The organism is Lachnoclostridium sp. An169 (assembly GCF_002160525.1).
Taxonomy (GTDB): Bacteria; Bacillota; Clostridia; order Lachnospirales; family Lachnospiraceae; genus Mediterraneibacter; species Mediterraneibacter cottocaccae.
In genome coordinates this window covers 172,523-280,829 of record NZ_NFKT01000003.1, presented here as the reverse complement: position 1 = coordinate 280,829, position 108,307 = coordinate 172,523, and the positions used below count along the sequence as shown (strand labels likewise).

The window sequence follows — 108,307 nt, the reverse complement described above, 5'->3', positions numbered from 1 at the left end:
GCGGTGCTGTGGCCTTATGCGGTATTAGCAGTCATTTCTAACTGTTATCCCCCTGTGTGAGGCAGGTTACCCACGCGTTACTCACCCGTCCGCCGCTCAGTCAAATCACTCTTCAATCCGAAGAAATCTGAGTAAAGTGCTTCGCTCGACTTGCATGTGTTAGGCACGCCGCCAGCGTTCATCCTGAGCCAGGATCAAACTCTCGTTAAAAATGTTTGTTCCGGGTTCAGATCAACTACTAGCTAATCCTTTTCCCTTTACTGTTGTTGGTTGGCATTGAACACTTTGTTCAATGACGTTCTTAGAAATTTTCTCTTCAAAGAAATTTTCAAGGGTTGTTGTCTATTGTTCAGTTATCAAGGTTCCTGTCGTTCTTTCTCAGCGACAGCTTTGCTATTCTATCACAGACCTTTTCGCTTGTCAAGAACTTTTTTATTTTTCTTTTCTGTCTCATCTCCGGCTTTTCGACCGCTCTTTTCGACAGCTTTTATACTTTATCACATCGGCTCCGCTTTGTCAACAACTTTTTTCCTGTTGTTTTCAGCTCCTTCCGCCGGGCGATTCGCCTCCGCGTCCCCGTTCCGGATCTCTGCTGTTTTAAGCGCTGTCCTCAGCGACAGGTGCTATCTTATCATGGCTGGAAGGAATTGTCAATGTTTTTTCTATTTTTTATTTATTTCAGACAATTCATGCAATTCCGATTATTCTGACAATACTGCCGTATCACATCCGAACGTCTGCAACAGCTTTCTTTATTCCGTCCACAAACATCATCCAACATCGACCGGACGTCTGTTTTCTATGCTCTTCTATCCGATAACAGCCTGTCCGGCAAAAACTGCCGCTACGCCCAGTGCCATACTGGCGGCAGCATACAGCACTGCCATTCCAGCATTTCCGGAATTGATCAGGTCACCGGTCTCCAGGGCAAACGAGGAAAATGTGGTAAATCCTCCGCAAAGCCCGACCTTCAGGAACAGGATAACTCTCGGATTCAGCGTCTGATCTTTCGCTGCTGCAGCTGCGATCAATCCGATAATGAAGGATCCCGCCAGATTGATCGCAAATGTTTTAATCGGGAAATCCCAGGTCTCTTTCACCGGGATCAGTCCGATAAGATACCGGCATACCGAACCGATGAATCCGCCGATCCCTACGATGATACATTCAAGCATTTTCCCGCTCCTCCTTCTTTTTCTGTCCTGCTATTATACCGCGCTTTTTTCCTGCTGTGAATTCTTTTTTCTCAACCGTATCCCATCTCTCCGCTCTTTTCTCTTATTCCTGTACAACAGCTTCTCAGTTCGTACCATTCGGAACAGTCTGCTGCTGTCCGGCCGGTTATCAGGACAAAATATCTTTCCCACGGGAACACAAAAAAAGAACGGGAATCCACAAGGAACTCCATCGTCCTTTTTTTGTATTCGTGAAATGCTGTATCAGCTCACGCTGTATGCAAATTTACCAGCCGCAGACTATGCCCGTATTTTTCGGACATCAAATATGGTTTGCCACCTCAAAGGCATCCCAGATCGCATACATGATATTAGACACTTTCTTTGCGTCTCCCAGCAGATAGATCTCCGGCACTTCAAACTCCAGTTCATGATACAGGGTATTTTCCTCCCGGTATCCTACGGCAAGGATCACACTGTCTGTGAGCAGTTTCTGCTCTCCGTCTGCAGTCTGCACATCCAGAAGTCCGTCTCTGAAACCGGTCACTTTTGCACCGGTCAATACGTTGATCCCATTATACGGCACCAGACGCTCCAGCATATCCTTGTTTGCGTGACAGAGCGGGCCGTTGACCGCCATCAGTTTGTCCAGAGCTTCCACAATAGTCACATTCTTTCCCTGCTGTGCCAGCCAGAGTGCTGTCTCGCATCCGACCAGACCGCCGCCGATAACAACTGTTGTGCTGCCGCAGTCTTTCTCTCCATTGAGCACATCCGCCGCCGTATATACGTGCGCATCGTCTCCAAGCGAAAATACTTTCGGCCGGGATCCTGTAGCCACGATCACTGCATCGTAGTCCGCTCCCAGGACATCCTCTTTCTTTACTTCCGTGTTCATATGTACAGGAACACCCAGTTTTTCAAGCTGGACTTCATACCATTTTGCCAGAGCATGGTCATCCTCCTTGAAATCCGGTGTGCCGCCCGGAATCAGATTTCCTCCCAGAACAGCACCTTTCTCAAAAACTTCCGGCTTATGTCCGCGGATCGCCAGTACCCTGGCCGCCTCGCAGCCCGCAACACCACCGCCGATGACCATAACTTTTTTACTCTTAACGACAGGTTCGTATGCCGTCACACGTTCTCTCGCCGCCTGTGGATTTACCGCACAGTTGATCATGGAATACTCCTGGATCCTTCCCATACATCCTTCCTGACATGAGATACAGGGGCGGATCTCATCGGCGCGGCTTCCGCGCAGTTTATTCACGTAATCCGGGTCAGCCAGAAGTGGACGTCCGAGGCTTACGATATCGCACTCACCGTCTTCCACAGATTTGGACGCCATATCCGGGTTGTCCATACGTCCGGCACAGAGAACCGGCACGTCCACCACTTCTTTTACCATCTTACAGTACGGACGGAACAGTCCCTTTTCCTGATACATCGGGGGATGGTTCCACCACCATGCATCATAGGTTCCCACATCGGTGTCCAGTGCATCATAACCATAGGAGACAAGTAGTTTCGCCGCCTCAAGACCTTCCTCGATATCACGGCCTTTTTCCTCGAACTCTTCTCCCGGAAGAGCGCCTTCTCTCCAGTCCTTGATCATACTCTTCACACTGAAGCGCAGGGCAACCGGAAAATCATCGCCGCAGCGGGATTTGATCTCTTCAACTACTTCCTTTGCGAAACGCAGACGGTTTTCCAGAGATCCGCCGTACTCATCTGTTCTCTGGTTGAACATGGAGATAGCGAACTGATCCATCAGGTATCCTTCATGTACCGCATGGATCTCCACGCCGTCAAATCCGGCACGCTTTGCATTGTACGCTCCATCGCCGAATGATTTGATAATACTTTTGATCTCGTCGATCTCCAGCGGACGGCAGATCTTATCCAGCCATCTGTGGGGGATCGCAGACGGTGCCACCGGCGGAAACTCTCCTAAATTGGTAGGGATCGTAACCCTCCCGAAGCCTGCGGACATCATAAGGAAGATTTTGCTTCCATATGCATGAACTCTCTCCGTCATCTCTCTGCTGGTACGGATGAAATGAACCGGATTGTAAGTAGAGTTGGGGCAGTTCGGCATACTCTGCGTCTCAACCTTGCAGTCCGAGAAGGTAACGCCGGTAATGATCAGACCGGTTCCTCCTTTCGCGCGCTCCACATAATAATCGATTCCGCGCTGGTTGAACCCGCCCTCTGCGTCTGCCAGCCCGAGAGGACCCATAGGAGCCATGGCAAAACGGTTCTTGATCTCAACGGAACCGATTTTCACCGGGGTAAAAAGATTTTTGTACTTCATCGGTCAGCCTCCTTCTTTGTATATTGATAATTTTTTCACATTTATTATACAAAAAGAAAGAGTCTGCCGTGTATAAACAAACTCTTTCCAGATGAAAACTTTCTATTTCTCCGGAGGAATCCGTATCCCCCGCCTCATAGCCAGAAACTCCCGCATCTTCCGGACCGCCTCATAATCCGCTGTCCCGGTCCGGCACGTCCCGTATATTTCCCAGTTCATACCGCCTGTAAGCGGAATGGCTCTCAGCCCCGACATATTCATCTCCCCTGTCACAATCTCCGGAATAATGGCAATGCCGATTTTCTGGGAGCAGAGCTTCTGGAGCATGATGCCGTCCACGCTTTTTGCCACAATCTCCGGCTCGAATCCCTCCTCCCGACATCTGCGCACCGTCTCGGAACAGATCCAGAAATCTTCGTTCATGGACAGCAGTTTTTGATCTTTCAGCATTCCAAACGAAATCTGTTCTTTTTCATAGAAGGGATGCCCCTCATAGACGAGCACTGCTACCGGGCAGACGGCGAGCAGCTCCTGCGAAAAGGCTTCCGCTCCGCTGCCGGCGTTTTCTTTCCCCACGATAATGCCATAATCCAGTTCCGCAGCAAGCAGCTTTTCCCTGATCTGGGCATTGGAATATTCATAATACTCCACCGCAATTTCCGGATACCGGGCAATGAAATCAAAAATGTCCTGTATGGGCATCATATTAAACACCCCGTAAGCGCATCCGATGCGCAGCCGCTTCCCCCGGTTCTCAAGCTGGCGAATCTCACTGTCGATCAGGCTCAACTGGCGGATAATCTCGCCGCAGCGCCGGTAGAGCAGCACGGCGCTCTCCGTGGGAACCATTCCCTGTTTGCTCCTCTCGAAGAGCACCGTCTGCAGTTCGTCCTCCAGCTGACGGATATTTTTCCCTAGTCCCTGAGGCGTGATGAACAGCTTTTTTGCTGCCCGGTGTATGCTTCTCGTCTCGTAGACGGTCTGAAATTCGGTCAGTATCTTGGTATTCATGCGTCATTGCTCCCTTCCTTCCCAGTATAACACAGGAAGAAGAGGCTGGCATGCCAAATATTGCGGAACTTATGGCAGGTCTCTGTAAAAATCTGTTGCCTGACTATTCTCCGGCCTGTACTCCGGCAGCATCATCCAGAAGCCCGAAAAGCTTCATTACCCGAAGGGCGCAGTTCTGCAGATCCGCCCTTGTCAGGCAGTATGGGTGGTTCTTATTATTCAGTGCATCCAGGATGTCTTCCTTATCCGAGGGCAGGCCCGGCATGGTAAGGTCATTTCCCGCCTTTATATCTCCTGCCGCCGATGCGCACGGATAGACATTTCCCTTTTTGCCCATACCACCGGTCACAAGCCAGTCAGTCATCACAACGCCTTCATATCCCCACTCGTCACGCAGCACACAGGTCAGCAGATCCCGGCTATTGCATGCATGCTCTCCGTTTATCAGATTATAGGATGTCATGATGCATCCCGGCATGGCGTTCTTCACGCAGATTTCAAAACCTTTCAGGTAGATTTCCCGAAGCGCCCGCTCACTGACGTGGCTGTTGGAAAAGTAGCGGTTTGTCTCCTGATTGTTGCACGCAAAATGCTTGATCGTTGTCACACAGCCCGGATGCTTCTGCACGCCTCTTGTAACTGCAGCCGCAGCAACTCCGGAAACCAGCGGATCCTCCGAATAATACTCAAAATTTCTTCCGCACAGAGGAGATCGCTGAATATTAAGCGCCGGCGCCAGCCAGATCTGGATTCCGAAAAGCTCCATCTCCTCCCCGACAACATCCCCGCAGGTTTCCATGACTTCTTCGCTCCATGACTGGGCCAGTGCCGTACCGGTCGGAATTGCCGTACAGTACTGGTAATATATCGTTTCATCTTCCGGGGCACTTTCTGCCGCCGCGGACATGGCTTCGATTTCTTCCGGTGTAAGCGCGTAGACAATATCGCTCTGCTCCAGGGAGGTCTTTCCTTTTGCAGCCTCTCCATCCCAGGTATATTGCCTGCTGAGCCGGATTCCTGCCGGCCCGTCTGCCATAACTACAGGCGGCACGCCAAGATCCTTAAGATATGCCGTAGTCTCGCCGGCAGCGCCCGCCACCAGACTCGCCGCATTTCCGATGACCTCCACCATGGTATCCGCCTCTTTATAATTGCCGATGCACAGCCATGCAAGCTCTTCGTCTGTCAGCCCGGCAGCGAACTGTTCCGGGGTACATTTTCCGGAGATCACATCCTCATAACGGAACCTGCCACAGGAGACAGATTCTTCCGGTTCCGGACGGTATACATATGTCTTTGCCGGGATATCGGCACCTTTGAGCGGAATCACAGGGATTCCTTCCGGAATCTTGTCAGCAGAGTCCGCATTCTTATTTCTGATATCCGGTTTCCAGTCCTCAAAACCTGCTTTCCCGCAGATGTGTTTTACCTTTTCTGTCACCGCATCCGCATCGAGACTTAAGACCGCCGCCACAGAAGTCTCCGCTGCACTGGTTCCCACGCGGATCATATACTCACCCGCTTCCAGGATCCACGCTTCTGTTTCTTCATCGAAAGAAGCCATATCCGCCGTGTCAAAGCACAGTTCCAGAATCTCTTCCTCTCCGGGCAGAAGTTCACCTGTCTTGCCAAATGCAGCCAGTTCCTGAGCGGGTTTGTCCAGCTTTCCCCAGGGAGCCGAGTAATAGACCTGCACAACTTCTTTTCCCTTATATGCACCGGTATTTTTTACAGATACTTTTACCGTTACCTTGCGGCTGTCAGCCGAGACGTCCCGTACATTGACGGAAAAATCCGTATAGCCAAGCCCGTATCCGAATCCGAAATCCGCCGGTATTCCTGCTGTGCTGAAATACCGGTATCCCACATATACCCCTTCTCTGTAGAACGTATCGTCGGGATCTCCGAACCCTTCCGTCCCCGGATATTTTTCGATGGGGCACCACGACATTGTCAGTTTACCGGAGGGATATGCCTTTCCGAAAAGCACATCCGCAAGGGCGTCCCCGCTGCATGTGCCAAGCTGTCCCATCAGAAGGATGCATCCCACCTCACTTACCGGGGAAAGATCCACCATTCCGCCTGTGTTGAGCACAAGGACAAATTTCCTGTACTTCCTGCTGCAGGCGAGGATGTCCCGGATCTCAGTCTCTGTCAGCCGGATATCTCCCTTTTCGATTCTGCGGTCCGCTCCTTCCCCGGAGTCTCTCGCCAGAACATATACCGCCGTATCCGTCTCCTCTTCCGGGTCAGTGGACAGTTCATATTCCGGTTCCGGGCATGCCTTTCCCATAAGCATGAACAACAGCTCCACACCGGCTTCATCTGCGGCTTTCCGAAGTCCTCCGTAGAATGCTTTCTTTTCCCTGGCCAGGATCTCATCATATGCGTCCAGCCATCCTCCGGTAACGATTTCCACTCCGGCATTTTTCATGCCTTCTTCTACTGTTACAAAATGCCGCACATTCACATCGCCGGAGCCTGTGCCGCCTTTGACCGTATGTCTGGCGCCGCTGCCAAAGAGGGCGATTTTACTGCTTGTATCCAGCGGCAGAGTCCCGTCATTTTTCAGAAGCACCATACACTCCGGAGCCAGACGGCGCATCTTTTCCACATGCTCCTTTTCAAACGGCTGTATCTGATCAGTCTGAATTCTTCTCATTGTTTTCTCCTTTATGAATTCCCAAACTCTTGATTTTTCTGATTATTTTTTCTTGTCATTTCTGTCTTTCTGTCCTGGCACTTCCGTCCTTCTGTTCCATCGGCAACGTATACTGCAGATCCAGGCTGCCGTCCTCCTTTTTCTTCCAGGACACAGATACCATCCCTCGGGGCGTTATCACTTTTCCTTTCGCCCAGGTCAGATATCCGGGCACAGGAGACACCTGGATCTCCCGGTATCCGGGAGCTTTTGGTCCTACTCCGAGGACCGCTGCCGGAAGTTCATACAGGGCAAGCGCTCCCCAGGCATGACAGTCGCTCCTGGCTTTCACATCATCCTCCACACAGGTGCTGCAGTGGTTTTTCACCATTTCCCGCCATACATCCCACTGGCGTTCTGTCCTGTCATAGATACCTGCCAGCTCCATGGCCCGGAACAGATAGAACGCCATGGCGACAGAACAGGGGGCATACTCTTCCCGGTCTGCAAGGGTGATCTCGAGCAGGCGTCTTCCCTCTTCCCTGTCTACTGTTTCTGTCAGGAGAGCGAACACCTGACAGTGCTGGCTGTAGGCTTCCACGCCGGGACCGTCCTGATACAGCCCGTCTCTCCCCCGGCAGTATGTATTGACGGCCGCTTTAACGGACGCCGCCCTTCTGCGGTACTCTTCTGCCATACCGCAGCGTCCGATATGATCAGACAGTTCAGCCGCATACATGAGCCCCAGCACATAGAGCAGGCTTTCCATGGTAAGAGGTCCCGCCTCATGCGCTTTTCCCGGCACACCTGTGGTCGCGTCCCACTGGGGCGTCCAGTCGATAAAGGACCAGTATTTTCCCACCACATTGAGCCCGCCGATGGGGCCTACCAGTCCCCTGTCATCCAGATTGCGTTCAAAGAAACGCAGAATTCCGTCGATCACCGGAAGATGGTCACGGATCAGATCCGGATCATCAAAATACATCATATGGTCGTAGACCATTCCGATATAATAGATGGAAAATCCGGGAATAACGTTCGGACCGGTCTGCGGATAACAGCAGTTGATCATCCCGTCATGCCGCACGGAATTCTTCATATCATTCATGCAGTTCCGGGCAAGCCGGTCATCTGCAGCCACCTGATACGTGTAGAGGATCTGGCTTCTGGAATCCATGGCATACTGAAGCTGCTCATAGTACGGGCAGTCCTCATATGTCTCATGCATACAGCGTTTCAGCGTCCTCTCGCTGATCTCCCAGACCGCAGCCAGAGACGGATCGCTTGTCTCCACATGGGTCTTTACTTCCAGTGGGTATCCGGTTTCCTGATAATCCAGTTTTTCCAGGACAAGCGGTTCTTCCCCCACGATAATGTCCAGCCGTATAAAACGGAATGTGCGAAACCAGAAGGGTTCATAGCGTTCCGGCCTGTCGCTTTTCCCGTACCCGGAGACGGTATAGACGTCCTCCTGACCGATCAGGACTCCGTTTTCGGCGTCTGTCCGGTCGCCTTTCTTCCCGCCCGGGAACATTCTGTCTTTTCCATCATCTCTGCAGTAATAACACTCGGAATAGAGCAGTCTGCACACGCTCCCTCTTCCCCCGGAAACTGCAAGCGAAAGATATGCGGTCATCTCTTCCCCGGACGTGATCTCAACAATCTCATGCGCCCCTGCAGGCAGGCAGATCGTGCTCTCCCCCTGCAGAAACTTCTCCCATTCTTCTTTTGTGCAGGCAGATTCGCGCAGGGCGCTGACCCCGGAAAATCTTCCCGGCACCCGCTTCATCGGCGGGATTGTCCGGGCATAGAGGTTGCCCGGGCTGACTGCCCTCTTTACGGCAAGGAAGGGGTAAGGCACGGCATTCTTCCAACCGCTGTCGTCAAACTCCGGTTCCTTCCAGTAGTCGCTCTCCTCGTCTCCCTGTGCCCTCTCATAGATCCAGAGCGGGGCGAAGAAGGGATGTTCCCCTGTGATCTCACAGTTTTTCCTTTTCCTTACCTTCCAGGTTCCGTCCGCCGAGAACTGCCCGTTCTCCTCCTCCAGATAAAAGCCGGGCATATTTGTCCGGAACATACTGAAATTTCCCTTTTCCGGCTCCTTCGGGTAGCGCAGCACACAGGCTGCCAGAACATTTTTCCCTTTTTTCAGCCAGGGGGCAAGATCCACCGTATCGTAATACCAGTTCTCGTGATCCCCTTTCTGGGGACCATCTTCCACAAAACTTCCGTTTACATAAAGCCTGTATCTTGTATCCGCAGATACACGGACCCGCAGCACCTCCGGCTGCGGGTCGAGATCCATGACTTTTCGGAAATGAACCAGTTGCGGAACCGATGCGTCTGACGCATCACATTCATCTGTCCATATCCATCCTGATGCCTTTGACATCAGAGCCATGATATCGCCCATAATCGGAATCCTCCTTTTATTCCCATTTCTGTTACTTTTAAGCCGGAAGCCGCGGGCATCAGCCCTTAACGGCTCCGATGGCAATTCCTTTGACAAAATACTTCTGGAAGAACGGGTACAGCACCATGATCGGCAGGATACCCACTACGGAAATCGCCATACGGATACCAACCGACGGCATCTCCATGCTTCCGCCTGCTGCCGAGATCTCCGAGCTTGACGACAGGAACTGTACGTCCTGGAGAATACGGTTCAGCAGGTTCTGCAGGCTGAACAGCTCCGTATCTGTCACGTAATACAGACCGTTTGTCCAGTCGTTCCAGTAAGCGATTCCCACAAAAAGTCCGACAGTCGCCATAATCGGAAGGGACAGGGGCAGGATCATCTTGAAGAAGATGCGGAACTCTCCCGCTCCATCGATCTTGCACGCCTCGATGATCTCCACCGGAATATTCTGCGCAAAATAGTTCTTCATCAGAATCACGTTGAATCCGTTCATCAGCAGCGACGGCAGGATCAGGGACCAGATCGTATTTTTCAAGTGGAAGATCTGGGTCCACATGATATAGGATGGTACGATACCGCCGTTAAAAAGCATGGTAAAGAACACAAGGAATGCAATCACTGTTTTTCCGGAAAAATCCTTCCTCGAAAGCGGGTACGCAAGCATCGGCGTAATAATCAGGCTTCCTGCCGTCCCGACGATCGTAATAAACAGGGTAATTCCATACGCCCGCAGAATATCGGAAGCTTTCCGGAACAGGTAAATATAAGCATCCAGGCTTAACGATTTCGGGAAGAAGGAGTACCCGTCCAGAATCAGTTCCTGCTCCGACGTGATCGAGCCGGTCACAAGAATCCAGATCGGCGCGATCGCACATACAGCGAGAAGGAGCAGAATAATATGGATAATAACCTGAAAGATTTTTTCTCCCCGTCCTAATACATTTGACATCTTGGCACCTCCTAAAACATTGCATTTTCCGGGCTGAGCTTACGCACAACCGCATTTGCGGTCAGCACCAGAATGAAACCGACAATCGACTGGTAGAAGCCCGCTGCAGATGACATCGCGATATCGCTCTGCTGCATCAGCGCCCGGTATACATAGGTGTCGATCGTCTGCGTTGTAGAGAATACCGCGCCGGAATTCATCGGCATCTGGTAGAACAGACCGAAATCCGAGTAGAACATACGGCCGATGCTCATAATCGTCAGCATGATTACCGTAGGCTTCAGAAGCGGCAGGGTAATATAACGGATCTGCTGCCACTTTCTGGCGCCGTCAACCATGGCGGATTCATATAACGATGTGTCAATTCCGATAATCGAAGCCATGTAGATGATCGAGGAATAACCGATCCCTTTCCACAGATGGACGAAAGTCAGGATAAACGGCCATTTTCCCGGATCGTTGTACCAGTCTACCGCGCTCATGCCAAGCATCTCCAGGAAATTGTTGATCAGACCTGTCTCCTTGCTCAAAAATGCATATCCGATATATGCGCAGATTACCCAGGAAAGCAGGTACGGCAGGAGAATAACCGTCTGGAAAAACTTTACTTCAATCTTCTTGCGCAGCTCGCTCAGCATGATTCCCACAGCTACGCCAAGTATCGTTCCGAGTACGATAAATACCAGGTTATAGAGAATCGTGTTTCTGGTCATCGTAAAGGCAGCGTCTGTCTTAAACAGATATTCAAAATTGTCAAGCCCTACCCAGTCGCTTCCCCAGATTCCCTTTGAGTAGTCAATTTTCTTAAAAGCGATGAACAGACCTATCATAGGACCATAATTATTGATAAGCAGATAGAGCATTCCCGGTATGATCATCACCCAGAGGGGCCACTGCCTTCTGAATTTGCCGGCTTTCCGGGGAGCCGCTGTTTTCACTTTACTCATGGGATGCCACACTTCCTTTCCCCTGTCACTGCTCTGCACGCCATTCGTCGTACTGGCTCTGTTTCTCGTCTATAATGTTCTGAAGACCTGCGCTGTAGAGCGCTTCGTTGAATTTGTCGATCTCTGTGTCCGGATTCAGTGTGCCGCACCGCAGCCCCGGAAGATACTCCGCACCTACATTGCTGACAGCCGCGATCTCATTTGAGACAGATGAGTTGTCATACGAAAATCCCATGGCAGGTGAGAACTGCGCTGTCTTATTGTTCTCTTCCAGTCTCTGCATCAGCGTCGTGTCACGGCCTTCGCCCCAGATATATGCAATGAACTGATTCCCAAAGAAATAATCCATATTCAGTCCGTATTGTGTCGTCTGCGCGTCAACCCCCTCCGGGAAATCAACGGTTCCGTCCCCCATTACCTGATAGTCTTCTCCTTCGATTCCCCAGTCAAGGAGATTGACAACATCCGGATTCGTATACATTTCATTTAAAAATTTCATGGCTGCCTCCGGGTGCTCCGATGTTGCGGAAATGGCAAATCCCATACTGTTTACGTCTGTTGTGGTGATAAACGGATCAAGGATTTTTATCGCACTTACGTCCACACCGGTAGCTGTCTCGATCTGCTCCTCCTGTCCTTCTTCTCCTTTGATGAAGAAACTTGCCGCCCGTCCGTTCATCAGATATGTATTTCCTGTCTCCTGGGTCGTTGTAGCATCTTCCAGAACATACCCGTTCTGGTTCCAGTCATAGGCATAGCCGACCAGTGTCTCGAACTCTTCTGTCTCATAGACATTTGCGACCGTTTCGTAATCATCCGGCATCAGCACACCATAGTCGTCATTCATTCTGTCGGCAAAAGGCATGGTATCTGTAAACATCAGCGTATTGCTGGAGTAAGGCACGATACATGCCAGCTCCGGATGCGCCTCATGAATCTGGGCATACATTTCTGTGATGAGATCAAGATTTTCACAGTACTCTTCAAAACTTGATGCCTGTTTCAACTGATCCACCGGAAGGGAAAGCTCGTCGATCAGATCCTGACGGATGACGATCGTCATGGATGCCGCTTTTCCGTTCAGAGAGGGAAGCGCATAGACAGAGCCGTCTTTTGTCGTCGATTTCAGAAACTCTTCCCCGATCACCTCTTTTGCATCTGCCCCGTATTCATCAAGATATTCATTCATGGCCAGCATCTGGTTTTTGGACAGCCATGAACTGTATGTACCGATATAGCCCATTACATCCAACTGCTCCCCGCCCGACTGCATCAGACCGATCTGGTTGTTATAGTTCGCCATGGAAATCCCTTCGATATCCACATGTACATTAATCTTTGGCTCAAGTATCTCGTTGAGAGCCTTCTCGATCCGTTCCATATCCACCGTCTTTACAAGTGGTGTGGCAAATACAATGGATTCCACTCCGTCAGAACTTTCTCCGCTCTCCCCGCTGTTTCCTCCACAGCCCGCCAACAGGGTTACAGACATTGATGCGGTCAGAAGCGCCGCCAGTACTCTACTCTTCTTCATGTTTCATTTCCTCCTTATTCATTTACTGGTATTATTATAGTGAATTTCCGGCGTCTTTTCTCCCGCTGTACCGTTCAGAATTAACGCCCCGGCGGACAGTTTTTTTCTGTCTTATACAAAAAAATGGCTGACCTGCAGCCATTTTTTCTCTGAAAATATCATTTTTCTGTTATTTTACCGCTATTCCGTCCTGTGGCGGTAACTGCTCGGCAGATATCCGGTCTGTCTCTTAAACATCTCTGAGAAATAGGAAAAACTGCTGTACCCGAGCCTTTCGGCGATCATGCCAATGCTTTCCCGGCCCTCATCAATCAGCTCCTTTGCCCTCTCGATCCTGCATCTGCTGATATATTCCGTCAAAGTAATGCCCGTCTCTTTCTTAAATATCTTTGACACATAATCCGGGGAGAAATTCATCGCCTCCGCGATCTCATTCCTGCCGATCTTTTCTTCGATATGTTCCCTCACAAATCTCTTCATATCTGTAATCATCGGACTCTCTTCCTGGTCTTCGGAGCGCACCTGATCCAACTGCTCATAAAGCCCTGTCAGAAGATCCGCAAAGGCGTCCACAGAAGTATAGGCTTCCAGAAGCTGGTTCTGTAACTTTTCTGTCCAGATTTCGCTGTCTGAATAATTTTTCTTCTGCTGATAAGCGGACAGTGCCTTGTTGACCAGAGAAATTCCGTAAAAGAGCTGCTGTCTGGACAGTTTTACGCTTTTTACCGTGTGAAGCGTCATATCCAGTTCCGTCTTTTTCTGTTCTGTAAGACATCCGGCAGCCTTCTCAAAAAGCTGGCGCACATCCTGTGCGGACGGTTCCTGCTCTCCCTCAAAGATCACCCCGCATGTCACAGAGACATTTTCCCTGTCCAGCTGCTGCAGGCGCTTTCTCGCCCCGTAGAGCTCGTCGCCGTAGCAGGGCATGCCCGCATAGATTACCAGGCGGACGCCTGCCACATTCCGCAGCACATCGATATATTCAAAAAGACGTTCTCTCAGTTCTTCCCCGTCGTCTGCAACGATCATCCAGAGATACTCCTGTGAGTTGACAATACGGTTCTGGTCTTCCTCTTTTAGGAAAATATCCCCCGCAATGTTGCAGAGAATATATTGGAAGAGCGTACTGTCCTCAATCTGCTTCTCCGCCTTCTGGGAGATCCTGCCGACAGGAATTCCAAGCAGCCGGTAGGTCTGGTCGATGGGAAAGGCGATTCTTTTCTGCTCCGCCAGTTCCATGATTCCGTCAATCTGCGTCAGGTTTTCATCTTCCAGAAGCCTCTTCCAGAAATCGCTGACGATCAGCCCGCGGTCCCGGAACCACAGTTTCCCCAGGGAGGCTTCCTCTTTCTGGTGCCTCTCCTCCCGGATACCAAGCACCACCCGCTCAAGAAGCTGCTCCAGAGCTTCAAAATCAACCGGCTTTACAATATACTCTACAAACCCCAGACGGACAGCTTCCCGGGCATAATCAAACTCCATATGGCACGTCAGGCAGATACTCTTGCAGTCAAATCCCTGCTCCCGCACCCACTTCATCAGCTCCAGACCGGATTCCCCCGGCATCTCCACATCGGTCAGAATGATATCCACCGGGTTCTCTTTCAGTATCTCTTTTGCCTTCTGCGCATTGAAGGCAATAAACACTTCGTCCACACCGATCTTTTCCCAGTTGAGCCTCTTCTTTATTGTGCGCACAACATATACTTCGTCATCAACAATCAGTACATTCAACTCTGTTCCCTCTCTTCCGTTGATATCGTAATGCGGATCTCTGTTTTTGCTCCGTGTGGTTCCAGGTTGGACAGCTCAAAGGAGCTGCGCCCGGGATACATATATGCAAGCCGGGTCTTGCAGTTCCACAGCCCTATATGGCCTTCCGGCGCCGCCGTCTCCTCTCTGAAATGCCGCAGAATCTCTTCCGGATATCCTTTCCCGTTGTCTGTCACAGTGCAGATCATCTCTCCCTCTTCCACAGATACACAGACAGACAGGTGGACTTCTTCATAGAAGTTAAATGCATACTTCATGGAATTCTCCACAAGAAGCTGGATCATCAGCGGCGGAATCTGTATCTCCTCTGCCCTTTCATCCACGGACTGCTCATAATGGAACATATCCCCGTACCGCATTTCCATAATCTTAAGATAATTGCCGATATGTTCGACCTCCTCACGGACTGTGGTCACACCGTCCTTTGTATTCGTCAGGTAGCGGAGATAGGCGGACATGTTTTCCGTCATCTTTTTTATCATCGGCACGTCGTCATTCTGCGCCATGGCGTTAATCAGGTTCAGAGCGTTCAGGTAAAAATGAGGCTTGATCTGAAGCTGCATGAAATTCATCTGCATCTGCTGGCGCCGGATCTCATCCTCATATGCCTGGATTTTCAGTTCCCGGATCTGACCGGTCATATTATTGAAAGAACGGATCAGATGCTCCATCTCCCTGCTGGAGTGACCGCCTGCAATCACAGTGTCAAGGTTCCCTTTTTCCACCTGCTCGATCCCTGCTTCCAGACGCCGGACAGGGACAAACACTCCGTCCGACAGATTTTTAAGCATCCAGGGCAGGAGCACTGCCGCGAACAGAAGCAAAATCAGAATACAGAGCCACCGGATCTGATAGAATACCGACAGCAGCGCCTCCCGCTCCACCACGTCGATGAGCCGGAAATTCCCCGCATCGGAGTGTACGCCGAACATCAGATACTGATTATTCTCACCCGCGTAATAATACTGAGATATGTCCCCCGCATAATTCAGATTTTCCAGTTCCGGCGCAACTTCTGTATAACGCTCTCCCTCCTCGGACACAAAGCAGAGCGTACTGTTTTCCGCCATCTTCCAGTTCTGTACCGGAGTCATAAGCGTATCAAAACTGGTCCATGCCGCAATAATGATCTCGTCATTCCCCGCGGCGCACACAAGGAATTTCTTTTCTCCCGGACTGCATACGTTCCATATGCCGCTTTTTAAGAGCAATTCTTCTCTGTTGCGTACAATATACTCCAACATCTGTTCACGCTCGGAAAAATCAGAACTATGGCTGTTAAATGTATAGATTTTTCTCCCGTTCACCGGAGAATATACCAGGATTCCTTCTACCATATCATACAGGAGAACTCTCTCCCGGATTTCTTCCATATAATGAATTGCGCCCAGATAGGAAGTCCGGCTGTCCTCCGAAGAGAAATCTGCCGCATATCTTCCTTCCTGTCCTTCTGAGACAATGTATTCTGAGGCACGGGACAGGTCATTATCCAACTGCGCCATATTCAAAGACATGGCGTCATATGTATTCTCGTATATTCTCTGCTGTATCAGCTCAATCGAATACGCATTAATCACAAACAGAAGCACAAAAACCGGGATGCATGCTATAAGCACAGCTCCCGTCACACGTTTTCTCAGAGAAATCGGTTTCTTTCCCGCCATCCTTTCCTCACCTCTCTGGTTACAATATTACCACATGTATTTTATTTATGAAATCACTAATTTTGGTGAGGGGATCTTGATCGAGTTTATTACCGGTAGTTTGGATGATGTTGTAAGAATTGTATATTATTCAGATGAAAGTCTGGTCAATATGCTGAAGAATGAGTATAACATAGAATTTTTGCTGCTTTTCATACGTTTGTCAGATTCCAGGCCGTACTGCCCCATGTTGGCACGAAGACCCGTAGTGGAGCGCCGGTCCTTGGGCTGCGTTCTTTGCAGCCTTGTACCGCTGCGCTCCACTCCCGAGTGAAAGCGTGGCCGCCGGGGCAATATAGAACAGTACAGCCGGATGACTGACAGACATGTGAAAAGCAGCGAATTTTTATTTATTTTTCCTTCTTTGCCTCTCCCTCCGGGAAGATGATCTTAAATACAAAGAAGAAGATGATCATGGACACACCGCCTGTGATAAATGTTACAAGGATGTTGTAGATCGCCGGCGCCACATATGCTGCTGCGATCGGCATCCACAGGTTGTTGAAGCCGTTACAGATCAGAGAGATCAGCACCCATGCGATAAAGTACCACATTGCCTGATAGACCGGGTTGCCATGGCTCTTGAAGGTGATATTCCTCTGCAGCGGGAAGTTGATGCACTGCGCCACGAAAGATCCCACCTCATAGCTGATGAAGTATCCGAGACCGCCGCCGATCATCACCTCGCCTGCTGCGTCATAGAGCACATTATATCCCAGAAGGCTCCAGGTGAAAGGCACGCCAAGAATATTCATTTCTACCTGAGGCCACATGAACTCCGTCCCTGCCAGTTCTTTTCCGAGGATCCCCGGCATAAAGGTGAAGAAGAGATACTGAATGATCGTCACACCCATGCTGAATACGAAAAAGTAGAAGATCTGATACACCCATTTTGCAAGCTTCGGATGCTTTTCTTCAAAATTCCCCCAGATCTTTAACCAACGGTCTTTTATTCCTGTTCCTGCACTACTGTTACTCATCACTTTCCCTCCATTCTTGAGAGAGATAATTGGTTTCCTGATATATATATAACGCCGGTTCCTATTTCCCGGAAATCTTCTTCACATACTTCTGGTTCTGCCTCTGGTTGCGGAAGAATCCTGCGATCGTGTGCCCCAGTCCCCGGAAGAGATGCCCGTTGACCATGGTCACGATGCCTTCCACCATCTCCATGCTCACCATTCCGCCGGTCATCTTGGCGATCGCGCGGAAAGGCATGTTATAGATAAAGAGGATGTTCAGATCCGGCTTGCCTGCATCCTCGCTCTTCTTCTTCATCTGGGTCAGCTTCTTATATGCGAACCTTGCGATCGGACTCTTTGCATAGTACATCTGGCAGATCGCGTCGTTGACGGTCAGGTCGCCGCTCCATTTTCCGCTGGGGATCGGCATGCCTAAGAGTTCCTGGAACTCCTTGTCCTCCACCTGGCTGATCAGTCCGGAATAGTAGGACGGCATCCGGTTCGTATAGTATGGATAGGTCTCTGTCGTTCCCTCCACGTCAGCCTCCGCGGTCAGCCGGATATCCGCGCAGCTTGCGCCGATCATGATCGTGTATGTACCGCCTTCTACTTCCCATTTGTTCGTGCGCACGTTCCAGTAGCGGAAAGTCTTGTCATCAAAGGGGATCGTTACCTTCCGGCTCTCTCCTGTCTTTAAGAACACTTTCTGAAAGCCTTTGAGTTCCTTCTCCGGACGGAATACTTTTGCATCTTTCAGGCCCACATAGAGCTGCGCCACTTCCGCGCCGTCCACCCTGCCGGTATTGGTAAGGGTAAATTCCACACCATCCTGGCTGACAGTCAGATCGCTGTACCGGAACTCTGTGTAAGACAGTCCGAACCCGAACGGGAACTGGACTCTCACTTTTGCGGTGTCATAATAACGGTACCCCACATACAGAGCCTCTCTGTATTCGGAATTCTTCTGTTCGCTCGGGAAGTACCGGAACGCCGGAGTATCCTCGTAGCGAATCGGATAGGTCTCGTTCAGTCTTCCGGAAGGATTGGTCTTTCCGGTCACGATGTCAAGCATGGCGCCTGCGCCCGCCTGCCCGTAGAGATATCCGTGAAGCAGCGCTTTCAGGCTGCCAATCCAGGGCATCTCCACTGCTGCGCCGGCGCTTAAGATACCGACCACATTCTCGTTGACCCTTGCGATGGACTCAAGAAGGGTGATCTGATTCTGAGGTATCCTCATATGGGTGCGGTCGATCCCCTCGGACTCGCTCAGCTCATCCAGGCCGAAGCAGTAGATCACCACGTCCACCGACCGGGCCAGATCCACTGCTTCTTTCTCAAGCACAGAGTCTGCCTCTCCGGTGCGGACATATCCCTTCACTGCTCCGTCAAGGATAAGATCATATTCTTTGATCAGATCCGCCATCTTATCCAGGGCGGTTACATTTACCATGGAGGAGCCGGCGCCCTGGTATCTCGGTTCAAAGGCAAAATCACCGATCAGGGCCACATGCGTACCCGGTTTGAGGGGGAGGATATTTTCTCTGTTCTTTAAGAGGACTGCACTCTGGGAAGCTGCCTTCTTCGCCAGTGCGTGATGCGCGTCCTTATCAAAATCCGCCGGTTTTTCCCTTTCTTTTGTCAGTGTCATCACCGCGGTGAGCATCCGGTCCACGCAGGCGTCCACAGCCTCCTCGGAAAGCTTTCCTTCCTGCACAGCCTTCACGATCTGCCGTGCGGAATCCATTCCCGGTGTAGGCATCTCCAGATCCGACCCTGCCGCCACACCTTTGATGTGGTCGTTGGAGCCGCCCCAGTCCGTGATCACAATGCCGTCATATCCCCACTCATCGCGGAGAATATCCTTGAGCAGGTGCATATTCTCATTCGAGTAGGTTCCGTTCACCTGATTGTAGCTGGTCATAAGGGCATGTGCATCCCCCTCTTTGATGGCGATCTCAAATCCGGTCAGGTAAATCTCTCTCAAGGTACGCTCATCCAGTACTGCGTTCATTGCCATTCTCCGCAGCTCCTGGCTGTTTACCGCAAAATGCTTCGGGCACGCATATACGCCCTGGCTCTGGATTCCCCGCACGTATCCTGCCGCCATCTTTCCTGCCAGATAGGGATCCTCGGAGAAATACTCGAAGTTTCTTCCGCATAACGGACTTCTCTTGATGTTGAGTCCCGGTCCCAGCACGACATGGACGCCCTGTACGGCAGCTTCCTCGCCGAGCGCTTTTCCGATCTCTTCGCCCAGGGACGGATCCCAGCTGTTCGCCATGGTTGCAGCCGTCGGGAAACAGGTCGCCGGAAGGGACGGGTTGAGTCCTAAGTGGTCGCCTGCCCCGGCCTGCTTGCGGATGCCGTGAGGGCCGTCGGAACAGTACATGGACGGAATACCCAGACGGTCAAAATTCCAGGTCTGCCACTCCCCCTTTCCACTAAGAAGCGCAGCTTTTTCTTCCAAAGTCATCTTCTGAATGATCTCACTGTTTTTCAAAAATCTCTCCTCCTTTTTCGTTCCGCAGGTTCTTGCCTGCCTGTCTGCTCTGTCAGATAACTTAACACATTTTTTATGTTTTTTTCCCATTTCTGCATAACTTGCCTGTTTTGGAGCACAACTGGCATTTTCGCCGCAGAAATCATTCTTTTCCCGGGGATCTTACAGATGCCATCCTGTCATAAAAATGCAGGGATACCAAAAATCTGGTATTTTTGGTATCCCGCAAAGTAAAACTGGTATTGATTATTCAGCTCCAGATTCCTGATCTGTTTTTTCTGCCTGATGTATCTGATTCACTTGAACTGCTGCTTTCCGCTTCTTGTATACTTTGCGGACTCTCACTGCCTCGTAGAGAATGATCAGCACTGCAAGCACAACGTCCACAATGATCAGCACGATCTGCCACAGGAGCAGGCCGGTGTCGATATTTTCCGGCTCATATGCACGGCTGTTCACTACCGTGTAGAAGATCCGGTGGACCGCTTCTCTCATGTTCCGGACTGTCGCGGCAGAATCTGTGCCTGTCACGTAGTTGGAACCTGTGTCATAGCTTGCCAGACAGGAGCTTCCTCCGTTGTAGATGGATCTCGTCGCATCCATGTAACCGAAGTTTGCAAAATAGTCTGTCAGGACAAATCCTTCAAATCCCCACTCGTCACGGAGTACGGTCTCAAGGAGCGGCGCGCATGCCCCTGCCCACTGGGATCCGATGTAGTTGTAGGAGGACATCACAGCCTGTGCGTTTCCCTCTTTTACACAGATTTCAAAAGGTTTCAGATAGATCTCACGGATCGCCTGTTCGTTTGACCATGTGGTAAGCATCTCCCAACGGTTCGTCTCCTGATCGTTCAGTGCAAAATGCTTGATGTAGGCGTACACACCGTGCTCTGCAGCGCCCTGAACTGCCTGGGATGCGATCTTGCCGGAGAGAAGTCCGTCTTCCGAATAATACTCAAAGTTACGTCCTGCAAATGCGCTTCTGTGGATATTCATAGCCGGAGCATACCATCCGGATACATTCATCTCATCTGCCATCTCTCCGATGCTCTGTCCGAAAGCGCGGGCGATATCTTCGTTAAATGTATTGGCGATCATAACGCCGCAGGGGAATCCGATAGAACCTACACCTGTAAAGTTGTTGTTGATGGAAGCCGGGCCGTCGCAGTCTGTCGTCTGGACCTTGCCCACACTGTCAGCCGGCGCGGTCTGATAGCCTCCCAGGGCGATCAGCTCGTTCATCTCGTCCACGGTCATCTGATCCAGGAGCAGGTCCCACTGCTCATCATCATATTCCAGACCTCTTAAGTCAGCCAGCTCCAGACCGTTGTCCGCGCCTGTCGTCGGCATCTGGGCATCCGGATCCTCCTCCGGCACCCAGTTGGAATTGTTCGTAAACTGTGCCTTATCCTCCTCCGGCATGCTGAAGTTCGTCGGAGCCGCCGTGGCTGTCTCATAATTTGCAAATCCGTCTGCCCGGGACAGATACTCGATCTCACCTTCTGCAAAATCAAACTGGTTTGTCGCAGTTGTCAGGTCAGTAGACCGGCTGTTGTCCCCCGAGTATGTAACCGTCTCCGGAATATTATATGTCCTGGAATCGATCACGTTGTGGGAACCGCTTCTTAAACTGATCACATAGTCTCCTGCCTCAAGAACGTATGCCTGTGCATTTTCGTAATCATAGGAAGCCATGTCCTCGATACTGAATGTAAGAGTCAGTGTCTGGGAAGCTCCCGGTTCGAGCAGATCCGTCTTGTCGAATGCTGCCAGGTTCACACTGGCTTTCTCAATCCCGCCATTCGTATACGGCGGTGTATAGTAGATCTCCACCACGTCTTTGCCTGCGGTATCTCCGGTATTCGTCACTGTCACATCCACGGAAATGGAGTCGTCCGTCACTGTCAGATCGCTCATCTCCTGAGTAAATGTAGTGTAGGAAAGTCCGTAACCGAAGGGGTATACCACCGCTTCATCGTAGTTGATCAGTCCTTCCTCTGCCGCCGTCTCATAGAAGCGGTACCCTACATAGATGCCTTCCACATAATTTACGAAGTGTGGAAGCGCTCCCGGTACGAACTGGTCATCCTCTGAGATCTGGAACTCTTCCATGTTGTCGTATGTAAAGTCTCCGAAATTATTAAATGTGGGGGAGGCCGTCAGGTCTGCCACAAATGTATCCGCTGTCTTTCCGGACGGGTTCACGTCTCCTGCAAGGATGCTTCCCAGAGAATTGAATCCGTTCTGTCCTGTACCCGGACACCAGATGGCACTCTTGATCTGGGGATACTCGTTGACAAATCCAAGCTCCATTGTATTTGCCCCGTTGTAGACGACGATGACGTTTTCAAAGTTCTCGCACACCATCTCCAGCATATTGCGCTCACTCTGGCTCATCTCCAGATAATGGCTTCCTTCCGGGAAATCCACATAATCTTCCGAATTGTTCGTATAGTTCACACCTGTCATGTTCTGCGGAAGATCAATATGCTCGCCGCCCGGACGGGAGAATACGACCATGGCCGTATCGGAAAACTCTCTTGCGTTTGCAAGCATGTCTTCGGAATAATTTTCAACCGGCGGTTCCGGAAGTGTCCAGTCCTGCGCCCACATGCCCACTTCCGGGCGGTCTGCGCGGTACTCGGTGTAGAAATCCGAAAGTTCCGTGTTCAGGTTGAATCCTGCATTCTCAAGTCCTGTCGTCAGGTTCACAATCTCATAAGAATCCGAGAGCGCCCCTGATCCGGTTCCTCCATAGACCGGGTTGGTGGAAGCCCAACCGAATACATTGAGATTCCTGTTGTCCGTCAGCGGCAGAAGATTATCCTCATTTTTCAGCAGCACGATTCCTTCATCCGCGATATCCATGCCGAGTTCCTCCGCCGAGGCCTGCGTCTCCTCTGTGATCGACCCCGACCCGCTCACCAGGGAGAGCAGGGTTGACATTGGTCCCGTACAGATCAGGTTCGCAGTGATCACGACTGCCAGAAGCACCGCAACTCTCGCCTGAGAGAGGATCAGGTACTTCTTCGGCTCCTTCACCTTCATGACTGCGATCGTGATAATGATCCCCAGCACGACCGCAACGCCGATCGCGATCAGATACGGGCGGATCAGCTCCAGGATGCTCATCACATCGCTCCAGTTAATATCCAACATCCTCTTTCATCCTCCTTTTTCTTTACACTGCTTTCACAGAAGAATTCCTCCCTGCTGTCCGTTTTGTACTTTATTCTGTGTAAAGCTTATGTAAATTTTCTCTTTTCTTTATCTGAATTATAGAGATAATTCAAAAAAATGTACAATGCCAAAAGGGAAATGTGGTATAATCAAAACGCATAGTGATACTTCACAAAGATTTCAGGAGATTTACAGAAAAAATGTTTGAATTATATCAGTTGGAACAGCTTGTCACGATCGCGAAATGTGGAACATTGTCAGAAGCGGCCCGGGAGCTCTATATTTCCCAGCCGGCACTCAGCCGTTCCATGCAGAAACTGGAGAAAGACCTGGGATTTCCGCTCTTTGAGCACAGGAAGAACCGGGTGATCATGACTCCCACCGGGGTTCTCGCCGTCTCATACGCCAGGGATCTTTTAAAACGTGCCCGTGAGATGCAGGACCAGCTCACTCTTTACAACCGCACCCGTAACACGATCTCCATAGGTTCCTGCGCCCCGGCGCCGCTCTGGGAGATGATCCCCGCCTATTCCTCCCGTTATCCGGACATGGCCATCTCCACGGAGATCCATGCGGAAGAAGAACTCCTGATCCGCAATCTGGAAGAAGGGATCCACAGGCTGATCGTCACAACGGGCCCGGTGGAAAAGGAAGGCATCATAAGTGTTCCTTATTTTGAAGAAATTCTGTATCTTGCAGTGCCGAAAGACCATCCTCTGGCCCGACACAAAGAACTTTATCTGAGGGATCTGAAGAACCTGACCATCATCCTCCACTCCCGGATCGGATTCTGGTATGATCTGTGCAGACGGGAGATGGTAAATCCGAATTTTATCCTGCAGGACGATCTTGATCAGTTCGTGGAGTTAAGCGCCTCCAGTTCGCTTCCCTCCTTCACTACCAATGTCTCGTCCCGCCGCTTTCACCGGGATTATGACCGCGCCTTTATCCATATCCTGGATGAGGAGGCAAACGTAATGTACTACTGCTCCTGCCTGGAGGCAGAGGCGGAATACCTGCCGAAAGCTTTGCAAACAGCAGAAGAAACCGCCGGCGAGGACTGATCTTCCGGTATCCTGTCCTCTCCGACGGTTCTGCTCTTTCCCGGCACCGTACAGCCTAAGCGTGCACGGCCGTATAAGGTTTTCTTTTAAAAACCTCCCTTGCCCTGGCATCCACTTTCGATTCCATACCGGAATAACTCCTTGCAAGGTCCATCTTGATATGTTTGATCTTTCTTCTTTCTTTTCTCATATTCCATTCCACACTTTCGGCTGTATTTCCCGGATGTCCTTCCGGCTGTTGATATGCCTACTGTAGCACGAAAATATAGAATCACTGTTAGGGAAATTTTAAATTCAGGTAAGATTTCCTTTTGCAAGATTTTTAATGCTTCCGTTCCAGTAGTTTTCACCTTTTCTTGAATAATAAACGATCAGTGTTTTACTCATCGGAAATCCTCCTTTATTTTTCTGACTCTCATTTTAATGATTTTCTGTAAAGAAACAATTCCGATTTCCGATGGTTCGCATAAGTATAACTTATGCGAAAAACTAATTATAAGCCGGCGATTATCCAAATGACAGACAAAACGAATTGGACATGCCGATCCCGTTTACGTTATACTAAACACAAAACAGAAAGAAAGCTTGACAACTTCTTTCTTCACTTTCATAATAGTCCCCGGAGGTAGCTCTATGAACGAAACACATCATTTCCATGAAAATTCTGATCATTCAGAACATCAGCACAAACATACCCATACCCAGACAAAGGCTGTTGTCAATCGGCTCTCCCGGGCGATCGGCCATCTGGAGACAGTAAAAAAGATGGTAGAAAACGGTCAGGACTGTTCGGAAGTCCTCATCCAGCTTGCCGCTGTCCGCGCCGCTCTGACGAACACCGGGAAACTGATCCTGAAAGACCATCTGGACCACTGCATCGTTGACGCGGTCAGTGAAAATGATCCGGAAGCCCTGGAACAGTTCAAGAAAGCGATCGATCAGTTCATCAAATAAATAAAACGTCCGGCAGAAGAGCTCTCTGTTCAGCCGAACAGAAAGGCCGCCTCCATCAGACGTTTCGTGTATTCCTTCTTTGGATGCAGGATGACTTCATCCGCTGTCCCCTCTTCAACGATCTTTCCCTTCTGCATGATGAGAAGCCGGTCGCAGAAGCTCTGCATCAGAGCCAGATCGTGGGAGATGAACAGATATGACATACCGTATTCCTGCTGCAGATCTTTCAGCACTTCAATGATCTGCTTCTGCACTGTCACATCCAGCGCATTCACGGCTTCATCGCAGACCAGAATATCCGGCCGGATGGCAAGGGCCCGCGCGATCGCCGCTCTCTGGCACTGCCCTCCGCTGACTTCACGGGCATATTTCCCGGCAAATTCTTCTCCAAGTCCGCACTGTCTTAAGAGTTCTCCCACCCTTTCCCGGACTTCGCTCCGTTTCATCCCGGTATTTCCAAGACTTTCTCCGATCCCGTCCCCCAAAGTCTTTCGCGGGTCAAATGAACCTGCCGGAGACTGAAAGACCATCTGAATGTCCCGATAGACAGCCCTCTGCCTTTTTCCTGTGACATGAGTGATCGGCGCCCCCTTGAGGAAAATCTCCCCGGAAGCCGCATCGATCAGGCGGGTGACTGCTCTGGCGACAGTGCTCTTTCCCGAGCCGGACTCCCCGGCAATCCCCAGGATCTCTCCCGGATAAAGCTGAAAACTCACCCCGTCCACAGCAGTGTCCCTCTGCGTAAATCTCACGGTCAGATCTCTTACTTCAAGTACCGGTTTCACCCTCTTCATCTGTTTCCTCTCTCTGTTCCATCTCATCTGTCTCATGCGCTCCATTCCGTCACATTTTGGGTTCCGTCCGATATGCGGACCTATATCTCCGCAATTTCGGCACTGCCTCCAGCAGTTCCCGCGTGTACGCATCCTGAGGGTCCTCGAGCACCCGGGAGGTTTCCCCGCATTCCGCAATCCTCCCTCTGTGGAGGACCAGCACCCGGTCAGCCAGGGCTGAGACCACACCGATGTTGTGAGTCACAAGGATGACCGCTGTACCGTACAGCTCTTTGAGGATCCGCATCTCTTCGATCACCTGGCGTCCGGAGACCGCGTCCAGCGCGCTGGTCGGCTCATCCGCCAGAAGCAGGGCAGGGTTTAAGAGCATCGCTGCAGCGATCCCCACTCTCTGGTTCATGCCTCCGGAGAGTTCAAAAGGGTAACTCTCCAGGATCCTGCGTCCCTCTGTAAGTCCGAGTTTCTCAAAGAGTTCCAGTGCCATCGCATCCGACTCCCGGCGCCGGATCTTTCTGTGGGCTGACAGGCTCCCGCAGATCTGATCGCCGATCGTGCGGACCGGACAGAAGGAAGCGCCTGCATCCTGGAAGATCATTCCGATCTGCTCTCCCCGGAGCTTCCGCATATCCCGTTCAGAAAGCCGGAGCAGGTCTCTGTCCTGAAAACAGATCCTGCCCTTTGTGATCTGCCCTCCCTGCCCCAGTATCCCCAGGACGGCCCGGATCAGCGTGCTCTTCCCGCTCCCGGATTCCCCCGCGATCCCCAGGACTTCGCCGGGATTTACAGAAAAACTGATATCCTGCACCGCAGGTTTCCCGTGATAACATATCTCAACCTGATCAAAAACCAGAAGTTCATTCATAATCCAGATCCACCGTAATCTCATAATAGTCACAGGGATGAGCCGTAAGTCCGGTGACGCCCGCCTTTGCGATCATGCTCATCCGCAGATGGGAACAGAACACATAGGCATTGTCATCCAGGATCGTCTGCTGCATCTCCACCGCCAGTTCCTCCCGCCTCTGCACATCAAACGTCCTGGCCATCTCCTCTGCCAGTTCCTCCAGACGGTCACTGTGGTAATGACCGTCGTTACTGTCTGATGAATCAAGACAGTGATAGGTGAAGAAATATTCCGGATCCCCGGTGGGGGCCGTCACCATGGCACTGACGTAGATGTCCCAGGCACTGCTGTCCGACCGCAGGCGGTTGTGGTCTGCAGTATTGATGATCTCCACCCGGAATCCGATCTCGCCCAGCATCGCCTGGGCCGCCTCCGCCAGAAGAGGCAGTTCCTGCCGGCTCGGGTACGTGAGCCACCGCAGGACCAGAGGCGTTCCGTCCTTCTCACGGAGGCCGTCCCCGTCCTCATCCGTCCATCCTGCATCCTCGAGCACCTGCGCGGCTCCATCCGGATCATATCCTTCCGCGGTAACTGCGTCTCCGCCGAAAGCAAAGCTGTCCGGATACACGCCTGTGGCCGCGTATCCGTTCCCATCCAGCAGTCCCTCCACAAATCCCTCTTTGTCGATCCCCATGGCGATGGCTTTCCTCACCGCAGGATCCCCTGTGATCCCGCTTTCAAAGTTCATCGCTCCGAAAAAGACACGGCTCGTCGCACAGCCGGTAAATGTATATCCGTCATTTTCAAACAGAGGATAACTTAAATAAGGGATCCCATAGGCCGCATCGATCTCCCCGGACTGGAGCGCCATGGTCAGGGTATCTCCGTCCGTGATCGTCCGCACTGTGATCTCGTCAAGTTTCGGCTCCCCGTTCCAGTAGTCTTCATTCTTCACCAGTTCCAGACTTGTGTCCGGGGTCAGGGAAACTGCCCGGTAAGGCCCTGTCCCCTGCACGATCCCGTCTTCCGTCACCCCGGCCCGGACGTCGCAGATACACGCGTACGGATCCGCCAGAGCGTTGATCAGCGTGGGGACCGGTATCTCCGTGCGGATCGTCAGGGTCATTCCTTCCGCGGTGATCTCTGCGATATGCAGATCCCCCGCGGCCCGGTCGTGCTCGGACACCAGCGCCTCCAGACACTCTTTTACCGCCTCGCCGTCCATGTTCCGCCCGCTTGTAAATGTGATTCCGTCCCGCAGGGTGATCTTCCAGGTGAGTTCGTCTGTATTTTCATAACTCCGGGCAAGCCACGGTTCGATCTCCATCTGATCTGTAAACCGAAACAGCGTCTCCCCTACACCGTAGCGGATACAGGCCCATCCTCCGTTGTCATGGCGGGGATTGATGTCCGCCTCGCCGTTCTCCGCATTAAAAGTAGTGTCACCAAAGACAAATGTCTTCGTACTGCTCTCTTCCCCTGTCTGATATGTACTGCTGTCTCCTTCCCGGACTGTACAGCCGGAGAAAATGCCTGCGAGCAGCCCGGCCGTCATCCCAAGGACCAGCCTCTGAAGGACTGCCGTCCTTTTCTTTCTTCCCGTGTTCTTTTCTTTCTTCATCATCTCTTCATCATCTTACCTTGTTTCCTGCCCGACTCCACACCCCCGGCCTTCTCTCCTGACTGCTCCCGGGCTCCTGATTTTCCCCACGGGCTTACGGTTCCAGACAGTCCCGGAGCGCGTCGCCGAACAGATTGAACACCGCCACAGTGACAAAGATGGCAGATCCCGGGGCAAGGACCACCCATGGATATGTCTGCAGCATGCTCCTGCCTCCGCTCATCATGCTCCCCCACTCCGCCGTGGGGATCCGGGCGCCGAGGCCAAGGAAGGAGAGGGCCGACAGTTCCATCATCATCGTCCCCATATCAAGCACCGCCGTGACAAGGATCTGCCCGGCAATGTTCGGCAGGATGTGGCGCACGATCATCTGTCCCGGCGCATCTCCGGCCAGACGCGCCGCCGCCAGGTAGTCCGAGCTCATGATCTCCAGAGTCCGGCTCCGCGCAAGCCTTGCATATTTCGGCCAGGAGACCGCCGCCAGGGCAATGACGGCAGTTCCCGTCCCTCCGCCCAGCACGGCAGACACTGCAAGTGCAAAGACCAGTCCCGGAAATGCCAGACAGACGTCCGCGATCCGCATGACCACCGCATCCGTCCATTTTCCGAAATATGCGCACAGAACTCCCGCAGCCGTCCCGGACACCGAGATGATACCCACAAGGACCAGTGTGGAAAAAATACTCGTCCTCGCTCCCGCGATCACCCGGGAGAGCATATCCCTCCCAAACCGGTCCGTGCCGAAAGGATGGGCGGGACTCGGAGCGCTCAGGACGCTCCCGTAATCCTGCATATAAGGATCGTACGGGCAGAGCTGTTCTGCAAAGAGGGCTGTCAGCAGAAGCAGTCCGGCCAGAACCGAAAATACCGCAAGCCTCTGCATCCTCATTCTTCTCTGTTTCCTCGTTCTCCTCAGTTTCCTCATTTCCTTCTCTCTCCTCATCGTCTTCCACCTTCCAGACGGATCCGCGGATCAAGGAAATGATAGGAGATATCCGTGATCAGGTTCACAGCTGTATAGACCAGCGCTGTCCAGACCACGTATGCCTGGACTACCGGATAGTCCCGCATGTTGACAGCGTCAACCGCCAGTTTTCCCACGCCGTCCCACAGAAACACAGATTCCACGACTGCCGTTCCTCCCAGGAGGCTTCCAACGGAGAGCGCCAGCAGGGTAAAGAGAGAAGTCATGCAGGAACGCAGGACACTTTTCCACAGCGTGGCAGAAAAGCGGATCCCTCTGGCCCGCTCACCTGCCACATAATCTTTCCCCAGCTCATCCAGGACCGCTGTCCTCACCTGCATCAGATAGCGGGAGGACATGGCGGTTGCAAGCGTGAGCGCCGGAAGAAATGCACTTCTCACTCCGATCCCCTCCGAGATCACCGGAAATACGGGAATGCAGATGGCCAGCAGATAAATGAGCAGAAGCGCCGTAAAAAAATTCGGAAGGCTGTTTCCCACAAAACTGCACCCCCGGATCAGCCAGTCCGTGAAGCGGTTCTGCCGGACAGCTGAGAGGATCCCCAGGGGCAGGGAGATCACGACAGTCAGGAGAATGGACGCCCCGGCGAGCAGAAATGTCGCCGGAAGCTTTGAGATAAAAGTGGAAAATACATCCCGCCCCGATACATAGCTCACTCCCATATCTCCGGTGAGGACTCCTCCCAGCCAGGAAAAATACTGCACCAGAAACGGGCGGTCCAGCCCCAGCTCTGCCCTCCTGGCATCGATCACTTCCCGGGAAAGCGTGATCCCTGAGGCATCCATGCTCTGCAGGACGGCATCGCTCCCCGCCGCGTGCATCAGGGCGAATGAGAGGAACGTGATCCCGAACAGTACCGGGATCAGAGACAGCAGACGTCGTATGATATACCGTTTCAAACCTTCACCGCCCGGATACGGAATACCGGGTAAGGCGTGCAGAACTGGCCGTCATCGGGAAAGAGCCTTTTCCCGATCTGTCTGTCCGCCGTCACTCCCCTGCATCCCAGCTGTTTCAGCCGGAACACATCCCAGTCCGGACGCCTCCATGTGCTGACCGGAAGCATCGTGTAGATATTCAGGCACTCGTCCATCTGTCTGCGGGAGAGCATCTGATGCGCCTCCTCTCCCTCAAGACCGGAACTCAGGTGGTATTTTGCATGTTCCGCATCGTAATTCAGCAGGATCCCGCCCGGCTTTAACACACGGATCCACTGTTCATACGCCCTGTCAGGATGGGGCAGTGTCCAGGTAAGGTTCCTGCTCACGACCACGTCAAAAGTCCCGTCCGGGAAGACCGGATTCTCCCCGTCCATCTGCTTAAGATCCACGGAAACGCCGTACTTTTCCGCCAGTTTCCTTCCTTTGGCGATCATTCCTCCCGTCAGGTCGATCCCTGTCACATCATGCCCGTTCTCCGCCAGAATCAGCGAAAAGAAGCCGCAGCCGCAGCCCACATCCAGGATCTTAAGCCCTTTTCTCCCCTGCAGATGGGACAGAAGTTCTTCTTCCCAGATCCTGCGCTGAGGGCTGTGAAGCTCTTCCTCCCTCTGTACCAGAAAACTCTCCGCCCTGGTATTCCAGTAATTTTCTATCCTCGCCTTTACTGCCTTTGGATTTCTCTGTAATGCTCCGTCCATCCTGTGTCATCCTTTCTGTTCCGGTTACTGTTCTCATGCCCTTTTACACATTCGGGCTTTTTCCCACATAAAAACCTGCTGTATATTCCTTCTGGCATATACAGCAGGCTTCTGTCTGCATGTTCACTTTTTACCTTTATTAACGCCTCAACCGGCAATCTTATTATTTCCATAGAAAGAGACTTCTGTCCCCCGCCCGGCATTTCAATGCCGGATTCCCTGATATGAAGGCATTATACCAGACCGGATATCCCGGCGTAAGCCCCCGGTGGGGATATTTTTACCTTTTTTCTTTCACCGCGAACACCGCGATCAGAAACAGCACAAAAGCCCCTACAGCCATCCAGAGAAACGAGACGTTCATCCCGTGCATCATAGCGCCTTCCCCGTAAACGTCCGCGGAATTCTCGCTCACCACAGTCATGATCCCCACAAATACTGCTGATCCGATGGATCCGGCGATGGTGCGGAACGAGGTGAGCAGGGAGGAAGCGTCTGCCACCTTGCCCGGATGTACATTTCCCGTTCCCCAGGTCAGGAGAGGCATCATCAGACTTCCGATGGAAATATTGCGGATCACGTTCAGCCCTGCTGCCGCCCACAGCGGAGTGCTCATACTGAAGAAAAACATGCCGATATTGCTGACGACCAGTGCCGCCGCTCCCGCGACAAAGATCTTTTTGATCCCCATCTTATCATATAACCTTCCCGCAAACGGGCTGACAACAGCAGTTGCCAGAGAGCCGGGCAGGGTGACAAGACCGGACACCACCGCCGAGTATCCCATAACACTCTGCACGTAAAGAGGCATCATCACTGATGATCCCATCATTACCAGATAAAGCACCATGCTGGCAATCACACTGACCGAATAATTCCGGCTGCCCAGTATTTTCACATCCAGAAACGGTTTTTCCAGACTGCACTGCCGGATGACAAAGAACACGCATACAACAGCGCCGACCAGAAGCGGCAGTCCCCCTTCTACACTGATCAGTCCGAAACTGCTGATATTGCCGATTCCCAGAGTGATTCCGCCAAAAGCGGCAATGCTCTGAACAAAAGAGATGAAATCAAACCTTTTATCCTGAAGCTCCAGTACATCCTTGAAGACAAGTGCTGATATGGCAAAGGAAACCGCCATGATGACCAGCGCCACATAGAAGATTGATTTCCAGCCGAAGGCGTCGATCATCAGCCCCGCAATGGTCGGCGCGATCACCGGGGCCGCTGTTGTCGCAAGACCATAGGTCCCCATCATTGTCCCTTTCTTCTCCACCGGATAGACTGTCAGGATGATGACCTGGGCTGCGGTCATCAGGATCCCGTTTCCGCAGGCCTGCATGACTCTTCCCGCCATCATGATCCCGAAATTTGCAGAGAAGATGCTGAGCAGGAGGCCGGCGATAAAGATGCCGATGCCGCTAAGGTACAATTTCCTTGTGGGAAAGCGTGTAATGAGAAATGCCGTCAGCGGCATGATCATCCCCATAGCCAGTGAATATCCGCTTGTGACCCACTGTCCCACTGAAGTGCTGATCCCGAAATACGCCGTCACATTGGGCAGTGCGGTAGTCATGGCCGTCGAAAGGATTGAAGAGGCAATCCCCGATACGACCAGACATAAAAAGATCATTGTCCGCTGCCTTCCAGTTACCTCATTTTTTGTTTTCTCCTGATTCTCCATGATTCGTCTCCATTCTGTGCCAAACTTTTTTATTGATATTATCTGCCATATGAAGAAGCGTCTTCTCCGTTGCAGTGATCTCTTCCGGGGTGATGCCCTCGCCGAGATCCCGATAAAACTCCTCGTGTACTTTCCTGATCTGCTCCACTGCCGGGAGCGCCTTCCCGGTCAAATACAGATGCCTGACTCTCCGGTCGTTCTCATCCACATTGACCCGGATATAATCCACCTCCGTCAGCTTTTTTATGATCTTGGTCAGCGTCCCGCGGTCAACCCGGAAACGCTCAGCCATCTCCTGGGGAGTCGCCCCGGGATGGCTGAAAAGATATTCCACATAAAACTGCTGTCCCCAGCCGATCTCAAATTCAGCCAGTCCTCTTTCGTAATACATTTTCATGAGACGGTCAAAGACCGATACCCACCGGCCTATGTCCGGAAAACGCTGTTCGGCCATGCAAACTCCCCCTTTATGCCGGAAATCATCCTCTCTTACAGACATATTCTTCTGTCTTGATTTCATACTATAGCACAAAATAGTAGCGCGCGCAACTAATTTTTCGTCATACTGTATCCGTTTTCGTCTTAGTTTGCGGCCGTATCTGCCTGAACGGCAAAAAACTGCCCTGCAGATCCCGGTCTGTAAAAAACAGGCCGCGGTCTGCAGGGCAGCTTGATCTACTGCGTATTTTCTTTTTACCGAAGACTGATATCGATCTTTTTCAGTTTTTCATACAGCGCTTCCGCTCCCGTAGTTTCTTCCTTGATGCTGTCCATCTCAATGCGCAGCTGCTGCATCGTCTCATCCACATGAGCGATCTCATCCGCACATTCTTTCAGCCTGGCGATCACATCCTCAGCGTGTTCCACATGCTTTTTATACTTGATCTGATGTTCCAGGCTCGCCCAGAAATCCATGGCAATCGTGCGGATCTGAACCTCCGCCTTTACTTCCTTTACCGACTCGGCAAAAAAGATCGGCACACTGACGATCAAATGAAGGCTCCGGTAGCCGTTCGGCTTGGGATTACTGATATAATCTTTTTTCTCGATCAGTTTGATATCCGCCTGTCTGGTCAGCGCGTCGGCCAGGCGGTAAATATCGTCAATATAGGAACAGATCACACGGATGCCCGCGATATCATTCAGGTAAGTCTCCACATTTTCCCTTGTAGGAGCGACTCCCAGACGCGCCATCTTCTCCAGAATACTGGTCTGGCTTTTCAGCCGTGTGTGGATCGAACTGATCGGATTCCTCCTATACCGCACTTCAAATTCCGTATCCAATACTTCAAACTTTGTATTGATCTCCTTGATGGCACATGCATAGCTCATCATCAGAGCCTTGTAGTCAAGCACGTCATCGAGCAGTTCCATAGCCTGCCCCATGATCAGCTCCTGCGCTTTGCTCTCCACCGGCCACAGTATATTTTTCTTCTCCATGTTTCTCTCCGTCCCGGCAGTTTTACCGCTGCCTGTTGTAATATTTCACTACTGCTATTTTACCGGGAAAAGAGCAGCGCTTCAATAAAAATACTCTGAAAAATTATAAATTTTTACAGATACCCCTTGTCCACTCCGGATCATATTTCCGTTTCAAACATAAGCCCTGACATATTTAAACAGAAACTTTTTCCATTTTCCGAGGCTTCCGTAAATGCATTCTCTGCCCGTATGCAGATCTCACGCACCACAGCCGTCTCATGGGCTGTAGTTTCATTCATACTGTAAGCCGCGCGGCTGACGATCTCCTGCAGCATTTCCGCTTCCTGTCTGCGTATGTCAGGCACAGCTGCCGCTAACGCCTCCGGAAAATCCGGCTCCCCGCCTGTATACCCATCCAGAGTTCCCGCATAATGCATCATCTCCAGAAGCAGTGCAAAGATCTGCCGGCATCCCGCCTTTTCCATTCTGCAGGCTCTTCTTATCCTGCGGCAGGATAGGATCAGCGGGAGCAGACACAGGCCCTCAAGCACGGCAGCACCCAGCAGCAGAAACATGTTCTGGAGATCTTCCGTCCCGAACTGCTTCCCTTGCCCCTGCACCGGCTGTCTTGTCCGGATCTCTGCATTCTGCTCTTCCTGATCATCATTTCCGGTGTCCATATTCAGGCTGAGACTGCCGAGCGCGCTGCTCAGAGTATCGGAATCGAATCCCGGATAAAATGCACGGACCGTTCCGTCTTCCGCAGGAGTCACATCCACAGGAGTCCATCCGTAATCTTCAAGAAAGATCTCCGTCCAGGCATGTGCAGACTCATCTGTCACTACTGCCCTCCATGTTCCATCCTCCTGCTGTTCGAAATCATCCGGCAGGAGCATATAGCCGGCCGCATAGCGGGCAGGTATTCCATAGAGCCGGTAGATCAGCGTCGCCGCGGATGCATAATGGACACAGTATCCCTCATGATTTTCAAAAAGGAAATATTCCACGATATCCTCGTTAAGAGGAGCATTTCCCGGAGTAAGCGTATAAGACGCAGAATTTTCCAGGACAGAGGTGATAAACGCAGTGACTTCCTCCGTTCCCTCCAGAGGGTTCTCCCTGCACAGTCTGCTCAGTCTCGGAAGAAGGTCCTCCGGCACACCGGTATATGCGGTCTGTATCACCGATTCATATGATCTCAGGATAGCCAGATACCAGCCTGCGGCTCTTCCGAATGTATCAGCCACTGTATCCCAGTCCACATCCATATCCGCTCTCTCAAAATAATCGAATCCATACCATTCCGGCCCCAGATCGATCTGTCTGTTCCAACGGCAGTAATATGACAAGAAGGAGGAGGAACACGGCCTTTCTCATACGCGTCCCTCCCCCATCATTGGTTTTCCGATCCGGTCAACGATCTCATCAAGGACCTGACTCTTCGGGATCCTCTCCATAACGGCAGCCGCATTCAGCATGATCCGGTGGGAAACCACATATGGAAACTGACTGCTCACATCACCGGGCATCACATAATCCCTGCCTGCAAGCCATGCAGCCGCCTTTGACATCCTGACCAGCGCGATCGTAGCTCTCGGACTTGCCCCGCGTTCCACATAGGGGTGCGTTCTGGTAGCTGTTACAAGTTCTACCAGGTAGCGGTACAGTTCCTCTTTCATATATACTTCATGGATTCTGCTCCGGATCCGGCAGAGCATTTCTCTGGTCATGACCCGGCTGACCTGCTCAGCCCTGCCTCTTGCCCCTGCTGATTTTGCCATTTCAAGTTCGCTCTCAAAATCAGGATACCCTATCGTCATACTGATCATAAAACGATCTACCTGAGCTTCCGGCAGATACTGCGTCCCCGTACTTCCGGACGGATTCTGTGTGGCGATCACCAGAAACGGCTCCGGTACTTCTCTCGTCACCCCGTCCACGGTCACCCTGCGTTCCTCCATGACTTCCAGAAGTGCAGACTGTGTTTTCGGAGATGTACGGTTGATCTCATCTGCGAGGAGCAGATTGCAGAAAACACTGCCCTGCTGGTAAACAAACTTCTCCTCTTCTCTCCGATAGATTGAAAACCCCGTCAGATCCGAAGGCAGAACATCCGGCGTAAACTGGATCCTTCGATATTCCAGTTCCATGGTCTTTGAAAATGCCACTGCCATGGTCGTTTTTCCCACTCCGGGAATATCCTCCAGCAGAATGTGCCCGTCGGCCAGAAACGCCGTCATGATCTCACGGATCTCGTTTTCTTTTCCCAGTATGACCCTGTTTACCTGCTCCATGACCGCCGAAGCCGCCTCACTCTCCCTGTCCATGTGTTCCGCCTCCTTTCCATAGAGAAAACGCGCCGATAACCTCTGCATTTTAATCTTTATTATAAAGGAAAGTTCCCTAAAAGGGAACTTCCACTTGGTTTTTCTCTATTAACCCGCCGGTTATAACGTCACTCTGTCCTCAGCGCCGTCACCGGATCGCTCTTAGCCGCCTTTCTGGACGGGAGCAGACCTCCGACCAGAGTCAGGATCACACTGAGCAGGATCAGGATCACAGCATACGGCACCGGAAGGACGGCATTAATGTCGTTTGTGTCCGCCAGATGATGGATCAGCGCATTTCCCGGGATCAGTAGCAGCAGTGTGATCCCGATTCCCAGAAGTCCGGCACACAGCCCGATGATAAAGGTCTCCGCGTTAAACACTTCTGAGATATTCCCTTTGGACGCCCCTATAGCCCGAAGGATTCCGATCTCTTTCTTTCTCTCCAGAACACTGATATAAGTGATGACACCGATCATGATCGATGACACCACAAGCGAGATGGCCACAAAAGCGATGAGCACATAGCTTATGATATCGATAATATCCGTCACCGAGGACATCAGAGTCCCGACAGTATCCGTGTAGGTGATCACCTGCTCCTCTCTGCCTTCTGATTCCATGCGCGCATTATAATCATCCAGGATGTCAAGCACATACTCCTTGCTCTCAAAATCCTTCGGGTAGATATCGATCCCGCTCGGCACTGCAAAATCTACATACCCCAGTGACTGAAGGTTGCTGTCATATGTAGAATTTTCTCTCGCGCTGAGCGACATCATAAGCTGGGTAAACTCATCCCCGGTCATGTTCATGGTAAATGCCCCCAGAAAAGCATCCGGGTCAATGCTGAGCGCATCCTGGATGCCTGCCCCGATCTCTCCCGCCGCATCCGTCATCGCGGCCTCGATACCGGAAGAGATCTGGCCCATCACCTGGGTCATGGCAGATGTTACCTGGGTCTGGATAGCTGTCCCAACCGCCTGCCCGTAAGAGGAAAGCACATCCTGCATATAATTCTGCAGGGATCCGGAGATCTGCTCCTGTATATAGTCCATATTCACCATGCCGGAAAGCGCCCCTGTCAGCCGGGACTGTGCATCATCTGTTCCCAGATAATCAATAAAATACCCGCCCATCTTCGACGGGTCCGGCAGACCGTTGGCCGATGCATAGCTCTGATATCCCGCCGCCAGCTCTCTGGCCAGTTTATCAAGCTGTTCTGCCGTCACGGCCACATTTTCGATACTGTCCCGGAAAATACTGTCCGCCCACTGCTGCAGCACCTGCTGTGCCTGGGAGGTCTGCAGATACTCCAGAAGATACTCGTCGAACCGGTCCGGATCCGTATAGCCGTTCTCTGAGGCAAACTGCTGATAACCTGACATCACATTTTTAACCAGTTCCTCCAGTTCATCTGCCGATACGGCGATCCCTCCGCCGGCCTCTATGATCTCCCGTATGTTATCTGTAAGGATCGTTTTTGCCTCGTCGGTCCTGAGGTAATTCATGACCGCGTCACCCAGTCCGGAATAATCTGCCTGCGGGTTCTCCTTCGCGTACTCCTGGTAACCTTCAAGGAGTCCCGACGCCAGACTGCTGAGCTGGTCTGCCGTGATGGTGACTTCCAGGCCGTCCAGGAAGTCGCTGAGACTGAGCTGCGGCATATCCGGCATGCTGATCTGAATGTCTTCCAGATCGATCATACCGGACAGATCCAGGCTCCCGGGATCCGGACTCATGGAGTCTGAGAAGTTCAGCCCCGCCATGGCCTCTGTCAGCACGCTCTCGTCGAACCGGAAGGCATTCTGCAGAGCCTCCGCATCGATAGTGAACAGGGAATTCATATCAAAACCTTCTGAAGTGTCCTCTGCCCCGAAGGCCTCGCCTGTAAATACATTAACGTCAGGATCTGCCAGCTGCGCCTTGACGATCTCCGAATCCGCAGCCTCCCCGGCCACATGCTCTGTCAGGGAAGGCAGGTAGCCGATGCCGGTGGAAAGGAGAGCCCCATTGGCGTCTTCCGAGGGCTGGACAACACCCACGATCTCTATATCTTCTCCCGCTGCCACCAGATTTTCCATATATTCCTCATTTTCCGAACGGTCTGTCCAGACCCCGTATTCACTGTCATATTCATAACAGTCCGCACTGTTCACCAGTTTAAAGCTGATACCGATAAAATCTTCATAAGAATAGGACCCCATATTTCCCGGCGTCTCGATCGTCTCCTCATTGGCAAACTGCCGGATCATCTCATCCAGTTCTGTACTGTCTCTCAGTCCCAGGGTATAGAGCATAAAGTCACTGATGTTGCCGCCGGATGTAAGTACGAGCACACACTCGTTATATTTTTCCGGCCACCGCCCCGCCTTCACGTCATACTGATCTGCATAAAGCTCTTCATTTTCCGGCATTTCATAGAACACATCCGTGCTCATCATGGAGGACATCATACTGTTGCCCCCGGATGACGATCCGAATCCAAGGGAATCAAAAGACTCATCCGGGTTCACTTTCCGGATCCTGTCATCGTCCTGACGATAGATCAGCGGCGTAACATTATAAGAGTATTCGACCGCGTTCGTATATTCCTCGATTCCGCTCTCCCCGCTGTCCAGGTAACTCTTGAGCGACTCCAGGTCATTGGAGTTCATCGTGGAAAACATATCCGAGACCATCTCGATAACATCCACTTCCGCCGGTTCATCCTCAACTATGGCATCTCCTCCCCCCAGCATGGAGGTAAGGTCCACTCCGGTACTCTGGATCTGCAGGGGATATTCGGAAAGTGTCTCCTCCTCCACAGACGCGATATAGTCGTTTACTCCTGTGGAGAGCGCAAGGATCAGGGCGATTCCGATGATTCCGATGGAACCGGCAAATGCCGTCAGCAGTGTCCTGGCTTTTTTTGTCCGAAGGTTATTAAAGCTTAAAGACAGTGCAGTAAGAAACGACATGGAAGATTTCCCCATATTTTTATGGGCGGGCTCTGCCAGAGCCGCCTCATCCACCACATACGGATCCGAGTCCGAGCGGATCTTTCCATCCCGCAGGCGGACGATCCTTGTCGCATACTGCTCAGCCAGTTCGGGATTGTGGGTCACCATCACCACGAGACGGTCCTTCGCCACCTCCCGCAGCAGATCCATGACCTGCACGCTCGTATCACTGTCAAGAGCACCCGTAGGTTCATCGGCCAGAAGGATATCCGGGTCATTTACGAGCGCCCGCGCGATCGCCACTCTCTGCATCTGTCCTCCTGACATCTGGTTAGGCTTCTTATGGAGCTGTTCCCCGAGTCCCACCTGCTCAAGAGCACGCTTTGCCCGCTCTCTTCGCTCTGCTTTACCGATCCCCGATATGGTAAGCGCCAGTTCCACATTGGCCAGCACCGTCTGGTGGGGGATCAGGTTATAGCTCTGAAATACAAAGCCGATGGTATGGTTCCGGTAGGAATCCCAGTCCCGGTCTTTATACTGTTTTGTTGAAATGCTGTTGATGATCAGATCTCCGCTGTCATACCGGTCCAGTCCGCCGATGATGTTGAGCAGGGTCGTCTTTCCGGAACCGCTGGGGCCTAAGATCGCCACAAATTCATTGTCCCTTAAGTTCAGACTCACATCGTCAAGTGCTTTCTGCACAAGCTTTCCTGTCCGGTATTCCTTGCAGATATGTTGTATCTGAAGCATAAAATATTACTCTTCCTTTCCGCTGCTTTTCCTGTGATATTTTCGACATGATACAGTATAGGTGATTTTTTCTATGTACACAACCCTTTTAATTATAAACAATTTATAAAGAAAGGATTTCTTTCTCATTCATAATATGGTACGATGGATTACAGCCTATTAACCAGAAGAGGGACTATTATGAACAGCGTATACTTTATCCGTGAAGACCGGGATTTTACCCGGACGGAACAGAAGATCATCAATTTTATTATAGAAAATCCGGAATCCTTCATTCATATGACCATCGGAGAAGTCGCACGGCACATCGGCACGTCCGATCCCACCATCTCACGTTTTGCCCGCCACTGCGGATATGATGATTTCAAAGGTCTGAAAAATTCTGTCTTTGAGCATATCAGCGAAGAAGGCGACCACTCTCCCGCCGGCAAACTGATCTCCACCATCGGGAAGCTGAACTCTGCCGCAGAGGAAGGCGCGCCGGGCACACCGGAAAACTTCCTGCGCCACCAGCAGTTCTGCATTGAGAAGACCCTTTCTTTTCTTAATCCTGCCGTTCTGGAACAGGCCGTGTCAGCTATCATCAATGCCGATACCATCTATCTGTACGCAAAAGGAGCCGCGCTCTCCATGGCGCAGCTCCTCGACTTCCGGCTCCGCCGCTTCGGGATACGCACAGTGATCCTTCCGCCCGGCAGTTCCGAACTTTTTGAATATATGAATCTTTTTACGAAACGGGATCTGGTCATCCTCTTCGGCTTCCAGAAAACGCCCCGTGAGGCGGAAGTTCTCCTGAAATACCAGTCGGAAACCGGTTTTCCGTGCATCTTCTTTACAAGCAGGCTCTACCACTCCTTCAGCAGCGCCTCGGACATCATCACCCTGTATGTCTACCGCGGAGAGCCCTCGGACTACCACTCCATGGCTGCCCCGGCCGCCCTCCTCGACGCCCTGGTCGTCATGATCGGCGCCAAACTGGAAAACTCCGGAGAGAATCTGGACCGGCTCTATCAGCTCAAGGAGCACTACAGGGAAGATATCCCGAGATAGCGTCCCGCGCTCAGAAGTACCGGAGGCATCGGCACTCCGGTACTTTTGCAGACAGCTGCCTATATCTCTGCGCCTCTGAGGAGGACGGACACATAGTCTCCTCCCAGGGCGTGGATCTCTTTGAGGGATCGTTTGAGGATCCCGGCAGTCTCCACCTGAAAACTCAGATAGTCTGATTCCGCGATCTGATATGCTCCTTTTCTGACCTCGCCGTACAGATCTTCCACCTTATTTACCGTACGCTCAAATATGTTGCAGACACATCCGTACTGGAAGGACTGGTGGGTGTCGCTCCCCGCCACCAGGGGGAGGTTCAGTTTTTTCGAGAGTGCTTTCATCTTCTCCCAGGTACCTGCTCTGTCTTTCGCCAGGTCCTTCCCGTTGATATCCAGAAACATAAAGCGCGCAAGCATCTCCTCCGGGAGTTCCGGGATATGTCCGCCCTCCCGGTAGGGGTGTGCGGCCCCGAAGAGCACCGGATATTCCCCCGCCATCTTCGACCATTCGGCAAAAGGCAGGAAATTTCCCGGTATCTTATGTGGTTCCAGTCTGCGGTTCATCTCCAGGATACATTCCAGAGGTCCGATCACCAGGGTATGTCCGCCCTCGGCGATGTCCACTTCCATCCCCGGAAAGATCCTGAATCCGTTCTCCGTCACAAGACTGTCTCCATCTCTTGTGCTCCGTCTGGCGATATAGCGGTATACCTCATCGAATCCCAGAGTGTTAAAATGCTCGGTCAGACACAGGGCGTCGAGCCCCGCCCGGGACGCCTCCCGGAACAGCCAGTCCGTATATTCTTTTGAAAACGGCAGTTTTTTTGCCAGTTTTGCGTGTGTGTGAATATCGATCTTCAACAGTTTTCCATCCTCTCTATATTACATTTGACAGTCCCGCGGACAAAATAAAACTGACTGCCACCCATACCGCGGAAACGCAGACAAAAATCACATCATTCCTCGTGACTTTCAGCATGGCAAGCTTCATCCGCTTCACCGCAGGGTTCTGCAGGGAATAGCGGTATCCCCTGAGTTCCAGGGCCTCCACGGTTGTCCTGGAGCGCTTCGCCGTGTTGAGCATCAATGGGTAGAAGGACTGGATGATCAGTTTGATCTGGTATCCCAGATAGCGGATCTTCCCGAAAAACGTGCTCTTATCCGGCGGATTTCCCCTCATCCGGTAGGACAGAAGGATGTTCTGGAACTCTTCCATCAGGACCGGGAGGATCCGGTAGGCGAAAGAGATGGAAAAGGAAAGCTGTCCCGGGCAGCCGTACCACAAAAGCCCGCTGGCCAGACGGTCCGGATCCAGTCCGGAGAACACCGTGATGGAAGCCAGGGATACCACTGCGACTTTCAGCGTCATCACAAGAAGGGGAACGATGGTCCCGGTATTCCCTCCGAAGAAGAGCGCTGCGATAAACAGGTATCCGGTCTGGGTGAACACGCCCACGCAGAACAGGACAAGGACAAGGGGCGCGATCCTGGCTGCTCTCGTTGTCATCACCACAAAGAGGAAGAAGCACAGGAGCAGAACAAGGTCGTTCATGAACCAGGGCACCAGTCCGAAGAAGAGATACCAGACCAGGAGGATCCTCGGATCCAGTCCGGCGATCACGGTATCATCGTTTCCGTATGCATTTTTCAGAACCTGGTTTCTCAAGAAATCAATGGAGATCTTATCCAGAATATTTTCTGTCAGTTTATGCATTTTGACCACCTCCGAAACATCCGATGAATTCATCGATCGTAAAGCAGGGCTTTAATATTCCCAGTTCCCGGCCCATGTCGTAGATCTCCGGGGGACGGATCCCCACCTGAGAGCGCACGTACATATCCGCAAAGATCTGCTCCTTCGGCCCGTCCGCGATCACATAGCCGGAGGAGAGCACGATGATGCGCTCCGCCCAGTCGCACACGAGCTGCATGTCATGGGTCGCGATCACCACGGTGTCCGTGATGCCCTTGAGCATCTGCAGGGTCTTCATGATCTCCCGTCTTGTGGCGATATCCAGATTCGCCGTGGGCTCGTCCAGGAGAAGCATCTCCGGATTCAGGGCAATGCCGATGGCCAGGGAGGCCCGGCGCATCTGCCCTCCTGAGAGGAGACGGCCGTCCCGGTCCGCCAGATCAGTGAGGCGGAACATTTCCAGAAGTTCATCCGTGCGCTTTTCGTAGTTTTCCACCTTCCGCACTTTCATGGCATACTCCACGTCCCTGCGGATGGAATCCATGATAAACATCTCCTCCGGGTTCTGATATACCATGGAGATGGTCTTTCCCAGTTCTTCTTTTGAAATGCTCCCGGTCTCTTTCCCGCGTATCGTTACCCTTCCGACACCGGGACGGATCAGCCCCATCATCAGTTTGAGCATGGTGGATTTCCCCGCACCGTTGGAGCCGATCAGAGCGATCTTTTCCCCTTTGCGGATCTCCAGGGAGAAGTTGTCGAAGATCTTGGGCGGCTCGCCTTTTACCGCCCGGTAGGTCACGGTCACATTGTCAAAGGAGACCAGTTTTCCGCCATTTTCCAGTTTCCGCTCTGATGCCCGACTTTCTGCCGTCTCTCTTCTGAAGGGACCGGTCTCTTTCAGATAAGGGGCAAACACCTTTTTCCCGTCTTCGATGTCAACCGGAAGCACCACAGACTCCGGCAGAATCCCCGCCCGCTTCATCTGCAGGGCGGCCCTTGTCACCTGGGGCGGAAAGATATTGCTCTCCAGAAGTTCATCCACCCGACGGAGCCCCTCCTTCGCCGAGAGTTTCCACTTCACGCCCCCGTCCTTCATAAGAAGGACGTTTTTGCAGTATTTCGCAATATATCCGGTGTGATGCTCGATGACGATGACCGTCTTGTGATATTTCTCATTCAGCTCCTTTAAGATATCGTAGATCCGGCCCGCATGCATGGGGTCGAGCTGTGCGATGGGCTCGTCCAGGATCAGAATGTCCGGACTAAGAGCCGCGGTTCCTGCCAGCGCCAGGAGATGCTTCTGGCCTCCGGAGAGCTGCCACACATAGTCTCCCACCTTTGAGGCGAGTCCGCATATTTCCAGAGCCTCTCTCCCTTTTTCTTCATAATCCTCCATCGCATAGTTCAGGCAGGCATAGGAAGCGTCCTCCAGAACCGTAGGACAGACGATCTGATTTTCAAAATCCTGATACACATATCCGACCTTTTTCGCCAGAGTCCCGATCTCCTGCTCTTTCGTACTCACTCCTTCGATCCTCACTTCCCCCTCCATATCTCCCAGGATAAAGTGGGGGATCAGACCGTTGAGGGTCTTACACAAAGTGGATTTCCCACAGCCGTTGTTTCCGACGACTGCCAGGAAATCCCCCTCCTCGATCTCAAGTGATACATTTTTCAGAATCGGTTCTTTTGCGCCCGGATAAGTAAATGTAAGGTTCTTTATCTCTACTGCGCTCACTTCACATTACCTCTGCCCTGCTTCATTTCTCTGTGCCGCCCTGCTGCGGATCACGCCGATCACGATCAGGGATACCACGGCCGCGATGATAATGGCAATGATGATATTTGCCGTGCTTCCTGCCCATGCTGCCTCCCAGTCGATCAGCTCATATCCTCCGGAGGCGAGAAGCTCCGCTGCGATCGCTGCCGCAAAGGCTGCTATACAGATCAGGATCGTCTTTGCCGGAAGCACGCCGCCTGCAAGTGAAGTCTTCTCATCCCTTGGTTTCATGCCAAGAAGAGGCTCGATCTTTCCGTACAGCTTCGGCACCAGGAACATGGTCGGCAGCATACAGAAGAGGATACCGGAGAAAAGGATGTCGTTGAGACAGGCGAATCCTTCTGTGAAAAACACACTCTCCGGAAGTCCCGGAACAGCCTCGAACTCTTCCACTGCAAACTGTACTTTCAGAATGTCAACAGCGCATCCCATCAGCTGCTGCACTGTAACGCCGAGGATGGATGCAAATGCCACCATGCCTCTCTTCTGCGGGTTTCTCACGATCCTTCCCGCGATAAACACACCGATCGTAACCGTGATGAACTTCTCCAGCTCTCCCAGGCCGCCAAACTGTCCCAGCATGATCTCGCTGAATACCAGTTCACCGGTTGCCGCTCCGAGCGCTGCGGACAGCGGGTCAAAAAGCATGGCCAGGGTCAGCGGTATGAACAGAAAATACTCCACGGAAAACTCCACGATGCCCACCTGAAATGACGGGATCAGCTCCGTGAAAAGTGTCGCAAGCCCGTAAAGTGTCATGGATAATACAAATACCATCAGTTTCTGTGACTGTGTGATCTTGTTTTGCGGATTCATAATAATCTCCTCCATAAAATAAATCTCTCATTTACATTTTCTCTGTCGTTTCCGACTGAAATTATTATAATCCACTGTTTTCCCTTTTTATATCACAGAGCAATAAAATGTAAGTAAAATTTACGTTAAGTCGATTTATGTAAATTATTTTTCATTTTCGTCATATTTCCGCACAGATCCTGCGGAGTTCCTCCAGAAATTTTCCCACAGTCCTGGAATAAGGCTGAAATTTTTTCCACACAAGGACAGATGAAAGTGACAGCTCCGGATACAAAGGACGGAACACAAGCTTTTCCTCCTGAAGATGATCCATGGCCCCCTCCACTGTCAGAAAACAGAGCCTTCCCGGATCTGCGCTCACCTGGGCATTGGTGATGATATTGCATGTACCGAACACATCGAGACTGTCCAGTTCTTTCCCCAGCCAGTGAGCGATCTCCTTCTGTACGGAAAGGCGGCTCGGCGTGAGCAGCGGTACTCCTTTGAGATCTTCCCTGCAGATCTTTTCCTTTTCCGCGAGAGGGTTCTCCCCGCTCATAAACAGCCCCCACCGCTCCTGCACAGGAATACGGATAAAGTCATACTTTTCGATATCGACAGGTTCCATGAGCAGTCCCAGATCACACACCCCCTTGTTTAACTGTTCCAGGATATAATCAGAGGTATTGCAGTAGATCTCATACATGACGCCCGGATATTTCCGGCGGAACCGCATCATTGCCTGTCCCAGGATCTCCGAAGACTTCAGCGCTCCCTCACCGATCACGATCTTTCCGCTGATCTCATCCGGTTCCGCAAATTCGCTCTCGATCTTATCCATCAGTTCAGACACTTCCTCCGCCCTTCTTCGCAGCATCAGCCCCGCGTCGGTCAGGGAAAGTCGTTTTCCCCTCACAAAAAGTTTTGTCCCCAGTTCTTCCTCGAGCCGGGCGATCTGCCGGCTTAAGGTAGGCTGAGTGATATGGAGCACCTCCGCCGCCCTCGAAATGTTTTCCTCTCTGACCACCGCCAGAAAATATCTTAAGACCCGTATATCCATCTGTCCACCTGATCCTTTTCCTCACGCTTTTCCGTCGTTTTCACCATTCCCGGCATTTTTCTCCCGCTGACACTGTGCAAGTATATCGCGTACCTGTTCCACCGCCTGTCCCGTTCCTGCCAGGATGGAACAGGGTACGTCCAGCGTGATCCCGCTTCCGTCCATCTGGCCGATCTTTCCTCCCGCCTCCTCGATGATCACAGACGCCGCCGCGTAATCATAGGGCTGAAGCTTCATCTCCACGTACACCACACTGGAACCGGATGCTGTACGGCACAGATCTAAAGCCGCAGAGCCTCCGCTCCGGACAGCCAGACAGCGATGAAACATCTTCTCCACCGTATCAAAGAGCATTCCTGTGTCCGATTCATTGTAGCGGGCGCATCCAAATGAAGCGATCCCCTCTTCCAGAGGCAGATCCTGCATCCGTATCTTTTCCCCGTTCAGAAATGCCCCCTCTCCCCGTATCCCGGTAAACATCTCGTCCACATAAGGGTTGTACACCCATCCTGCTCTCATCTTTCCGCCATATGCAAGCCCGACTGAGACACAGCTGTAATTATAATGGAACATGAAATTGGTCGTTCCGTCGATAGGATCGATAAAGAAGCAGTACCCCCGGGGATTCTCTTCTCTGGTATTTCCTTCCGTCTCCTCCTCGCCGAAGAACGACGCTTCCGGCAGGACCTTATGCAGTTCCCTGATCAGGAACTTCTGGACCGCCACGTCAAAACTGGTTACGAAATTGGCGTCCCCTGCTTTGCGGCTCACCAGATCTCCCGTAAGATGTGCCTCTTTGATCTGCATCCCCGCCCGGCGGATGATATTTTCGATTTCTGTATAGTTAATGTTCTGTTCTCTCATATTTCTGTCCTTTCCCTGAATCGATCAGTTTTTTCTTTCTCCGTGTTCCGGGAATTCCCGCTGAAGGAATTTCCTTTCTTATTATAATCTTTGAAGCCTCCCGGATGCAACATGACATATTTTCCCAATTTTAAAGAAGTGTTAAGAATCTTTTCAGGACCTGTTAAGAACTATACGGCATAATAAGGTCCATCCAAAAAAGAAATACGAGGTGATGAATTATGCAGAAAAAGATTCTTAACAGCGCCCCGGGAATGAACCTTCTCGACCATCTGGAAAGGACGGAAAAGCGCTGCGGATATAAAACTGCTGTGGACGACGGCTCCTGCCGGCTTACCTGGCACGGGCTCGCCTCTCTGTCACGGCAGATCGGGAGCGCCTTAAGCCGCCATGTCAGCCCCGGTTCTCCCGTTCCGGTCCTTATGGAAAAGAGCGCACGGACTCTGGCAGTCATGCTTGGAGCTGTCTATGCTGGGTGTTTCTATGTTCCGGTCAGTCCGGACAACCCTCCGGAACGGATCCGCAAGATCCTTGATACTCTGGATTCGCCCATCGTCGTAACAGAGGACAGCGGCAGTTCGGACTTCACATGTCCGGAAACCGGCGGGATTTCCCCAAAAGTCTTCACTCCGGAGATGCTGATGCAGGAAGAAACCGACACAGAGCGGCTTGACTCCATCCGCACCGGTATGAGCGGGCAGGATCTCCTGTACGGGATCTTCACCTCCGGTTCTACCGGGACTCCGAAAGCGGTCGTTGTAAACCATGAAGCAGCCATTCGGTTCATCGGACATTTTACGGAACTCTTCGGCATCACGGAGGATGACCGCCTCGGGAATCAGGCTCCCTTTGATTTCGACGTATCCGTAAAAGACATCTGTTCCGCAGTCATGACCGGCGCACAGCTCGTGCTGATCCCGAAGAAGCTCTTCACCACTCCGCCGGTGCTTATCGACTATCTCTGCGAGAAACAGGTGACCACACTGACGTGGGCCGTCTCCGCACTTACCCTGATCTCATCCCTGAAAGGCCTGGACTACCGTATCCCCGTCTGTGTGAAAAGGGTCCTGTTCAGCGGAGAGGCCATGCCGCCCGGACAGCTCCGTATCTGGCAGAAAGCTCTGCCTGACGCCGCCTTTGTAAATCTCTACGGTCCCACAGAGATCACGTGCAACTGTACTTACTATCCCATAGGACGGGAATTTTCCGACAATGAAAAGATCCCGGCAGGACGGCCTTTCCCCGGACGCCAGGTCTTTCTCCTTGACGAGGATGGCCGGGAGATCGTATCCCCTGCCCGGCGGGGCGAGATCTGTGTGGCAGGAGAGTCTGTCTCCTGCGGCTATTACCGGAATCCGGAAGCCACAGCGCGCAGTTTTGTCAGAAGGACAGACAGTTCCGGAAAAGAAGAACTTTTTTACCGCACGGGTGATCTGGCATATTATAACGAAAACGGGGAACTTGTCTTTGCGGGAAGGAAAGATTTTCAGATCAAGCACATGGGACGCAGGATCGAACTGGAAGAGATCGAAAGCGCCTTGAACGGCATCGATCATGTGGAAAAAAGCTGCTGTGTATTTGACCCGGACAGGAAACGGATCGTTGGATTTTACCTGGGCGATGCGGTACCTGCGGATGTGCGGAAAAGTATGAAAGAAAAGCTTCCTCTCTATATGGTCCCCTCCAGGATCATCCGCACAGAAGTAATGCCGCTCAATAAAAACGGAAAGACAGACCGAAGCTATTTTCAGCGTCAGGCATGCCTCTGATGCCATACCCTCGGAAAGGAGATGATAACACATGAGATCGGAACAACTTGAATACGCATATACCCGCTATGGTACACCGCTTTATATCTTCAATCTGGATATCCTTGCCGCAGAGACAAAACGGATCCGCGGAAGGCTCTCATCCGGCACCGGCCTTTGTTATGCCATGAAAGCAAACCCCTTCCTGACGGAAACTATGGCCGGTCTCACCGACAGGATCGAAGTGTGCTCCATGGGGGAATTCAGGATCTGCCGGGAGCTTGGGATCCCTCCGGAGAAGCTCTTTATCTCGGGCGTACTGAAAAAGAAGTCCGATATTCCCGAAATTCTGGATTACTGCCGGGATAAAAGTGCCTATACCGTGGAATCAGCCAAACAATTCCACTATTTTGCCGAATGGAGCGATGCCCATTCCGTTTCTCTCAGGCTATATCCCCGACTCACAAGCGGAAACCAGTTTGGCGTGAGCGAGAATGCCCTCGAAAACATGATCCGGGTGGGAAATATGAGCCCATACCTGAAGATCGAGGGGATCCATTATTTTTCCGGCACCCAGAAAAAAAATCCGGAGCAGTTTGAAAGAGAACTGAACTACCTGGACGGGTTTCTGCTCCGCCTGGAAAAAGACTACCAGTTCCATGCAGAACATCTCGAGTACGGTCCCGGAACCGCCGTACCGTACTTTCGCGGAAAGGAGGCACCCGCCTACACCGATGAAGGGCTTGAACGTCTTGCGGGAGCAATAGAGAACATGCGCTGGAAAGGACATGTGACCATTGAACTCGGGCGTGCTCTGGCCGCCTCCTGCGGATTCTACCTCACAGAGATCGCAGATGTAAAGCAAAACGGCAGTACAAACTACTGTATCGTCGACGGCGGGAACCATCAGATGAACTATGACGGGCAGATACGCGGGATGTATGAGCCGTGTGTGCGCCTGCTGCCGGAAGGGATCCCCGGTCCTGAAAAAAAATGGACTGTCTGCGGTGCTCTCTGTACGGTAAACGATGTTCTCTGTCATGACATCTCCCTTCAGGGAGTAAAGACCGGACGCGTCCTCGCATTTGAGAGGACCGGCGCTTATTCCTGTATGGAAGGAATGTCTCTGTTCCTGAGCCACGCACTCCCCCTCGCCGTCACCTATGACTCGGTCCGCGGATGGCGCCAGGTCAGAGAAAGGATCGACACTTATCAATTTAACATGTGCAGAAAAGGAGAAGATAAAAATGGAAAAACTGATGAATATTTTAAATGAGATAGATGACAGCATTGACTTCGCATCTGAGGAAAGACTGATCGACGACCAGCTTCTCGATTCCTTCGGGGTGATCACACTGGTCGCAGAACTGGAAGAGGCGTTTGATATCACGATCGAAGCCTCCGAGATGGTGCCGGAGAACTTCAACTCCGCCGCTGCCATGTGGAAGATGGTCACCCGCCTTCAGCAGGAGAACTGATCTATGACAACGTTTCAGCTGATACTTTATATCCTTATATTTCTTCCTCTGTGCCTTTTGTTCTACCGGCTGACTCCGCAGAAGCACCGCTGGAAAGCGCTTCTCGGCTTCAGTATCATTTTCTATCTGATGCTCTGCCGGGAACTGAGCCTGATCCTGTATCTGGCCGGTGCTGTCCTCATAACGCACTATATCGGGATCTGGCTTGCCTGGCTGCAGTCCGAAGAACAGCGCGAGATACGGGAATCCGCAGACAGCGCCGGGAAGTCTCGGGAAAAAGAGATCCGCAGCAGATACCGTACGCGGGCCAGAGGTGTTCTGGCCTTCGGTGTCCTGCTGCTCCTCTCCATCCTTGCAGGGCTGAAATATTACAATTTCCTTATCCGTACGCTCTCGGAGATCCTGAACGGAGCGGGGCTTTCTTCCTCTCTTTCCGAAATCCGCATACTCCTTCCTCTGGGCATCTCGTTTTATACCCTGCAGGCCATCGGATATATGGCTGACGTTTACTGGGGCAGGATCAAGGCGGAACCTTCTCTGGCAAAGACTGCCCTGTTCCTTATGTTTTTCCCCCAGATCATCGAAGGACCTATCTGCCGTCACTCCGATACGGCGGAGATGCTTTATGCAGGGAAAACACCGGAACGGACGGATTTCACTGCCGGATATATACGCATTTTCTGGGGACTGTTCAAAAAGCTGGTCATCGCCGACCGTCTGGCACTCCTCGTATCCCAGGTCTTTGATGATTACCGGGATTACTCCGGAGTTGTCGTTGCCGTCTCCGCGGTGGCCTACACGATACAGCTCTACATGGAATTTTCCGGATTTATCGATATCGTTATCGGAAGCGGACGTCTCTTCGGCATCCGCCTGCCCGAAAATTTCCGGCAGCCCTTCTGCTCCCAGAGTGCGGCAGAGTTCTGGCGGAGATGGCATATCACCCTCGGCGTATGGTTTAAGTCCTACATTTTTTACCCCGTATCTGTCTCCGGCACGGTCAAGCGCTGGAACCAGTACGGCAGGAAACATGCGGGGAAATATCTTACCCGCCTGGTCACCTCAGCCCTGGCCCTCTTTCCGGTCTGGCTGTGCAACGGACTCTGGCACGGAGACCGGTGGAGTTATATCTTTTACGGAATGTATTATTTTACCCTGATCATCCTGGGAACTGCCATCGAGCCGGTCCGCGACCGCGTTCTCTCCGCCTGTCACATCTCTGCTGACAGCATATGGCTGAGGTCTTTCCGGATCCTGAAAACATGGCTCATCATCTTCACCGGAGAACTCTTCTTCCGTGCTGACGGCCTGAAAGCCGGGATCCACATGTTCCGCAGTATCTTCCGTGATTTTGATATCGGAAATCTCTGGGACGGCACCCTTCTCAACCTTGGGATGAGCCCGGCCGATTTTGCCGCCGTCATCGCCGGATGCATCATAGTCGCAGCAGTCGGACATATCAGGGAACACAGCGGCAGTATCTCGACTCGGATCGCCGGAAGCAGCCTTCCTCTGCGATGGGGTGTATGCTATGCGCTTCTCTTTGCTCTCCTGCTCTTCGCAGCATATGGAGACGGATACCAGGCGATCGACCTAATCTATGCAGGATTTTGAGGTGAACACAATGAAACGACTGAAAAAAGGGATTTTATTCTTTCTGACTTTCTTCTTTCTGCTCGGACTCTGCTCTGCTGCCGCCAGCCGGATCACAGCCGGATGCAGGGGATGCGTACGCGGAAGAAGCAGGGTCTTCGCAGGGATCAGCGCAGAGAAAAAGGACTCTCTGGATGTGATCTTTCTCGGGGACAGTGAAAGCTATACTTCATTTTCTCCCATGGATCTCTGGGCGCAGCATGGAATCGCATCTTACAACTGCGGTCAGAGCTCCCAGCGGATCCAGGAAACTTACTACATGCTGAAAACAGCACTGCAGACGCAGTCTCCGAAGCTGGTGATCCTTGAGACCAACCTCATGTTCCGGGATCCGGGCCTGGCGGAAAACGTCCTTCTCACTGTAGGTGAACCGCTCCGTTTTTACTTCCCGGCCCTTCGTTACCACAATATCTGGAAAAGTGTGTTTGACGGCCCGAAAACGGACGCCGACAGCTTTAAAGGATTCCCTGTCCACAGTGACATCGAACCCTATACCGGGGCAAAAAAATATATGCAGCCCACGGACAGCGTAAAAAAAATGCCCGCGCACACATATCTGTATATGGACATGATCCGGAAACTGTGCGCGAAAAACAACGCCTCTCTCCTGCTTGTGAGCACCACTTCTCCGGTCAACTACAGCTATCCGAAGCACAATGCTCTCGAGGCCTATGCAAGACGGTACAACATTCCCTATTTTGATCTGAATCTTGATGACCGGGCCGGGATCGACTGGGAAAAGGATACTATGGATAAGGGTGATCATCTGAATCTGAGCGGAGCCAGAAAAGTCACTGCTGTCCTCGGTTCCTATCTCATGGAAAATTACTCTCTTCCCGACCATCGCGGGGAAAAGAAATACAGTGACTGGAACACGCTGCTGGAGCAGTATCAGACTGCAGCGGACAGGACAGAAAACGGATAACAGGATCCGTCAGGAAAGGCCGATGCCGGCACCGAAAATGGTGTGCCGGCATCGGCCTTCTTTCCTGCGGAAGGATCATAATTTACCGGATCAGTGGCACTTACTCCATCCGCAGCTTTTGCAGATATTGCATCCTTCCTCAAACACGAGAGGTTCCCCGCACTCCGGGCAGAACATCCGGTCCGTCTCCTCTTCCGTACTCACAGCCTTGGGCTCCGGAGCTTTCTCTGCCTTTCTTCCGGCTTTCTCTGCCTTTTCCCCGCTTTTTTCCGCAAGTTCCTCCTGCATCTCATTATACATATCCATAAGAGCATTCCCTACAGCCATCGGACAGCAGGCCCCTTTGCTCGTATCCTTCCGCGTCACCCGGCGGGCTGTATAAGACGGACAGGATCCGCTGGAATTGAGCTGATCCACGATCGTCTCAATATCGATCCCGCCCCTCGCGCTGATCGATATCATCCTGGAAAGCCCCACCATGAAATTATTGCATCCCCCCGTGGAACCTTTGCTGAGATATGTCTCCAGCAGCGCCCCGGTATGAGGATCAAACAATGCGATACAGTGAAGACTGCCGCATCCCGTTGTCAGCTTGCGCTTCTTCCCGACCACGTCATCTGTGACCAGCAGGATGTCGCCCCGCTTAAGCCCTTCTCCAGCCACGACTTTTTTCGTCTCTTTCTTTTCACTTGTATTGAGTATCCCGATCCTCTTACACCCGTCACGGAAGATCGTGATGCCTTTGAGCCCTTTTTCAAAAGCATACAGATACAGCTTTTCCGTCTCCTCCACAGTAAAACGGTTTGGCACATTCACCGTCGAGCTGATGGATGCGTCGATATGAGTCTGCCATACTGCCTGCATATTGATCCTCTGACGGTATCCCAGCGTCATGGCTGTCACAAAACAGTCCGGGAGATCCGTATCGCTTTTGAGCCCATGCTGTTTCATATAGCTTTCGACGATCCTGGTATATACTTTATAGTACACGTCTGTCCCGTGGAGGGACTCCGTTTTCCTTTCATAGTAGTTGGCGTAGACCGGCTCGATTCCGCCGGAGATGCCAAGCATCGTGGAAAGTGTTCCCGTAGGCGCGATCGTCAGGAGCTGTGAATTCCTCAGGCCGTATTTTCGCACAAGTTCCCTCGTCTTCTCCGTCGTATTCGCCAGGAAATAGGGGGTGGACATGATCTCCTCCGTATGACAGGCCGGGAATGCGCCCTTATCCCTGGCCAGAAGGGCAGAGGCGGCGATCGCAGAATCTGCCATGGCAAATCCGATATTGTCACACATCCGCACAGCATCCTCTTCTCCATAAGTCAGTCCCAGTTTGATCAGGCAGTCTGCCAGACCCATGATCCCCAGTCCGATCTGACGCCACTGTGCCACGCTTTCCCGCTGTTCCTCCAGGGGATGAAGGGGAAGTCCTTCTTCCAGCACCTCATTGAGAGCCCCCACAGAGACTTCCACACACTTTTTCAGTCCCTCAAAGTCGAATTGCGCGTGATCGGTGAAAGGATCCTGTACAAACTCCGCCAGGTTGATGCTTCCGAGAAGGCAGCTCCCCCCTGCGGGCAGCGGTTCTTCCGCACACGGATTCACTCCTGCATAGGAAAACTCCTTTGTATTGCTCAGAAGGTTCCAGCTTTCGATCCTGTCCCAGAACAGTGCGCCCGGCTCTGCATAGTCCCAGTTCGTCTCTGCGATCCGGCGGAACAGCTCCCGTGCGTTCACGGTACGTTCGATCACCTCTCCGGTGGCCTCCCGCTTATAGTGCAGGGTATACTCCCCATTCTTTTTCACTGCCTCCATAAAATCCTCATGGATCCTCACAGAGATATTGGCCTTCGTCACTTTCTCCAGATCTGTCTTGAGATCGATGAACTCTTCTACATCCGGATGGGAACAGTCGATCGATATCATCAGCGCTCCCCTCCGCCCGTTCTGGCCGATCAGCGCCGTCACCAGAGAATAAAGTTCCATAAATGAGACAGAACCGCTCGTCTCCCTGGCCGCATTGTTGATCCTCGCCCCCCGGGGGCTTAATCCCGAAATATCTACTCCGCATCCGCCGCCGTAGCTGTAAGTGCGGGCCAGCTTTTTGGCACAGTCGAAAATACTCTCTATATTGTCCTCGGGCGGTTCTACCACATAGCAGTTCGAGTACGTGACCTTGCGTCCCTTCTGGTCCAGCCCCCGGTTGGAGAGGATCCGGCCTCCGAAGAGAAATTTTTTCTGTCTGATATACTCTCCGATCTCCCGGTTCCCGCCGCTGATCCGGCTGAGCCACTCGTCAAAGGACTCCCCGTCACAGCAGTATTTCTTTGTCCAGATGTCGGTTCCCAGTTGATTGTCTTCCCCGAGCCATTCTTCTACTGTCATTTCATATTCCTTCTTTCTCTGTTATCAGCTTATTTCCATACATAGTTTCATTCTACTATCAACGGGATCAGGGTACAAGGGCTTTCCCCGCAAATTCATCCAGCGGCGCTTCGCGGAACCCGTCTTTCGTCAGCACCATCATGCTGTCAAACCCGCTTTTCCTGATCATCTCCAGCGACTCCCGGTAACAGCAGTCAAGCATCTTCCTGTCATGGCAGTCACTGTTCAGGAGGATCTTTCCTCCTTTTTTCCTGATATAAGAGAGCAGATGGCGCTCCGGATACGGATCTTTCCGGTATCCCCGCGCTACAGCACCTGTATTGACTTCCAGGATCTTCCCCGCTCCCACAAGCGCATCGATGCATTTTTCCGCACAGGAGATGTAGTCCGGGTTCGTAAAAGAGCCAAAGCTCCCGTCCTCATTGAATTTCATCAGAAGATCCAGATGTCCGATGATATCGACTTCCGGAAAGTCTGCCATCTTTGCCACATCCTCGTAGTAATCCCGGGCAAAAGCCAGGAAATCCCCTCCGTAGAGTTCCACGATCTTCCTGCTCTCATCTGCGGAATAATCAATACTCTTCACCTGTCCGCCCACAGTGATAAAATGTTTGCTCCCGATCACGAAATCATAGGGGGCTCTCGACGGGACCCTCTGCATCATATCTTCCTCGATCCCCAGAAAGATCCTTATCTGCCCACGGTATTTTTCCCGGGCTTCCCTGACATCACGGATATAGGATGCCAGCCCTTCTTCACTCATGGCGCACTCGTCCACTGCACATGGCCCGTGACCCGAGAATCCGAGAACCGTAAAGCCTTTTCCTATTGCTTCCCTCACCATCTCGTCAATGGTGTCCTTTCCGTCACAGTAGATACTGTGGGTGTGTAAATTCTGCCTGATCATCTCTTCCATCCTTTCCGGTATCCTTCTGCATTTCTATAAACGGCTCATATACCGCGCCCATGCTGCAAGGCCGGCCCCGTGCATGAACTTCCCGTCTGCTACCAGTTTTCGGAAATCTTCCAGACTCATCTCGTCCAGTACGATCACTTCCCCGGCTTCTCTGTCCGTGCCTGACGCTTCACCGCATTCCGCGGCAAAAAGCCAGATTTTTTCATTTGTTGAACCGAAAGACGGATAAAACGGACCGAGCGGATGCAGCTTTTTCACCTGATATCCGGTCTCTTCCGCAAGTTCTCTCACCGCAGCTTCCTCCGGTGTCTCGCCCGGGTCGACAAATCCCCCGGCAGTTCCCACTGCCAGGACCGGACAGGATAACGGTACTGCCTCTGGAGAAGGACACTGCCTTCCCGGAACGGGAGCACGCTCACTCCTTCCCGGATCTCCAGATAATCATAAGGCTGTTCGCAGCCGTTTACACGTACCTGATCCTGAACAACAGTAAAACGGCCTGCGTGTATCTTCTTCGATCCCAGCGTCTCGAAGGGATCCCGTCCGGCCGCCTCTTCCGCTGCAGCCTTGCTCCCCCTGACTCTTTTTTCTGCATCCATTCTGTACTTCCTCCTTATCTGCAGGACGGACTGTGCTATTCTGTCCGCCAGACGTATCTACATAATATCATAGAAATATCTATCCGGGCAGTTATTTTTTCGCCTCTTTCAAACACGTCGGAGCAGTGATATAATCGAATTGTCTTCAACTGTTCACAGGATATTTTTATAGAATTATTATCGTGACCAAAGAAACATAATATTTTCTTCAATAAAATCTTATCATCAAGAGAAAGGAGATTTTTATGGCAGATAAAATATTGATCCGCGGTGCGCGGGTACACAATCTGAAAAACATCAATGTTGATATTCCCCTTGGAGAAATCGTCGGCATCGCCGGGGTTTCCGGTTCAGGAAAATCCTCCCTGGCTCTGGGCGTCCTCTATGCAGAGGGCTCCCGCCGCTATCTGGATGCCCTGTCCACCTACACCCGGCGCAGGATGACCCAGGCCGCCAGGGCCGATGTAGATGAAGTGCTCTATGTTCCTGCCGCCCTTGCGCTCCATCAGCGTCCGGGTATCCCGGGAATCCGCAGCACCTTCGGCACCGGAACCGAACTGCTGAACAGCCTGCGTCTGATGTTCTCCCGGCTCGCCAGCCACCGGTGTCCCAACGGCCATTATCTGGAGCCCACTCTCCTGGTTGCAGCCGGCGGGGAACTGGTCTGCCCCGTATGCGGAACTCACTTTTACGCGCCTTCCGCCGAGGAACTTGCCTTTAACAGCCAGGGTGCCTGCCGCACCTGCGACGGCACAGGAACGGTGCGCACGGTAGACCGCTCCACTCTCGTACCGGACGATTCCCTGACCATCGACGAGGGCGCCGTCGCTCCCTGGAATTCTCTGATGTGGTCTCTGATGACGGACGTGTGCCGTGCCATGGGCGTACGCACAGACGTGCCCTTCCGTGAACTGACTGATAAAGAAAAAGATATCGTCTATAACGGTCCGGCCGAAAAAAAGCACATTTTCTACAAATCCACAAAAACCAACCAGGCAGGTGAACTTGATTTTACCTACTTTAATGCTGTGTACACAGTCGAAAACGCACTATCAAAAGTCAAAGATGAAAAGGGCATGAAACGTGTGGAGAAATTTCTGAAGCAGGAGGCCTGCCCGGACTGCGGCGGTTCCCGGCTGTCAGAAGCTGCCCGCGCTCCAAAGCTTCGCGGCATATCCCTGGCACAGGCCTGCCAGATGACACTCTCTGACCTCATCCGGTGGGTATCCGGTATCCCGGCATCTCTCCCGGAAGAGATGCGCCCCATGGCGAAGAGCATCTGCGATTCCTTCCAGACTGTAGCAAAACGCCTGATGGATCTGGGGCTCGGGTATCTGACACTGGACCGGGCCTCCTCTACCCTCTCCACCGGGGAACGCCAGAGGATGCAGCTCGCCCGGGCAGTCCGCAACCGCACTACCGGTGTGCTCTACGTGCTGGACGAGCCCTCCATCGGACTTCACCCTTCCAACATCGTGGGGCTGACCGGAGTGATGCACGACCTGATCGCTGACGGGAACTCCGTAATTCTGGTGGACCACGATACCCAGATTCTCTCGGAATCCGACTGGATCATCGAGATGGGACCGGATGCGGGTTCCGACGGAGGTTATGTGATCGCAGAGGGGACAACCGCTGACATCGCCGGAAATCCTGTGTCGAAAATCGGGCCTTTCCTCTCCGGACAGCAGCATACTCTCATGCGTCCCCGGGCAGATGCGGGAGAGATGTTCTCCCTGGGGAGAATTCATCTCGCCACCGGAGCCATCCACACCGTGCAGCCTCTGAAAGCCGATATTCCAAAGGGCCGGCTCACCGCTGTGACCGGCGTATCCGGTTCCGGCAAGACCACACTCATCCTGGAAAGCCTGATTCCCGGACTGGAAGCCGCCATTCACGGGACGAAACTACCGGAACATGTCCATGAGGCTGACCCATGCGGAATCGGACAGGTCAAGCTGATCGACGCTTCTCCCATCGGTATCAACGTCCGCTCCACGGTGGCCACATATGCCAATGTACACGATGAACTGCGGAAGATCTTCGCCCGGACCGCAGATGCAAAAGAGCTTGGATACAAAGCCGGGGACTTCTCCTACAACACGGGCAAACTGCGCTGTCCGGTCTGCGACGGAACCGGCATTATCAGCCTGGACGTACAGTTTCTCCCGGATGTAAAGATCACCTGTCCCCAGTGCCGGGGCTCCCGGTATGACAAGGCAGCGGACCGGATCCGGTATGTGGATAAAAAGAAGAAGGCGGGGAATATAGCCCGTGATGCCGTCCCCGCTGCAGGTTACTCCCTGCCGGAGCTGATGGCAATGGATATCAACACCGCCCTGAAAGCCTGCGAGAACTTAAAACTCGTCCGCCAGAGACTTCAGGTGCTCAAAGATCTGGGACTCGGCTATCTCACCCTCGGCGAAGAGACTCCCAGCCTCTCCGGCGGCGAAGCACAGCGTCTGAAACTTGCCAGCGAGATGGGTAAGACGCAGGCCGACTCCATCTTTATCTTTGATGAGCCCACCATCGGTCTGCATCCCCTCGATGTCCAGACTCTCATCGGCGTGTTCCAGACACTGATCGAAAACGGCGCCACTGTCATTGTCATCGAACACGACCTGGATGTGATCCGAAACGCCGACTACATCATCGATATGGGGCCCGGCGGCGGTGCAGAGGGCGGCAGGATCGTGGCAGCCGGGACACCGGATGAGCTCCGAAAGAACTCTGCAAGCTGTACCGGGAGATATCTGTGACCCGATGAATCTGATAAACCATGCAAAAAAAACTGCTGCAACACCTGTCGGAAGTCATGTTCCGTGCTGCAGCAGTCTGCTGATTTATGAGTCTGCCTATCTATGAATCTGCTGATTGATGAGATTCACCGCACATTTCAAAACAGGCTGAGCTGGCTGTATCCCTTATCTTCTGGGAACTCCCTGAGATAGGCAAAGCTCTCGTCCGGTTTATACAAGATTCCATTTTCACGGCAGGTGTCTTCAAAAATTCTGAAGAGCCTGCCGTGATTCGGACTTGATACCTCGTATGAATTTCCATACATGTATTGATATTTATTTCTTAAGCCAGGGAAATGTTTATCAAGAGCTTCATAAAAATACTCCCTGTCCCCTTCGCGCAGGGTAACACCCATGCCGAAATTCATGATTCCTTTCACACCGGTATCCACACAGCACTTTAAAATTCCCCGGATATTATCCTCTGTGTCGTTGATAAAAGGCAGCACAGGCGTCAGCCAGACAACCGTGGGAATCCCTGCTTCTCTCATCTGCTCAAGAACTTCCACTCTCCTGGCGGTGGTACAGACATGGGGTTCGATAATCCTGCACAGCTCTTCATCGTAAGTCGTCAGCGTTATCTGCACAACTGTCTTTGCCTTCTCATTGATACTTCGCAGAAGATCCATATCGCGCAGGATCCGGTCAGATTTTGTCTGAATTGCCACCCCAAACTCATAACGGTCAATAACCTCCAGACATCTTCCTGTAAGGCCAAGCTGCTCCTCGCAGTGCATATAGGGATCGCACATGGCTCCCGTCCCGATCATGCATTTCTTTCTCTTTGACCGGAGCTTCTGCTCCAGCAGCTCCGCCGCATTTTCCTTCACCTCCACATCCTCAAACGGATGGGTAAAACCGTAACATCTGCTGCGACTGTCACAGTAGATACAGCCGTGCGTGCATCCCCGGTAAATGTTCATTCCGTTGTTTGCCGAAAGAATTCCCTTTGCTTTTGTGAAATGCATATATCCGCCCTCCTGTTCCACAGCTCACGTAGATGCATCAATCTTTACGACAGCAGTATGTCACATTTTATTTTGAAATGCAATTAAATCTTTTCAGATGTATGATATGCAGTCGTATCTTTCCGAATCACGGCATGCGGTCAGATCTTTTCAAATCAGGGCATGCAGTCAGATCTTCCCAGCTCGTGATTTCCGGCAAGGGCTGCTGCGACGGCGGCGACAATATGGCTGATCAGAACCGCTGTCCAGATTCCGTTCAGTCCCAGACCCAGAGCGGAAAACATTGCCGCCAGAGGCATCCGGATCAGCAGATAGTAAAGAACCATGCACAGCAGACTTTTTGCCGGCTTTCCCATTCCATTTACAGCCCCCAGAAAACAGTTTGTCACGGTGTTCAGAATATACCCGGCGCCAACAATCAGAAAATACATTCTGACAATCTCCGCAGCAGCCCTGCTGTCTACAAACAGCCCGGAAATCTGCCGGGCAAAAATCACGAGAACCGTCTCCATTTTCCCGGTGATTCCATATGCGGCGATTGCACTGACGCCATACCCGCTCACAAGGGATGTAAGAAAACTGGTGCTCACAGCCGGTATGCTCTGCTGAAATGCTGCCGGAATCCCTTTGGCGAACAACAGGCCGATCCATCTGATACGAAATGCCGTGATATGAAATTCAAAAAGTCTCTTTTTCCATAAATATCCCAACATGAATATCAGACAGAGCATCTGGGAAAGCAGTGTCGCCGCCGCGGCTCCCCGAAAGCCCATCCAATGGATAAACAGCGGATCAAGCACAGCGTTCAGTATCGTGCAGACCAGCATTGCGACCACCTGGAAAACCGTGTTTCCAAAGCTTCGGAGAACTGCCGTAAAATAACAATAAAGATACACAGCCAGATACCCTAGAAGATAGATCTCCAGATACTCACAGGCCATCTGGAACGTCTCCCCTGGTGTCTGCAGAAGTATGAGAAGCGGTCTTAAAAACAGTTCCAGAAGAACCGTGATTCCCACAGAAAATACAGCCGACACAACCAGAGATGTTGCCACTAAGCTCTCTGTATTTTCCCGGTCTCCCGCACCGACAGCCCGGGACAGCAGAATCGACACTCCATTTGTCGCTCCCATCGCGATTGAATTCAGGATCAGAATAATCGGCGTGGAACTTGTCAGCGCCGCATAGGCAGTCTCTCCCATCAGGTTGCCGATCCAAAGACTGTCCACAAGGTTGTATGCCATATTGAGAAACATGGCTGCCATCATGGGAAGCGCCACCATTAGCAGACATTTTTTTGTGTCGTCAGAAATAAAATCAATTTCATTCTTCACTTTTAATTTCTCCTTTAAAATAATTTCAGATGAAATATCCACTTTAGCTTTGAACGGAAGCTTTGTTTGTAGGAGCATTTCGATTGGAAGGGATGCCTTAATGAATGAATATTATTCATTCTATCTTTTTAAAGAAGCCCTGCTCAAAAGCAGGGTTGTCTTTCTCTCTATTTTCCCTTTCTTTGCAAATCATCCGCTACAGATTTTTTAATACTTCAATCAGGAAAGTCTTGACCCGCTCAACACGCTCCTCTCTCGGAATCGCCTGATCCATCAGAAGCCCCAACTGTCCATATACACAGAATGAAGCGGCTGCCTCTGTATCCTGAATGTGTGTTTCTCCCCGTTGATTCGATTCATCGAGAAGCCTTTGGACTACCGGCTTCATTTTGGAGCAGATACTTAGAGACAGTCTCATGTGAATCTCTTTCGAGCCCGGTCCGTGGAACACTTTTTTCATATAGCTGTTTTCCTGCTCCGCTTCGATAAAAGTCGGCATCTGCTCCACGATATCAATCAGCGTCATACCGCCCGCAGACATCGCCTCATCCACAGGCATCGCCTCACCCACAGGCATCGTCTCATCCGCAGATACAGTCTCATCCACATTTGCTGCTTTCTTCTGGTGAGATGTTTTCAGAAAGGCCGTCATCTGATCAGCCTGCAGTTGGGCATACTGCTCAACTGCCGTGTCAAACAGCACCTCCTTGGACGGAAAATACCGGTAAAACAGCCCCTGCGCCACGTTCATTTCTTTCGCGATATCAGAGATTGATGTCTTCTCATATCCCTTTTCATAAAACAGGCGCATCGCTGTGTCAATAATTTCCTGTTTTCTCTCAGCCGGCTCCTTTGAAATACGCATCCGTTTTCCTCCTCCTAATATGTATGTGTAGGGTTTTCAGTGATTTTCCATCTGATACCTGAGAGTATACCACCGGATAAATTAGAAGTCAATGAATAATGTTCATTCATTATTGATTTTTTCTGTCATATCACACTTCTTTTATTGTGACAAAAACAGTATCTCCCGGCTGTTTCCCGATCTTTTCACGAATATCTTTACGAATTCCGATGATATAACAGACTGAGCCGTCCTCATTTTTCACACCCATATTCACGATACTTCCATCATAGGGTACGCCGTCAAAGGTGGCATGGACTTTCACCCGTCCTCTGCCGAACTCTTTCCGGATATCGTAGGGGAAGCGAATATATGCACCGCCTTTGTCCGGAACAGGTTCAATGATGGCATTAAATTTGTAGAGTTTAGAATTCATTCTTTTTTACCTCTTGTAGGGTTTGATTTGTGTTTCTTTTGCGGAGAATTGGGAACTTGGCTGTGTTAGTTATCTGGTCTTTTAATCCACACTCTCCATGCGGAGAGTGACTGCAATTTTATCCAAAACAGCACCCTGTTTTTCAGACAAAATCACCAAACCCTTTCTCATTTTATTTACATATGACTATTCATCCGCACTTTATACAGCACTGTTTAGCTTCTTTTGTACACTTTTACTGGTGCGAATCCTCCGGGAATTTTCTGTTCGCTTCACATTCGCACTTATTCTGCCAATATTATTTTTCATCACATGTCCAATAAACATTTCTGTGTGCCTCTGCCCCATTAATATTACAGAGTTTCACTTTTCATTTCTGACTCCAATACCTGATATTCCTGATTTAATTCTTTCACCAATTCCTCTTCGCTTGGTAAATATAATTTGTACTTTGAAGCAAATATCTGCGTTTCATTTTCCGGGAGAGTATACTTAACAACAGAATCACTTTTATCTGCACATAGCACGATACCAATTGGCGGATTATCCCCTTCATTCATAAGTTCCCGCTCATAATAGTGCACGTACATCTGCATTTGTCCAAGATCCTGATGAGTCAAGTCGCCAACTTTCAAATCAATCAGAACAAAGCATTTCAAAATATAGTTGTAAAAAACGAGATCAATCCTAAAATGTCTTCCATCAAAAGTAATTCTTTTCTGTCTGGCGACAAACGAAAAACCTCTGCCTAGCTCCAGAAGGAATTTTTGCAAATGTGTAATCAATGCCTGCTCCAGATCACTCTCGTAAAAATCTTCATTGGGGCTTAATCCGAGAAATTCCAAAACATATGGATCGCGAATAATATCTTCCGGCTTTTTAGCCGGTTCCAAGTGTTGAATCTCTTGTCTTACTTTATCCTTATTTTTGCTCGACAATAACCGTTCATAAAAAAATGAATTAATCTGCCTCTCAAGCTGCCTTGTACTCCACTGTGATTTCACTGCTTCCTGCATATAGAATTCTCTGGCAGTTTTGTCCTCGACTCGCATTAATAGACGGTAATGCGACCAGCTCAATTCGCTACGCAGTGTGTAGCCATTTGGAAACTTCAGATAGAACTGCCGCATATTTTTCAGATTTGCAACTGTAAATCCTCTACCAAAATCTTTTGTCATCTGTTTTGACAATTCCTGTAACAATCCCGTTCCATATTCCGCCTTTTCCTTGCCTCCCTGCTCTTCTATAATTGCTTTTCCTATGTTCCAGTATGCCTCGACCATTGCAAAATTAGCAGTTTGATAAACCTTATTTCTTGAATTTATCAAAATCTTTTTGATTTCTCCATAAAATTCCTGATTCATAATCTCCTCCGATATAGTATTAGCCACGCAGCAGGGAATGACAAATTTTATTTTTGCTTTTTCACCTCCCAGTATCCGCCTTTTGCAGGACCATGTCTGACCAATATTCCACGATCTTTCAGATTTCGGATATTCATCTCAATACTTCTGCGCGTTATACCGATCTTTTCTGAAAGTTCTGCCGCAGTCCGGCTTCCGTCTGTGGATAAAAGCTGGATGATTTTCTTCTGTGTGTCGTTCAATTCTTCCTGCTTTTCTCTGAAATTTTCTCGAAATTCTTCCGAAGCTTCTCCGAAGTTCCTCCGAAGTTCCTCCGAAGTTCCTCCGAAATTTCCCCGAAATTCCTCTGAATTTTCTCCGAAGCTCCTCCGAATCTCTTCTGAATCTTCTGCGATTATCCCTGCACTATAGTCAACTTTTTCAGCTATCCCTTTTCGGAATAGATTCACGCGAAATGTCTCAGGCATCTCAATAAATTCCGGTTCCGGCAAATGATAAGCCGCTGCCGCTCTGCGAATATTTCTCAATCCTGTTCCCCATGCTTCGATCAGCCCAATCTGGTTAAACACCTCGGCTATAACCCGGTTCCTCTGTTTGGAGCGTCCGCTCATCGCTTCCTCAAGAGTCAGTCCGAAACATAATCCTCCTGGCGACGTAACCTCCAGACGGTCATCGTACAAGGCTACCTGCACGCAGGATGAATCAAGAAAATTACGGTGGCATTGGGCGTTTATGATCATTTCACGAATCGCAGCAGGCGGAAGTTCATATTTTTCTTTCCGCACCAGTCCTTCAACCCTCGCGCTTCGACGGATATTCCGTAACACAAACGAATAAGCATTTTCAATCTGCTCATACAATGGTCCGTCGTATTCCTGCTTATCGATAAACTCGCCGCGCTCTGTCCCTGCAAAGACGGCACACTGAGTCTTTGAATAATGAAAATATTTCCCTGTCAGCAACGCGAACGCATTCGATGCCAAATAGCCGTTCTCTCTTTTCTTTAACACATTCCAGTTGATGAGCTGAGTCCGTGTTACTCTTGGTCTCGTTCCTGCATTTTCCCGGATCTCCTGCATTTCTTTCCGGTAGCGGTTGATGTCCCGGCACAATTTTTTAACTGCAGCTTCTGTAACCGGATAGTTAATGCATATCTGTTCGTCCCAGGAAACACGTTCCCCCTCATACTCCAACTCTCTGATTTTTTCTGGATCCGCCAGTCTTGACGTACCTCCAACACGAACATAAGTCCCTTTTTCTTTTCCTTTGGACTTCAAAAAATACGGCCGGTTTACTCCCGGAGCAACCGTCGCAACGACAACCGTTTTCCCTTCTAATGTCTGAAAAGTAATATCCGGGACGCTCTGCAGGTTTCATCATCAATTCCAAGTAAATTATACCCAATCCCGCTTCTTCACACAACCTTTTCCCTCATCAATCACCTGCTTTTATCCGTTTTTCCAGTATGAATCTCCAGACACAACCATCTTCTTCCTGCAATTATTTGAATCTGAAGCTAAAACACATCAATAAAAAACAGGGAGTCCCCCGAAAGTTTCTCCCCATCCTGCCGCCCTGTCGACGGCTGCATCATGATACAGATATGCTCAGTGCAAATCCGCTCCGCACTGTGTCATAACTTCTTTTAACCGCTCTATATAGTATCTGTAATTCTCAAGAGATGTTGAAGGTGCGACCTGATGATCTGCTCCCGGGATATATCCGCCGCTGCGGATCACCGGCAAAAGCCGGGCAAATTCCCGGTCGATGGCATCTTTTCCTTTTGCGATCTCCAGTTTATTAAAGCTCCCGATAAATTTCAGTGTCGGGTACTTTTCCCTGACTTTTACGATGTCCATTCCTGCGTTTACGTCCATGGGAAGGAAGCCGTCCACACCTGATGCCATAAAATTGGGGATCAGGCTGTCAAAATCACCATCCGTATCCACAAATACATTTTGAACACCACCGCTTTTCAGCAGAGGAATTAACCTGCGGTAATAACTGCCTACAAATTCCTCAAAACACTCTGCAGATATCATCGGACCGTTTTTACCGCTCAGATCTTCCATAAAATAGACCACATCCGGCTGTAACATTTCTATGACTCTCATCAGTTTTGTACTGTACACCTTAAAAATATACTCCTCAATATCATGGAGCAGTTCCGGTTCATCATAGAACGCATACATATGCGGTTCGATCCCGAGCAGTTCCCGCGGGACCCAGAAAAATCCTTCTATATTCAGCCGTATTGAATAATCGCCTCTGTCGTGGCCGTTTTTCAAAGGAGCATATGCTTTTCGTATCTGTTCATCCGAAAAATACATTTCCAGCTGCTTATCCGCATGCAGTTTTAACCGTTCCCAATCTTCTCTGGTCACTATGACCGGCTTGTGCTCCAGTTCCAGATCTGAACCGGCATACTGAATGACCTGGCGTCCGTAAATATCCTGTCTGATCGTATAACGCTCTGTTTTTTCCACGATCTTCTCTTCAAAACGGCGGAAAGGGAGGACAAAATGGATCCTTCTGACCGGATCAAATCCGAAATACTGTTCATAATCCATAACCCCCTTCCCCCAGCTGACCGGAAAATACATTTCTTTCTGATTCTCTTCATTTCCTGCCAGATCATTGGTTATGTCGCCCGCTCCGTCCGCGATTCTGTCCGGCATCCCTTCTTTCTTAAACCGCTCAGCTGTCAGGGTCCATGGGTAAAATGTCTCTTCCACCGAACCTCTTCCTTCCGGTTTCTGAAAATTAAGCGTTGCAAGTTCTCGTTCTCTGTTTGTCATATGTTCCCCGTCCCCTTTCCGTTCTTAATTCTTTTAGACACTTTTTAATTGTTTTATCAATTATCTGGTTGTCAGAGCATAATATCCTTTCTCTCTGAGATCTTCTTCCACAGGCAAAAGATACATTGCCAGCCACTGTTCCGGATTTTCTTCAAATTCCCGGCGGATCTTCACTACTCGTCCCCGTCCTTCCTGATTTTTCTCATCAGCGCAAAGCAGTTCCATCATTTCCTTTTTTAACTCCGCTGCCGCCTTTGTCGGCCTCTCTGCTTCCTCCCGGAGCATCATTGCGACATTCGTCTCCCTGATATGGAGATAATATGCTGTACAGATCCTCCTGAATGTCTCGATACTTTCCAGCGATTCCTCTATCTGATCCCTCATTTTCTCCGGTATCATTTCTAGCAGTCCGGCCCCAAGTTCATAGGCTTTCTGCATCCGTTCTCCCGCCATCTCAAAACGAAGCCCCACATCCTCCAGCATCCACGGATGAGGCTGATGATCATCTGTTTTCATAAAAACAGCGTGCCTTGTAGATTCCCAGCTCGGCGTGGAGCACTGCTGGCCTCTTAAAAATGCAGCATTCCAGCCATGGTCTGTCGTGGAACGGCCGCATTCTCTGGCATACCAGCTCACATCCCATGGATAAAGCATATATGCCTCTGACACCTGCTGCCAGAACTGTATCACTTCATTTTTATACCGCTCATATTTTCCTGCAATCGCATCCAGACACTCCTCCAGACTTTTTTCCGGATGACAGATCACCTGCCCTGCTATCTCCAGACATGGATCGCCTGTCTGGGGCAGCAGACCATAATATTCCTTGATGCCTGCCACACCGGTCTGGCAAATGACTTTTTTGATCTGCATATAAGTTAGCGATGGACATGGGATCCGTTTCAGAGGTTCTGTCTCCTCACTTGACTCGCCCAGGAACAGCTCTGCTATGACAGGGATATGCTTCTTCTCTGCAAGCATACATACATTTTGAAACCACGTGTCAACCGTTCTTGTTTTCTGAACTTCTCCAATGTTGGAATGGATCATCAGGCCGAATCCCTTTTCCGGAAGCTGTTCTATCGTCTTTAATGTCTGGCCGGCCGACAGTTCCCAGGACTCCCACCACATCCGGCCTCCGCCGCTCACTTCATTCCACTTTTGGCTCAGTGCGGACAAAAATCCCGGCAGTCTCTTGTGAAGCGGGATTCCCCGGCAGTTTTCGCAATGGGAAAACTCACTGCAGAGCCAGGCATCCTGATCATATGTATACACGAGGATATCATCAATTCCCGGGATCTGTCTTTCCAGTTCTTCCAACAGTCCACAGTAATATTTGACAGTATCCTCTGTATGAAAGCAAACTTTCGGCGGGACTCCCTGATAGGGTTCCAGCCCGTTATACGGCGCTCCAAAATGGAACAGGGACCGCATCCCCTGTTTTTTACAAAGCTCCAGCCTCATCCTGATCCGTCCGCGCCTTTCCTCTGCTTTTCGACGCTCCCCGCTATCCTGCTCCGGCAGGACCAGAACATCCTGAAGGTTTAACGGCTCATCATTTGGCCGGCATCCCCAGGCTATGTTCAACTGCATCATATTAAAACCATACTGCTTCAGTTCTTCAAGTTTACTGTCGCTCCACTTTACATCCGGTACAGCCGGTGTTCCTATCATACCTATACGATAATCAAACATACTCTAACTTCCTCCTGATATAATTTGATATGGCAACCTGCAAACAGCTCCGATCTATCGTCAGCTGAAACATTTTATATTTCTGTATTCCGTAGGAGTTACTCCTACAAGCGTTTTAAAAAGTCTGTTAAAATAATGCTGGCTCTCAAACCCGACTTCTGCCGCGATCTCATACACTTTATAGTCTGAACTGAGCAGCAGCTCCTTTGCCCGGTTGATCCGGATCCGTGCAATATAATCAACCAGATTTTCTCCCATACTCTGTTTGAATAGCTGGCTGAAATAATTTTTGCTGAAATTCACATGATCCGCGATCCGCGAGAGAGTCAGCGGTTCCCCCAAATTGTCCTCAATATACCGGAGAGCCGCTTCGATCTCGCTTCTGTGTTTTTCTTCCCTTCCCCCTTCCTTCAGTCTGCTTATATGTTTCTGCATCCATTGGAAATGATCTCTCCATGTCTCGCAGCCACAGAAAACTGTAGAAGTGTCAATATCTCCGAACACCTTGCTCATCATGGCAGAATCCTCCGCATCCCGGATCACATTTCCCACCAGTCTCAGTAAAAGCAGATTATACTGGGAATACCTCAATCTCAGAGTTCCCAGCATTTGAAAGATATCTTCGAGCTGTCTCATAGCTTCTTCTGAGCGAATCGGTTTTCGTGACCATTCGTTGATCGCGTCTTTCAGTTCTGAGGGGATCTCTTCCGAAAATGTACACTGTTCATACCAGATCAGACTGTTTGTTCCCATATAAAGCTTATATCTGAGAGCAGACAGCGCATTTTCATAATAGGCCGCTACATTGGTTATGTTTCCGCCCCCGCCGCTTAATCCGAAAGTAACTGTCATCTGCAGTTTTTCTTCAATCTCTTTTTTAATGGACGACAGAATCTTTTCAATCTTCCGTTTTGCCGCTGAATTTTCTTCTCTGGACACATCACTGAATATCAGAACATATTTATCTTCATCGATGCATGCTGCAAGCGTGTTTGTCCGGTCTCCTGTATTCTCACTGATAATGCTCATGATCTCTTCGTTGAGCTGTAAAATATCCTCTTCTGTATTATGCAGAAGAAATTTATCATGATAATCGATCACACCAACAGCAGCAAGCAGATTATCAGTCTTAATATTAAGAGCTTCCGCCCATTCTGCAGAGTCCGCTTTATCGTCCACAGATTCATCATGGGCAAAGAGGATCTTCTTCAACAGCTTGTCCTGCCGCTCTGATGGCCGGAAATGATTTTTCTTATACTCCAGAACCTTTACAGACGGATCGTTCTAAAAAACCGATTCCAACATTTTTGCCAGTGTTTCCGTATCGACTTTATATTTCAAAATATAATCGACCGCTCCATATTTCATCGCATTTTTCACATAATCAAAATCATTGTAACAGCTCAAAACAATCACTTTTGTTTCCGGAGAAATTTTTTCTTTTCTCAGCTGATAAAGTACCTCCACGCCGTCTTTCTCAGGCATATCGATGTCAATGATCGCAAGATCCGGCTGTTTCTCCGCTATCAGTGAGATCGCCTCACATCCGTTTTTCGCGATACCACACAGCTCAAATTCCGGCAATTCATTCCGGATGATCTGTTCCAAATAACGACGAACGATCACATCGTCATCAGCTATCACTATTCTTCTCATGGCTTTTTGATCGAATTCCCTCCCAGTCTTTTTCACTCAAAACAGGATGTTCAACTCTGACCAGAGTTCCTTCTCCTTCTTTACTGTAAATTGATAAATGATACTCTTCGCCAAAATATAGCTGAACTCTCTCAATGATATTCTTTACTCCGATCCGGTTAAACTTTCCTTCTGTCTTTTCAAAAATCTCATTTATCCTCTTTTCCGTCATCCCGCTCCCGTAATCCTGAACTTCTATGATAAGTTTTTTCTCTATGCAGGAAAGAGAGACATCTATGTGCACATCCGCTTCTCCTCCGTTATAGGCATGGATGATCGCATTTTCTACCAGAGGGATGATCGTCATCTTCAGCATAAGATTTCTTCCAATCCCCTCCTGCACCTGTATGTTGATGTTCATTTTCTTATTATGCCTGCACTCCTGCAGATTGATATACTGCCTTGTTATCTCGATCTCCTCGGATATTTTCACACATTCCTGACTGTTGATGCTGAACTCCAGAAGCTGAACGATCGCCTGGGACATTTTCTCTATATCCTTCTGGCCGTTAAGGGCGGCAGTACAGCGGATCAGATTGAGTGAGTTATACAGAAAATGCGGATTGATCTGAGACTGGAGCACACGCATCTCTGCAGCCTGCTTTTTCCGCTGTTCCTCTATCAGATCATCGATCAGATTTCTCGTCCTGATACGCATATTTTCATAAGACTCCGCCAGATAAGCGATCTCTTTGATATAACTGAATGTCTTCACTTCCCCGCTGTTCTCATCGATCGGGACTTTCATCCTGGAGATCACTTTCCGGATCGGCCTGGATACCAGTACTGAAGTAAGTACCGACAGGGCCGCCGCCAGGATGATGTAAACGGCAGTAATTCCCACCATCGTCTGCATCTGTATCCGGGCAGTTTCCCTCAGCTCGTCCTTCGGGATGGAATATAATAATTTCCAGTTATTGTCCAGGATAACAGTTTTGTTTATATAATCCTCCTCGCGGAATTCGTCTTTCTGATTTACTGATACGATTTCATCATTTGTATCCAGTAAGGCGATTCTTGAATGATACCCGTCCTGACTCGCAGCTATTTTTTCGTCAAGTGCTGCATTATCAATCTGGATCTCTATCACAAAAGTATTATTCCCGGATTTTACCGCCTGCAGAAAACTGACCGCATCGTGCATCGAGTAGCCATAGTAATTTCCTTCATACTCATGGGGTCCTTCCCAGAATGATCTCTGAGGATTTTCCACCGCTTCTCTGTAAAAAGAAAACTTCTCATAATCCTCTGTCACCGCATATCCGGCACTTCCTGCGGCCACTGCATACTGTGTATTTCCCGGATATATGATCAGATTGTCAATATACGGATACAGCGCCAGATAAGGCCCCAGAATATTATTTTCGATCTCTCTCATATTCTGGAATACGCCAAGCTGATCGTCCGGCCAGTGCTCCAGCTTCTGCGCCAGCTCATTGTCAACAGCCAGACGCAGATAGATCTTCTCCACCTGTTCTACAATATCGTTGAATTCCAGAGACGCCAGGCTCATAAACTGATCTCTTGCCATAAAAGCAGCGTCCCTGGCCTCAGTCCGGTTTCGGTTGTAATTTATGATATTTGAGATCAAAAGCGGAACAATGGATACAAAAAGAAACACCACAAAAATATATGTTTTCAACCGGAACTTTGGAAATTTTATCCGTATATTTTTCATCACTGATCACCCCATTATGCTCAGTTTAGCCTTTTACAGCTCCTGATGCAAGCCCCTCCTGCAGACGCTTCTGTGTCAGGAGATAAAGAAGGATGATCGGGATCTCGATCAGAACCAGAGTAGCAAACATCAGTTCATACCGGGTACTGAACAATCCGGCGAATTTCGTGGGAAGCATGGTCAAGGTACGCATGGAAGGTTCATTAATAAAGATAAATGCATACATATATTCGTTCCAGCAGCCGATGAAAGTCCAGGTGATCACAACAGCCAGTGCCGGAACAGACATCGGGAACATGATATACCGCAGTGTCTGAAACGTACTGCATCCATCGATCTTTGCCGCTTCGATGATACTGTTCGGTATACTGTCATAATAATTCCGCATGATAACAAGATTAAATGGGAGCTGAATCGCCACATATGGACCGACCAGCGACATGAAATTATCGATCAGCCCCATTTTATTGACTACCAGAAAAGTCGGAAACATCATCGATGCCGCCGGTATCATCAACGCGGTCAGAAACATCAGATAAATCCCGTTCTTAAAAGGATAGTTTAATTTTGAGAACGAGTATGCCGCCAGCGATACAAACAGTACGACCAGGATGACTGAAACCGATGTTACAATAAGACTGTTCAGAAAGTTTCTGGTCATGTCCGTTTCTTTAAAAACCTCAACATAATTCTGCAGACCGTTTTTCTCCAGCGATTTCCGGACCATAAATACGACCGGTATGATATAGATAAACGCGATCACCAGAAGCACCGCATTCTGGAGTCCCCTCTTCCACATCTTTCGTGCTTTTTTTCCATCGATCATTCAACATCCCCCGCCTTTCCGTTATATAGTTTTAACTGAAATGCTGTTATCACCAGTGCTAATAGTATCAGTACCACAGACAATGCGCTCGATGTACCCTGCTGATAGGAGTCGAATGACTCTTTCATGATCAGTGTTGAAAAGGTAGCCGTTGCATTGCCGGGTCCTCCGCCAGTCAGCACCCAGGTAATATCAAATGTTTTCAGTGCGCCTATCGCGCTCAGTATCAACATAGTGGCATGTGTACTTTTCAGCAGTGGAAATGTCACATAAATAAAACTTCTGACTGCTCCCGCCCCGTCGATCTTTGCCGCTTCGAGCACTTCTGACGGGATAGAAACAATCCCTGCAATGTACATGATCAGACTGAATCCGGTAGACTGCCAGATACTGATCACAATGATGCTCCCGAGAGCCAGATTCGGATCCCCAAGCCAGCTCTTAGCCAGGAAATCCAGATGAAGGCTGCGGAGCAGCGTATTAACAAACCCCATATTAGGTTCCAGCATATTCAGAAATACATAGCCGATCACTACCGGCGTCAAGACAACAGGGATGAAAACAATCGATTTGACGATCGTACGAAATACCGTCTGTACTTTCAACGAAACTGCCAGGATCATCCCGATCAGCATCTGCATGGAAACACTAAACACAAAAAACAGCACAAAATTTCTCAATGCGATAGGCAGTTTCCCGCTTTCAATGATTGATCTGTAATTCTCCCATCCGACAAATTTCATATCCGGTGAAAACCCGTCCCATTCAAAAAAACTGGTCCGAAAAGTAAAAAAGATCGGATATGCTATAAAAACTGCAAATACAATAAAAGCCGGGAGCAGATACAGATAGCCTTCTAACTGATATTTTTTTCTTCTGCCTGTTTTTTTCATCTCTTTTCCCCACTTTCCTCTTTTCTTATCACCCTGCAGGCAGTCTGCCTGCTGTTTCATCTGAAAAAGACATCCCTAAAATCTCATAGCGCATACCTGCAATGAGAGTATGCGCCATGACATGGTCCATCTGCTATTCCATAGCCGCCTGTACTTTTGCAGCAGCGTCTTCCGGTGACATACCTGTTCCCAGTTCCTGAAGAACTTCTCCCAAAGCCGCCTTTGCATCTACATTATTCAGATTTCTCGGTCCGCTTACCAGAGGAAGCGTCTCCTCTACATCCTTCATACAGTTGATATAATTCGGATAGTCTGATGTACGTTCGATCGTAATATCTTTAAACGCCGGAGTAGAAGCATAACCGATCTCAGGCCCGTTCATGACCTGCTGTCCCTCTTCTCCGATAAACCACTTGATGTAATTCCACGCAGCCTCCTTCTTCTCATCCGGAAGATCTTTATTTATGGCATATAACACGCCTGTCGTGTAGACCGGCCCCGCCACTTCGCCATCACCGTCCATATCGGGCATTGGTGCCATGACGTACTCGTCCTTATTTGCAGCTTCTGCCATATCTTCATTCGTAAATGTCGCGATCGTCCAGTCGCCCTCTGCCAGCATTCCGCCTTTTCCATTCAGCCAGAATAACTCAGAAGCTCCCGGATACTGGGGAACACCAAGACAGCCATCCTGGAAGATACCGTCCTCGAACATCTGCTGCCACATCTCAAATGCTTTTACAATGTCCGGATCCGTCCACTCAATCTCTCCTGCATCTGCCTGTACAATCTTGCCAGGTGCGATATCATTGGCTATCACAAGGAACATATCCGTCAGGATCCAGTCGTCTTTCCCGCCGATCACCAACGGCAGATCCCCGTCCGCACGGAGTTTGTCACAGTAATCTTTCAGTTCCTCATATGTCTGAGGCACCTCGATCCCGTACTTCTCAAGTTTCGTTTTGTTGTACATGAGCAGTCCGGCCTGTCCCATGGAATCCGGAAGCCCATATACATGTCCGTCTTCACTCTCTACTGTACTTATGGCCGCTTCTTCAAATTTTTCCTTCCAGTTGTCGCCCCACTCAGCCTTTGCATATTCATCCAGAGGCTCGCAGTACGACTCCACAGCATTGAGCATCGATCCCGCTTCCAGCATCATAATGTCCCAGGAAGTCCCGGCGCTCAGGTTGACTTTAAGCTTGTTCAGATAATCGGCCTGTTCCATACGTTCATACTCGAGTGTGATTCCCGGATACTTTTTGTTAAATTCCCTTTGAAGAACAGGTACAAAATAATCATTGTATCCCCATCCGCCGATCGATAATGTGATCTCTTCTCCGGATGCTCCGCTGCCTTCCCCGGATCCTTCACTGCCAGAACCTTCACTTCCGGCATCTTCCGTGCCACAGCCCGCCAGCAAAGATAAACTCAGCGCCGCACATAACAAAATACTCATCTTTCTTTTCATCTCTTCTTCCTCCTTTGCTTTGTCGATTTGTTATGTTTATTATAATATGCTGTCGTCTTATTCTATTAACACTGTATTCCTGACACTTTGCACAATATTCCGTTTTTATTTCCAAAATCTCTGTGCATATTTTATCATGGCATAGACGTTGATTCCACTCTCCCACGGCCGGCAGTATGTTCCGCCCGGAACACCGTTTACATAAAATTCTGACCATCCTCCCATCTCGTCTTCAGAATCCAGCAGTTTATCATAGATCGTTTCCGCCAGTGACGGCGCTGTTTCCAGGATATTTACGAGTAATAACCCAAGATCATATCCGGTAAACTTTTTCTGTGCAGGGGATTCTGCTGACAGTAGTATCATTTCTTCCAGCTCAGATACCGAAAACAGATCTGTTCCTATGAACAGCGGCATCAGTTGAACGGACTGGACTTCTACTGCTCTCCGCTTTTTCCGGATCCCGGCTCCTTTTCCGTAACATTCACAGCAGACATACTGGCCGTCCGGCTCCTGCTCTATCCATCCGTAAGTCAGACATCTGCTGCATACCCCTTTGCCAAACCGTTTCTTCGGATATGGCTCCTGAAATATCCTGTTGGCCATCAGCCGACCGTCCACTACAAAATTTTTCTTATAGAAATGCCTGACCTCCAGAAAAACAGCCCTGTTCTTTTCATATTTTTCAGAATTCCAGTATCCGTGCTGCAGCATGAAAGGAAGCAGCCGTTCTCCGGAAGCAATGAAAAGAAGAGTTGCCTCTGCCGATCCGTCCCACAAGGCATCCCTTGACAGGATATGTCCTGCAATATACGTTTCATCCCCATTAAAAGGAAGCATCTTCTCATGAATCTGGCTTACCTGGGCATTCCACGCCCACTCGAGCATGGGGATCAGCCCTCTCATGAATTCCATATCATGACTGGCTTTATAATAATCAAATGCCTGAATGATCAGATACCCTGTGATCTCTACATTATCATTTTCATGGACATGGAAATAATGGCTGGTACCGATCGTCTGTGCATTATGAATACAGCCGTACCTGCTGAAAATCTGCTGATAGAAATTGAGAATTGCTCTGACCTCACGGATGTATCCCATTTTCAGAAGACCTCTGGCCACGCCGAGCTGATCACGCACATAGGCCATATGGAAATTATGTCCGGCGATCACTGCCCCCTCCTCCGACTGTTGTGACAGGATCAGAACTGCCGTATTCTCTACAGCCTGTACCAGGCGCTTTCCGGAAGGAAGGGAACTGGAAAGTATTTTTTCTCTGATATCCTCATTCAGCCGGATCCTCCAGGACTTTTCCACATTTTCCAGCAGTTTTTCCGGTCTTTCCCTCAGGATCTTCTCCGTGTTCACGATACATTCCGGATAATCACTTCCTCCGACGGAATACCAGACTGTCTTTCCGGGGCTGAGGACGAGCAGGCCCTCTTCTTTCAGATGAGCGGGACCACAGACCAGGAACTGATGAGCAAGGTCATGGATACACGGATAATGTGCCTGGTCATAAACCGATATTCCTGCATCTGCATACGCCAAAAAACCCAATCCGATATCTGCTCTGTCAAATCGTTCACTGTTCATCACAGTTTTCCACCCCGGTTCCACTGTGATCCGAAACCGGATCTCACATTTCAATTCACAGATCCGGATAAAACATGGCATATCTTCTGTCACAAAATCATAAATGATCCCCAGCATCTTGTCTGTCCAGTCTGTCAGGCCGTGCATCCATATTCCGGTCTCCGCTTTCCGTTTTGTCACGATACGGATTTCTTCCGGTCCCTCCCACTCTGTATGCATGTAAGATGGAGTGCTCAGCAGCGGGCCGAATATCTGATGGATATTGATCCCATCCATATAGACACACAACTTCCCGTTTCCCAGACAGAAGATCCTGTGGCTGTTATCTACAGAACTTTTCCTGTTTTCTTTCTCTGCGTTTTTATACATTTTTCAGACCGCCTTTTTTCTTTCATCCTACCGGTCTGAACACGTTTTTTCCATACACAGTATTACGCTCTTTTTGCCTTAATTCCCGAAAAACGAAAAGGTGTACCATGCGCCGGACTCTGTCCCTTCGCACAATACACCTTTCAGCTTCTCCCCGTCTCAATTTTCACAAAATTTTTCATTGATTTTTTCTCTATTGATACATATAATATAAGCGTAAAAACGTTTTACAGTGTACGGCATAAAAACACTGTTTATGCAAACACGTTTCGCAATGTACGGCAAAGAAACATTGTTTATCAGCCTCCGACGAGAGCCGGGGGCTTTCTTCTACAAATTTCCTCATACCCTTTCTGTGGAAGCAGAAACACACATCCATTTTCGCCCTAAATCGGCAGAAACCTTTGATTTACTGAGCTTTTCTCGTCATCAGGGCAATCACCTCGACTGTATTTTCGTTGAGCAACCGAATTGTATCGCCTTCACAGCCGTTATAATACACCGGGAACTTAAAGCCGATCTGCTTTATGATGCGCCCGCTGCCGTCCCTTTCGGGATACAATTCGATTGTCTTGATGAACGTTCTCATGAATTCCTTCTTTTCAAGATCCGTCATCTTTCCATATATCTTATCAAATTCCAAGAGGAATTGATAGACCTGTTTTCCGGTGATCTGCTCCCCGCAGGAAGCGGAAATCTTCGTCTCCACATCCGAAAGCATCTCCTCCAGTTCCGAAATCCGGTCATACAGGTTATCCAGGCGTTCCTGCATATCCTGATACTTCCGCTCGTAATGCCGGTCGTTCACGTCCAGCTTATCCAGCATAAGCACCAGCTTCTTTTTGGCGCCCGTCACCTGCAGGAGCCTTCCCTTCATCTGCTCCCGTTCCTCTTCCAGGGCGGAGACATCCACTTTCTCATGCAGCTTGTCCTGGATAAAATCCCGGAACTTTTCCATCGCCACCATATCACGGATGATCTGAACCACTTCCACATTCAGTTCGTCCTGATTCAGGGAAGGTTTAAAGTCGCAGAAATGTTCTTCGTCAATCTTCTTCCTGTGCTGGCACCTGTAATAGAAATCGTCCTTGTACTCACCGGTCTTTTTATTTTTCCTCCGTCTCACCGTCCCGGCCATCCCGGAACCGCAGACCGGACATTTCAGGATTCCGGATAAAATATGCTCATGGTCCAGGCTGTGGGTTTTATCCCATTTCACGCCCGTGACCTTACGCTTGGCCCTGGCCGCCTCCCAGGTCTCCTGGTCAATGACCGCCTCATGGAGCCCTTCTGCCAGAAGATACTCCTCCTTCTTTACCCGCCGGTACTGGTCCCTTGTCCCTTTCACCTTTTCCGTTGCGTTCTTCCCGTACGCGATCTTGCCTGCGTAGACCGGATTATCCAGGATTTTCAGGACCGTGCTCCTGGTAAAATGGCCCACCTCCTGCTCCCGCAGCTTCTTTTTGGAATACCCGTGCTGATTCAGATACTTGCTGATGGAATCCGCCCCCATGTCCGTATGGACAAATTTTTCAAAAATCAGCCGGACAATCTCCGCTTCTTCCGGGTTCACAATCAGCGTGCTGTTTTTGGAATCCAGGAGATACCCGAAAGGCGCCTGCCCGCCGTTCCATTTCCCTTCCCTGGCTTTCTGCCTGCGCCCTTCCATCGTCTGGACCAGGATATTTTCCCGCTCGATCTCAGCCACGGCAGACAGCACGGTGATGGTCAGTTTCCCGGAATCTTTGGAAGAATCAATCCCGTCTTCCACACAGATCAGGTTCACGCCGTAATCTTGGATATACTGCAGGGAATTCAGCACATCCGCCGCGTTCCTGCCAAACCTGGACAGCTTGAACACCAGGATATAACTCACCCCGTCCCGGTCATCCGCCACATCCTGGAGCATCCGTTGGAATTCCGGCCTTCCGGTAATGCTCTTGCCGGACTTACCTGCGTCACAGTATTCCCTGACAATCTCCATGCCCTGAAACTCCGCGAATTTCACCAACCGGTCCTTCTGGGCATCCAGGCTGTAGCCGTCCACCTGCATGGCAGTAGAGACCCTGATATAAAGATAGCATTTTTCTTTGTTCTTCACGCTTCCGCCTCCTCATATTCTGCCGTCTCCGGCACCATCCGGAAATGCTTCAGGGCGTCCAGGATCGCAAATTCCTTTTCCTTCGGGCATTTCGGGACGCGCGCCTTCGGATCCTCCGGCTTATTATAGTTCTCCCCCATCTCTATGCCGTATTTCCGCTTGATCTGGGCGATATACAGGGAGGATACTTTCAGCCCGGCCGTTTCCAGGACATACGCCTTGATCTCCGCATAAGTCGCTTTCGCTTCCGGCACGGTCACCGGCAGTTTCCGGCAGTCCAGTTCAAAAGACACCATTTCATCCGGGAGCTCCGGATCCCCGGATGCCGCTTCCCCGTCATAGAAAACCGGGAACCGGAAGGCGATGGATTTCAGGATCCTTCCATCATCCTGCTCTTCCGGGAACACCTCGATCCTCTCAATGAACTGCCGGCACAGTTCCCGCCGCTCCGCGCAGGTCATTTTCCTGTAAAGCCGGTCAAAATGGTCCAGGATGCGGCTGATCTGTCCGGAAGAATGGATCCCTTCCCGGACTGCGGCCAGCTTTTTCCTCACCTTCCCGATTTCTGTCTCCAGCTGCTCGATCCGGTCATAGGCGGCGTCAATCTTCTCCTGGATAGCATCATAAGCCTTGTCATATCCATCCAACAGGGCATCCAGATGGTCAAGTTCCCCGCCCAGTTTGTATTTCAAGTGTTCCTGTCCATGCAGCTTCCTGCGCAGGTCTTTCAGCTTCCCCTCTAAAGCCGCTTCCGATGTGGAATCTCCCACAGCTCCCGCAAACGCCTTCTGGAATTCTTCCGTCCGTGTCAGCTGTACAAGGATCTCCATCACGGCGCCATCCAGCTTCTTCTGATTATAGGTGTGATGGAAACCGCATCGCCGCCCCTCGGATTTCCGATAATACCGGCAGGCGTAATAGTGGATCGGCTTGTAATGCCCGCCTCTGTTCCGGTTGATAGTTTTGCTTTTTTTCACTACCAGCCCTGCCCCGCACACAGGGCATTTCACCAGGCCGGACAGCATGCTGATCCGTTCCGGTTCATCCTTTTCATAACGGACGGCACCCTGCTTCCTCTTAGTCTGTACCCTTTCCCACATTTCTTCCGGGATGATCGCTTCCTGCTTTCCCCGGACTGTGATTTCTTCCCTTTGGTCCTTTTCTGCTCTCCCCCTGTTCATCCTGCGGAAATATACGATCTTCCCGCAGTAAAAAGGATTGTCCAACACACCGGCCGCAAAATCCCGGTTAAAGGAACAGGAGCTTCCTTTGGAAATCCGCCGGTACCCATGGTCATTCAGCCACCGCACCACTGTGGCCAGCTGCATTTCCGGTTCCAGATACTTGGCGTAGATCAGCCGGACAATCTCCGCTTCCCCCGGCTCCACTACCAGGCTGCCGCCCTCATTCCGGTATCCGAAAGGCGCGGGGCCGCCCGCCCAGCCTCCCTCCATCACCTTCTGCATCCGCCCTGCCATAAACTGCACCCGGATGTTCTCCCGCTCAATCTCCGCCACAGCGGACAGGATGGCAAGGGTCAGCCGCCCGCCCTGGGTGGAACTGTCAATGCTGTCTTCCACACATACCAGATCCACGCCGTAATCCAGAAGCGTCTGGATGGACTTCAGAACATCCGCAGCGTTTCGCCCGAACCGGGACAGCTTAAATACCAGCACATAAGAGATCTGATCCTTTTCACTGGCAATGTCCTCCATCATCTCCATAAAGGCAGGCCTTCCGGCAATGCTCTTCCCGGACCTTCCGGCGTCACAGTATTCGCCCGCGATTTCAAGGTTCTTATATTCCGCATACTGGCGCAGGCGTTCCTGCTGAGCCTCCAGGCTGTATCCTTCCGTCTGGGCGGCCGTGGAAACACGGGTGTAAATGTAGCATTTCTTTTTCACGTCCTCACCTCTTTCGGTTGCTCACTGTCACACGGTTCGCCGTGCATGATTAATATATCGGAGTCCGGCATCCCCGCCAACTCGCAGGACGCACAAGGTTTCTCCCTGAAAACTATGCAGAACGCACAGAAAAAGCCGACAGCCCAAATGACTGCCGGTAAGGACATGATTTCAGGATGTTTGTTCGGCAGATCCCTGCGTCTTTTCTTCGTCCAGTTCCTTCAGTATTTCAGCGCCGTACTTCTGGATCATCCGCGCCATAAACTCAGCACAGCACTCCATGTTCAGGGCAGCCTGTTTTTCTGTGTACATGCCTGTGTTGACCAGTTCCCTTCTTTCCATGAGTTTCCCGCCTCTCCTGCCGCAGGGATAAGCCCTGCTTTGTTTTCTCATGTCACAGGCAAAGAAAAAACAGTTATATTTACCCTCCCGCCAAAAATCACAAAAAGAAACCCGTCGGCACATTTTTCCAACGGGTTCTAAAGATTTTATTTATTATCGAACAGACTGATCTGCCAATATTCACTTTTTTCCGGAAATTCTTTCAGATAATCAAAAATTTGATCTGTCTGATACATGATTCCTGCCTTACGGCAGGTTTCTCTGAAGATATGCAGAAGGTGTTTGCTATTCGGGCTGTTTATTACATAGTCATATCCATATTTATTCCAATATTTTTCTGACAATCCTGGAAATACTTGATCCAGGGCATGATAGAAATATTCCCGGTTTCCCTCCCGCAGAGTAACACCCATTCCAAAATTTACAATACCTTTCACACCCGCAATCACGCAATATTCCAGAATTCCTTTTAAATTTTCCTCTGTATCATTAATAAAAGGGAGAATCGGAGTCAGCCATACGATAGTCGGGATCCTTTCTTCCTGCATTTTTTGTAAGACCTGTATTCTTCTGCTTGTTGTGCAGACATTCGGTTCCAAAATCCTGCACAATTTATCATCGTAAGTTGTCAGAGTCATCTGCACTACCGCTTTCGTCCTTTCGTTGATCTGGCACAGGAGATCCAAATCCCGCAAAATCCGATCCGACTTTGTCAATACAGCGGCTCCGTACCCATACTGCCGGATCAGTTCCAGACATTTTCTGGTCAGTCTCAGCTGTTCTTCACAGGGCAGATATGGATCACACATAGCACCTGTTCCGATCATGCATTTTCTTCTCTTTGACCGGAGTTTCTGTTCCAAAAGAGCCGGGGCATTCCGTTTTACTTCGATATCCTCAAAGGGGTGGGTAAAGCCATAACATCTGCTTCGGCTGTCACAATAAATGCATCCATGGGTACAGCCCCTGTAAATATTCATCCCATTGTCTGCGGATAGAATTCCCTTAGCATCAACAAAATGCATTTTTCATCTCTCCTGTTTTCTTTAATCTATATTGCATCCAGAAAATTCAGTAAATTATTTCCAATGCTTCAGTTTGGAAAGGAACGTGTCAAATTGCAAATATCTTTCCTTATCTGGCAAATTATTAGGATTCGGCATATGTTCCACAAGATAGTTCAGCAATTCGTCTTTTGACGGATATACAAATTTCCCATTTATATAACACCACTTACAATAGTCTTCATTAAAAGTTCCATCCGTCTCTCTGCTGATGCAATCATCCTCGTTTAAAGGCATTCCGCAACATTGACAAATCAGCTGTCTCGGGGAACCAAGGAGTGTATTAATTGATATACCAAATTCTTTTGACAGCAGCTTTAATGTGTCAGTATTCGGCTGTGTTTCTCCGTTTTCCCACCGGCTTACCGCCTGCCTTGTAACCATGACCCGTTCCGCCAGCTGATCCTGCGTAAGATTATGTTTTTCCCGCAGGGTTTTAAGTATTTTCCATATTTCCAAACTAAATTCCTCCATTCAAAATAATTGACAGTCTTATTATGCTCTTAAACAGCAAAAGATGCCAGCAACCTGCTGTTGCTGCAATTCAAGATATCAACCGAATGCGTCCCCTAATTAATTTTTTTATCGGATGGCGGATCACTGTCCTCCACTTTTCCTGCGGGACACGTCTGGCATCTGAAAGATAGATTTCATGATGCATCCGGCCGCTGGAAAAATCATTTGCATATCTATTTTCTCTGAGAAAAGCATCCATCAGAGCAATGGTCCGGGGTTCCTCGTCAAAAGCACCCATATGCATACACTGGACGCACAGACCTTCTTCGATGGTCAGGAACTCCACTTTTGAAAAATCCTGTTTCTTTTTTGACTCAGCTTCCCGGACCGCCCAGTCAAAATCTGCCTTCTTCACAAAATCCGGAAGACGGATCACGGAAATCCACTGGAATTCTTCCTTTCTTTCATAGTCGATCCCCTCTATGCCCTCCTGCCGCCAGAAGCCTTCCAGTGGAGGCACCACATAGTCAAAATATCCCCGGATTTCATGACTGCCTTTCTTACTCATCTTAATGGTAAACGCAATTCCATACAAAAGCCCGATCGATTCCTTATAGGCCCCGCCGTCTTCATTGGGATTTCCTTTCCCCCGAACCGCAATATAATTCATCTTTGAGACCTCCACAAGCTGCGGCTTTTTACCTGGAAGATAAAATTCCTTGTATTCTTTTTTATAATCAAATGCCATCTGTCGTTCTCCTTCTTTTTCTGGGTTTCTTTGCCTTTGGTTCCGGAAGTTCTGGATACATTTCTCTGACCATCTCACACAGTTTCCCGCTGTCTTCCAGAATCGTACAGGGCAGCAGCGCCGGCGGAGTATCCGCCCATACCTCCTCCCGGCAGTCCGGCATAAACCGTCTGGTCGCAGCCGTATCTTTTACAGCAAATCCATCACCATATATACCGCCGATCAGCTTTTCACGATAATAAAACAGCCAGCCGCCCATCATGGGAATGTATCGGATCTCTCCCAGCGGAGCCAGTTGTTCTGCCACATAAAGCGCCAGTTCCTTTTGCGCCATAAATCTCCCTCCTTTTGCCTGTTTAGCCTCTGTCCTCTCTTCGGTAAATGGCTGCAATGCTTTCCGCCGTTTTCAGAAGTTTTCCCCTTACTTCAGCCGGCTCCAGCACCCTGGCCTTTTCCCCGAAAGTCAGCAGCCATCCCACCAGGGAACTTTCATCGGTATAATCCATCTCAAACAGCAGCCGTCCGTCTTTCTGTTCTTTGAAACAATGAGGGCCAAACTCTTCCACCAGCCGCCATTTTACATCCGGTTCAAAGAGGACCTTTACCCGGATATTCGCCGGAAAAATCCTTTCATTGGAAAGATCCGGCATGGGTACCTGTCTTGGGGCAAATTTTTCTTCTGTCTTTTTCAGCTCCTCCATCCGGTTCAGTTTGAACATACGGAAATCCTTTCTTTTCCGGCACCATCCCCAGACATACCAGCTGGACCATTTAAAGATTAGATAATAAGGTTCTGCCATTCGGACACTTTCACCGCCGGGAGCAAAATAGTGAAATGCAATCTGTCTGCGTTCTTCGATGGCGTCCTGGATCAAAGAAATTTTTGGTGCCAGAGATTCTTTATACCAGGATGATAGATCAATCAGCACAGAATCCCTGCCGCTGACAAAATCCGACGCTCCGGCCTGCAGTTTTTCCATCAGCTGCGCGTAATAGCTGCTCCCGCTGACACTGTCCAGGCTCCGCAGCCCCGCCAGAATCATCTGCATATCCCTGGAAGTCAAAAGGGTTCTGTCCATCCGATATCCTTCCATGATGCGGATGCCTCCCCCAGCCCCCTGCAGCGTGCTGACAGGAATCCCAGCTTTGCACAATGTATCGATATCCCGGTTTATCGTTCTTCTGGAAACCTCAAACTTCTCCGCCAGTTCCGGCGCTGTACACTTTTCCTTCTGCAAAAGAATGGATAAAATACCGATCAGCCTGTCTGTCTTCATTTGCTCCACCTGCCTATATCATAACAATCCAAACACGACAACTGTATGTCATGTACATTTTAACATTCGTTCAAAAATAAAAAAAGACCTGCGCGCATGTCAATCCTTAAGACAGTCGTTTCCTGCGAAGGCTACTGTATTTTTTCTTTGTTGCTATTGTAATACTACCAGATTTCCATAGTGTCTTTTAGTGTCCTACTTTCAAAACATTATCTTGAACTCTTTTTCACCAATCAGTATAATTTAAGCGAGGGGTGAGAATATTGAAGTTTAGATTATGGATTATATATAAGAGAATTTCAAGGATTGTTAAGAATATCTATCATAGTCGATTTCTATGTTGGCTTAGAAACACCTTACTTTTTAATATTGTGATAATGACTATTCTTGTATTGGGTATAGTATATGTTTTATTCCTTTTTTCTCCGTCAGAAGCGAATGTATATTTTTCAGACAAAGTAAGTGAATTAGAATTTTCCGCACAGTCAGTAAGCGGCACTCTTGAAACTGATCATATCACTTTACAAATAGAAACAGATTGTAAAATAAGATTAGATAATTTTTGCATAAACTATGAAAATGAAAGGTATGATAATATTCAGTACTTACTTCTATCCCTCAAAAAAGACGCACCGTTTAGTCTAATTGGTATCCAACGAAATGACGGTATTATTACATCGGCTTTTTTTACAGATCAAAGTTTGATAGGAATAGAAGATTCTGTAAGATGTTTTAACAAAGACATAATTTTTAACAATGGGATACTTTTAGGCGGATTGGAAAATGCTGAATATAAAGTCTGGATAACAGGAGCTGATGTCACGGCATTGGATTCAAACAACACAGAAATATTCGAAGCCACTGACTTTTGCTTTGAAATAAATGAGGATATGAATGGAACAGCATATTTGACAACAGATGTAAAAACGACCATAAAAACGCCGAATATCTTAAGAAAATACAACGAACTCCCAGATGTTAATTATTGCTCTGCAGACTTTAAAGGGGTAAATAATGCAACATATGTGGGAAATGGAGACCTCTTGTTTTCTCCATCTGTTTCCCCTGAAACTTACAGTATTTATGAACAAACCGTTGATTTTCATGGAGTAGCAACTCAATTAGACGCCTCGATAATGATAACGGAAGATTCCTTGGAAGACAATATTGTGCTAACCATGAACGGAAAAGTAGATGACGCCTATATATCCAATATGACCTTATTTCCAACTTTTTCAGGATGGTATAAAGATAATATTTACTTAGCTCCTTTAAGTTTGGTATCTATAGTATTCGGTTCCATCTCTTTGCTGAAGAAAAAAAGAAATACTTAGAATTGCTTAAAAGGCGCATTCTCCATCCCCGGAAATGCGCCCTCTTTCTTATTCCTTTCCCGCCGGTACAAAAGCGAAGCATTGATCCAACGTCTTCTTATGCAACTTGTGCATATACCACAGATCGTAATCCATTTCCACGGCAATCTTCTCCCAGGAATAAAAGCATAAGTATCACATCTCCAAAATCGTCTGATATTCCGGGTTGCTGACCCGCTTGATCACGTTTACGATCTCCTATTTCAAATCCACCAGCCCTCCGTCTGAGCAACATTAGAAACACGTGTGTTAATATAGCATTTTCCCCTTTTCACCGTATCCCTTGGAACTTCATTATGTCGTGCTTTGCTCCGTCTGCCAGCACCCTTTTTCGTTTTTTGCTCAAAAGCCGTCGGATCACAATTCTATGACTGGCGGCTCCTGCTACTCTTTTATAACCTGCTCCTCTGTCTCTATCTCCTCCAAAACAGCTTTCCCATACTTTTCAACCATACTCACAAGGAAATTTGCACAGTGCTCCATATTGGCTTTTGCCTTTGGAGCCAATTTTTCTGGCTTCTCCCCATCCTTATATTTTAAAACAATCACCTGACTAACCTCCAATTCTTCTTTTCTGAAGGTCTAAGTATAAGTTTCTTGTATATTCCGATTTTGAGCAAAAAAAATAATGGCCGGTAAAGAACTATATCAAGTTCTCCACCAGCCATTATTTTTAAATCCTTCGGGCGTAATCCAGGGAGATCCATCCGGCGCCGGATTTCAGTTTCCCCCAGCGGGAGGCTCCCTGTCCGTTTGCCTCCTCCACAATGGTAAAGACACCTTTCCCGGTATATTTCCCGGTCTTCCCGTAATCCGTCCCCGACCCTTTCCGGATATTCAGATCCGTAATGGATACCTGTACCAGATACGGAGAAAATCCGCTTCCGGATCCCGATCCTCCATAGACAGCCTTCCCGGATTCATCGTATACCGTATACCCAGGATTCTCATCCGCACACTTCTTAGCATTGGCAAGCACTTTGAACGCCCCTTTCTGGGACTTCGCATCTGTCCAGGACTTCCTGACCCGGTACCATCCGCCGTTCTCCGGCTCCGTTGTCCCGGCCCCTCCCATAGCCGCCTTCACATCCTTCCGGAACCTGTCCATGGTATAGCCCAGGCCAAGCCCCTTCCACAGATGCTCCGGATCCCCATGGTTGGAAGCGATCCCCCGGCTGTGTCCTTCCCTATGGCTGATGATTACGCCGTCCGCGGCTGGGTTCAGATTGTATTGTTTGCACAGGTAAGCAAACAATTCCACTGCCGCCTCGTAAGTACGCTTCGCCACTGCCCTTGCCGCCGCCAGATCAGAACAGGTAAAGTTTGACCCGGACGTATACCGGATGCAGGCAGGCTCGCACATCTCCACCCCGATGTGGGTATTGTTCCCGCTCCCTTTGCTGCCGGAGCCGCAGTGCCAACCCCGGTGGTTCCAGGGCAGGGTCTGGTACACCGTCCCGTCATTCCCGTCAATGAACCCATGCACACAGGCATTATCATAGGACGGGCTGTTCCAGGAATTGATAAACACAGACGCCTTGGGCTGGGGACAGCCCACCGAATGGAGCATCAGCCCCTTCACCGCGATCTTCCTCCCTGCCGTATAGCAGGGATTTTTCGTTAAAATACTCTGTACTAACTTCATCTCATTTCTCCTCCGTTTCTGTTTTTTCCGCCCGGTCATGGAGCTGCTCCAGCACCGTCTTGATCTTCTCCGGCACCGGAAGCCCCAGGTGCGCCGCGTTCTCCAGAAGGCTTACGCCCTCATTGGAGATATAGAAAAAGATCACCGCCGTCCGAAGCACCGACCCGGTGCCGATGACATGGACATCCAGGATATTGGCGATCCCCACCAGAAGGAAGATCAGCACCTTCCTGCAGATGCCCTTAAAACCCACATTGCTGGACAGCTTCCGGTCGCTGACCGCGCACATCACGCCGGTCAGGTAATCCGCCGCCGAGAAAGCTACCAAAGCCAGCAGCAGGCCGTCACATCCGCCCAGGTAATACCCCAGCCAGCCGCCCACCGCGGCAAATACCATCTGGATCATGTTCCAAAATTCTTTCATTGCTTTTGTTCCTCTCTTTCCCATAAGAAAAGACGCCCCAAAAGAGCGCCTGCCAGTCAGTTTCTCTATATAAAGTGCCGCCTGCCCTTTTCAGGACAGTTTTTTCCCTTACGGCACGGGATCGGGTTGTTCCGTCAGCGTGTAGGTGATCTTCATGGTTTTATCCACGGTCTTCACCACCGCTGAGGAAAGGTTGTTGATGGACGCCAGGTACGGCGTCAGGAGATAAGCCGTCCGGTACTCATTCCCATAGCTGCCGCCCCAGCCGATCAGGAAATTCTTGTACTGGAACAAGGGCGTTGCGGCATTGTTGAGCCTTACGTTTCCCTGAGTCTGGATCACTGTGTCCTCCGCCGTGATCTGGAAATCCCCACCGATGATCAGATCCCCGATGAGCGTCAGGTACAGCTCGCAGGATCCGGTCTCGCACAAGGGCTTCCACTTGGACGTAAAACCGAACTCGATCAGCGTCACATCCGTGGAGTTGGAAAGGCTGATCTTATAGATCCCCTTCTTGTCATAGGCAGGCACATACAGATACCCGCCCCGGATACAGCATTTCACGCTCCGCTCCGGGAAGGAATCCAACGCCCTGGTACCCACATCCATCAGTTTTGCGTTGGACAGCGTCCACTGCCCTTCCGTAAAGGAATAGTCTGTCTTGGAGATTTTGATCCAGAGCATCAGGGCGTCCCCAGAGGAATTTCCCTCATTGGAGAACCCGTACCAGTACCCGTCCTGCCCGTCCAGAAACTCCCCGTACTTCGTATAGCTTCCCAGGAACTCAAAAGTCTCCGGCGTCAGCACTTCATCCTCCAACACCGTATAGGTGGAATCATCCAGTTTCTCATTTAAGCCGATGGAAAACACCGGGATCCGAAGCTTCCGGATCCGGACACCCGCGTTCTCATAAGTGATGGAATACAAAAGGCTGTCCTCAAAATCCAGCTCCACCGCCTCAAACAGCACCATCTTGTTGGCGTCCGGGATTGCCCCGATATCCGCCGCCTTCAGCTGCAGGAAGGCGCTGGCGTCCCCGGTCAGGCTGCCGAAGCCGTTCTCCCCGCCGAAGGAACTGGTCAATGCCACCGCCGCGATGGTGCCGTTCCCCTGATTGGGCGTAAACTCCCAGACAAACTTATATCCATTGGAGATGGCCATGCTCTCCGTCAGGTTCAGGCTCCCCCTGGCCAGGTTGGCCGTGGAATTCACGTCATTGGAAGCATAGGCCACCGGCAGGTTGTCCGAGCTCTCGTACAGCAGTTCCTCATCCTCCGCCAGCGCTTCGGAAAAAAGCAGGATGCCCCCGATCATGTTGGGGCAGATAGGGAGCAGGTTCCCGTTCCAGAGCAGGGCATCGTCATACTCCCCGGTGGCGGCGTAAAAGATCCCCATGGGATTTAAACCCAGGATGTTGTTCACCGCCTCGGTGATCATATTCTCTTCCGTGACGGTCTCCACCGCCCCGGTATTTTCATCTGTCAGTTCGATCGTCATAACGCCTTTTAAAACCATATCCGTTCTCCTCCCGTATTCTTATTCTGTGCCGCCGGATCCCGGCAGCGTTACCGGCCGGCAGAACGCCCCAATCCCCGGCTTTGCCGCCAGGGTATCTGTATAGCTCCTCTGCACCAGTTCCATAGTTTCCGTAGCAATAGTATCCGAAATCCCTTTCGCTTTCAGCCCGCCGCGGATCCCGAACAAAGCAGTCGATTCCTCAATGTCGATCCTGCCGTCCCAGGCCGCCGCGGCAGCCATGGCCTGGCCGCTGATGGAAGCGATGCAGTCCCCGATCCCCACACTGCCGGAACCGCCCTCCATCCGCAGGTACACGTTGAAGGTATTTGTAATATTCGGCACGATATTTTCAATCGGATAATACAAAGACAGAATGTGCTTCCCGCTGTGCCAAGTCTCCACCGGATAATGGAGCAGGATCTCCGCGTTGTTCAATTCAAAGGTCACATAGCAGACCGCCTTCCCGTCCTCTGTCCAGTTCACCGGCAGACTTACATCCACAGAAATATCCGTGGTCTCTTCCCCGGCAGCGCCATCCTCAGTATCCCCAGCTTCCGGTTCCGTCCCGGACGGACCGTCTCCCGTTCCATCATTTCCTTCCGCCGCCCCGCTCCCGGCCGAAGGAAACGGGATCACAATCGTGCCGCTGGCATTGACCGACCTTGCAACCGAATCAGCCGCCACATCCACCACTACCTGCCCGAAGAACTGGGCGTGGTTTTCCTCTTTGGAAGCGAACTCAATGCTGATGATCCGGACATCCGTCTCTCCGATGGAATACTCAGAAACATTGGTAAAGGTATGGATGCCGATCTTTCCCGCTTCGATCTGGTTTAAGAGTCCAGAGATGTTCTTATCATTCTTAGACTTTGCTTGGGAAAGCCTGGGATTCTTCCCCACACATTTCAGGCTCTGCCTGCCGCCAATCTTGACCGTAAAAGATGTCACACAGGTGATCTGCCGGGCGTCCGCCTGCCCGCCGGAGAAGATCAGTACATCCCCCAGGTCCAGCGCCGGGTTCCCGATGGTATCCGAATCAAAGGGCACGTAATTGACCGCGGACAGGGCGGTCAGGATGTTCCCGCACAGCTCCGCCCTGGTTTCTTCCAGTCCGAACTGCAGGAGGGGATTGACTCCCAGGTTCATAGTCAGTCCGTCATCTTCTTCCAAAGCGTAATACTCGGAAGTCTGCGTCCGCAGGTTGGTGGAGCTGACCGCTGTGTACCGGGTCACAAAATCAGAGAAACTGCTGGAAAACCGGTGCTTCTGCAAGATCTCCATCACCGGAGTTTCCCCGTACTGCCGAAACTCCAGCTTCCCTTCCCGGTTGACGCAGAAGAATCCGCCCAGCACCTGCGCTGTAAAATACAGCACGTCCCGGTAGGTCTCAATGTCATTCTCCGGGTAAATGGAAAGCAGTTCCGATCCGTTGGGAAGCGCCTCAATCTCCGCCTGGCTCTGCGCCAACTCCACCCCGCAGGCGGTACTGCACAGCGCCATCATCCCGTAAGCCGTTCCGATGGTCTCAAAACCATTAAAAGCCCGGTCAAAGCGGAGCATCCGGTCATAAGCCTTCAGTTCCAGCACATGCACCGTCCGGTTTGCCTCGCTCACTTCAAAGATCCCCATGGGGACAGCTTCGTAAGTCCCGTCCGCCAGCCGCAGGTGATAGGACAGTTCCATTTCCGCGTCCTCCAAAGTGTACCGGTCAATATCCAGGAACAGGCTGATCCCCATCTCCGCCGCGTACACGGCTCCCAGTTCAATCTCCGAATTGCCGCAGCACTGGGCTGTGATATAGCCGCTGCCTTTCACGATATCCTCCTGATCAAAAGGATACTCTGCTCCGGCCGCAGTTGTTATCTTCCCCGTCCAGTAATACTTCCGGGTGTTCCCCTGCACCGCCTGCAGGAACGCCTCGCTCACCGGGTACATCGGACACCCCTCCTTCCGTTTCCAGGCATCAAAAAAGCACCAATCATTTCTGACTGATGCTCTTGGCAATATAAAATATCAGAATTATATAACTCAACAACTTTTAATCTATCGTACTCCTGTTAAAATAAAATTCATTAACCGCTCTACATCATCAAAATCATCATAATCCCCGTGTATGCCCTCTCGATGATACACAATTCCATTTTTCTCATTTCTCTCTAAACAATCCAGGAGCTTTTCTTCTCCATATTTTTTAGCAAATAATGTAAATGTGTATGGTTTAATTTTACTCAATAATCCTTTCCTGCAATTTTCTTCACACTCATAACAATGTGTCAGTTCTTTTGCAATCGAACATTTTTTATTCTCACAAGAATCATTATCTGGACACCCATTTGAACCGCACCCATTGCAATCGACATTTTCTGTACATAAACAGCACGCAAGACCACATCTGGCAATTCCTAATTTCCGTTTCATAAAACCTCCTCATCTTTTAATTTGTTTATTCATATATTTATCCTTTCAAATTCTTCAAAACAGCAGAATTATTTGAAATAATAGCCCCGACAGTCTGACAAGTTTCCAACTCAGAACAGTTTCCGCAAGTAGAAACTCCTTTTCTTAAAGCGCATTTACGGATTTCACACATATGTTCACAAAATACTGTTTTTACTCCGTCCACACGACATCCCTCACAATTAATATGTTCCGGCAAAATTGGAGCATTATTTAACTCTGCCCACTGCTTCGCTGTTTTCTCCCGCAAAGCCTGATCATCATTGACGGTGGCCATGTATGCATCGCATTTTTCGCAGTCCAATCCGCAGTATCCAATCATATCTTTCATAGATTATTTCCCTCCAATGCTTTTCTTATGTCTGCAACAAACTGTGCCTGCTGCTTTTTCAGATATGACTTCACAAAAGGTTTCATCGGCCATTTTTTTGCTTCCACACACTCCATAAAATCTATCTCTGTTTCATTTCCTTTGTCTGTAAAAATACCGATCCAATGACCTGTCATATTGCTGTTTTCCATATCAAATTCCCAGCGTCTGTATGGCTCAACAAGCGTCACGGTGAATGTCGTAGGGTAGCCATCTTTGGTATATTCGATGAATTGCTTGTCGCTGATAACTTCTGTCTTACTCAGGTCGCTTCTCCAAGCTCCATAATTTTCAACATTCAAAACCAGCTCCCACACTTTACGAAGCTCTCCAGAAATCAGCGCTTTTATATTTGAAGTTGCCATTTTCGCACCCTCCTCAAATCAGTCATATTTCTCAATATGCACGGTGGCAATCGCCGACTGATTCGGCTCCCCGGTGATAAGATCCTGCGGTGCAGGCACAAGCAGCATAAATCCATCTTTACCATATCTCTGTTCATATCCTTGTGCATAGGATTCTTCTACAGATATATGCTGTACCTGCCCGATTACCATAGCCGTAATACCCGCACCGCTTAAATCCTGCATTTCTTTCAAAGTACATTCCATAGTGAGAAACGCTTCGTTAATCGCAGGTGCGTGAATAGTTTTTGCATTTGCAACCATAAAGCCGCCTGCCGCAAATTCATCGTCATTCATTCCATTTTGGTGAATAGTTTTTACCAGCTTATCGTAGCAATTTATCGGAAGGAAATTGATGCAAAAACATTTTTCCCTTTGGATATTGGCATAGGTGTGGGTATGCTGATATAAGTTTCCCATCACAGCGAAAAAAGCAGTCTTATCTCCGTGGAAGCAGCTCCACGAATGAAAGCAAACATTCGGTTTCCCGTTCTCTTTCCAAGTCGTGACAGCAAACAGAACGTTCGGTATTCCTGCCGTTACCTCAAAATGAGAAAACAAATCAAACTCCTCCGGATATGCCGGTTTAAAATGCTGCGGAAAATCCTTTCTAATCTCGATCTTCATACTTCACTTCCCAATTCATCAGGATCATGGGTTATTATTGGTTGGTAATAAAAAATAGGATTTGTCATTTTGTTCAATTTCCCGATAAATGGGGAGCTGCTTATCCTATAAAAACATTATAAATCACAACAACATAGACAAAAACTGCGGTTAAACAGGTAAGAACAAAACCACTTTTCTCTCTGCTATTTTTATATTCTACACTTCTTAACAACAAAAGAGTAGCAAGTGATGTAAGCATAATAGGATTTGCTATATCAAATGGAAGAACTTTTATTAATCCTAATACAGCAAAAAGTATTGTTATTATAGATAACAGAATTTTTGCGATTTTCATAACCTCACCTCTGTAACCTCCATCTTTTTCTCAAATATACCACAATTCCTCCCAAAAAAGAATACACATTCAGAACTCCTTCAGCGTAAATGACACCGTCCATAGCCCTTTCCGGGAAGTATCCTTCACCAGAGACGCCTTGTAACCTTCGATATACATTTCCGCCGTCTTCACCGCCAGCGTCTCCGTATCAAAATATCCCACCGTGATTTTTTCCTGCTGCTTAAACTCCGTCAAAATCTTCAGCCATTTTGCCGACACGGAAAACGTCACGGGGATGCTCACCACGCCTGCGCGCACCACATCCCGCTGCACCGTCCCAGCCTCCGTCTCCCCGCCGGAATCCGCTTCCACGTCATCCATCTGAACCTCATAGGAATCCGGCAGGGGGAGGGCTGTGCCGTCAAAAGTCAGATACTGTATAAATGCCATCGCTTATCTCCCTCCTGACCGCAGGTTCTGTCTTGCCTGCGCTGTAACTACCAGTTCATCCAAAAGCGTACCGCCCACATATACCGGGATCACGATGTTCCCCTGCGGACCGGAAAATCCCGCCAGGGCTTCCGATACCGCGGAAGAAATCCCGGAGATCAGGTCGGACATGTTCCCGCCGGATAAAGCGCCCTCGGCATAGCCATACTCTGACCCGTTCACTTTCGGAGAAATCACCATGTCCGAAGCCACATCCCGGACAGCTTTCTCCACCAGGTTCCGGTTCTTCTCAATCCCACTCGCCAGTCCCTTCATAAAGTCTGGCATCCAGGTCTCATAATCTGCCAGCGGCCCCTCATCCGGAGCCGAGAAATGCAGGAAAGAACGGATCCGGTCAGCCAGACCGGAAACGGTGTTGATCACACTCTGGATCATGCTGGAAATCCCGTTGATCAGCCCCTGGATGAAATCTTTCCCCCACTGGAACGCCTGCCCCGGCAGCCCGGTGATAAACCGGATGGCGGAAGAAAATCCATTGGAAACCACGGAATACAGACCGGAAAGGGCAGAGCCGATCCCGGAGACCATCCGCTGGAAGGCGGAAACCGCCGCTTCACGCAGCGCAGAGGCGATATTTACCACCGTGGTTTTGATTCCGTTCCAGACAGAAGACGCCGTCTGCTTCATGGCGGACCAAATCTGAGATGCAAACTGGGACAAAGCCGAAAGTACAGTTTCCACGCCCTGCTTCAGCCCCGAAGCCGCGGAAGTCACCACCTGACGGATTCCCGACCAGATCTGGGCGGCGGCATTCTTGATATTGTTCCAGATATTGGCCGCATCGGATGCAAGCTGGGAGAAATTTCCCGTCACCAGGTCGATCAGCAGAAGCACCGGAGCCAGAATCACATTTTTCAGCAGTTCAAAGGCACCGGAGGCAATCTGACAAATCCCCGACCAGATCCCCTGCAGGGTATTTTTCGCGTTCTCCCACAGAGAAGTAATCGTTGTAACCACCAGCTGGACAATAGGATTCTGCAGGATCGCGTTCCAGGTATCCGTGAAAAATGCGGATACCTGCGACCACAGGCCGCTCCACCAGTCCGGGATCGCAGAAAAAAAGCCGATGAAAATCTGGAACGCCGCCGGGATAGTCTCCGTAAAGAAAACCACCACCCCGTTCCATAACTCCATCAGCTTCTGGGATACCGCCTGCCACAGATTCCCGAACCACTCCGTGATCGCTCCCCAGTTTTTCACAATGGCGATGATTCCGGCAATGGCCGCCGCCACCCCAGCGATGATCCCGATCACCGGGAGCAGGGAAATGTTCAGCGCCCCAAAGGACACCGCCAGGGCCGCGATCACCGGCGTCAATGCAGTAAATGCCACAAGCAATGCGCCCAGGATGATGACAAAGTTCTGCACCGGCTCCGGCAGCATCCCGAATACCTCGCTCACTGCCGTAATAATGGCCACCAGAGGCGGCAGAACCACATTGGCCAACTCCACGATCTTTTCCCCAAGGGGAACCAGCGCCTGCTGCAGCTTCCTTGTATTGGCCTCCATCTCCTGCATGGGTGTCTGTGTCTGGCTGAACAGATTTTCCGCAGATCCGGCTACGCTGTCATATGTCTCTCCTACGGAAGTCAGGGAAGTAATAAACTTCAGGTTCCCATCCTCAGCCATGGTACCGAAGGCCTGCGCCGCCATGTTCAGAGCTTCCTGCTGGTTGGTGCAGCTGCCGATATCCGCCACAATGGAATCGATCACCTGCTTCTGGGTAGCCTCCCCGTTCTGCCATGCCAGGAACAGGGACTTGGTCTTCTGGGAATACAGGTCTATGGAATCCCCGATGGTCCCGTCCGCCAGACGGGTAGTCACCTCGTTGATGGCGTCATTGACCTTGTCCAGATTGTATGCCCCGCCCTGCAGGCCGTTCTGCAGAAGCTGGAAATACTCGGAAGCAGAATACCCCGCCTGCTCAAATTTTCCAGCGTACTCGGACAGATTGTCTCCTAACTCATTGGTCTTGTCCAGACCGTTCTGGGTACCCCGGACGATATAATCCATAGCTTCCTGGGCGGTCATGCCGTACTGCTTCATCAGAGAGTTGACACCCCGGAGGGTTTCATTCATATCAATCCCATACAGTTCTTCCAGAGTCAGCGCCTGCTTCGTCAGGTTGGTCAGGTCAGTATCTCCCAGATCTCCCAGGTTCTTCTTGACCATGATGACCGCTTCCGCCACTGCGTCCATGCTCTGGCCCACACCGGATCCATACACATTCTTCACAATCTCCGCGCTGGCTTCGGCTGCTGCTCCTGTCTCCCCGAAGTAGGCGTTCACCTTGGAAACCGCCGTCTCTGTCTCTGCGTAGGCATTCACCGCTTTATCACCCACATCCTGGATCTTATCCCCAACCACAGACAACTGGTCGGCGGCTTCCATCAGGGCTGCGCCTTTGGTGGCCTGGGCAATCTCCCCGATGTCATCCGCAGCGTCCTGGGCTGCGTCACCCACATCATTCAGATCGTTGATCAGGTTTCGGACAGCCTGCCCGTCATCCACCGTATCCAGGGCGGCGGTCAGCTGTTTGATATCCGCCTTCCCGCCGGTGACCGCCTTCCCGATCTTCTCCACAGCGGTTTTCAGCTGGTCAGAAGAAGCCGTCCCGTTCCGGATGGCCGTCACCAAACGGCTCCCCAGCACATAGGCATAATCATCCACACTGGATCCCGTAACCGCAAACAGCTTATTCAGACGCTCCGTATTGGCAGAAAGCCGTTCCTGCTCTGACTGCAGACCAGACAGATCCGCCTTATACCGATTCAGCGCACCTCTGGTCTCCTCCACCTCCCGCTGGAATGCCATGTACTGATCTTTTCCAAGATCCCCCCTCTCAAAGGCTTTCGCCACATCTTCCTGGGCCTGCTCCAGGGCTTCCAGCTTCTTTTCCGTATCCCCGATGGCCGACTGCAGAAGCTCCTGCTTCTGCGCCAGAAGAATGGTATTCGATGGATCCAGTTTCAAAAGGTTATTCACATCCCGAAGCTGGCTCTGGGTCTTCTTTATGGAATTGTTCACCGCGCTCAGCGACTTTTCCAGACCGCTGGTATCGCCGCCGATCTCTACCGTAATACCCTTGATCCGACCCGCCATGTGTCACCACCTCCTGAAAATAAACATAAAAAAGCCCGGATAAGTTCCGAGCATAAAAACAGCACCGATTATTTCTAACCGATGCTTTGAAATTAAAGTAATAATACTATTCACTCTTGTATTCAAATAAACTGCTGTAAGAAAACCTTATATCTCGCAGCTCATAATTAAAGAAATCAAATTTATGCCTATTCGTGGAGTAGTAAGTTTTTGCAGCTGCACTTAATTTACTGCATAGATTTACAATATTGACCTCCAGAACGCGTTTCTGCACCTTAAGTCCTTGTCCATAAGAAACACAGCTTGTTCCTCCGTCTGCAACATCGCTGATGGTGAGCCGGAATTCATCTACCTTGCATCGCTCTTCTTTTACTTTTCCCGCATCAATGTTTGGTGTTCCTTGATGAAACATTGAGTTTCTTAAATTATATATTAGTTCACCGCTGGAATAAGGCATGTCGCTGCCATAAGGATCCAATGGCTTTTCATACTTTCCTACATAGGTATCATACCATTTAATATACCGTACAGCAATTTTTTCTGTATCCGGATATTCCGCTTTACCGCAGATATCAGGTATTGACAACGCAAGCATCAGCGCCGCAATAAAGCATTCATTATCTATTGACCTCTTCATTTCATCTATAATTCGCATAAGCATATAATTATCCCCTTTTTACTATATAAATTTTTATGCCTTTGCTTCGGCTTGCTCGCAGCACCAATGTACTTTACTTTGGTCCAGTTTCATTGTCGTGACTTGCTTTTCTTGCAAACTGCAGATTGACAAATGAGTAACTTGATAAACAAACACCTTGCTATATTGATATGAATAATCTTTTTGTAATTCAGCAGCCCATGCGGCAAAATCCCTGATATCCGCATCGTCATATAAATCAAACATCGGCGCGTGAATAAACAAATAGGTTTTGTCCGTTTGGTAATCCCTTAATTTTCTAAGCTTTTCAGAAAACGCTTTTTTAAGCGGCTCAATGTTTACCCAAAAAGCTTCCCTCGGGCAGATTCCTGCAACAACTCCTTTATTCTCTAATACCCTATACCCTAACCGACCTAATTTGGATATTTTTACGGGAGAAATCTCACCCAGCTGTTTATTTTTTATCTGTTCAAAAATTCCTTCTGCATAGGCCTGATTCGCAATAAATGTCCTTGTAACTTCTATCCCGGTCTTATCTGACTGTTTTATATCAGGACGATCCGAAATAGTTAAATTGCAAAAATCCTGCGGCAAAAATTCTTCTAAAATATACTTTGCCAAATATTCATAATAATTTTTACTTCGTGAATGATTTTCCATCTGATCTCCCTGTTTGGCGACGCTTTTTGCTAAACGGCCTCTCTTTTTACTCTCTGAGTATAGCAAAAAAGAGAGGCCGCATCAATGAATATTCAGAACCTATCGAAGTCCTCCTGCGTTGCCACCACCGCATACTTATGCTCATCGTTCCGGCTCTCCACATACATATCATTCACCATCCCGATGGTCAGCAGATCCAGGTCCCGGATGGACAGCCCCAGCTGCACGCACCGCAGGAGGAACAGAGGTGTTGTCATTTCCCGGTCAGTCGGGCGAAGTTTTTTTTAGCCTGCACATCCGTCTGGGTGTTCAGCCCCCACAGTTCAATGATCTGGGGCAGCACCTGATAGATGGAAAAGGTGTTGAACCCATCCAGCCATTCCTCCGGCGTATCCGGGATGGACGGGTCAGCGTGCTTCGCCATCACATAGGCGATGTTCTCAAACATTTCCAGGGAAAACAGGTCCAGGTTGGAATTCTCCGGGTCATTCTTGTCAATCCCCTTTTCCAGATCCCGCAGATCCTTATAAATATCCCGGTGGAACCGCATCCGGTAGATCCGGGGGATAGCGGCGGAGGCCTTAAAAGCGACCTCCTGCCCGTCAATCATGATATTCCGTTTCATGCTCATAAGGTCTCCCCTCCTGTCTCATCATCTGTCCCCTGCTGGCCGGACTGCTGTGTCTCGGAGGTATCCGGCGTCACCTCCGGCAGATACACTGCTGTATACCATCCCGTATAGACCGTATCCGTGGTGCTGTCCCCGGTTCGGGCCTTCACATACCCATTAGCCAGGGGCGCCGCCGTAATGGCCAGCGTTTCCGTCTGTACCTCAATCTCTTCCTCATTGGTTGTAGACTCGATGTTAGGCCTTGCCGCCGAGCAGTTGTACAGCACATGGCGGATCTTCTTTACATCCCCGTCAAACTCAAAGAGCAGGGCAAAGTTCGCCGTCTCCACGTTGGCGCTCTCCACCAGCACGCTGTTGTCGTCCAAAGACTCCTTCAGCACATCCGTCCGGAAACTCTCCGGCACCATGGCCAGTTCCAGATCCCCCTCATAGCCCATATTGTTAGAGATTGTATAGTAGGCGTATCCATCCGCATAAAAGTTGGACGGCTCGCCGTTCGGCTCCAAAGACAAGGATACCGCTCCCGGCATAGCCACCGGCGTCCCAAAGGTCACCTCCCCGTCCTCATCCACTGTAATCAGCGCGTAATGCACGTTGCAGATATTAAATTTTACCTTATTCTTCTTCGCAGACATATCCTGCTCCCTCCATTTCTTTATCCGTCCTGCCCTGCGCTTTCCTCCCCTGACGGCATCTCAAACACATACAGGACTTCATACAGCTTTTCGCTGTCAATCCAGGTCTCCGATTTCTCATAAAAAATACCGCAGGCATCCAAAGCATCTTCCAGCTTTCTCTCCGCAGCTAAATCCTTCTGGTCCGTATATAATTCCACCCGCACCTCACTGATCCGGTAATAGACTTTCCCATCCGCGGAAAAGTTATCGCTCCCCGGCAGCAAGTAACAAAGAAACGGCGGATCCGGCGCTTCCCCTTCCGCAAAATGGTCATAGGCATAGGGAAAGCCGGCGCTTTTTAAAATTTCCAGAAGTTTATCCATCCCTCAGGCTCCTTTCGATCTCTTCTTCCAGCTGCCGGATCCCCTTCTCCTCCGCCGGGGCGATATGGGCTTTGCCCTCCACCCGTCCGCCGCCCCGCTTTGCATGGCCATACTCCAGCAGATGGGCCAGCTGGTAGCGGTTTTTGGAATGGACGGTCAATGTCAGGCTGGCGGAAGTTTCTTTCGTTTTCTTCACCGCCCAGCTTTTAGCGTAGTCCCCGGTATCCTTTGGGGCGTTGGCACGGATCTCCTTTTTTACCGTCTCCCCGGCATCCCTGACCGCCTGTTTCACATCCTCAGCAGCCAGATCCGCGTATTCCTCCAAAGTCTCCATAACAGCGTCCGCCAGTTCCCCGATCTGCACGGTCTGTCCCATGGTCACCGCCTCGCTTTCTCGCACCGGAACTTCAGCGCTTTCTTCTTATAGTTCATGTGGTCCACAGCTACGATGTTGTAAACCTCCCCTTGAAACAGGATACGGAAACCGTCCGCCGTCACCTCCGCCGCCCGTTTGCAGAAACGGACGGTAAAAGCAATGTCGGCTTCCGCCACCGTCAATCCGGCGGCTACCCTTTCCTGCCCGCTCTCTCCGCTGACCGTGGCATGGCAGGTATAATAATCCTCCCAGACATTCTTCCGGTTCCCAATAGAATCCGACACCACAGAATTCTTCTGGAAGGTCACTTTTACATTCAGAAGAGCAATCTCCATCAGAACGCCTCCTTCCGGCTGCCGAAGAGCAGGGCACGAAGCGTCAGGTTCAGGGCATGGTGGTCGGCTTCCTCCCGGTGTTCATACAAATATGCCGCGGTGAACATCACGGCTGTCTTCCCATTCTGAACCGATGCCAGTTCTTCCTCACTGTCCGTACGCAGGATATCCATGCACTGCCGTTCTGCCGAAGCTATGATAGTTTCAATTAAAGCATCATCGTCATCATCATCCACCCGGAGATAGTTTTTCATTTCCTGCAGCGTCACCATAGCCTTCACCTCCCGTCAGGCAGAGGGGTGTGAATCCGTCACACCCCTCTGAAGCTGTCCGCAGGCCATCAGCTGGAAGATCCTGATTTCTGCGCCAGCACCTTCACCGCCTCGGACAGCACCAGCTTTCCATCCACTCTCTGGGAGCCAAGGAAGCCCACCTGGCCGTTGGCGGCGTACAGTTCGTTCAGCCGCTTGAAGGAACGTCCCTGCCGGTCCGCGATCCAGTAATAGCTGAAATCGCCGAAGGCAATGGTCTTCGCCCCCGCCGCGATCACCGGCATATAGGCGGAGGTCTTCACCGGCCTGCCAAGCAGAGTGTCCGGCATACCGGCCATAAGGGACGGCTGCCAAAGGTACTGCCCCGTGGAATCCTTCAGCTTGCGCACCGCCTTGATGGTGGAGTCATTCAGCACCCATACCGCCTTCTTCCGGTAAGGGGATTTCAGGGAATAAAACAGGTCCATCAGCTCATCCGCCGTAATGGCTGTAGAGGAAGCCGCCGTCACCCCGGTCTCCGCTCCGCCTGTGGCAGCAAGAACGCCCAGAGGCTTCCCGGAGCCGTCCCCGGTAAAGAAGGCCTCTTCCTCCTTCGCCCCGATCCTTCTTGCAAACTCCTTCGCGATATAGGATTCCAGGTCAAAGACGCTGTCATTGAGAAGTTCCTCTGATACCTTGATCATGGTACCCACCTTATAAGCCCCGATGGATACCTGCCCGAAGGAATCATCGCTCTCTGTGTACGCCCCTTCCTCATCGATCCAGGACGCCGTCCCTTTGGTTGCCACCACCGGGATCTTCCGGTCGCCGCTGGAAGTACGGATCACGTTTGCCAGCTGGCGGAACACGTTTTCCTCTTCCAGGGCTTCCACCAGGGTACGCTCATACTCATCCGGCACCAGGTACCCGCCCTCGGAATCCGTCCCTTCCTCCAAAGCGTTGACCACGCCAGGAAGCGCCACCTTGGAGCGCATAGCGTTCCAGAAGTTTGTCCTGTATTCCTCCGAAGCGCGCCCGGTCTTTTCCTTTCCCGCGCCGCCGGATGCCGGACGTCCGGTCAGGGGCGTATTCACCGGCTGGGACAGTTCCCTCTCAAAGGCTTCCTGCCGCTCCATCCGGGCGATCTCTTTCCCCAGGTCCGTGATCTCCTGCTCCATCCGGGTATAGGCGGCGTCATCCTCCGCAGACAGCACACCTTTTTCATTCCTGTGGGAATCCAGAAACGCCTTCGCCGCCTCCCACGCCTTCGCCCTCTTTTCTCTCAGCTCTAAAATCGTCATGGTCATGTCCTCCTTCTAATTCTTCAATAAATTCAGCCGCTCGTAGAGACTGTCTACGCTGCGGCCCATCGGTTCAGTTTTCGGTTTTGTCCTGCACTTTGCCGTGATCTTATCCATTAAGGAATTGACTGCGGCGGCTTCGGAATAAAGCATGGATACCGCGGGCGGCTCCATGTCCTCCGGCAGTTCTGACCTTCCCAGAATCTCATCAGCAAAGCCAAGTTCCACCGCTTTCCCGGCATCCATCCAGGTCTCCGCGTCCATCATGTGGGACAGCTTCGCCCGGGACAGGCCGGTCTTGATCTCATAAGCGTTGATAATGGAATCCTTCACGCTTTCCAGCATCTCAATGGCCTTCCGCATCTCCCCGGAATCCCCCCAGGCGATGGTCGCCGGGTTATGGATCATCAGCATCCCCACCGGCGAAATCAATACCTTTGTGCCCGCCATGGCGATCACGCTTGCGGCAGATGCCGCGATCCCATCGATCTTTACCGTGACATTTCCCTTATAATCCATCAGCATGTTGTAAATCTGCGCCGCGGCCACGCAGTCCCCTCCGGGGCTGTTGATCCATACCGTAATATCGCCGCTCCCCGCCATCAGCTCCTCCTTAAAATGAGCCGGCGTGACTTCATCGTCATACCAGCTCTCTTCCGCGATCGTTCCATTCAGGAACAGCACCCTCTCAATCCTCTCCTCACCGGAATCCTGATCCCGGATCTTCCTGCTTTTCCAGTTCCAAAACTTCTTCATCAGATCTCTACTCCTTTCCCCGCAAAATCATCTGCCCCTGCAGGCATCCCCTGCTGGCCTGTTCCAAACAGCCCGGCATCCGCAAGCTTCGTCATGTTCCCGTTGATCAGGTACAGATCCCCGCCCTGCTCCGCCGGGATCCGGTCCAGGTTTTCCAGTTCCCGGATATCGTTGGCGCTCATCCAGCCGTTCTGCCTTGCCGTGGCATATCCGTTCATCCGGCTCTGGTAGTCCCCTCTGAGCAGTCCGTCCACATTGAACTTGATGAAATACTTTGATTTCTCTTCCCTGGACAGCAGCGAGCGCACCATGGACTGCTCCCACCGGGACACCCAGGGATCCAGGGTATATTTCACAAATTCCAGGGACTGCTGCTCGATGTTGTTGAAAGACGACTTTTCCAGATCCCCGATCATATGGGGCGGCACCCGGAAAATCCGGGCGATCTCATCCAGCTGGAACTTCCTGGTTTCCAGAAACTGCGCCTGCTCCGGCGAGATGGAAATGGGCGTGTACTTCATCCCTTCCTCCAGCACTGCCACCTTGTTGGCGTTCCCGCTTCCTCCGAAGGTCCTTTGCCAGCTTTCTCTCACCCGGCTGGGATCTTTAATCGTCCCCGGATGCTCCAGCACCCCGGAGGGCGCCGCGCCGTTGGCGAAAAACTTCGCCCCGTATTCCTCGCAGGCCATGGCCATGCCGATGGCGTTCTTCGCCATAGCAATGGGCGAATAACCCACCAGCCCGTCAAATCCCAGACCAGGGATATGCAGCACTTCATAAGGGGACAGCCGGACAATGGATCCCTTCATGGTAGGCGCGTCATCGGAATACAGGGTGTACTCGTAGTACAGCTGCCCCTTGTCATCCCGATCCACATACATCCGGTCCGCCATCAGGGGATATAAGGCCACCACCTCGCCCCTTCCGTTCCGGATGATCTGGGCGTAGGCATTGCCCCACAGAAGCAGGTGCGTCATCAGCGTCTCCCGGAACACGAAGGATGTCATCTCCGGGTTCGGCTCGTCATGGAGCAAAAAATAAAGCGGATGTTCCACCGCTTTCTCTTTCCCGCCATCATCGGTATATCTATAGAATTGTAATGGCAGGCTGGCCACCGCCTCCGACAGGATCCTCACGCAGGAGTACACCGCCGTCATCTGCATGGCCGTCCGTTCATTCACCCGCTTCCCGGATGTGCTCCCTCCCATAAAGAAGGCATAGCCGCTGCCGGATGTCCGGTCAGACGGCTTGTCACGAGAACGGAATAAACTGCTGAAAAATCCCATAACCGTCATCATCCTTTCTGAAAAATGACAAAAGAAAAGCACCTGCCTTTTCGACAGATGCTGTTCTCTGCTGTTCATACACTGCTGCTATTTTTTACAATAAGCCTGAATTGCCTTATCAGCAAACTCTGCTGTTCCGGTTCCGCCAATTTTATCAATGTTGACTGTCAAATCACCGCCGCCCGCATACATTGCTCCAAGACCCAGCAATATCTTATCCGTACAGGTATAAAAATGCTCTGTAATAAATTCCTGCAGTCTCTTTGCCAGACCAACTGCGGCCTCACCCTCCGGATCCTGCTCTTTTATCTTTCCAAACTCAGAAAAGATCTCCATCATCTGAACATTAAGCACATGCTGTTCCTCCTTGCTCCGTCCTACGGACTTCTTTTCATACTCTTTATAGGCATCGGTCTGTCCCCAAGATGCCTTTGCCTGCCTGACGTATTCATCAAACTTTCTTGTATCAAACGCCTCAAAGCTCATATGCTTCACTCCAATCATTTTGATTCCACGGGCAAGATCAATCAGATTCTGCAAGTGTTCTTTTCGGAGTTCCAACAACTGAATCTGCTGTTCCAAAACCCTGCCCCGGTCAAAATCGGGGCTGTCCAGAATAGCCTTGATTTCTTTCAGTGTAAACTGCAGTTCTTTGAATAAGAGTATCTGCTGCAGCCTTTCCAGTGCTGTATCGTCATACATGCGGTATCCCGCGTCCGTAACCTCTGTGGCCGGCAGAAGTCCAATCTTATCATAATGATGAAGAGCGCGGATACTTACTCCGGATATCTGGCTGACCTCATGTACTGTCATCATCCTGATCACCTCTTTCTCCTGTGGTAATCATAGCATAAACTATTACATAACGTCAGGGTCAATACCTTTTTCATAAACTATATGAACAAAATTCCCCGGCTGTCATAAACCGATGCCCTGGTATCATTCCCGCACCGGATTGCCCGGTCCAGCCCCATGATCGCCGCAATCGCTCCATCGATCTTCTCCGTGGACTTCTCCTTATCCGCCTTGATATTCCCCGCCGGATCGGTACGGATGAAGATGTTGTCCATCATCCACCGCAGCACCGGATGCCCGCCGTGGGCGATTCTCTGCTCCAATGTCAGCTTCATCAGCTCCTTGGTAGGCGGCGACATGTCCTTAAATCCCTGACCGAAGGGAACCACCGTGAATCCCATGCCTTCCAGGTTCTGGACCATCTGCACGGCGCCCCACCGGTCAAAAGCAATCTCCCGGATGTTGAACCGTTCCCCCAGACGCTCAATGAATTTCTCAATATATCCGTAATGCACCACATTCCCCTCCGTGGTCTGCAGGAAGCCCTGCCGTTCCCACACATCATACGGAACATGGTCCCTGCGCACCCGCAAGTCCAGCGTCTCTTCCGGAATCCAGAAATACGGGAGCAGCTGGAACTTATCTTCCTCATCCAGGGGCGGGAATACCAGGACAAATGCCGTGATGTCCGTGGTGGAGGAAAGATCCAGGCCGCCGTAGCAGACGCGCCCTTCCAGTTCCTCTTCGTTCACAGCAAAAGCGCATTGATCCCATTTCTCCATCGGCATCCAGCGCACCGCCTGCTTCACCCACTGGTTCAGCCTCAGCTGCCGGAAGGAATTCTCTTCCCCCGGATTCTGCTTCGCCGACTCGCAGGCCGCTTTCACCTTGTCCATCCCCACCGTGATGTCCAGAGACGGATTCGCCTTCTTCCAGACCTTCGGGTCAGTCCAGTCGTCACCCTCATCCGCCCCATAGATCACCGGATAAAAGGTCGGGTCGATCTTCCGGCCTTCCAGAATGTCCTTCGCCTTCTGATGCGTCTCATAACAGATAGAGTTGGTATCCGTCCCTGCTGTAGTGATCAGGAAATACAGAGGCTGCATCCTGGCATCGCCGGAACCCTTTGTCATAACATCGAACAGCTTCCGGTTCGTCTGGGTATGCAGCTCATCAAAGACAACTCCATGAATATTAAACCCATGCTTGCTGTAGGCCTCCGCAGACAGCACCTGATAAAAACTGTTGGTCGGCTGATAGATAATCCGTTTCTGGGAAGCCAGGATCTTTACCCGCCGGTTCAGCGCCGGGCACATCCGCACCATATCCGCCGCCACCTCAAAAACAATGGAGGCCTGCTGTCTGTCAGCGGCACAGCCATACACTTCCGCGCGTTCCTCCCCATCGCCGCAGCAGAGCAGAAGGGCTACCGCCGCAGCCAGTTCAGATTTGCCCTGTTTCTTGGGGATCTCAATGTATGCGGTATTAAACTGCCGATATCCATTTGGCTTCAGGATCCCGAACAGGTCCCGGATGATCTGCTCCTGCCAGTCAATCAGCTCAAATGGCTTTCCCGCCCAAGTCCCCTTGGTATGGCACAGACTCTCAATGAAAGCCACCGCGAAGTCTGCTGCTTCTTTGCAGTATTGGCTGTCCTTCGCCTTAAATTCCGTCGGCTTATATTTTTTCAGTTTCCGCATTCCCATATAAACCAACTCCTTACACGTATTTCAGCCACTGCCTGTACACCTCACTGGCAATGTTCGCCAT

The 108,307-nt window shown here is 50.5% G+C and carries 95 protein-coding genes and 1 rRNA gene (1 of these 96 only partly in view); 10 read left to right on the top strand and 86 right to left on the bottom strand.

Going from position 1 to position 108,307, the window contains the following annotated elements:
• The 14 genes from B5F07_RS04160 to B5F07_RS04095 all read right to left on the bottom strand — a co-directional run.
• A 16S ribosomal RNA gene (locus B5F07_RS04160) occupies positions 1-210 on the bottom strand; the annotation flags it as partial.
• A 599-nt stretch (positions 211-809) separates the two neighbouring features.
• Positions 810-1,175 carry a fluoride efflux transporter CrcB gene (gene crcB, locus B5F07_RS04155; RefSeq protein WP_087160006.1) on the bottom strand — a complete coding sequence of 122 codons (366 nt, stop codon included), beginning with the start codon at positions 1,173-1,175 and terminating at the stop codon, positions 810-812.
• 322 nt (positions 1,176-1,497) lie between these two features.
• The gene (locus B5F07_RS04150; RefSeq protein ID WP_087160005.1) at positions 1,498-3,489 is read right to left on the bottom strand and encodes an oxidoreductase; all 1,992 of its coding nucleotides are present in this window, start codon (positions 3,487-3,489) and stop codon (positions 1,498-1,500) included.
• 102 nt (positions 3,490-3,591) lie between these two features.
• A complete protein-coding gene (locus tag B5F07_RS04145) occupies positions 3,592-4,500 on the bottom strand; it encodes a LysR family transcriptional regulator (protein WP_087160004.1) in 909 nt (302 codons plus the stop codon).
• Between the two features lie 103 nt (positions 4,501-4,603).
• Positions 4,604-7,162, bottom strand: coding sequence for a glycoside hydrolase family 3 protein (locus B5F07_RS04140; protein ID WP_087160003.1), 2,559 nt, complete (start codon positions 7,160-7,162; stop codon positions 4,604-4,606).
• A 55-nt stretch (positions 7,163-7,217) separates the two neighbouring features.
• Positions 7,218-9,554, bottom strand: a complete 2,337-nt coding sequence (locus B5F07_RS04135) for an alpha-L-rhamnosidase-related protein (RefSeq protein ID WP_087160002.1) — start codon at positions 9,552-9,554, stop codon at positions 7,218-7,220.
• A 58-nt stretch (positions 9,555-9,612) separates the two neighbouring features.
• Positions 9,613-10,509, bottom strand: coding sequence for a carbohydrate ABC transporter permease (locus B5F07_RS04130; protein WP_087160001.1), 897 nt, complete (start codon positions 10,507-10,509; stop codon positions 9,613-9,615).
• Between the two features lie 11 nt (positions 10,510-10,520).
• Positions 10,521-11,456, bottom strand: a complete 936-nt coding sequence (locus B5F07_RS04125) for an ABC transporter permease (RefSeq protein WP_204248813.1) — start codon at positions 11,454-11,456, stop codon at positions 10,521-10,523.
• A gap of 25 nt (positions 11,457-11,481) precedes the next feature.
• On the bottom strand, positions 11,482-12,990 hold the full coding sequence (locus B5F07_RS04120; protein ID WP_087160000.1) for an ABC transporter substrate-binding protein: 1,509 nt from the start codon (positions 12,988-12,990) through the stop codon (positions 11,482-11,484).
• Positions 12,991-13,170: 180 nt separating this feature from the next.
• On the bottom strand, positions 13,171-14,724 hold the full coding sequence (locus B5F07_RS04115; protein ID WP_087159999.1) for a response regulator: 1,554 nt from the start codon (positions 14,722-14,724) through the stop codon (positions 13,171-13,173).
• Positions 14,721-16,427, bottom strand: coding sequence for a sensor histidine kinase (locus B5F07_RS04110; RefSeq protein WP_087159998.1), 1,707 nt, complete (start codon positions 16,425-16,427; stop codon positions 14,721-14,723). Before B5F07_RS04110 ends, B5F07_RS04115 begins: the two co-directional genes overlap by 4 nt.
• A 389-nt stretch (positions 16,428-16,816) precedes the next feature.
• Positions 16,817-17,446 carry a hypothetical protein gene (locus B5F07_RS04105; protein ID WP_087159997.1) on the bottom strand — a complete coding sequence of 210 codons (630 nt, stop codon included), beginning with the start codon at positions 17,444-17,446 and terminating at the stop codon, positions 16,817-16,819.
• 61 nt (positions 17,447-17,507) lie between these two features.
• Complete coding sequence (locus B5F07_RS04100; protein ID WP_087160031.1) at positions 17,508-19,928, bottom strand: beta-glucosidase family protein; 2,421 nt, start codon at positions 19,926-19,928, stop codon at positions 17,508-17,510.
• Between the two features lie 246 nt (positions 19,929-20,174).
• Positions 20,175-23,087: a glycoside hydrolase family 3 C-terminal domain-containing protein gene (locus tag B5F07_RS04095; protein ID WP_087159996.1), complete on the bottom strand. Its 2,913-nt coding sequence runs from the start codon at positions 23,085-23,087 to the stop codon at positions 20,175-20,177.
• 221 nt (positions 23,088-23,308) lie between these two features.
• Here B5F07_RS04095 and B5F07_RS04090 point away from each other — a divergent pair, with 221 nt between their 5' ends.
• Both B5F07_RS04090 and B5F07_RS04085 read left to right on the top strand, forming a co-directional pair.
• The gene (locus tag B5F07_RS04090) at positions 23,309-24,172 is read left to right on the top strand and encodes a LysR family transcriptional regulator (RefSeq protein ID WP_087159995.1); all 864 of its coding nucleotides are present in this window, start codon (positions 23,309-23,311) and stop codon (positions 24,170-24,172) included.
• Between the two features lie 633 nt (positions 24,173-24,805).
• On the top strand, positions 24,806-25,126 hold the full coding sequence (locus B5F07_RS04085; RefSeq protein WP_087159994.1) for a metal-sensing transcriptional repressor: 321 nt from the start codon (positions 24,806-24,808) through the stop codon (positions 25,124-25,126).
• 29 nt (positions 25,127-25,155) lie between these two features.
• Here the strand turns inward: B5F07_RS04085 and B5F07_RS04080 are convergent, their stop codons facing one another.
• The 12 genes from B5F07_RS04080 to B5F07_RS04020 form a co-directional block, all read right to left on the bottom strand.
• Entirely contained in the window at positions 25,156-25,947 is a 792-nt protein-coding gene (locus B5F07_RS04080) for an ABC transporter ATP-binding protein (protein WP_242972425.1), read from the bottom strand.
• Between the two features lie 22 nt (positions 25,948-25,969).
• On the bottom strand, positions 25,970-26,782 hold the full coding sequence (locus B5F07_RS04075; protein ID WP_204248812.1) for an ABC transporter ATP-binding protein: 813 nt from the start codon (positions 26,780-26,782) through the stop codon (positions 25,970-25,972).
• Positions 26,775-28,388: an ABC transporter substrate-binding protein gene (locus B5F07_RS04070; protein ID WP_242972424.1), complete on the bottom strand. Its 1,614-nt coding sequence runs from the start codon at positions 28,386-28,388 to the stop codon at positions 26,775-26,777. Before B5F07_RS04070 ends, B5F07_RS04075 begins: the two co-directional genes overlap by 8 nt.
• A 91-nt stretch (positions 28,389-28,479) precedes the next feature.
• Positions 28,480-29,310: an ABC transporter permease gene (locus B5F07_RS04065; RefSeq protein WP_242972423.1), complete on the bottom strand. Its 831-nt coding sequence runs from the start codon at positions 29,308-29,310 to the stop codon at positions 28,480-28,482.
• Positions 29,311-29,324: 14 nt separating this feature from the next.
• Positions 29,325-30,269: an ABC transporter permease gene (locus B5F07_RS04060; RefSeq protein ID WP_087159992.1), complete on the bottom strand. Its 945-nt coding sequence runs from the start codon at positions 30,267-30,269 to the stop codon at positions 29,325-29,327.
• Positions 30,266-31,009 carry a class I SAM-dependent methyltransferase gene (locus tag B5F07_RS04055; RefSeq protein WP_087159991.1) on the bottom strand — a complete coding sequence of 248 codons (744 nt, stop codon included), beginning with the start codon at positions 31,007-31,009 and terminating at the stop codon, positions 30,266-30,268. The genes B5F07_RS04060 and B5F07_RS04055 overlap by 4 nt, the downstream gene beginning before the upstream one ends.
• Positions 31,010-31,289: 280 nt before the next feature.
• Positions 31,290-32,645 (bottom strand): DHA2 family efflux MFS transporter permease subunit, encoded by a 1,356-nt coding sequence (locus B5F07_RS04045; protein ID WP_204248811.1) that lies wholly within the window; start codon positions 32,643-32,645, stop codon positions 31,290-31,292.
• A 22-nt stretch (positions 32,646-32,667) separates the two neighbouring features.
• Positions 32,668-33,150 (bottom strand): MarR family winged helix-turn-helix transcriptional regulator, encoded by a 483-nt coding sequence (locus B5F07_RS04040; protein WP_162613049.1) that lies wholly within the window; start codon positions 33,148-33,150, stop codon positions 32,668-32,670.
• A 239-nt stretch (positions 33,151-33,389) separates the two neighbouring features.
• Complete coding sequence (locus tag B5F07_RS04035) at positions 33,390-34,136, bottom strand: GTP pyrophosphokinase (protein WP_087159987.1); 747 nt, start codon at positions 34,134-34,136, stop codon at positions 33,390-33,392.
• Between the two features lie 140 nt (positions 34,137-34,276).
• Positions 34,277-35,467 carry a transglutaminase-like domain-containing protein gene (locus B5F07_RS04030; RefSeq protein WP_087159986.1) on the bottom strand — a complete coding sequence of 397 codons (1,191 nt, stop codon included), beginning with the start codon at positions 35,465-35,467 and terminating at the stop codon, positions 34,277-34,279.
• Between the two features lie 24 nt (positions 35,468-35,491).
• Complete coding sequence (locus B5F07_RS04025; protein ID WP_087159985.1) at positions 35,492-36,445, bottom strand: AAA family ATPase; 954 nt, start codon at positions 36,443-36,445, stop codon at positions 35,492-35,494.
• Positions 36,446-36,573: 128 nt separating this feature from the next.
• On the bottom strand, positions 36,574-40,137 hold the full coding sequence (locus B5F07_RS04020; protein ID WP_087159984.1) for an ABC transporter ATP-binding protein/permease: 3,564 nt from the start codon (positions 40,135-40,137) through the stop codon (positions 36,574-36,576).
• 180 nt (positions 40,138-40,317) lie between these two features.
• Here B5F07_RS04020 and B5F07_RS04015 point away from each other — a divergent pair, with 180 nt between their 5' ends.
• Entirely contained in the window at positions 40,318-41,187 is an 870-nt protein-coding gene (locus B5F07_RS04015) for a MurR/RpiR family transcriptional regulator (protein WP_162613048.1), read from the top strand.
• Positions 41,188-41,246: 59 nt separating this feature from the next.
• Here the strand turns inward: B5F07_RS04015 and B5F07_RS04010 are convergent, their stop codons facing one another.
• The 6 genes from B5F07_RS04010 to B5F07_RS03985 form a co-directional block, all read right to left on the bottom strand.
• On the bottom strand, positions 41,247-42,044 hold the full coding sequence (locus tag B5F07_RS04010; protein ID WP_087159982.1) for a PHP-associated domain-containing protein: 798 nt from the start codon (positions 42,042-42,044) through the stop codon (positions 41,247-41,249).
• A 16-nt stretch (positions 42,045-42,060) separates the two neighbouring features.
• Positions 42,061-42,897 carry an energy-coupling factor transporter transmembrane component T family protein gene (locus B5F07_RS04005; RefSeq protein WP_242972422.1) on the bottom strand — a complete coding sequence of 279 codons (837 nt, stop codon included), beginning with the start codon at positions 42,895-42,897 and terminating at the stop codon, positions 42,061-42,063.
• Positions 42,890-44,617: an ABC transporter ATP-binding protein gene (locus B5F07_RS04000; RefSeq protein ID WP_087159980.1), complete on the bottom strand. Its 1,728-nt coding sequence runs from the start codon at positions 44,615-44,617 to the stop codon at positions 42,890-42,892. Before B5F07_RS04000 ends, B5F07_RS04005 begins: the two co-directional genes overlap by 8 nt.
• 6 nt (positions 44,618-44,623) lie before the next feature.
• The gene (locus B5F07_RS03995) at positions 44,624-45,475 is read right to left on the bottom strand and encodes a cell division protein FtsQ (RefSeq protein ID WP_087160027.1); all 852 of its coding nucleotides are present in this window, start codon (positions 45,473-45,475) and stop codon (positions 44,624-44,626) included.
• Positions 45,476-45,635: 160 nt separating this feature from the next.
• Positions 45,636-46,514 carry a LysR family transcriptional regulator gene (locus B5F07_RS03990; RefSeq protein ID WP_087159979.1) on the bottom strand — a complete coding sequence of 293 codons (879 nt, stop codon included), beginning with the start codon at positions 46,512-46,514 and terminating at the stop codon, positions 45,636-45,638.
• Between the two features lie 21 nt (positions 46,515-46,535).
• Positions 46,536-47,378, bottom strand: coding sequence for an inositol monophosphatase family protein (locus B5F07_RS03985; RefSeq protein WP_087159978.1), 843 nt, complete (start codon positions 47,376-47,378; stop codon positions 46,536-46,538).
• A gap of 221 nt (positions 47,379-47,599) precedes the next feature.
• On the opposite strand from B5F07_RS03985, the gene B5F07_RS03980 reads away from it, so the two are divergent.
• The 5 genes from B5F07_RS03980 to B5F07_RS03960 are packed head-to-tail and all read left to right on the top strand — an operon-like array spanning position 47,600 to position 53,182.
• Positions 47,600-49,147 carry an amino acid adenylation domain-containing protein gene (locus tag B5F07_RS03980; protein WP_242972421.1) on the top strand — a complete coding sequence of 516 codons (1,548 nt, stop codon included), beginning with the start codon at positions 47,600-47,602 and terminating at the stop codon, positions 49,145-49,147.
• Positions 49,148-49,178: 31 nt separating this feature from the next.
• Entirely contained in the window at positions 49,179-50,402 is a 1,224-nt protein-coding gene (locus tag B5F07_RS03975) for a diaminopimelate decarboxylase family protein (protein ID WP_087159977.1), read from the top strand.
• Positions 50,374-50,604 (top strand): phosphopantetheine-binding protein, encoded by a 231-nt coding sequence (locus B5F07_RS03970; RefSeq protein ID WP_087159976.1) that lies wholly within the window; start codon positions 50,374-50,376, stop codon positions 50,602-50,604. Before B5F07_RS03975 ends, B5F07_RS03970 begins: the two co-directional genes overlap by 29 nt.
• A 3-nt stretch (positions 50,605-50,607) precedes the next feature.
• On the top strand, positions 50,608-52,218 hold the full coding sequence (locus B5F07_RS03965) for an MBOAT family O-acyltransferase (protein ID WP_087159975.1): 1,611 nt from the start codon (positions 50,608-50,610) through the stop codon (positions 52,216-52,218).
• A 10-nt stretch (positions 52,219-52,228) separates the two neighbouring features.
• Positions 52,229-53,182: an SGNH/GDSL hydrolase family protein gene (locus tag B5F07_RS03960; protein ID WP_140397979.1), complete on the top strand. Its 954-nt coding sequence runs from the start codon at positions 52,229-52,231 to the stop codon at positions 53,180-53,182.
• Between the two features lie 90 nt (positions 53,183-53,272).
• Here B5F07_RS03960 and B5F07_RS03955 read toward each other — a convergent pair whose 3' ends face one another.
• The 4 genes from B5F07_RS03955 to B5F07_RS23260 form a co-directional block, all read right to left on the bottom strand.
• On the bottom strand, positions 53,273-55,564 hold the full coding sequence (locus B5F07_RS03955) for an adenosylcobalamin-dependent ribonucleoside-diphosphate reductase (protein WP_087159973.1): 2,292 nt from the start codon (positions 55,562-55,564) through the stop codon (positions 53,273-53,275).
• A gap of 67 nt (positions 55,565-55,631) precedes the next feature.
• Entirely contained in the window at positions 55,632-56,480 is an 849-nt protein-coding gene (locus B5F07_RS03950) for a histidinol-phosphatase (RefSeq protein ID WP_087159972.1), read from the bottom strand.
• A 24-nt stretch (positions 56,481-56,504) separates the two neighbouring features.
• On the bottom strand, positions 56,505-56,771 hold the full coding sequence (locus B5F07_RS03945; RefSeq protein WP_275533105.1) for an NUDIX hydrolase: 267 nt from the start codon (positions 56,769-56,771) through the stop codon (positions 56,505-56,507).
• Positions 56,768-57,079 (bottom strand): hypothetical protein, encoded by a 312-nt coding sequence (locus B5F07_RS23260; RefSeq protein ID WP_087159970.1) that lies wholly within the window; start codon positions 57,077-57,079, stop codon positions 56,768-56,770. Before B5F07_RS23260 ends, B5F07_RS03945 begins: the two co-directional genes overlap by 4 nt.
• 245 nt (positions 57,080-57,324) lie before the next feature.
• Between B5F07_RS23260 and B5F07_RS03935 the strand changes: the two genes are divergently transcribed.
• A complete protein-coding gene (locus B5F07_RS03935; protein ID WP_087159969.1) occupies positions 57,325-59,838 on the top strand; it encodes an excinuclease ABC subunit A in 2,514 nt (837 codons plus the stop codon).
• Positions 59,839-59,975: 137 nt separating this feature from the next.
• Here the strand turns inward: B5F07_RS03935 and B5F07_RS03930 are convergent, their stop codons facing one another.
• The 23 genes from B5F07_RS03930 to B5F07_RS03820 form a co-directional block, all read right to left on the bottom strand.
• A complete protein-coding gene (locus tag B5F07_RS03930; protein WP_087159968.1) occupies positions 59,976-60,845 on the bottom strand; it encodes an SPL family radical SAM protein in 870 nt (289 codons plus the stop codon).
• Between the two features lie 155 nt (positions 60,846-61,000).
• Positions 61,001-62,179 (bottom strand): MATE family efflux transporter, encoded by a 1,179-nt coding sequence (locus B5F07_RS03925; RefSeq protein ID WP_204248809.1) that lies wholly within the window; start codon positions 62,177-62,179, stop codon positions 61,001-61,003.
• A gap of 196 nt (positions 62,180-62,375) precedes the next feature.
• Positions 62,376-63,044: a TetR/AcrR family transcriptional regulator gene (locus B5F07_RS03920; RefSeq protein ID WP_087159966.1), complete on the bottom strand. Its 669-nt coding sequence runs from the start codon at positions 63,042-63,044 to the stop codon at positions 62,376-62,378.
• Positions 63,045-63,174: 130 nt separating this feature from the next.
• Positions 63,175-63,459, bottom strand: coding sequence for a DUF1905 domain-containing protein (locus tag B5F07_RS03915; protein WP_087159965.1), 285 nt, complete (start codon positions 63,457-63,459; stop codon positions 63,175-63,177).
• Positions 63,460-63,812: 353 nt separating this feature from the next.
• Positions 63,813-64,823 (bottom strand): PDDEXK nuclease domain-containing protein, encoded by a 1,011-nt coding sequence (locus B5F07_RS03910; RefSeq protein ID WP_087159964.1) that lies wholly within the window; start codon positions 64,821-64,823, stop codon positions 63,813-63,815.
• A 47-nt stretch (positions 64,824-64,870) separates the two neighbouring features.
• Positions 64,871-66,100: an ATP-binding protein gene (locus B5F07_RS03905; RefSeq protein WP_087159963.1), complete on the bottom strand. Its 1,230-nt coding sequence runs from the start codon at positions 66,098-66,100 to the stop codon at positions 64,871-64,873.
• A gap of 330 nt (positions 66,101-66,430) precedes the next feature.
• Positions 66,431-67,621, bottom strand: a complete 1,191-nt coding sequence (locus tag B5F07_RS03900) for a uroporphyrinogen decarboxylase family protein (protein WP_087159962.1) — start codon at positions 67,619-67,621, stop codon at positions 66,431-66,433.
• Between the two features lie 60 nt (positions 67,622-67,681).
• Positions 67,682-69,316, bottom strand: coding sequence for a hypothetical protein (locus B5F07_RS03895; protein WP_087159961.1), 1,635 nt, complete (start codon positions 69,314-69,316; stop codon positions 67,682-67,684).
• A 60-nt stretch (positions 69,317-69,376) separates the two neighbouring features.
• Positions 69,377-70,528, bottom strand: coding sequence for a helix-turn-helix domain-containing protein (locus tag B5F07_RS03890; RefSeq protein WP_087159960.1), 1,152 nt, complete (start codon positions 70,526-70,528; stop codon positions 69,377-69,379).
• A 72-nt stretch (positions 70,529-70,600) separates the two neighbouring features.
• The gene (locus B5F07_RS03885; RefSeq protein ID WP_087159959.1) at positions 70,601-70,972 is read right to left on the bottom strand and encodes a response regulator; all 372 of its coding nucleotides are present in this window, start codon (positions 70,970-70,972) and stop codon (positions 70,601-70,603) included.
• On the bottom strand, positions 70,950-72,542 hold the full coding sequence (locus B5F07_RS03880; protein ID WP_162613046.1) for a sensor histidine kinase: 1,593 nt from the start codon (positions 72,540-72,542) through the stop codon (positions 70,950-70,952). Before B5F07_RS03880 ends, B5F07_RS03885 begins: the two co-directional genes overlap by 23 nt.
• A 172-nt stretch (positions 72,543-72,714) precedes the next feature.
• Positions 72,715-73,515, bottom strand: a complete 801-nt coding sequence (locus tag B5F07_RS03875) for a carbohydrate ABC transporter permease (protein WP_087159957.1) — start codon at positions 73,513-73,515, stop codon at positions 72,715-72,717.
• Positions 73,512-74,468 (bottom strand): carbohydrate ABC transporter permease, encoded by a 957-nt coding sequence (locus B5F07_RS03870; RefSeq protein ID WP_087159956.1) that lies wholly within the window; start codon positions 74,466-74,468, stop codon positions 73,512-73,514. Before B5F07_RS03870 ends, B5F07_RS03875 begins: the two co-directional genes overlap by 4 nt.
• Positions 74,469-74,541: 73 nt before the next feature.
• Positions 74,542-75,879 carry an ABC transporter substrate-binding protein gene (locus B5F07_RS03865; protein ID WP_087159955.1) on the bottom strand — a complete coding sequence of 446 codons (1,338 nt, stop codon included), beginning with the start codon at positions 75,877-75,879 and terminating at the stop codon, positions 74,542-74,544.
• 105 nt (positions 75,880-75,984) lie between these two features.
• Positions 75,985-77,847, bottom strand: coding sequence for a hypothetical protein (locus B5F07_RS03860; protein WP_087159954.1), 1,863 nt, complete (start codon positions 77,845-77,847; stop codon positions 75,985-75,987).
• 409 nt (positions 77,848-78,256) lie between these two features.
• Positions 78,257-79,948, bottom strand: coding sequence for a recombinase family protein (locus B5F07_RS03855; RefSeq protein ID WP_087159953.1), 1,692 nt, complete (start codon positions 79,946-79,948; stop codon positions 78,257-78,259).
• Positions 79,945-81,852: a recombinase family protein gene (locus B5F07_RS03850; protein WP_087159952.1), complete on the bottom strand. Its 1,908-nt coding sequence runs from the start codon at positions 81,850-81,852 to the stop codon at positions 79,945-79,947. The genes B5F07_RS03855 and B5F07_RS03850 overlap by 4 nt, the downstream gene beginning before the upstream one ends.
• 171 nt (positions 81,853-82,023) lie before the next feature.
• On the bottom strand, positions 82,024-82,194 hold the full coding sequence (locus B5F07_RS22575) for a hypothetical protein (protein WP_162613042.1): 171 nt from the start codon (positions 82,192-82,194) through the stop codon (positions 82,024-82,026).
• 146 nt (positions 82,195-82,340) lie between these two features.
• Positions 82,341-83,219: an SPL family radical SAM protein gene (locus tag B5F07_RS03840; protein WP_087159950.1), complete on the bottom strand. Its 879-nt coding sequence runs from the start codon at positions 83,217-83,219 to the stop codon at positions 82,341-82,343.
• A gap of 54 nt (positions 83,220-83,273) precedes the next feature.
• Positions 83,274-83,717: a zinc ribbon domain-containing protein gene (locus B5F07_RS03835; RefSeq protein ID WP_087159949.1), complete on the bottom strand. Its 444-nt coding sequence runs from the start codon at positions 83,715-83,717 to the stop codon at positions 83,274-83,276.
• A gap of 85 nt (positions 83,718-83,802) precedes the next feature.
• The gene (locus tag B5F07_RS03830; protein ID WP_087159948.1) at positions 83,803-84,462 is read right to left on the bottom strand and encodes a GyrI-like domain-containing protein; all 660 of its coding nucleotides are present in this window, start codon (positions 84,460-84,462) and stop codon (positions 83,803-83,805) included.
• A complete protein-coding gene (locus tag B5F07_RS03825; RefSeq protein ID WP_087159947.1) occupies positions 84,452-84,796 on the bottom strand; it encodes a transcriptional regulator in 345 nt (114 codons plus the stop codon). The genes B5F07_RS03830 and B5F07_RS03825 overlap by 11 nt, the downstream gene beginning before the upstream one ends.
• 22 nt (positions 84,797-84,818) lie before the next feature.
• A complete protein-coding gene (locus tag B5F07_RS03820) occupies positions 84,819-85,739 on the bottom strand; it encodes a helix-turn-helix transcriptional regulator (RefSeq protein WP_087159946.1) in 921 nt (306 codons plus the stop codon).
• Positions 85,740-86,131: 392 nt separating this feature from the next.
• On the opposite strand from B5F07_RS03820, the gene B5F07_RS03815 reads away from it, so the two are divergent.
• Positions 86,132-87,073 carry a hypothetical protein gene (locus B5F07_RS03815; protein WP_140397978.1) on the top strand — a complete coding sequence of 314 codons (942 nt, stop codon included), beginning with the start codon at positions 86,132-86,134 and terminating at the stop codon, positions 87,071-87,073.
• 423 nt (positions 87,074-87,496) lie between these two features.
• On the opposite strand, the gene B5F07_RS22570 is transcribed toward B5F07_RS03815, so the two are convergent.
• From B5F07_RS22570 to B5F07_RS03690, 27 genes are all read right to left on the bottom strand, one after another.
• Complete coding sequence (locus B5F07_RS22570) at positions 87,497-87,661, bottom strand: hypothetical protein (protein ID WP_162613041.1); 165 nt, start codon at positions 87,659-87,661, stop codon at positions 87,497-87,499.
• Between the two features lie 124 nt (positions 87,662-87,785).
• Positions 87,786-88,757, bottom strand: a complete 972-nt coding sequence (locus B5F07_RS03810) for a peptidoglycan recognition protein family protein (protein WP_087159944.1) — start codon at positions 88,755-88,757, stop codon at positions 87,786-87,788.
• A gap of 1 nt (position 88,758) precedes the next feature.
• Positions 88,759-89,181, bottom strand: a complete 423-nt coding sequence (locus B5F07_RS03805; protein ID WP_087160025.1) for a phage holin family protein — start codon at positions 89,179-89,181, stop codon at positions 88,759-88,761.
• Between the two features lie 108 nt (positions 89,182-89,289).
• A complete protein-coding gene (locus B5F07_RS03800; RefSeq protein WP_087159943.1) occupies positions 89,290-90,696 on the bottom strand; it encodes a hypothetical protein in 1,407 nt (468 codons plus the stop codon).
• Between the two features lie 21 nt (positions 90,697-90,717).
• Positions 90,718-92,634, bottom strand: a complete 1,917-nt coding sequence (locus B5F07_RS03795; protein WP_087159942.1) for a hypothetical protein — start codon at positions 92,632-92,634, stop codon at positions 90,718-90,720.
• Positions 92,635-92,742: 108 nt separating this feature from the next.
• Entirely contained in the window at positions 92,743-93,117 is a 375-nt protein-coding gene (locus tag B5F07_RS03790; RefSeq protein WP_087159941.1) for a DUF3795 domain-containing protein, read from the bottom strand.
• Positions 93,118-93,154: 37 nt separating this feature from the next.
• Entirely contained in the window at positions 93,155-93,487 is a 333-nt protein-coding gene (locus tag B5F07_RS03785; RefSeq protein WP_087159940.1) for a DUF3795 domain-containing protein, read from the bottom strand.
• Positions 93,484-93,891, bottom strand: coding sequence for an SRPBCC family protein (locus B5F07_RS03780; RefSeq protein WP_087159939.1), 408 nt, complete (start codon positions 93,889-93,891; stop codon positions 93,484-93,486). The genes B5F07_RS03785 and B5F07_RS03780 overlap by 4 nt, the downstream gene beginning before the upstream one ends.
• An 18-nt stretch (positions 93,892-93,909) precedes the next feature.
• Positions 93,910-94,557: a flavin reductase family protein gene (locus tag B5F07_RS03775; protein WP_087159938.1), complete on the bottom strand. Its 648-nt coding sequence runs from the start codon at positions 94,555-94,557 to the stop codon at positions 93,910-93,912.
• Between the two features lie 100 nt (positions 94,558-94,657).
• Positions 94,658-94,894: a hypothetical protein gene (locus B5F07_RS03770; RefSeq protein ID WP_087159937.1), complete on the bottom strand. Its 237-nt coding sequence runs from the start codon at positions 94,892-94,894 to the stop codon at positions 94,658-94,660.
• 69 nt (positions 94,895-94,963) lie between these two features.
• Complete coding sequence (locus B5F07_RS03765; protein ID WP_087159936.1) at positions 94,964-95,326, bottom strand: hypothetical protein; 363 nt, start codon at positions 95,324-95,326, stop codon at positions 94,964-94,966.
• A gap of 3 nt (positions 95,327-95,329) precedes the next feature.
• The gene (locus B5F07_RS03760) at positions 95,330-98,488 is read right to left on the bottom strand and encodes a phage tail tape measure protein (protein WP_087159935.1); all 3,159 of its coding nucleotides are present in this window, start codon (positions 98,486-98,488) and stop codon (positions 95,330-95,332) included.
• A gap of 106 nt (positions 98,489-98,594) precedes the next feature.
• The gene (locus tag B5F07_RS03755) at positions 98,595-99,149 is read right to left on the bottom strand and encodes a hypothetical protein (protein ID WP_087159934.1); all 555 of its coding nucleotides are present in this window, start codon (positions 99,147-99,149) and stop codon (positions 98,595-98,597) included.
• Between the two features lie 30 nt (positions 99,150-99,179).
• Positions 99,180-99,806 (bottom strand): hypothetical protein, encoded by a 627-nt coding sequence (locus B5F07_RS03750; RefSeq protein WP_087159933.1) that lies wholly within the window; start codon positions 99,804-99,806, stop codon positions 99,180-99,182.
• Between the two features lie 92 nt (positions 99,807-99,898).
• The gene (locus tag B5F07_RS22785) at positions 99,899-100,063 is read right to left on the bottom strand and encodes a hypothetical protein (RefSeq protein ID WP_166430228.1); all 165 of its coding nucleotides are present in this window, start codon (positions 100,061-100,063) and stop codon (positions 99,899-99,901) included.
• Positions 100,060-100,437: a hypothetical protein gene (locus B5F07_RS03745; RefSeq protein WP_087159932.1), complete on the bottom strand. Its 378-nt coding sequence runs from the start codon at positions 100,435-100,437 to the stop codon at positions 100,060-100,062. The genes B5F07_RS22785 and B5F07_RS03745 overlap by 4 nt, the downstream gene beginning before the upstream one ends.
• Positions 100,434-101,072 (bottom strand): major tail protein, encoded by a 639-nt coding sequence (locus B5F07_RS03740; RefSeq protein ID WP_087159931.1) that lies wholly within the window; start codon positions 101,070-101,072, stop codon positions 100,434-100,436. Before B5F07_RS03740 ends, B5F07_RS03745 begins: the two co-directional genes overlap by 4 nt.
• Positions 101,073-101,092: 20 nt before the next feature.
• Positions 101,093-101,437, bottom strand: coding sequence for a hypothetical protein (locus tag B5F07_RS03735; protein ID WP_087159930.1), 345 nt, complete (start codon positions 101,435-101,437; stop codon positions 101,093-101,095).
• Positions 101,430-101,813 carry an HK97 gp10 family phage protein gene (locus B5F07_RS03730; RefSeq protein WP_087159929.1) on the bottom strand — a complete coding sequence of 128 codons (384 nt, stop codon included), beginning with the start codon at positions 101,811-101,813 and terminating at the stop codon, positions 101,430-101,432. Before B5F07_RS03730 ends, B5F07_RS03735 begins: the two co-directional genes overlap by 8 nt.
• 2 nt (positions 101,814-101,815) lie before the next feature.
• Positions 101,816-102,148 (bottom strand): phage head closure protein, encoded by a 333-nt coding sequence (locus tag B5F07_RS03725; RefSeq protein ID WP_087159928.1) that lies wholly within the window; start codon positions 102,146-102,148, stop codon positions 101,816-101,818.
• Positions 102,148-102,420 (bottom strand): head-tail connector protein, encoded by a 273-nt coding sequence (locus tag B5F07_RS03720; protein WP_087159927.1) that lies wholly within the window; start codon positions 102,418-102,420, stop codon positions 102,148-102,150. The genes B5F07_RS03725 and B5F07_RS03720 overlap by 1 nt, the downstream gene beginning before the upstream one ends.
• A gap of 68 nt (positions 102,421-102,488) precedes the next feature.
• On the bottom strand, positions 102,489-103,700 hold the full coding sequence (locus B5F07_RS03715; protein WP_087159926.1) for a phage major capsid protein: 1,212 nt from the start codon (positions 103,698-103,700) through the stop codon (positions 102,489-102,491).
• Positions 103,701-103,715: 15 nt separating this feature from the next.
• Positions 103,716-104,459 (bottom strand): head maturation protease, ClpP-related, encoded by a 744-nt coding sequence (locus B5F07_RS03710; protein ID WP_442911408.1) that lies wholly within the window; start codon positions 104,457-104,459, stop codon positions 103,716-103,718.
• Positions 104,456-105,742 carry a phage portal protein gene (locus B5F07_RS03705; RefSeq protein ID WP_140397981.1) on the bottom strand — a complete coding sequence of 429 codons (1,287 nt, stop codon included), beginning with the start codon at positions 105,740-105,742 and terminating at the stop codon, positions 104,456-104,458. The genes B5F07_RS03710 and B5F07_RS03705 overlap by 4 nt, the downstream gene beginning before the upstream one ends.
• Positions 105,743-105,829: 87 nt before the next feature.
• Entirely contained in the window at positions 105,830-106,558 is a 729-nt protein-coding gene (locus tag B5F07_RS03700; RefSeq protein ID WP_087159924.1) for a MerR family transcriptional regulator, read from the bottom strand.
• Positions 106,559-106,635: 77 nt separating this feature from the next.
• Positions 106,636-108,243: a terminase large subunit gene (locus B5F07_RS03695; RefSeq protein ID WP_087159923.1), complete on the bottom strand. Its 1,608-nt coding sequence runs from the start codon at positions 108,241-108,243 to the stop codon at positions 106,636-106,638.
• A gap of 13 nt (positions 108,244-108,256) precedes the next feature.
• Positions 108,257-108,307: the 3' end of a DNA cytosine methyltransferase gene (locus tag B5F07_RS03690; RefSeq protein WP_087159922.1), read on the bottom strand. 1,026 nt of this gene lie beyond the right edge of the window; 51 of the gene's 1,077 nt are visible here — the last part of the coding sequence; the start codon falls outside the window, past its right edge; it ends in the stop codon at positions 108,257-108,259.

What these genes read in the sequence shown, in the direction of transcription:
- crcB (WP_087160006.1), bottom strand. Translation starts at nt 1,175, where the DNA reads ATGCTTGAATGTATCATCGTAGGGATCGGCGGATTCATCGGTTCGGTA.
- B5F07_RS04150 (WP_087160005.1), bottom strand. Translation starts at nt 3,489, where the DNA reads ATGAAGTACAAAAATCTTTTTACCCCGGTGAAAATCGGTTCCGTTGAG.
- B5F07_RS04145 (WP_087160004.1), bottom strand. Translation starts at nt 4,500, where the DNA reads ATGAATACCAAGATACTGACCGAATTTCAGACCGTCTACGAGACGAGA.
- B5F07_RS04140 (WP_087160003.1), bottom strand. Translation starts at nt 7,162, where the DNA reads ATGAGAAGAATTCAGACTGATCAGATACAGCCGTTTGAAAAGGAGCAT.
- B5F07_RS04135 (WP_087160002.1), bottom strand. Translation starts at nt 9,554, where the DNA reads ATGGGCGATATCATGGCTCTGATGTCAAAGGCATCAGGATGGATATGG.
- B5F07_RS04130 (WP_087160001.1), bottom strand. Translation starts at nt 10,509, where the DNA reads ATGTCAAATGTATTAGGACGGGGAGAAAAAATCTTTCAGGTTATTATC.
- B5F07_RS04125 (WP_204248813.1), bottom strand. Translation starts at nt 11,456, where the DNA reads ATGAGTAAAGTGAAAACAGCGGCTCCCCGGAAAGCCGGCAAATTCAGA.
- B5F07_RS04120 (WP_087160000.1), bottom strand. Translation starts at nt 12,990, where the DNA reads ATGAAGAAGAGTAGAGTACTGGCGGCGCTTCTGACCGCATCAATGTCT.
- B5F07_RS04110 (WP_087159998.1), bottom strand. Translation starts at nt 16,427, where the DNA reads ATGGCGGGAAAGAAACCGATTTCTCTGAGAAAACGTGTGACGGGAGCT.
- B5F07_RS04105 (WP_087159997.1), bottom strand. Translation starts at nt 17,446, where the DNA reads ATGAGTAACAGTAGTGCAGGAACAGGAATAAAAGACCGTTGGTTAAAG.
- B5F07_RS04095 (WP_087159996.1), bottom strand. Translation starts at nt 23,087, where the DNA reads ATGTTGGATATTAACTGGAGCGATGTGATGAGCATCCTGGAGCTGATC.
- B5F07_RS04090 (WP_087159995.1), top strand. Translation starts at nt 23,309, where the DNA reads ATGTTTGAATTATATCAGTTGGAACAGCTTGTCACGATCGCGAAATGT.
- B5F07_RS04085 (WP_087159994.1), top strand. Translation starts at nt 24,806, where the DNA reads ATGAACGAAACACATCATTTCCATGAAAATTCTGATCATTCAGAACAT.
- B5F07_RS04080 (WP_242972425.1), bottom strand. Translation starts at nt 25,947, where the DNA reads ATGAGATGGAACAGAGAGAGGAAACAGATGAAGAGGGTGAAACCGGTA.
- B5F07_RS04075 (WP_204248812.1), bottom strand. Translation starts at nt 26,782, where the DNA reads ATGAATGAACTTCTGGTTTTTGATCAGGTTGAGATATGTTATCACGGG.
- B5F07_RS04070 (WP_242972424.1), bottom strand. Translation starts at nt 28,388, where the DNA reads ATGATGAAGAAAGAAAAGAACACGGGAAGAAAGAAAAGGACGGCAGTC.
- B5F07_RS04065 (WP_242972423.1), bottom strand. Translation starts at nt 29,310, where the DNA reads ATGAGGAAACTGAGGAGAACGAGGAAACAGAGAAGAATGAGGATGCAG.
- B5F07_RS04055 (WP_087159991.1), bottom strand. Translation starts at nt 31,009, where the DNA reads ATGGACGGAGCATTACAGAGAAATCCAAAGGCAGTAAAGGCGAGGATA.
- B5F07_RS04045 (WP_204248811.1), bottom strand. Translation starts at nt 32,645, where the DNA reads ATGATCTTTTTATGTCTGGTCGTATCGGGGATTGCCTCTTCAATCCTT.
- B5F07_RS04040 (WP_162613049.1), bottom strand. Translation starts at nt 33,150, where the DNA reads ATGGCCGAACAGCGTTTTCCGGACATAGGCCGGTGGGTATCGGTCTTT.
- B5F07_RS04035 (WP_087159987.1), bottom strand. Translation starts at nt 34,136, where the DNA reads ATGGAGAAGAAAAATATACTGTGGCCGGTGGAGAGCAAAGCGCAGGAG.
- B5F07_RS04025 (WP_087159985.1), bottom strand. Translation starts at nt 36,445, where the DNA reads ATGGACAGGGAGAGTGAGGCGGCTTCGGCGGTCATGGAGCAGGTAAAC.
- B5F07_RS04020 (WP_087159984.1), bottom strand. Translation starts at nt 40,137, where the DNA reads ATGCTTCAGATACAACATATCTGCAAGGAATACCGGACAGGAAAGCTT.
- B5F07_RS04015 (WP_162613048.1), top strand. Translation starts at nt 40,318, where the DNA reads ATGAACAGCGTATACTTTATCCGTGAAGACCGGGATTTTACCCGGACG.
- B5F07_RS04005 (WP_242972422.1), bottom strand. Translation starts at nt 42,897, where the DNA reads ATGCATAAACTGACAGAAAATATTCTGGATAAGATCTCCATTGATTTC.
- B5F07_RS03995 (WP_087160027.1), bottom strand. Translation starts at nt 45,475, where the DNA reads ATGAATCCGCAAAACAAGATCACACAGTCACAGAAACTGATGGTATTT.
- B5F07_RS03990 (WP_087159979.1), bottom strand. Translation starts at nt 46,514, where the DNA reads ATGGATATACGGGTCTTAAGATATTTTCTGGCGGTGGTCAGAGAGGAA.
- B5F07_RS03985 (WP_087159978.1), bottom strand. Translation starts at nt 47,378, where the DNA reads ATGAGAGAACAGAACATTAACTATACAGAAATCGAAAATATCATCCGC.
- B5F07_RS03980 (WP_242972421.1), top strand. Translation starts at nt 47,600, where the DNA reads ATGCAGAAAAAGATTCTTAACAGCGCCCCGGGAATGAACCTTCTCGAC.
- B5F07_RS03975 (WP_087159977.1), top strand. Translation starts at nt 49,179, where the DNA reads ATGAGATCGGAACAACTTGAATACGCATATACCCGCTATGGTACACCG.
- B5F07_RS03970 (WP_087159976.1), top strand. Translation starts at nt 50,374, where the DNA reads ATGGAAAAACTGATGAATATTTTAAATGAGATAGATGACAGCATTGAC.
- B5F07_RS03965 (WP_087159975.1), top strand. Translation starts at nt 50,608, where the DNA reads ATGACAACGTTTCAGCTGATACTTTATATCCTTATATTTCTTCCTCTG.
- B5F07_RS03960 (WP_140397979.1), top strand. Translation starts at nt 52,229, where the DNA reads ATGAAACGACTGAAAAAAGGGATTTTATTCTTTCTGACTTTCTTCTTT.
- B5F07_RS03955 (WP_087159973.1), bottom strand. Translation starts at nt 55,564, where the DNA reads ATGACAGTAGAAGAATGGCTCGGGGAAGACAATCAACTGGGAACCGAC.
- B5F07_RS03950 (WP_087159972.1), bottom strand. Translation starts at nt 56,480, where the DNA reads ATGGAAGAGATGATCAGGCAGAATTTACACACCCACAGTATCTACTGT.
- B5F07_RS23260 (WP_087159970.1), bottom strand. Translation starts at nt 57,079, where the DNA reads ATGGATGCAGAAAAAAGAGTCAGGGGGAGCAAGGCTGCAGCGGAAGAG.
- B5F07_RS03935 (WP_087159969.1), top strand. Translation starts at nt 57,325, where the DNA reads ATGGCAGATAAAATATTGATCCGCGGTGCGCGGGTACACAATCTGAAA.
- B5F07_RS03930 (WP_087159968.1), bottom strand. Translation starts at nt 60,845, where the DNA reads ATGCATTTCACAAAAGCAAAGGGAATTCTTTCGGCAAACAACGGAATG.
- B5F07_RS03920 (WP_087159966.1), bottom strand. Translation starts at nt 63,044, where the DNA reads ATGCGTATTTCAAAGGAGCCGGCTGAGAGAAAACAGGAAATTATTGAC.
- B5F07_RS03915 (WP_087159965.1), bottom strand. Translation starts at nt 63,459, where the DNA reads ATGAATTCTAAACTCTACAAATTTAATGCCATCATTGAACCTGTTCCG.
- B5F07_RS03910 (WP_087159964.1), bottom strand. Translation starts at nt 64,823, where the DNA reads ATGAATCAGGAATTTTATGGAGAAATCAAAAAGATTTTGATAAATTCA.
- B5F07_RS03900 (WP_087159962.1), bottom strand. Translation starts at nt 67,621, where the DNA reads ATGACAAACAGAGAACGAGAACTTGCAACGCTTAATTTTCAGAAACCG.
- B5F07_RS03895 (WP_087159961.1), bottom strand. Translation starts at nt 69,316, where the DNA reads ATGTTTGATTATCGTATAGGTATGATAGGAACACCGGCTGTACCGGAT.
- B5F07_RS03885 (WP_087159959.1), bottom strand. Translation starts at nt 70,972, where the DNA reads ATGAGAAGAATAGTGATAGCTGATGACGATGTGATCGTTCGTCGTTAT.
- B5F07_RS03880 (WP_162613046.1), bottom strand. Translation starts at nt 72,542, where the DNA reads ATGGCAAGAGATCAGTTTATGAGCCTGGCGTCTCTGGAATTCAACGAT.
- B5F07_RS03875 (WP_087159957.1), bottom strand. Translation starts at nt 73,515, where the DNA reads ATGATCGATGGAAAAAAAGCACGAAAGATGTGGAAGAGGGGACTCCAG.
- B5F07_RS03870 (WP_087159956.1), bottom strand. Translation starts at nt 74,468, where the DNA reads ATGAAACAGCAGGCAGACTGCCTGCAGGGTGATAAGAAAAGAGGAAAG.
- B5F07_RS03865 (WP_087159955.1), bottom strand. Translation starts at nt 75,879, where the DNA reads ATGAAAAGAAAGATGAGTATTTTGTTATGTGCGGCGCTGAGTTTATCT.
- B5F07_RS03860 (WP_087159954.1), bottom strand. Translation starts at nt 77,847, where the DNA reads ATGTATAAAAACGCAGAGAAAGAAAACAGGAAAAGTTCTGTAGATAAC.
- B5F07_RS22575 (WP_162613042.1), bottom strand. Translation starts at nt 82,194, where the DNA reads ATGGAAAGAAGGGAACTGGTCAACACAGGCATGTACACAGAAAAACAG.
- B5F07_RS03840 (WP_087159950.1), bottom strand. Translation starts at nt 83,219, where the DNA reads ATGCATTTTGTTGATGCTAAGGGAATTCTATCCGCAGACAATGGGATG.
- B5F07_RS03830 (WP_087159948.1), bottom strand. Translation starts at nt 84,462, where the DNA reads ATGGCATTTGATTATAAAAAAGAATACAAGGAATTTTATCTTCCAGGT.
- B5F07_RS03825 (WP_087159947.1), bottom strand. Translation starts at nt 84,796, where the DNA reads ATGGCGCAAAAGGAACTGGCGCTTTATGTGGCAGAACAACTGGCTCCG.
- B5F07_RS03820 (WP_087159946.1), bottom strand. Translation starts at nt 85,739, where the DNA reads ATGAAGACAGACAGGCTGATCGGTATTTTATCCATTCTTTTGCAGAAG.
- B5F07_RS03810 (WP_087159944.1), bottom strand. Translation starts at nt 88,757, where the DNA reads ATGAAGTTAGTACAGAGTATTTTAACGAAAAATCCCTGCTATACGGCA.
- B5F07_RS03805 (WP_087160025.1), bottom strand. Translation starts at nt 89,181, where the DNA reads ATGAAAGAATTTTGGAACATGATCCAGATGGTATTTGCCGCGGTGGGC.
- B5F07_RS03800 (WP_087159943.1), bottom strand. Translation starts at nt 90,696, where the DNA reads ATGGTTTTAAAAGGCGTTATGACGATCGAACTGACAGATGAAAATACC.
- B5F07_RS03795 (WP_087159942.1), bottom strand. Translation starts at nt 92,634, where the DNA reads ATGTACCCGGTGAGCGAGGCGTTCCTGCAGGCGGTGCAGGGGAACACC.
- B5F07_RS03790 (WP_087159941.1), bottom strand. Translation starts at nt 93,117, where the DNA reads ATGAAACGGAAATTAGGAATTGCCAGATGTGGTCTTGCGTGCTGTTTA.
- B5F07_RS03785 (WP_087159940.1), bottom strand. Translation starts at nt 93,487, where the DNA reads ATGAAAGATATGATTGGATACTGCGGATTGGACTGCGAAAAATGCGAT.
- B5F07_RS03780 (WP_087159939.1), bottom strand. Translation starts at nt 93,891, where the DNA reads ATGGCAACTTCAAATATAAAAGCGCTGATTTCTGGAGAGCTTCGTAAA.
- B5F07_RS03775 (WP_087159938.1), bottom strand. Translation starts at nt 94,557, where the DNA reads ATGAAGATCGAGATTAGAAAGGATTTTCCGCAGCATTTTAAACCGGCA.
- B5F07_RS03770 (WP_087159937.1), bottom strand. Translation starts at nt 94,894, where the DNA reads ATGAAAATCGCAAAAATTCTGTTATCTATAATAACAATACTTTTTGCT.
- B5F07_RS03765 (WP_087159936.1), bottom strand. Translation starts at nt 95,326, where the DNA reads ATGGCATTTATACAGTATCTGACTTTTGACGGCACAGCCCTCCCCCTG.
- B5F07_RS03760 (WP_087159935.1), bottom strand. Translation starts at nt 98,488, where the DNA reads ATGGCGGGTCGGATCAAGGGTATTACGGTAGAGATCGGCGGCGATACC.
- B5F07_RS03755 (WP_087159934.1), bottom strand. Translation starts at nt 99,149, where the DNA reads ATGCTTATGCGAATTATAGATGAAATGAAGAGGTCAATAGATAATGAA.
- B5F07_RS03750 (WP_087159933.1), bottom strand. Translation starts at nt 99,806, where the DNA reads ATGGAAAATCATTCACGAAGTAAAAATTATTATGAATATTTGGCAAAG.
- B5F07_RS22785 (WP_166430228.1), bottom strand. Translation starts at nt 100,063, where the DNA reads ATGACAACACCTCTGTTCCTCCTGCGGTGCGTGCAGCTGGGGCTGTCC.
- B5F07_RS03745 (WP_087159932.1), bottom strand. Translation starts at nt 100,437, where the DNA reads ATGAGCATGAAACGGAATATCATGATTGACGGGCAGGAGGTCGCTTTT.
- B5F07_RS03740 (WP_087159931.1), bottom strand. Translation starts at nt 101,072, where the DNA reads ATGTCTGCGAAGAAGAATAAGGTAAAATTTAATATCTGCAACGTGCAT.
- B5F07_RS03735 (WP_087159930.1), bottom strand. Translation starts at nt 101,437, where the DNA reads ATGGATAAACTTCTGGAAATTTTAAAAAGCGCCGGCTTTCCCTATGCC.
- B5F07_RS03730 (WP_087159929.1), bottom strand. Translation starts at nt 101,813, where the DNA reads ATGGGACAGACCGTGCAGATCGGGGAACTGGCGGACGCTGTTATGGAG.
- B5F07_RS03725 (WP_087159928.1), bottom strand. Translation starts at nt 102,148, where the DNA reads ATGGAGATTGCTCTTCTGAATGTAAAAGTGACCTTCCAGAAGAATTCT.
- B5F07_RS03720 (WP_087159927.1), bottom strand. Translation starts at nt 102,420, where the DNA reads ATGGTGACGCTGCAGGAAATGAAAAACTATCTCCGGGTGGATGATGAT.
- B5F07_RS03715 (WP_087159926.1), bottom strand. Translation starts at nt 103,700, where the DNA reads ATGACGATTTTAGAGCTGAGAGAAAAGAGGGCGAAGGCGTGGGAGGCG.
- B5F07_RS03705 (WP_140397981.1), bottom strand. Translation starts at nt 105,742, where the DNA reads ATGGGATTTTTCAGCAGTTTATTCCGTTCTCGTGACAAGCCGTCTGAC.
- B5F07_RS03700 (WP_087159924.1), bottom strand. Translation starts at nt 106,558, where the DNA reads ATGATGACAGTACATGAGGTCAGCCAGATATCCGGAGTAAGTATCCGC.
- B5F07_RS03695 (WP_087159923.1), bottom strand. Translation starts at nt 108,243, where the DNA reads ATGGGAATGCGGAAACTGAAAAAATATAAGCCGACGGAATTTAAGGCG.